This window comes from Telluria sp. RT2P19 (assembly GCF_059685725.1).
In genome coordinates, this window is the sequence record NZ_JCASIL010000001.1 from 286,120 (window position 1) to 397,926 (window position 111,807).

General features: G+C 65.5%; 104 protein-coding genes, 1 other RNA gene and 1 riboswitch (2 of these 106 cut by a window edge). Of the genes, 65 read left to right on the forward strand and 40 right to left on the reverse strand.

Going from position 1 to position 111,807, the window contains the following annotated elements:
- Together trpS and AC56KW_RS01180 are read left to right on the forward strand one after the other, a co-directional pair.
- Positions 1–746, forward strand: the 3' portion of a protein-coding gene (gene trpS / locus AC56KW_RS01175) for a tryptophan--tRNA ligase (protein WP_497168903.1). It extends 280 nt beyond the left edge of the window; the window shows 746 of its 1,026 coding nt (coding positions 281–1,026); its start codon lies beyond the left edge, outside the window; it ends in the stop codon at positions 744–746.
- A gap of 126 nt (positions 747–872) precedes the next feature.
- Positions 873–1,922, forward strand: coding sequence for a serine endopeptidase (locus tag AC56KW_RS01180; protein ID WP_497168904.1), 1,050 nt, complete (start codon positions 873–875; stop codon positions 1,920–1,922).
- A gap of 267 nt (positions 1,923–2,189) precedes the next feature.
- On the opposite strand, the gene AC56KW_RS01185 is transcribed toward AC56KW_RS01180, so the two are convergent.
- Positions 2,190–2,639 (reverse strand): DUF3597 domain-containing protein, encoded by a 450-nt coding sequence (locus tag AC56KW_RS01185; RefSeq protein WP_497169069.1) that lies wholly within the window; start codon positions 2,637–2,639, stop codon positions 2,190–2,192.
- A gap of 693 nt (positions 2,640–3,332) precedes the next feature.
- On the opposite strand from AC56KW_RS01185, the gene AC56KW_RS01190 reads away from it, so the two are divergent.
- The 4 genes from AC56KW_RS01190 (at position 3,333) to alaS (ending at position 7,492) form a co-directional block, all read left to right on the forward strand.
- Positions 3,333–3,677: a DUF1294 domain-containing protein gene (locus AC56KW_RS01190; RefSeq protein WP_497168905.1), complete on the forward strand. Its 345-nt coding sequence runs from the start codon at positions 3,333–3,335 to the stop codon at positions 3,675–3,677.
- Between the two features lie 20 nt (positions 3,678–3,697).
- Positions 3,698–4,444 (forward strand): glycerophosphodiester phosphodiesterase, encoded by a 747-nt coding sequence (gene ugpQ / locus AC56KW_RS01195; RefSeq protein ID WP_497168906.1) that lies wholly within the window; start codon positions 3,698–3,700, stop codon positions 4,442–4,444.
- A 97-nt stretch (positions 4,445–4,541) separates the two neighbouring features.
- Positions 4,542–4,769: a hypothetical protein gene (locus AC56KW_RS01200; RefSeq protein WP_497168907.1), complete on the forward strand. Its 228-nt coding sequence runs from the start codon at positions 4,542–4,544 to the stop codon at positions 4,767–4,769.
- 113 nt (positions 4,770–4,882) lie between these two features.
- Positions 4,883–7,492, forward strand: a complete 2,610-nt coding sequence (alaS, locus tag AC56KW_RS01205; protein WP_497168908.1) for an alanine--tRNA ligase — start codon at positions 4,883–4,885, stop codon at positions 7,490–7,492.
- 101 nt (positions 7,493–7,593) lie between these two features.
- On the opposite strand, the gene AC56KW_RS01210 is transcribed toward alaS, so the two are convergent.
- The gene (locus AC56KW_RS01210) at positions 7,594–8,571 is read right to left on the reverse strand and encodes an IS1595 family transposase (protein WP_497169070.1); all 978 of its coding nucleotides are present in this window, start codon (positions 8,569–8,571) and stop codon (positions 7,594–7,596) included.
- A gap of 486 nt (positions 8,572–9,057) precedes the next feature.
- Here AC56KW_RS01210 and AC56KW_RS01215 point away from each other — a divergent pair, with 486 nt between their 5' ends.
- From AC56KW_RS01215 to AC56KW_RS01230, 4 genes are all read left to right on the forward strand, one after another.
- On the forward strand, positions 9,058–9,285 hold the full coding sequence (locus AC56KW_RS01215; RefSeq protein ID WP_040777452.1) for a sulfurtransferase TusA family protein: 228 nt from the start codon (positions 9,058–9,060) through the stop codon (positions 9,283–9,285).
- 214 nt (positions 9,286–9,499) lie between these two features.
- Entirely contained in the window at positions 9,500–10,249 is a 750-nt protein-coding gene (locus AC56KW_RS01220) for an electron transfer flavoprotein subunit beta/FixA family protein (protein WP_497168909.1), read from the forward strand.
- Positions 10,250–10,283: 34 nt separating this feature from the next.
- Complete coding sequence (locus AC56KW_RS01225; protein WP_497168910.1) at positions 10,284–11,213, forward strand: electron transfer flavoprotein subunit alpha/FixB family protein; 930 nt, start codon at positions 10,284–10,286, stop codon at positions 11,211–11,213.
- A gap of 104 nt (positions 11,214–11,317) precedes the next feature.
- Entirely contained in the window at positions 11,318–13,108 is a 1,791-nt protein-coding gene (locus AC56KW_RS01230) for an acyl-CoA dehydrogenase (RefSeq protein WP_497168911.1), read from the forward strand.
- On the opposite strand, the gene AC56KW_RS01235 is transcribed toward AC56KW_RS01230, so the two are convergent.
- A complete protein-coding gene (locus AC56KW_RS01235; RefSeq protein WP_497168912.1) occupies positions 13,105–13,518 on the reverse strand; it encodes an NINE protein in 414 nt (137 codons plus the stop codon). The genes AC56KW_RS01230 and AC56KW_RS01235 overlap by 4 nt on opposite strands.
- Before the next feature lie 249 nt (positions 13,519–13,767).
- Between AC56KW_RS01235 and rpsP the strand changes: the two genes are divergently transcribed.
- The 10 genes from rpsP (at position 13,768) to AC56KW_RS01285 (ending at position 22,566) form a co-directional block, all read left to right on the forward strand.
- Entirely contained in the window at positions 13,768–14,016 is a 249-nt protein-coding gene (gene rpsP / locus AC56KW_RS01240; protein ID WP_123071958.1) for a 30S ribosomal protein S16, read from the forward strand.
- Positions 14,017–14,061: 45 nt separating this feature from the next.
- Entirely contained in the window at positions 14,062–14,589 is a 528-nt protein-coding gene (gene rimM / locus AC56KW_RS01245) for a ribosome maturation factor RimM (RefSeq protein WP_497169071.1), read from the forward strand.
- 39 nt (positions 14,590–14,628) lie between these two features.
- Positions 14,629–15,390, forward strand: a complete 762-nt coding sequence (gene trmD / locus AC56KW_RS01250; RefSeq protein ID WP_497168913.1) for a tRNA (guanosine(37)-N1)-methyltransferase TrmD — start codon at positions 14,629–14,631, stop codon at positions 15,388–15,390.
- Between the two features lie 112 nt (positions 15,391–15,502).
- Positions 15,503–15,889 carry a 50S ribosomal protein L19 gene (rplS, locus tag AC56KW_RS01255; protein ID WP_137175003.1) on the forward strand — a complete coding sequence of 129 codons (387 nt, stop codon included), beginning with the start codon at positions 15,503–15,505 and terminating at the stop codon, positions 15,887–15,889.
- A 75-nt stretch (positions 15,890–15,964) separates the two neighbouring features.
- Complete coding sequence (locus AC56KW_RS01260; protein ID WP_497168914.1) at positions 15,965–16,636, forward strand: CoA pyrophosphatase; 672 nt, start codon at positions 15,965–15,967, stop codon at positions 16,634–16,636.
- 91 nt (positions 16,637–16,727) lie between these two features.
- Entirely contained in the window at positions 16,728–17,687 is a 960-nt protein-coding gene (locus AC56KW_RS01265) for a CobD/CbiB family protein (protein ID WP_497168915.1), read from the forward strand.
- 140 nt (positions 17,688–17,827) lie between these two features.
- Positions 17,828–18,181, forward strand: a complete 354-nt coding sequence (locus AC56KW_RS01270; RefSeq protein ID WP_497168916.1) for a DUF3579 domain-containing protein — start codon at positions 17,828–17,830, stop codon at positions 18,179–18,181.
- A 102-nt stretch (positions 18,182–18,283) separates the two neighbouring features.
- Positions 18,284–18,733, forward strand: a complete 450-nt coding sequence (locus AC56KW_RS01275; RefSeq protein ID WP_497168917.1) for a CBS domain-containing protein — start codon at positions 18,284–18,286, stop codon at positions 18,731–18,733.
- A 132-nt stretch (positions 18,734–18,865) separates the two neighbouring features.
- On the forward strand, positions 18,866–21,673 hold the full coding sequence (locus AC56KW_RS01280) for a M16 family metallopeptidase (protein WP_497168918.1): 2,808 nt from the start codon (positions 18,866–18,868) through the stop codon (positions 21,671–21,673).
- 104 nt (positions 21,674–21,777) lie between these two features.
- Positions 21,778–22,566, forward strand: a complete 789-nt coding sequence (locus AC56KW_RS01285) for an SDR family oxidoreductase (protein ID WP_497168919.1) — start codon at positions 21,778–21,780, stop codon at positions 22,564–22,566.
- A 54-nt stretch (positions 22,567–22,620) separates the two neighbouring features.
- Here AC56KW_RS01285 and AC56KW_RS01290 read toward each other — a convergent pair whose 3' ends face one another.
- The 8 genes from AC56KW_RS01290 to AC56KW_RS01325 form a co-directional block, all read right to left on the reverse strand.
- Complete coding sequence (locus AC56KW_RS01290) at positions 22,621–23,229, reverse strand: PH domain-containing protein (RefSeq protein ID WP_497168920.1); 609 nt, start codon at positions 23,227–23,229, stop codon at positions 22,621–22,623.
- A gap of 57 nt (positions 23,230–23,286) precedes the next feature.
- A complete protein-coding gene (locus AC56KW_RS01295; RefSeq protein WP_497168921.1) occupies positions 23,287–24,045 on the reverse strand; it encodes a GntR family transcriptional regulator in 759 nt (252 codons plus the stop codon).
- 52 nt (positions 24,046–24,097) lie between these two features.
- On the reverse strand, positions 24,098–25,171 hold the full coding sequence (locus tag AC56KW_RS01300) for a flavodoxin family protein (RefSeq protein ID WP_497168922.1): 1,074 nt from the start codon (positions 25,169–25,171) through the stop codon (positions 24,098–24,100).
- A gap of 178 nt (positions 25,172–25,349) precedes the next feature.
- Positions 25,350–26,627 carry a tetratricopeptide repeat protein gene (locus AC56KW_RS01305; RefSeq protein WP_497168923.1) on the reverse strand — a complete coding sequence of 426 codons (1,278 nt, stop codon included), beginning with the start codon at positions 26,625–26,627 and terminating at the stop codon, positions 25,350–25,352.
- A gap of 157 nt (positions 26,628–26,784) precedes the next feature.
- Entirely contained in the window at positions 26,785–28,317 is a 1,533-nt protein-coding gene (gene nagZ, locus AC56KW_RS01310) for a beta-N-acetylhexosaminidase (protein ID WP_497168924.1), read from the reverse strand.
- 21 nt (positions 28,318–28,338) lie between these two features.
- A complete protein-coding gene (locus tag AC56KW_RS01315) occupies positions 28,339–29,349 on the reverse strand; it encodes an SIS domain-containing protein (protein WP_497169072.1) in 1,011 nt (336 codons plus the stop codon).
- A gap of 35 nt (positions 29,350–29,384) precedes the next feature.
- Entirely contained in the window at positions 29,385–30,482 is a 1,098-nt protein-coding gene (gene nagA / locus AC56KW_RS01320; RefSeq protein ID WP_497168925.1) for an N-acetylglucosamine-6-phosphate deacetylase, read from the reverse strand.
- Positions 30,479–31,357, reverse strand: a complete 879-nt coding sequence (locus AC56KW_RS01325) for a glucosamine kinase nucleotide-binding domain-containing protein (RefSeq protein WP_497168926.1) — start codon at positions 31,355–31,357, stop codon at positions 30,479–30,481. Before AC56KW_RS01325 ends, nagA begins: the two co-directional genes overlap by 4 nt.
- Positions 31,358–31,694: 337 nt before the next feature.
- Between AC56KW_RS01325 and AC56KW_RS01330 the strand changes: the two genes are divergently transcribed.
- From AC56KW_RS01330 to AC56KW_RS01355, 6 genes are all read left to right on the forward strand, one after another.
- Positions 31,695–34,259 (forward strand): hybrid sensor histidine kinase/response regulator, encoded by a 2,565-nt coding sequence (locus AC56KW_RS01330; RefSeq protein ID WP_497168927.1) that lies wholly within the window; start codon positions 31,695–31,697, stop codon positions 34,257–34,259.
- Positions 34,260–34,393: 134 nt separating this feature from the next.
- Positions 34,394–34,918: a hypothetical protein gene (locus tag AC56KW_RS01335; protein ID WP_497168928.1), complete on the forward strand. Its 525-nt coding sequence runs from the start codon at positions 34,394–34,396 to the stop codon at positions 34,916–34,918.
- An 18-nt stretch (positions 34,919–34,936) separates the two neighbouring features.
- On the forward strand, positions 34,937–36,589 hold the full coding sequence (locus tag AC56KW_RS01340) for an AAA family ATPase (protein WP_497168929.1): 1,653 nt from the start codon (positions 34,937–34,939) through the stop codon (positions 36,587–36,589).
- A 1-nt stretch (position 36,590) separates the two neighbouring features.
- A complete protein-coding gene (locus tag AC56KW_RS01345) occupies positions 36,591–37,412 on the forward strand; it encodes a general secretion pathway protein GspB (RefSeq protein WP_497168930.1) in 822 nt (273 codons plus the stop codon).
- The gene (gene mobB / locus AC56KW_RS01350) at positions 37,384–37,962 is read left to right on the forward strand and encodes a molybdopterin-guanine dinucleotide biosynthesis protein B (protein WP_497168931.1); all 579 of its coding nucleotides are present in this window, start codon (positions 37,384–37,386) and stop codon (positions 37,960–37,962) included. The genes AC56KW_RS01345 and mobB overlap by 29 nt, the downstream gene beginning before the upstream one ends.
- A 23-nt stretch (positions 37,963–37,985) precedes the next feature.
- Positions 37,986–38,177: a YjfB family protein gene (locus AC56KW_RS01355; protein WP_497168932.1), complete on the forward strand. Its 192-nt coding sequence runs from the start codon at positions 37,986–37,988 to the stop codon at positions 38,175–38,177.
- A 143-nt stretch (positions 38,178–38,320) separates the two neighbouring features.
- Here the strand turns inward: AC56KW_RS01355 and AC56KW_RS01360 are convergent, their stop codons facing one another.
- The 3 genes from AC56KW_RS01360 to fumC all read right to left on the reverse strand — a co-directional run bounded on the left by AC56KW_RS01360 (position 38,321) and on the right by fumC (position 40,523).
- A complete protein-coding gene (locus AC56KW_RS01360; RefSeq protein WP_497168933.1) occupies positions 38,321–38,605 on the reverse strand; it encodes a DUF883 family protein in 285 nt (94 codons plus the stop codon).
- A gap of 145 nt (positions 38,606–38,750) precedes the next feature.
- Complete coding sequence (locus AC56KW_RS01365) at positions 38,751–38,963, reverse strand: RNA-binding S4 domain-containing protein (protein WP_320473635.1); 213 nt, start codon at positions 38,961–38,963, stop codon at positions 38,751–38,753.
- A gap of 165 nt (positions 38,964–39,128) precedes the next feature.
- A complete protein-coding gene (fumC, locus tag AC56KW_RS01370) occupies positions 39,129–40,523 on the reverse strand; it encodes a class II fumarate hydratase (protein ID WP_497168934.1) in 1,395 nt (464 codons plus the stop codon).
- A gap of 88 nt (positions 40,524–40,611) precedes the next feature.
- Between fumC and AC56KW_RS01375 the strand changes: the two genes are divergently transcribed.
- A complete protein-coding gene (locus AC56KW_RS01375) occupies positions 40,612–41,775 on the forward strand; it encodes a type IV pilus assembly protein FimV (protein ID WP_497168935.1) in 1,164 nt (387 codons plus the stop codon).
- Between the two features lie 452 nt (positions 41,776–42,227).
- Here the strand turns inward: AC56KW_RS01375 and AC56KW_RS01380 are convergent, their stop codons facing one another.
- Positions 42,228–42,503 carry a flagellar protein FliT gene (locus tag AC56KW_RS01380; protein ID WP_497168936.1) on the reverse strand — a complete coding sequence of 92 codons (276 nt, stop codon included), beginning with the start codon at positions 42,501–42,503 and terminating at the stop codon, positions 42,228–42,230.
- A 246-nt stretch (positions 42,504–42,749) separates the two neighbouring features.
- Here AC56KW_RS01380 and AC56KW_RS01385 point away from each other — a divergent pair, with 246 nt between their 5' ends.
- Positions 42,750–43,391 (forward strand): class I SAM-dependent methyltransferase, encoded by a 642-nt coding sequence (locus AC56KW_RS01385; protein WP_497168937.1) that lies wholly within the window; start codon positions 42,750–42,752, stop codon positions 43,389–43,391.
- Between the two features lie 72 nt (positions 43,392–43,463).
- Complete coding sequence (locus tag AC56KW_RS01390) at positions 43,464–43,640, forward strand: CsbD family protein (protein ID WP_497168938.1); 177 nt, start codon at positions 43,464–43,466, stop codon at positions 43,638–43,640.
- Positions 43,641–43,771: 131 nt separating this feature from the next.
- Here the strand turns inward: AC56KW_RS01390 and AC56KW_RS01395 are convergent, their stop codons facing one another.
- On the reverse strand, positions 43,772–44,869 hold the full coding sequence (locus AC56KW_RS01395) for an AI-2E family transporter (RefSeq protein ID WP_497168939.1): 1,098 nt from the start codon (positions 44,867–44,869) through the stop codon (positions 43,772–43,774).
- Between the two features lie 182 nt (positions 44,870–45,051).
- Between AC56KW_RS01395 and AC56KW_RS01400 the strand changes: the two genes are divergently transcribed.
- Complete coding sequence (locus AC56KW_RS01400) at positions 45,052–45,258, forward strand: CsbD family protein (protein WP_497168940.1); 207 nt, start codon at positions 45,052–45,054, stop codon at positions 45,256–45,258.
- Between the two features lie 66 nt (positions 45,259–45,324).
- Here AC56KW_RS01400 and AC56KW_RS01405 read toward each other — a convergent pair whose 3' ends face one another.
- Positions 45,325–47,544, reverse strand: coding sequence for a S9 family peptidase (locus AC56KW_RS01405; RefSeq protein WP_497168941.1), 2,220 nt, complete (start codon positions 47,542–47,544; stop codon positions 45,325–45,327).
- 86 nt (positions 47,545–47,630) lie between these two features.
- On the reverse strand, positions 47,631–49,040 hold the full coding sequence (locus AC56KW_RS01410; RefSeq protein ID WP_497168942.1) for an MATE family efflux transporter: 1,410 nt from the start codon (positions 49,038–49,040) through the stop codon (positions 47,631–47,633).
- Between the two features lie 174 nt (positions 49,041–49,214).
- Between AC56KW_RS01410 and tssF the strand changes: the two genes are divergently transcribed.
- The 3 genes from tssF (at position 49,215) to AC56KW_RS01425 (ending at position 52,768) form a co-directional block, all read left to right on the forward strand.
- Positions 49,215–51,050, forward strand: coding sequence for a type VI secretion system baseplate subunit TssF (tssF, locus tag AC56KW_RS01415; protein ID WP_497168943.1), 1,836 nt, complete (start codon positions 49,215–49,217; stop codon positions 51,048–51,050).
- Positions 51,047–52,024 carry a type VI secretion system baseplate subunit TssG gene (gene tssG / locus AC56KW_RS01420; protein ID WP_497168944.1) on the forward strand — a complete coding sequence of 326 codons (978 nt, stop codon included), beginning with the start codon at positions 51,047–51,049 and terminating at the stop codon, positions 52,022–52,024. The genes tssF and tssG overlap by 4 nt, the downstream gene beginning before the upstream one ends.
- Positions 52,025–52,138: 114 nt before the next feature.
- Complete coding sequence (locus AC56KW_RS01425; RefSeq protein ID WP_497168945.1) at positions 52,139–52,768, forward strand: type 1 glutamine amidotransferase domain-containing protein; 630 nt, start codon at positions 52,139–52,141, stop codon at positions 52,766–52,768.
- 409 nt (positions 52,769–53,177) lie between these two features.
- Here AC56KW_RS01425 and AC56KW_RS01430 read toward each other — a convergent pair whose 3' ends face one another.
- From AC56KW_RS01430 to ompA, 10 genes are all read right to left on the reverse strand, one after another.
- Entirely contained in the window at positions 53,178–53,276 is a 99-nt protein-coding gene (locus AC56KW_RS01430; protein WP_497168946.1) for a hypothetical protein, read from the reverse strand.
- A gap of 130 nt (positions 53,277–53,406) precedes the next feature.
- Positions 53,407–54,042, reverse strand: coding sequence for an acetyltransferase (locus AC56KW_RS01435; protein WP_497168947.1), 636 nt, complete (start codon positions 54,040–54,042; stop codon positions 53,407–53,409).
- A 7-nt stretch (positions 54,043–54,049) separates the two neighbouring features.
- Entirely contained in the window at positions 54,050–55,834 is a 1,785-nt protein-coding gene (locus tag AC56KW_RS01440; protein WP_497168948.1) for a tetratricopeptide repeat protein, read from the reverse strand.
- On the reverse strand, positions 55,761–56,906 hold the full coding sequence (locus tag AC56KW_RS01445; protein WP_497168949.1) for a DegT/DnrJ/EryC1/StrS family aminotransferase: 1,146 nt from the start codon (positions 56,904–56,906) through the stop codon (positions 55,761–55,763). Before AC56KW_RS01445 ends, AC56KW_RS01440 begins: the two co-directional genes overlap by 74 nt.
- A gap of 155 nt (positions 56,907–57,061) precedes the next feature.
- Complete coding sequence (locus AC56KW_RS01450) at positions 57,062–57,838, reverse strand: PEP-CTERM sorting domain-containing protein (protein ID WP_497168950.1); 777 nt, start codon at positions 57,836–57,838, stop codon at positions 57,062–57,064.
- A 287-nt stretch (positions 57,839–58,125) separates the two neighbouring features.
- Positions 58,126–58,484: a transfer-messenger RNA gene (gene ssrA / locus AC56KW_RS01455) on the reverse strand.
- A 278-nt stretch (positions 58,485–58,762) separates the two neighbouring features.
- A complete protein-coding gene (locus tag AC56KW_RS01460) occupies positions 58,763–59,395 on the reverse strand; it encodes a glycine zipper 2TM domain-containing protein (protein WP_497168951.1) in 633 nt (210 codons plus the stop codon).
- A gap of 162 nt (positions 59,396–59,557) precedes the next feature.
- On the reverse strand, positions 59,558–60,265 hold the full coding sequence (locus tag AC56KW_RS01465) for an HAD family hydrolase (protein WP_497169073.1): 708 nt from the start codon (positions 60,263–60,265) through the stop codon (positions 59,558–59,560).
- 5 nt (positions 60,266–60,270) lie between these two features.
- Entirely contained in the window at positions 60,271–60,975 is a 705-nt protein-coding gene (ubiG, locus tag AC56KW_RS01470; protein ID WP_497168952.1) for a bifunctional 2-polyprenyl-6-hydroxyphenol methylase/3-demethylubiquinol 3-O-methyltransferase UbiG, read from the reverse strand.
- 229 nt (positions 60,976–61,204) lie between these two features.
- Entirely contained in the window at positions 61,205–61,912 is a 708-nt protein-coding gene (gene ompA, locus AC56KW_RS01475; RefSeq protein WP_497168953.1) for an outer membrane protein OmpA, read from the reverse strand.
- A 378-nt stretch (positions 61,913–62,290) separates the two neighbouring features.
- Here ompA and gyrA point away from each other — a divergent pair, with 378 nt between their 5' ends.
- The 16 genes from gyrA to cysM all read left to right on the forward strand — a co-directional run bounded on the left by gyrA (position 62,291) and on the right by cysM (position 80,089).
- Entirely contained in the window at positions 62,291–64,906 is a 2,616-nt protein-coding gene (gene gyrA / locus AC56KW_RS01480) for a DNA gyrase subunit A (protein ID WP_497168954.1), read from the forward strand.
- A 102-nt stretch (positions 64,907–65,008) separates the two neighbouring features.
- Positions 65,009–65,563: a DUF2059 domain-containing protein gene (locus AC56KW_RS01485; RefSeq protein ID WP_497168955.1), complete on the forward strand. Its 555-nt coding sequence runs from the start codon at positions 65,009–65,011 to the stop codon at positions 65,561–65,563.
- A gap of 18 nt (positions 65,564–65,581) precedes the next feature.
- On the forward strand, positions 65,582–66,667 hold the full coding sequence (gene serC / locus AC56KW_RS01490) for a 3-phosphoserine/phosphohydroxythreonine transaminase (RefSeq protein ID WP_497168956.1): 1,086 nt from the start codon (positions 65,582–65,584) through the stop codon (positions 66,665–66,667).
- Positions 66,668–66,872: 205 nt separating this feature from the next.
- Positions 66,873–67,943: a prephenate dehydratase gene (gene pheA / locus AC56KW_RS01495; RefSeq protein ID WP_497168957.1), complete on the forward strand. Its 1,071-nt coding sequence runs from the start codon at positions 66,873–66,875 to the stop codon at positions 67,941–67,943.
- 17 nt (positions 67,944–67,960) lie between these two features.
- On the forward strand, positions 67,961–69,079 hold the full coding sequence (gene hisC, locus AC56KW_RS01500) for a histidinol-phosphate transaminase (protein WP_497168958.1): 1,119 nt from the start codon (positions 67,961–67,963) through the stop codon (positions 69,077–69,079).
- A complete protein-coding gene (locus AC56KW_RS01505) occupies positions 69,080–69,988 on the forward strand; it encodes a prephenate dehydrogenase (RefSeq protein ID WP_497168959.1) in 909 nt (302 codons plus the stop codon).
- A complete protein-coding gene (gene aroA / locus AC56KW_RS01510) occupies positions 69,985–71,316 on the forward strand; it encodes a 3-phosphoshikimate 1-carboxyvinyltransferase (RefSeq protein WP_497168960.1) in 1,332 nt (443 codons plus the stop codon). Before AC56KW_RS01505 ends, aroA begins: the two co-directional genes overlap by 4 nt.
- 27 nt (positions 71,317–71,343) lie before the next feature.
- Positions 71,344–72,006 (forward strand): (d)CMP kinase, encoded by a 663-nt coding sequence (cmk, locus tag AC56KW_RS01515; RefSeq protein WP_497168961.1) that lies wholly within the window; start codon positions 71,344–71,346, stop codon positions 72,004–72,006.
- Between the two features lie 336 nt (positions 72,007–72,342).
- The gene (gene rpsA / locus AC56KW_RS01520) at positions 72,343–74,046 is read left to right on the forward strand and encodes a 30S ribosomal protein S1 (RefSeq protein WP_497168962.1); all 1,704 of its coding nucleotides are present in this window, start codon (positions 72,343–72,345) and stop codon (positions 74,044–74,046) included.
- A 33-nt stretch (positions 74,047–74,079) separates the two neighbouring features.
- Positions 74,080–74,385 carry an integration host factor subunit beta gene (locus AC56KW_RS01525; protein ID WP_005668997.1) on the forward strand — a complete coding sequence of 102 codons (306 nt, stop codon included), beginning with the start codon at positions 74,080–74,082 and terminating at the stop codon, positions 74,383–74,385.
- A gap of 153 nt (positions 74,386–74,538) precedes the next feature.
- Positions 74,539–74,859: a LapA family protein gene (locus tag AC56KW_RS01530; protein ID WP_497168963.1), complete on the forward strand. Its 321-nt coding sequence runs from the start codon at positions 74,539–74,541 to the stop codon at positions 74,857–74,859.
- 22 nt (positions 74,860–74,881) lie between these two features.
- Positions 74,882–76,057, forward strand: a complete 1,176-nt coding sequence (gene lapB, locus AC56KW_RS01535) for a lipopolysaccharide assembly protein LapB (protein WP_497168964.1) — start codon at positions 74,882–74,884, stop codon at positions 76,055–76,057.
- 17 nt (positions 76,058–76,074) lie between these two features.
- Positions 76,075–77,052 (forward strand): D-glycero-beta-D-manno-heptose-7-phosphate kinase, encoded by a 978-nt coding sequence (rfaE1, locus tag AC56KW_RS01540; protein WP_497168965.1) that lies wholly within the window; start codon positions 76,075–76,077, stop codon positions 77,050–77,052.
- 108 nt (positions 77,053–77,160) lie between these two features.
- The gene (locus AC56KW_RS01545; RefSeq protein ID WP_497168966.1) at positions 77,161–77,502 is read left to right on the forward strand and encodes a ComEA family DNA-binding protein; all 342 of its coding nucleotides are present in this window, start codon (positions 77,161–77,163) and stop codon (positions 77,500–77,502) included.
- A gap of 89 nt (positions 77,503–77,591) precedes the next feature.
- A complete protein-coding gene (locus tag AC56KW_RS01550; RefSeq protein WP_497168967.1) occupies positions 77,592–78,965 on the forward strand; it encodes a M28 family peptidase in 1,374 nt (457 codons plus the stop codon).
- A 221-nt stretch (positions 78,966–79,186) separates the two neighbouring features.
- Positions 79,187–80,089, forward strand: coding sequence for a cysteine synthase CysM (gene cysM / locus AC56KW_RS01555; RefSeq protein WP_497168968.1), 903 nt, complete (start codon positions 79,187–79,189; stop codon positions 80,087–80,089).
- A gap of 258 nt (positions 80,090–80,347) precedes the next feature.
- On the opposite strand, the gene AC56KW_RS01560 is transcribed toward cysM, so the two are convergent.
- From AC56KW_RS01560 to AC56KW_RS01580, 5 genes are all read right to left on the reverse strand, one after another.
- Positions 80,348–80,686 carry a hypothetical protein gene (locus AC56KW_RS01560; RefSeq protein ID WP_109344434.1) on the reverse strand — a complete coding sequence of 113 codons (339 nt, stop codon included), beginning with the start codon at positions 80,684–80,686 and terminating at the stop codon, positions 80,348–80,350.
- Positions 80,687–81,137: 451 nt separating this feature from the next.
- Positions 81,138–82,226: a lytic murein transglycosylase B gene (gene mltB, locus AC56KW_RS01565; RefSeq protein WP_497168969.1), complete on the reverse strand. Its 1,089-nt coding sequence runs from the start codon at positions 82,224–82,226 to the stop codon at positions 81,138–81,140.
- Complete coding sequence (locus AC56KW_RS01570; RefSeq protein ID WP_497168970.1) at positions 82,223–84,226, reverse strand: transglutaminase TgpA family protein; 2,004 nt, start codon at positions 84,224–84,226, stop codon at positions 82,223–82,225. The genes mltB and AC56KW_RS01570 overlap by 4 nt, the downstream gene beginning before the upstream one ends.
- Positions 84,223–85,233 (reverse strand): DUF58 domain-containing protein, encoded by a 1,011-nt coding sequence (locus AC56KW_RS01575; protein ID WP_497168971.1) that lies wholly within the window; start codon positions 85,231–85,233, stop codon positions 84,223–84,225. Before AC56KW_RS01575 ends, AC56KW_RS01570 begins: the two co-directional genes overlap by 4 nt.
- Positions 85,233–86,153 carry an AAA family ATPase gene (locus AC56KW_RS01580; RefSeq protein ID WP_497168972.1) on the reverse strand — a complete coding sequence of 307 codons (921 nt, stop codon included), beginning with the start codon at positions 86,151–86,153 and terminating at the stop codon, positions 85,233–85,235. The genes AC56KW_RS01575 and AC56KW_RS01580 overlap by 1 nt, the downstream gene beginning before the upstream one ends.
- A gap of 190 nt (positions 86,154–86,343) precedes the next feature.
- On the opposite strand from AC56KW_RS01580, the gene AC56KW_RS01585 reads away from it, so the two are divergent.
- The 4 genes from AC56KW_RS01585 to ylqF all read left to right on the forward strand — a co-directional run bounded on the left by AC56KW_RS01585 (position 86,344) and on the right by ylqF (position 90,810).
- Complete coding sequence (locus AC56KW_RS01585) at positions 86,344–87,276, forward strand: histone deacetylase family protein (protein WP_497168973.1); 933 nt, start codon at positions 86,344–86,346, stop codon at positions 87,274–87,276.
- A 201-nt stretch (positions 87,277–87,477) separates the two neighbouring features.
- Positions 87,478–88,362 (forward strand): hypothetical protein, encoded by an 885-nt coding sequence (locus tag AC56KW_RS01590; RefSeq protein WP_497168974.1) that lies wholly within the window; start codon positions 87,478–87,480, stop codon positions 88,360–88,362.
- A gap of 9 nt (positions 88,363–88,371) precedes the next feature.
- The gene (locus tag AC56KW_RS01595) at positions 88,372–89,577 is read left to right on the forward strand and encodes a hypothetical protein (protein WP_497168975.1); all 1,206 of its coding nucleotides are present in this window, start codon (positions 88,372–88,374) and stop codon (positions 89,575–89,577) included.
- Positions 89,578–89,862: 285 nt separating this feature from the next.
- Positions 89,863–90,810, forward strand: coding sequence for a ribosome biogenesis GTPase YlqF (gene ylqF / locus AC56KW_RS01600; protein ID WP_497168976.1), 948 nt, complete (start codon positions 89,863–89,865; stop codon positions 90,808–90,810).
- A gap of 149 nt (positions 90,811–90,959) precedes the next feature.
- Here the strand turns inward: ylqF and AC56KW_RS01605 are convergent, their stop codons facing one another.
- A complete protein-coding gene (locus tag AC56KW_RS01605; protein WP_497168977.1) occupies positions 90,960–91,775 on the reverse strand; it encodes a DODA-type extradiol aromatic ring-opening family dioxygenase in 816 nt (271 codons plus the stop codon).
- 86 nt (positions 91,776–91,861) lie between these two features.
- Positions 91,862–92,102: riboswitch (cobalamin riboswitch) on the forward strand.
- 72 nt (positions 92,103–92,174) lie between these two features.
- Here AC56KW_RS01605 and AC56KW_RS01610 point away from each other — a divergent pair.
- The 4 genes from AC56KW_RS01610 to AC56KW_RS01625 all read left to right on the forward strand — a co-directional run bounded on the left by AC56KW_RS01610 (position 92,175) and on the right by AC56KW_RS01625 (position 96,179).
- Positions 92,175–94,133, forward strand: coding sequence for a TonB-dependent receptor (locus AC56KW_RS01610; RefSeq protein WP_497168978.1), 1,959 nt, complete (start codon positions 92,175–92,177; stop codon positions 94,131–94,133).
- Between the two features lie 2 nt (positions 94,134–94,135).
- Positions 94,136–95,020: a cobalamin-binding protein gene (locus AC56KW_RS01615; RefSeq protein WP_497168979.1), complete on the forward strand. Its 885-nt coding sequence runs from the start codon at positions 94,136–94,138 to the stop codon at positions 95,018–95,020.
- A gap of 155 nt (positions 95,021–95,175) precedes the next feature.
- Positions 95,176–95,838, forward strand: a complete 663-nt coding sequence (locus AC56KW_RS01620) for a thiol:disulfide interchange protein DsbA/DsbL (protein WP_497168980.1) — start codon at positions 95,176–95,178, stop codon at positions 95,836–95,838.
- Positions 95,835–96,179, forward strand: coding sequence for a hypothetical protein (locus AC56KW_RS01625; RefSeq protein ID WP_497168981.1), 345 nt, complete (start codon positions 95,835–95,837; stop codon positions 96,177–96,179). The genes AC56KW_RS01620 and AC56KW_RS01625 overlap by 4 nt, the downstream gene beginning before the upstream one ends.
- A 63-nt stretch (positions 96,180–96,242) precedes the next feature.
- On the opposite strand, the gene AC56KW_RS01630 is transcribed toward AC56KW_RS01625, so the two are convergent.
- On the reverse strand, positions 96,243–97,454 hold the full coding sequence (locus tag AC56KW_RS01630) for an MFS transporter (RefSeq protein ID WP_497168982.1): 1,212 nt from the start codon (positions 97,452–97,454) through the stop codon (positions 96,243–96,245).
- Positions 97,451–98,752 (reverse strand): ATP-binding protein, encoded by a 1,302-nt coding sequence (locus AC56KW_RS01635; protein ID WP_497168983.1) that lies wholly within the window; start codon positions 98,750–98,752, stop codon positions 97,451–97,453. Before AC56KW_RS01635 ends, AC56KW_RS01630 begins: the two co-directional genes overlap by 4 nt.
- Before the next feature lie 536 nt (positions 98,753–99,288).
- Here AC56KW_RS01635 and AC56KW_RS01640 point away from each other — a divergent pair.
- Positions 99,289–100,125 carry a MipA/OmpV family protein gene (locus AC56KW_RS01640; protein ID WP_497168984.1) on the forward strand — a complete coding sequence of 279 codons (837 nt, stop codon included), beginning with the start codon at positions 99,289–99,291 and terminating at the stop codon, positions 100,123–100,125.
- Complete coding sequence (locus AC56KW_RS01645; RefSeq protein ID WP_497168985.1) at positions 100,125–100,823, forward strand: hypothetical protein; 699 nt, start codon at positions 100,125–100,127, stop codon at positions 100,821–100,823. The genes AC56KW_RS01640 and AC56KW_RS01645 overlap by 1 nt, the downstream gene beginning before the upstream one ends.
- A gap of 50 nt (positions 100,824–100,873) precedes the next feature.
- On the opposite strand, the gene AC56KW_RS01650 is transcribed toward AC56KW_RS01645, so the two are convergent.
- Positions 100,874–101,560 carry a response regulator gene (locus tag AC56KW_RS01650; protein WP_497168986.1) on the reverse strand — a complete coding sequence of 229 codons (687 nt, stop codon included), beginning with the start codon at positions 101,558–101,560 and terminating at the stop codon, positions 100,874–100,876.
- A gap of 685 nt (positions 101,561–102,245) precedes the next feature.
- Between AC56KW_RS01650 and oxlT the strand changes: the two genes are divergently transcribed.
- Both oxlT and frc read left to right on the forward strand, forming a co-directional pair.
- The gene (gene oxlT, locus AC56KW_RS01655; RefSeq protein ID WP_497168987.1) at positions 102,246–103,568 is read left to right on the forward strand and encodes an oxalate/formate MFS antiporter; all 1,323 of its coding nucleotides are present in this window, start codon (positions 102,246–102,248) and stop codon (positions 103,566–103,568) included.
- Positions 103,569–103,809: 241 nt separating this feature from the next.
- Positions 103,810–105,057 (forward strand): formyl-CoA transferase, encoded by a 1,248-nt coding sequence (gene frc, locus AC56KW_RS01660; RefSeq protein WP_497168988.1) that lies wholly within the window; start codon positions 103,810–103,812, stop codon positions 105,055–105,057.
- Position 105,058: 1 nt separating this feature from the next.
- On the opposite strand, the gene AC56KW_RS01665 is transcribed toward frc, so the two are convergent.
- A complete protein-coding gene (locus AC56KW_RS01665) occupies positions 105,059–105,976 on the reverse strand; it encodes a LysR family transcriptional regulator (protein ID WP_497168989.1) in 918 nt (305 codons plus the stop codon).
- Positions 105,977–106,103: 127 nt separating this feature from the next.
- On the opposite strand from AC56KW_RS01665, the gene gcl reads away from it, so the two are divergent.
- The 4 genes from gcl to AC56KW_RS01685 are packed head-to-tail and all read left to right on the forward strand — an operon-like array spanning position 106,104 to position 110,527.
- Positions 106,104–107,846, forward strand: a complete 1,743-nt coding sequence (gene gcl, locus AC56KW_RS01670; protein ID WP_497168990.1) for a glyoxylate carboligase — start codon at positions 106,104–106,106, stop codon at positions 107,844–107,846.
- A gap of 20 nt (positions 107,847–107,866) precedes the next feature.
- Positions 107,867–108,646, forward strand: coding sequence for a hydroxypyruvate isomerase (gene hyi, locus AC56KW_RS01675; protein WP_497168991.1), 780 nt, complete (start codon positions 107,867–107,869; stop codon positions 108,644–108,646).
- A 47-nt stretch (positions 108,647–108,693) separates the two neighbouring features.
- Positions 108,694–109,593, forward strand: coding sequence for a 2-hydroxy-3-oxopropionate reductase (locus AC56KW_RS01680; RefSeq protein WP_497169074.1), 900 nt, complete (start codon positions 108,694–108,696; stop codon positions 109,591–109,593).
- Entirely contained in the window at positions 109,574–110,527 is a 954-nt protein-coding gene (locus AC56KW_RS01685) for a histone deacetylase family protein (protein WP_497168992.1), read from the forward strand. The genes AC56KW_RS01680 and AC56KW_RS01685 overlap by 20 nt, the downstream gene beginning before the upstream one ends.
- Positions 110,528–110,633: 106 nt before the next feature.
- Here the strand turns inward: AC56KW_RS01685 and AC56KW_RS01690 are convergent, their stop codons facing one another.
- The gene (locus AC56KW_RS01690) at positions 110,634–110,789 is read right to left on the reverse strand and encodes a hypothetical protein (protein WP_497168993.1); all 156 of its coding nucleotides are present in this window, start codon (positions 110,787–110,789) and stop codon (positions 110,634–110,636) included.
- A 191-nt stretch (positions 110,790–110,980) separates the two neighbouring features.
- Positions 110,981–111,807 carry the 3' portion of a LysR family transcriptional regulator gene (locus AC56KW_RS01695; protein ID WP_497168994.1) on the reverse strand. It continues 106 nt past the right edge of the window, so 827 of the gene's 933 nt are visible here — the last part of the coding sequence; its start codon lies off the right edge, out of view; its stop codon occupies positions 110,981–110,983.

A 111,807-nucleotide genomic window follows, 5' to 3' on the forward strand; every position in this document is an offset into this window, starting at 1 on the left:
TTCCGGAATTGACCGAACTGACCTTCTATTACCTGAACCTGGTGACCGTCGCACGTCTCGAGCGCAATCCGACCGTGAAGGCCGAAATCGTCCTGCGCGGCTTCGAGCGCGACATCCCGGCCGGCTTCCTGACCTATCCGGCCAGCCAGGCCGCCGACATCACCGCCTTCAAGGCCGGCGTGGTGCCGGTGGGCGAGGACCAGATCCCGATGATCGAGCAGTGCAACGAGATCGTGCGCCGCTTCAACCGCATCGTCGGCCGCGACGTGCTGGTGGAGGCCAGGGCCTTCGTGCCGGAAGTGGGCCGCCTGCCGGGCATCGACGGCAAGGCCAAGATGAGCAAGTCGCTCGGCAATACCATCAACCTGGGCGCCAGCGCCGACGAGATCCGCGCCGCGGTCAGGAACGTCTACACCGACCCGCTGCACCTGAAGGTGTCGGATCCGGGCCATATCGAGGGCAACGTCGCGTTCACCTACCTCGACGCCTTCGATACCGACAAGGAAGGCCTGGCCGAAATGAAGGCGCACTACCAGCGCGGTGGCCTGGGCGACAGCATCGTGAAGAAGCGCCTGGAGGGCATCCTGCAAGAGCTGCTGGCGCCGATCCGCGCCCGCCGTGAAGAGTTCGCCAAGGACCCGGCCCAGGTCATGAAGATGCTGCAGGAAGGCACGCTGAAGGCGCGGGAAGTGGCGGCGGCGACGACCGATGAAGTCAAGAAGGCGCTGGGCCTGTCCTACTTCTGAGGGGACGGGGTACGGTATTGCTGCGCGATACTTGCAGTAGCGCAATCCGGGTCTCTGATAAAACCAGTAGCCGGGGGCTCCCGACGATGGCAAGCTGCGGGCTTGTCCATCGCCGAGGAGTGCCGCATGAACAAAGGCTTGCGCCTGACCGAACAGTGGATGCAGCGCGCGCTGTGGCTCGTCGCCCTGATCTTCGCCGGCTTCCTGATCGGACTCGGCGGCTTGATCGTGCAGAACCTGCGCAGCGTCGAAGAACCGCTGCCGGTCGAGCAGTTCATGAACCCGGCGCAGGTGGCCAAGCTGCGCACCGAGATGGCGGCGCAGCAAGCGCGCATCGACGCCGCGCGCGCGCGCCTGGACCAGGCCGGCCAGAAGCATACGGTGGCGCAGTCGAATACGCGCTCGGCGCGCTCGACCTTCGACGACTGGCTCGCGACGCGGCAAGCGACGGCGCGGCCCGAGCAAGACCCGGAATTGATCAAGCGTACCCAGGGCCTGGAGGCCCTGGAGCGCGCTGAACGTGCCGCCCTGGCGGCGGTGGAGGGCGAACAGCAGACGATGCTGGACGCGACCCAGGCCTTTGAACGCGCCAGCCTGCTGTGGCGCGCGCTGGAAGAGCCGGCCCAGCAGGCCTTCGCCGACGAGGCCGACGCGCGCGAGCTGCGCGTCTTTCTCTATCGCCTGGCGCTGACCCTGCCGCTGTTGCTGGGCGCCGCCTGGCTGTTCCGGCACAAGCGCAGGACCCCCGACTGGCCGTTCGCCTGGGGCTTCATCATCTTTGCCCTGTTCACTTTCTTCTTCGAGCTGGTCCCCTACCTGCCGAGCTATGGCGGCTATGTCAGGTATATCGTCGGCATCATCCTGACCGTCGTCGCGGGACGCCATGCCATCGTCTGGCTGCAGGGCTACCTGACGCGGCAGAAGCAGGCCGAGACGCTACCCGACGCCGAGCGGCGCCAGGGCATGCGCTACGACGTCGTCCAGGCCCGCCTGGCGAAGGGTGTGTGCCCGGGCTGCGAGCGCGCGATCGACCTCAAGGATGGCAAGAGCGATTTCTGTCCGCATTGCGGCATTGGCCTGTTCAAGCGCTGCGGCCAGTGCGCGACGCGCAAGAACGCGTTCGCGCGGTTCTGTTTTGCCTGCGGCACGCCGGCCAATACCACGCTCGAAGACTAGGCAGACTGTTTCATGGAGTGCTGGCATGCCGACGTGTCTGCGCACGCCCGCCAGCCGTCAGGCCCATGATCCCGGCACCCGGGTTCGTCGGCGCCACGCCGCCGTACACGGGCTGCGAGCAGCGTCTGCGGCAGACTCGCGGCAGGCATGAGCGGCTGCGCCGCCAGCGCCAAACCCACCGTCGATGCGGTGGGCAATGTGGAGTGGATGGTGCTGGCGCTGGTGCGGCAAGGCGCGCCGGGACAGGCCCGGCGCGTTCCGACGACCTCAGTCGCGCAGGTCGGCAGGCACCTTGCCGCCGTTCGCGGCCAGCTTGTTCATCACCTGGCGATGCAGCCAGATATTCATCTTGGCGGAGTCGCCCGTGTCGCCCGTGTAGTTCAGCTCGGCTGCCAGTTCCTTGCGCGACTGCAGGCTGCTGTCCAGGCCGAGCAGCTTGAGCAGGTCGACGATCGAGGTGCGCCAGTTGAGCTGCTGGCCCGACGACTTCTGCATCTCGTTCAAGACTTGCTCGACGTCGACTTGCTGCATGGGCGCGGCAGCCGGGGCGGCGGCAGCCGGTGCGGCAGGAGCGGCGGCCGGTGCCGCCGCCGGCGCGGCTTGCGGCTGGGCCGGCGCAGCGCCTGGCGCTGCCGGCGCCGCTGCCGTCGTCGCGGCTGGCGCCGCATCCTTCTTGCCTGGGAAAATTTTGTGGAAAATATTGCTCAGGATACCCACGGGACCCTCCTTTTCTGGTGATTGCTTACGGATATTGTTTGCCATATAGCCGAGTGCGACCGCCAGCGCGGCGCCGCCGGCCGCCTTGATCAGCGTCGGGTGTTCGGCATAGAAGTCGCCCATACGGTCGACGATGCCGGGATTCTGTTGCTGCGCTTTCTCAGCCAGTTCTTGCACTTGCTCAGGCGAGACTTGCGCCGCCTGTTCCGGCGTCACTGTCGCTGGCGCGTTGCCGCCGAAGATCTTGCCCAGCGCGCCGCCCGCGACCGACCCGAGCAGGCCGCCGCCGGCGCCGCCCAAGAGGCTGTTGAGCATGCCGGCGCGCTGGTCGGGATTTCCCTGGCCGAACAGCTGGCTGACCATCTGGGGGAAGGGCGGCGTCTGGTCCGAGCGCAAGGCGCTGGCGATGCCCTGGGCGATGCTGGCGCGGGGCGCGTTCTGCGCCACCTGGTCGAAGTCATCGGCCGCCTTGCCATTGTTGGCGCCCGAGCCCGCGCCGCCCAGGTATTGCTGTAATAAGTTTCCTAGATCAAAAGCCATATCATCTCCTGCGTGAGGCCGGTAAAAGACCAGCGTAGGCCGATGCGGTGCCGGGCTCTGTTCGGTGACGAACCGAAGGCTTAACTATCCGACAATCCGCATTGTTCGCTAGCCGTATGGACATTTGCGGTGCTGGAAAGTTAAGCTGTCACCATGCCCTACCTGCCGCTCGCCCTGTTTTCCATCGTCTACCTGTTCGCCAGCCTCGCGTGGGATTTGTCCCAGCTGGTCGGCGCCGCCTACCTGACGACGAGCCTGACCTGCTTCGTCGCCTACGCCATCGACAAGTCGGCCGCGCGCGCGAGCAGCTGGCGCACGCCCGAGTCGACCTTGCTCGTGCTGGGCCTGGTCGGCGGCTGGCCGGGGGCGCTGTTGGCGCAACAGTGGTTGCGCCACAAGACCAGCAAACAATCGTTCCAGCGCAAGTTCCAGCTGACGGTGGCGCTCAACCTGGGCGCCTTCGCCTGGCTGGCATGGCGCTTCGGCGTGCCGGCCTGAATCAACCCGAAAGGAAGCGCATGTGGCCTTACCCCCGTGTCCTCGCCCACCGCGGCGGCGGCACCCTGGCGCCCGAAAATACCTATGCCGGCCTGCGCCGCGGGATGCAGGCCGGCTTTCGCGCGGTCGAGTTCGACGTCATGCTGGCGCGTGACGGCGTGCCGGTGCTGATGCACGATCCCGGCCTGGGCCGCACCGTGAAGGGCAGCGGCAGCGTGTTCGAGCACGACGCGCAAGAGCTGGCGGCGATGGATGCCGGCGGCTGGTTCGGCCCGGCCTTCACCGGCGAGCCGGTGCCGCTGTTCCTGGAATATGCCCGCTTGTGCAAGGCGCACGGCGTCTGGATGAATATCGAGATCAAGCCTGCTCCGGGCTTCGAGCGCGACACCGGCACGGTCGTGGCGCGGCTCGCCGCCGACCTGTTTGCCGCCGAACTGGCCGCCGGCGAGCCGACGCCGCTGCTGTCGTCGTTCAGCGAGGCTGCGCTGGCGGGGGCGCGCCAGGCGGCCCCCGGCCTGGCGCGCGCCTGCCTGATGTCCAGCCTGGCGCATGACTGGGAGGCGCGGGCACGCGCGCTGGACGCGGTCGCCATCCACACCAATCACCGGCACCTGGGCCAGGAGGCCGCGCAGGCGGTCAAGGCGGCCGGCTTCGGCCTGTTCTGCTACACCGTCAACGATCCGGGCCGCGCGCGCACCTTGCTGGAGTGGGGCGTCGATGCTTTTTGCACCGACCGTATCGACTTGATCGGGCCGGATTTCGCCTGAGGGACTTTCGCCTCAGCAATATATTTTCCAGACGGGCTCAAGAACAGTGGGGAAGGGGACGTTAAGTATTCACGATCTCCTTGATGCGGCAGCAAGCATGGCACCCTCGACCACCATCATCCCGTTTTCCCGGCACGCCGAAGGCGCCCAGGCCGCCCTGCGTCACTGGCTGGGCCTCGTCGCGGGGCCATTGCAGGCCCGTTCGCATGCCCCTGGCGACGAGGCGAGCGGGCAACTGCGTGCGCGCATCCTGCGCCAGGCCGCGTCGACCATGCTGGCGCCGGTCGAGCCCGGGCCGCGGGCGGGGCTCGACCTGCTGCGCTGATCCACTGTTGCAGGCAAGGTTGTCAATATCAGCGGGACCGATATTGACGGCGGCGGCTAGGCTATAATCGATTCTTTATATGGCAAGCTGCCCCATTGCGCCCTCCAACAGACATGAAATCCTCAGACATTCGCGAAAAGTTCCTGAAGTTCTTTGAATCCAAAGGCCATTCCATCGTGCGTTCCAGCCCGCTGGTGCCGGGCAATGACCCGACCATGCTGTTGACGAATAGCGGGATGGTGCAGTTCAAGGATGTGTTCCTGGGCCTGGACAGCCGCCCGTATTCGCGCGCGACCTCGGTCCAGCGCTGCGTGCGTGCCGGCGGCAAGCATAACGACCTGGAGAACGTCGGCTATACCGCGCGCCACCACACCTTCTTTGAAATGCTGGGCAACTTCAGCTTCGGCGACTACTTCAAGCGCGACGCGATCCAGTACGCCTGGGAACTGCTCACGAAGGTCTACGGCCTGCCGGCCGACAAGCTGACCGTCACCGTCTATTTCGAGGACGACGAAGCCTACGATATCTGGGCCAACGAGATCGGCGTGCCGAAAGAGCGCATCATCCGCATCGGCGACAACAAGGGCGCGCGCTACGCCTCGGACAACTTCTGGCAGATGGCCGATACCGGGCCCTGCGGCCCGTGCACCGAGATCTTCTATGACCATGGCGCCGACATCTGGGGCGGTCCACCGGGATCGAGCGAAGAAGACGGCGACCGCTTCATCGAGATCTGGAACCTGGTGTTCATGCAGTTCAACCGCGACGAGTCGGGCAATATGACCCCGCTGCCGAAGCCGTCGATCGACACCGGCATGGGCATGGAGCGCCTGGCCGCCGTGCTGCAGCACGTGCACAGCAACTACGAGATCGACCTGTTCCAGAGTCTGATCCGCGCCGCCGCGCGCGAGACCGGCATCGACGACCTGGGCAACAACTCGCTCAAGGTCATCGCCGACCACATCCGCTCGGCCTCGTTCATGATCGTCGACGGCATCATCCCGAGCAGCGAAGGCCATGGCTACGTCCTGCGCCGCATCATCCGCCGCGCGCTGCGTCATGGCCACAAGCTGGGCCAGACCAAGCCGTTCTTCCACAAGCTGGTGGCCGACCTCGACCTCGAGATGGGCGAAGCCTATCCCGAACTGCGCAACGTGAAAGACCGCGTGGCGTCGGTGCTGAAGGCCGAAGAAGAACGTTTCGGCGAGACCCTTGAAAACGGCATGAAGATCCTGGAAGCCCAATTGGCCAAGGATCCCAGCAACCTGGATGGCGGCACCGCCTTCACCCTGTACGACACCTACGGCTTCCCGCTCGACCTGACCGCCGACATCTGCCGCGAGCGCAACGTGACGCTCGACGAGGCAGGCTTCGCCGCCGCCATGGAACAGCAGAAGAAGACCGCGCGCGCCGCCGGCAAGTTCAAGATGGCCGCCAACGTCGAGTATGCGGGCGAGAAGACCAAGTTCGTCGGCTACGACGCGCTGGCCCACAACACCCACGTGCTGGCGCTGTACGCCGACGGCGTGAAAGTCGAGGAACTCAAGGCCGGCCAGGCCGGCATCGTGGTGCTCGACACCACGCCGTTCTACGCCGAATCGGGCGGCCAGGTCGGCGACCAGGGCGTCATCGGCACTGCCGGCGTGCGGTTCGAGGTCGAAGACACGCTCAAGATCCAGGCCGACGTGTTCGGCCACCACGGCGTGCTGCGCGAAGGCAGCCTGAAGCTGGGCGACACCGTCGACGCGCAAGTCGATACCGTCAAGCGCGGCCGCACCATCCGTAACCACTCGGCCACCCACCTGATGCACAAGGCCTTGCGCGAAGTGCTGGGAAGCCACGTGCAACAAAAGGGCTCGCTGGTCGACCCGGACAAGACCCGTTTCGACTTCAGCCATCCGCAAGCGCTCACCGCTGACGAGATCGCGCAGGTCGAAGCCATCGTCAACCGCGAGATCCTCGAAAACCACCCGACCCAGTCGCACCACATGTCGTTCGACGACGCCGTCAAGCATGGCGCGATGGCGCTGTTCGGCGAAAAATATGGCGACACCGTGCGCGTGCTCGACATCGGCACCTCGAAAGAGCTGTGCGGCGGCGTCCACGTGACCCGTACCGGCGACATCGGCCTGTTCAAGATCGTGTCGGAAGGCGGCGTCGCCGCCGGCATCCGCCGCGTGGAAGCGGTGACGGGCGAGGGGGCGCTGACGCTGGTGCAGTCGATCAACCGCAAGCTGATCGAAGCGGCCGGCGCGCTCAAGACCAGCCCGGACGAGCTGACCACCCGCATCGCCCAGGTCCAGGATCAAGTGAAAGTGCTGGAGAAGGAAGTCGCCGCACTCAAGTCGAAGCTGGCCGCAGGGCAGGGTGACGAGCTGCTGAGCAAGGCGGTCGACGTCAACGGCATCAAGGTGCTGGCGGCGACGATGGAAGGCGCCGACGTCGCCACCCTGCGCGAAGCGATGGACAAGCTCAAGGACAAGCTGCAGACAGCCGCCATCGTGCTGGCCAGCGTGGCGGACGGCAAGGTCAGCCTGATCGCGGGCGTGACCAAGGATGCCACCGGCAAAGTCAAGGCCGGCGAGCTGGTGAATTTCGTCGCCCAGCAGGTGGGCGGCAAGGGCGGTGGCCGTCCGGACATGGCGCAAGCGGGCGGTACCGATCCGTCGGGCCTGCCGGCGGCGCTGGCAGGCGTGGCTGGCTGGGTCGGCGAGCGCGCCTGATCGAAGACGTGCGCCGGCAGCCGCGTAGCTGCCGGCGCTGACACAGAAGGGCGGCGTTCCGGTCGATCGGAATGCCGCCCTTTTTCATGGCGCTGTGCGCGTTAATTCGTTTCTTTCCGACGGCACGTTGCGCACTGGATGATTGCGACCAGCAATTGCGCTGGCGTACGCAAAGCGCCGTCATCCAGGAAGCGCTGCCAGCCTGAATAGTTCACCAGGTAGCGACTGGCGACGCCATTGAAACGCTTGATCCAGGTCTTGAAGCGGGCATGCCAGCCATTGACGTTATTGAGGTGGATCGCGCCGCGCGCCTTGATCCCGGCGCGCAGGTTGACCGCCTCGTGCGCGATACCGGCGTCGGCGGCAAAGACCCGGTAAGCGGCCGCCGAATCGCTGATCAACACTGCGCCCGGCGCCAGCACCGGCCGCAGGCAGGCGATGAGCTTCACGGCGCTGACCGGCCCGCGACCAGTATGAAAGTCCAGTGTCCGCCGGCCCCGGTCGCGTGCGACGAGCAGGCACTCGTGCTCGCGGCTGATGCCGCGCCGCGTCGCCACGCCGCCGCGCCGCCGCGCGGGACGCGTCAGGTGGCGCGAACCCTTCTGCGATTCGAGCATAAACGTTTCGTCCGCCTCGACCATGCCTTCAAGGCGGGCGGGACGCTTGCACGCGGCCCCCGGCACGAAACGGTGGCGCCAGCGGAAACTGGTGCTGCGGTGCACGCCGACGAGCTCGGCTGCTGCGCGGACCGTGCGCGAATCGAGCACGCATTGCAGGTACGGTAGCCAGGCGGCTTTCTTGCGCAGGCGCGCCAGCGGCGTGTTCGTCAGCGCGCTGAAGCTGCGCCGGCAAGCCAGGCAGCGCCAGCGCTGCAGGCCGCTGGCCGCACCGCAGCGATGGACACGCGGACATTGGCAATGCGGACAGCATGGGGTGGCCGCCGCCTGGGCGACGAAGTGCAGGCACGCGCCAGGGTGGACGATCGCCGCGATCCAGGCGCGCAACCTGGCCACCTCGTCGGTATGCAGGTGCAGCGAGGTCAGCGCGGCAAATACTTCTTCGAAGACCAAGCCTTGCATCATTGCCACCTGATGAGTTAACTCGACAGTGGCTGAGACCGGCGCGAATGGGAAAGGTTCGCATAACTAACGCGAACAGCGCCTTTTTCATGGCAGCGCCACGTCTGCGCGGCGTGTGCCGACCTCCAAAGTGAGTCCGCACTCTTCTCCCGGCGCGAGGGGCCGAGGCCTTGCCGCAAGCGTAGGCTGCCTGGGTAAGCGTGTGTGCAGATGGTCGTTTCGTCTATTGCGTGCGCCATTTCGGACCGCATCTTGCAGGGATGGCGCACCGCGATAGTGCCTTTTGATGAGTATCCAGACCACAATCGATATTGATCAGTCAAGCATTTCACACTGGGTTGCGGTCTTGCAACAATGTGTGACTATTTTGGTGCGGTGCGTCATACTGCGCAAATTGGAGTAGTATGAGATTCAGTTGGCCGACCTCAAGGCCAGTTTATTGAAGGCAGGCAAGCGATGAGCGACATCACCTTAGATATCGACACTATGGAATTCCAGAGAGACCTGGATGCGCGTGGACTGAATTGTCCGTTACCTATCCTCAAAGCCAAGAAGGCGCTCGCCGAGATGGAGACTGGCCAGGTGCTGCGCATCGTTGCCACCGACACCGGCTCGGTGCGCGACTTTCAGGCTTTTGCCAAGCAGACCGGCAACGCCCTCCTGGCCCATACCCACGAGAACGGCGAATTCACTTTCTTGATGCGCCGCAAATAATGCGATTGGCTGCAGCCGTTGTTGCAGCCGCGAGCGTCGTTCCGGACGGGGCGTCCAGTCCCGTCCGCTCCCCTTGAAACCACGGACCCTGCGCAGTTTAGGTGATTTCTTCTAGAAAAAATCGCACGATCGTGCTTTAATTTGGCCCGGAGCGCCGATTTCTCATATAATCTAGGCCACTTATTTCGATCCATCCCATTTTTAAAGGCACCCCATGAAAGTCCTGGTACCCGTCAAACGCGTGGTCGACTACAACGTCAAGGTTCGCGTCAAGTCCGACAACAGCGGCGTCGATGTCGCCAACGTCAAGATGTCGATGAACCCGTTCGACGAGATCGCGCTGGAAGAGGCGACCCGCCTGAAAGAAGGCGGCAAGGTCACCGAAGTGGTGGCAGTGTCGGTGGGCGTGGCCCAGTGCCAGGAAACCCTGCGTACCGGCATGGCGATCGGCGCCGACCGCGGCATCCTGGTGGAAACCGCCGGCGACACCGAGCCGCTGGCCGTGGCCAAGATCGTCAAGGCGCTGGCCGACAAGGAACAGCCGCAGCTGATCATCCTGGGCAAGCAGGCAATCGACGACGACTCGAACCAGACCGGCCAGATGCTGGCTGCACTGCTGGGCTGGCCACAAGCCACCTTCGCCTCGAAAGTCGTGCTGGAAGACGGCAAGGTGACCGTGACGCGCGAAGTCGACGGCGGCCTGGAAACGGTCGCTTTGACGCTTCCCGCCATCATCACCACCGACCTGCGCCTGAACGAACCACGCTACGTGACGCTGCCGAACATCATGAAGGCGAAGAAGAAGCCGCTCGAGACCGTCAAGCCCGAAGAGCTCGGCGTCGACGTCGCGCCGCGCCTGAAGACCCTGAAGGTCGTCGAGCCGGCCAAGCGCTCGGCCGGCGTCAAGGTGCCGGACGTGGCGACCCTGGTGCAGAAGCTGCGCACTGAAGCCAAAGTCATCTAAGCCGTCTGTCGTCACTTAATACATAGGAATCAATATGGTCGCATTAGTCATTGCTGAACACGACAACGGCTCCCTGAAGGGCGCTACCCACCACACCGTGACCGCAGCCGCGCAGTGTGGCGGCGACGTGCACATCCTGGTCGCGGGCTCGAACTGCGGCGCCGCCGCCGAAGCCGCCGCGCAGATCGCCGGCGTAGCCAAGGTGCTGGTCGCCGACGCGCCGCACTTCGCCGACGGCCTGGCCGAGAACGTGGCCGAGCAGATCCTGGCCATCGCCGGCGAGTACTCGCACATCCTGGCCCCGGCCACCGCCTACGGCAAGAACATCCTGCCGCGCGTGGCCGCCAAGCTGGACGTGGCGCAGATCTCCGAGATCACCAAGGTCGATTCGCCCGACACCTTCGAGCGTCCGATCTACGCCGGTAACGCGATCGCCACCGTGCAATCGAGCGACAAGGTGAAAGTCATCACCGTGCGCGGCACCGCCTTCGACTCGGCCGCCGGCGGCGGTTCGGCCGCCATCGAGAACGTCACCGCGGTGGCCGACTCGGGCACCTCGACCTTCGTGGGCCGCGAACTGGCCAAGTCGGACCGTCCGGAGCTGACCGCCGCCAAGGTGATCGTCTCGGGTGGCCGCGGCATCGGCTCGGCCGACAACTTCAAGATCCTGGAGCCGCTGGCCGACAAGCTGGGCGCCGCCATGGGCGCTTCGCGCGCCGCGGTCGACGCCGGCTTCGTGCCGAACGACTGGCAGGTCGGTCAGACCGGCAAGATCGTCGCCCCGACCCTGTATATCGCCGTGGGCATCTCGGGCGCGATCCAGCACTTGGCCGGCATGAAGGACTCGAAGACCATCGTCGCCATCAACAAGGATCCGGAAGCGCCGATCTTCTCGGTCGCCGACTACGGCCTGGTGGGAGACCTGTTCGAGGTCGTGCCGGAACTGGTCAAGGAACTGGGCTGATCGGGCGGCGCGCATCCCTGGATGACGCGCCGACGCAGCCGCACACGCCGTTCCCGCCTGCGCAGGAACGGCGTTTTTTTTGCATGAAAAAACAGGAGACACAGGTGAGCTATAACGCCCCGCTGAAAGACATGCAGTTCGTGCTCAACGAGCTGGCCAATCTGGCCGAGATCAATGCGCTGCCCGGTTGCGAAGACGCGACCCCGGATACCGTGGCCGCGGTGCTCGAAGAAAGCGCAAAATTCTGCGGCGAAGTCATCGCCCCGCTGAACCATGCCGGCGACAAGGAGCCCAGCTTCTGGAAAGACGGCGAAGTCACGACCACCAAAGGCTTCAAGGAAGCCTTCCGCGCCTACGCCGACGCCGGCTGGCAGGGCGTGCAGCACCCGCAAGACTTTGGCGGCCAGGGCTTGCCCAAGCTGGTGGCAACGCCGTGCATGGAAATGCTGCACGGGGCGAACCTGGCGTTCGCGCTGGTCGCGCTGCTGTCCGATGGCGCCATCGAGGCGCTGCTCACGGCAGGCTCTGACGAACAGAAGGCGCGCTTCCTCGAGCCGCTGGTCTCGGGCCAGTGGACCGGCACCATGAACCTGACCGAGCCGCAGGCCGGTTCCGACCTGGCCGCGGTGCGCACCCGCGCCGAGCCGCAGGGCGATGGTCGCTACAAGATCTTCGGCACCAAGATCTACATCACCTATGGTGAGCACGACATGGCCGAGAACATCGTCCATCTGGTGCTGGCGCGTACGCCTGATGCGCCGCCGGGCGTGAAAGGTATCTCGCTGTTCATCGTGCCCAAGTTCATGATCAACGACGACGGTTCGCTCGGCGCGCGCAACGACGTGCACTGCGTCTCGATCGAGCACAAGCTGGGCATCAAGGCCAGCCCGACCGCGGTGCTGCAGTTCGGCGACCACGGCGGCGCGATCGGCACCCTGGTGGGCGAAGAGAACCGCGGCCTGGAATACATGTTCATCATGATGAATGCGGCCCGCTTCGGCGTCGGCATGCAGGGCGTCGGCCTGGCCGAACATGCTTACCAGCAGGCCGTGGCGTTCGCCAGGGAGCGCGTGCAGTCGCGCGAAGTATCCGGTTCGCCGGGACCGGTGGCGATCATCAACCACCCGGATGTGCGCCGCATGCTGATGTCGATGCGCGCCCAGACCGAGGCGGCGCGCGCGCTGGCCTACGTGGGCGCGGGGATCTCGGACCTGGCCCATCACCATCCGGACGAGGCGACGCGCCAGGCCAACCTGGCCGTGTATGAATACCTGGTCCCGGTGATCAAGGGGTGGTCGACCGAGATGAGCGAAAACGTCGCCCGCGACGGCGTGCAGGTGCATGGCGGCATGGGTTTCATCGAGGAAACCGGCGCCGCCCAGCACTACCGCGACGCGAAGATCCTCACGATCTACGAAGGCACGACCGCGATCCAGGCGAACGACCTGGTCGGCCGCAAGACCGTGCGCGATGGCGGCGCGGTCGCCAAGGCGCTGATCGCGCAGGTGCGCGAGGCCGAGGCGCAGTTGGGCGAGATGCAGGGTGAAGACTTTGGCGCGATCGCGCGCCGCCTGCAAGAGGGTAGCGCAGCGCTGGAGCAGGTGGTCGACTACGTGGTGGCCAATGCCAGGTCGGACGTGCGCGCCGTGTTCGCCGGCAGCGTCACTTACCTGAAGCTGGCCGGCATCGTGCTGGGCGGCTGGCAAATGGCGCGCGCGGCCTTGGTCGCGCAGAAGAAGCTGGCGACGGGCGAGGGCGACGCCGCCTTCTATCGCGCCAAGATCGCTACTGCGCGTTTCTTCGCGGACCACATCCTGTCGCAGGCGCCGGGCCTGCGTACGGCCATCGTCGAAGGCGCCGCAGGCGTCCTGGCCCTGGACGTGGAGCAGTTCTAGCCGTAGGCGCCACCTGTAAACAACAGGTCGAACAGCCGCGCCATCGTTCCGATCAGGACGATGGCGCCGGTCAGCATCGTGATCACCAGCAGCACCGGCAAGATCCAGTTCGACTGCGATTGCCGGCCGCTGCCCTGATTGTATTTCTCATCCCATTTCTCATCCGGCGTGAGACCGATCACCAGTGCTTCGATGAAGCCGGCGATGAACGACACCAGGAGCGGCAACACCACATAGAAGGGGTGCGGCTTGACCGCGCCGTACAGGATGCCGGTGATGGGCAGCGCGCACAGGTGCAGCAGCCCGAGCCGGTCGGCGCCGCTCTTCACATAAAAGCGGTGTGCCCCGAGGCCGCCGAGCAGCAGCGCGAGCAGGGTGGCGACGGTCTTGTTCTTGTGCGGAGCGGCCATGGGTACTGTTCAAAGTTTAATGACAGCAAGTATCGTCCATATTTGCAGGAATGGCACGTGTTGGGCGACCGGCTGCCGAAATGGCGGAATGGCCGGTGGCGGTGTGGCGAAAAATCAGCGATAATGCTTGATTGTTCGGGGACTGCGCTGGGACTGCGCGCCCTGTTGTCATTAACGCTTGCTGCTGTTCGGTGTCGCGCGCTATAATCGTCGACTTTCTCCGTCCAGAACAACTTTTTCGGAAATATTATGGTCGTTATTCGTTTGGCTCGTGGTGGCGCTAAAAAGCGTCCGTTCTTCAATATCGTTGCAACCGATTCGCGCAACCGTCGCGATGGTCGTTTCATCGAGCGCATCGGTTTCTACAACCCGATGGCTTCGGGCGCCGAAGTCGGCCTGCGTATCGCTGCTGACCGTCTGGCTCACTGGCAAGGCGTTGGCGCACAACTGTCGCCAACCGTCGCTCGCCTGGTCGCCCAGCAAAAGCCGGCTGCTTAATCCAGGCAGCAAGCTGCAGTGAACGATTCAGCAGTAGCGGGCGGGGTGCAAGTCCCCGATGACCTGACTCCGGTCGGTTATATTTCCGGTGCATATGGCATTGTGGGCGGCATCCGTGTCTCCCCGCATTCGCCCGAGGCCGATGCGCTGCTGAGCGTGAAAACCTGGTGGCTCGACAAGCCGACCCTGCACGCCGTCACCGTACGGAGTGCAAAGCTGCACGGTGGCGATGTCGTCGCCACCCTGGTCGGCATGCGTGACCGCGATGCGGCCGAGGCGCTCAAGGGCGCAACGGTGCAGGTCGCGCGCAGCGAGTTTCCAGCGCTCGAAGAGGGCGAGTATTACTGGTCCGACCTGATCGGCCTGGATGTGGTCAACCTGCAGGGCGAAGCCCTGGGCAAGGTGACCGACATGATGCACAACGGCGCGCAATCCATTTTGCGCATCACGCCCGTCGCCGATACGGCGCTGGAAAAGGCGCCCGAGCGCCTCGTGCCGTTCGTGGACCAGTTCGTCAAGACCGTCAGCCTCGAGCAACAACTGATTACCCTGGATTGGGGCCTCGATTTTTGAGTCTCTCCAAGCCGGAGCGAACTGAAGGAGCACAGCGCGATGCAGTTTGACGTCGTGAGCTTGTTCCCTGAAATGTTCGCCGCATTGACGCAGTCGGGTGTTACCCGGCGCGCCTTCGAGCAGCAGCGCTGGGGCCTGACGATCTGGAATCCGCGTGATTTCACCCAGGACCGGCACCGCACCGTGGATGATCGGCCGTATGGCGGTGGTCCCGGGATGGTGATGCTGGCCAAGCCGCTCGAAGCGACGATCATTGCTGCGAAGCAAAGACAAATCGACCTCGGCCTGCCGAGCCCGCGTGTCGTGTTCATGTCGCCGCAAGGCAAGCCATTGAGCCACGAACGCGCGATGGCGCTGAAGGACGAACCCGGTCTCGTGATCCTGTGCGGCCGCTACGAAGCGGTGGACCAGCGCTTGCTGGACCGCTGTGTTGATGAGGAAATTTCTCTCGGCGACTTCGTGCTGTCGGGCGGTGAATTGCCGGCCATGGCCTTGATGGATGCGGTGGTGCGCCTGATTCCCGGCGTGCTCGGCGACGATGCCTCGGCGGTCGAAGACAGCTTTGTCAACGGCCTGCTCGATTCGCCGCATTACACGCGGCCCGAAGTGTATGAAGATGTCCCGGTGCCGCCGGTCCTGATGGGCGGCAACCATGCCGAGATCGTCAAGTGGCGCCGCCAGCGCATGCTGGAAGCGACCGCGACCAAACGGCCCGACCTGCTGGACAAGGCGCGCGCCGCCGGCCAGCTGAGCAAGAAGGACGAACAATTTTTGGCAGGTTTGGTCAAACCTGCCGAGTAGGAATATGCGCAGCAGGATCGCGCATGCAACCGCGGGCGCGTTGCCCGTGGTTCAACCCCATCCTCTACTGGGCGAAGGTAGTGCCAGCAAGATGGTTTTTGGAGTCATAAAAATGAATCTGATTCAACAACTCGAGCAAGAAGAAATCGCGCGCCTCGGCCGCGCGATCCCTGATTTCGCACCTGGCGACACCGTGGTCGTCAGCGTCAACGTCGTCGAAGGCAACCGCAAGCGCGCCCAGGCATACGAAGGCGTCGTGATTTCGCGTCGTAACCGTGGCCTGAACTCGAACTTCATCGTTCGCAAGATCTCGTCCGGCGAAGGCGTCGAGCGTACGTTCCAGCTGTACTCGCCGCTGATCGCTTCGATCGAGGTGAAGCGCCGTGGTGACGTCCGCCGTGCGAAGCTGTACTACCTGCGTGAGCGTTCGGGCAAATCGGCGCGTATCAAAGAAAAACTGCCACAGCGTCGCGTCAAGACCGTCGCTGCAGCCGAGTAATCGCACTCGTGCTCTGGAAAAGGCATCCGCAAGGATGCCTTTTTTAATTCCGGCGGCATTGTTTGCAAAGGATTCATGTTGGCCAAGCTCGTATTCGACCCCACCCAGTTGCCTGTCGCCAGCCTGGCGGGCGAAGCGCCGATCGCACCGGCGCGCCTCGTTCCCGCCGCGCTGCGCGCGCGCTTTGGACAGACGCTGCCATGGGAGGCCGAGGCATCGGATGAACGGCGGGGCCTGGCTGCAGCCGTGCTGCGCCGCGCCGCCGTGCTGGTGCCGCTGGTCGCCCGTCCCGAGGGCGTAACCGTGCTGCTGACCTTGCGCACCGACCATCTGTCCAGCCATGCCGGCCAGGTCAGTTTTCCGGGCGGCCGTACTGAGGAGCTCGACTCGTCGCCGATCGAGACCGCGCTGCGCGAGACCGAGGAAGAAATCGGCCTGCATCGCCGCCATGTCGAGATCATCGGCGTGCTGCCCGACTACGCCACCGTCAGCGATTACCGTGTAACCCCGGTCGTGGCCCTGGTGCAGCCGCCGTTCGAATTGACACCCGACCCGGGCGAGGTGGCCGAGGCCTTCGAGGTACCCCTGGCCTTCCTGATGGATGGCCTGAACCACCAGCGCCGCATCATCGACTTGCCACAGGGCGCAGGCAAGCGCGCCTTTTATACAATGCCTTACGAGCAATATTTCATCTGGGGCGCGACTGCCGCCATGCTGCGCAACCTCTTCCATTTCCTGCGTGCGTAATCCTTTATTACAGGTCTGGATTTGATTCTGGCAGGCTTCTCCGCTATCGTAGCGGGGCAGTCGTATTGCCAAAACAAAAAAGGGTTCCTGAATGACATTCTTTTCCATCCTGTGCGCGCTGCTCATCGAGCAGCTGAAGCCGCTGCGCGCCGATAACCAGGTCTATGGCGGCATCAAGTCGCTCGCCATCCGTATCGAGACCTGGTTCAATGCCGGCGAACAAAAGAATGGACGCATGGGCTGGATCCTGATGATGATTGCCCTGATGCTGCCGACCTGGCTCGTCTACTGGTTCTTCATGCGCTATAACCTCGTGTTCCTGGCCTTTGCCTGGAATGTCCTGATCGTCTACCTGACCCTGGGTTTTCGCCACTATAGCCACTATTTCACGTCGATCCAGCTTGCGCTCAACTCGGGCGACGAGGCGCGCGCGCGTACACTCCTGGCCGAATGGACGAGGCTGGATACGGTCGGCATGGATGGCGCCGAGATCACCCGCATCGCGGTCGAGAAAGCCTTGATCACGACCCATCGCAATGTATTCGGCGTATTCTTCTGGTTCCTGATGCCGCTCGGGCCGGCCGGCGCCGTGATGTACCGCGTTTCCGAATACCTGTCGCGCGCCTGGAACGAGCCCGACCACATGCGCAACGAAGCCTTCGGCCAGTTCGCCGCCAGGGCTTTCTACTGGATCGACTGGGTGCCGGTGCGCCTGACGGCCGTGGCCTTCGCCGTGGTCGGCAATTTCGAGGACGCGGTCTACGCCTGGCGCAACTTCGCCGACCGCTGGGCCGACGAGGCGCGCGGCATCATCCTGTCGGCCGGCGGCGGCGCGATGGGTGTGCGGCTCGGCACGCCGAACGAAAATGCGCCACAATTACTCCCGGCGGACGCTGCCACCGTGGACTTGAGCGACAGCGACGTGGATGTGATGCCGGGCGAAGAGCCGAATGTCCGTGCCTTGCAAAGCACGGTCGGACTGGTGTGGCGCGCCCTGATCTTGTGGATGATCCTGCTGTTGCTGACGTCGAGCGTGGCCTGGCTGCGCTAGGCGGCCGGCGGTGTGGCGCGCCGGGTCTCGTCCTCAAGTCTTCTATAAGATATAATACTGCCTGAACCGAGCAAAGCTGTATTGCACCGAGCTGACTTGCTCTTATCCACGCAGTATTTTCTGTCTGAGCGCGTAGGACTATGACCGACCAATTGCAAGCGAAGGATGAGGAACTCTCTGGCGAGTTTTTCATCCTGGGCCTCACGAACAAAGGCAAGCAGTTCCGCCCGAGCGACTGGGCCGAGCGGCTGTGTGGCGTCATGGCCTGCTATTGCCCCGGCTCCGGCGGTCCCAACGCCCATCTCAAGTTCTCTCCCTACGTCTACCCGACCGTGGTCAACGGCACCAAGGCCGTCGTGGTCAACCGCAGCCTGCAAAAGATCGAACCGCTGGCCTACCATTTCGTGGTCAGCTTCGCCAAGGACAACGACATGCAAGTGGTCGACGCCTGCTTCGTGCCCTTGCCGGGCGAGACGAAACCGGGCGCTGCCTGAACCGTATCGCCAACTTGACGCCACTGGCGCTTTGACTAAAATCAAAGCGCCAGTTTTGTTTTGGCTTAGCCTCCACGGATAACCGCGGGCGAGGGGACTACCATGCGCATCGGCGACATCTGCACCAACGACACCATTTGCTGCACCCGCGACGAGACCGTGCAGGGCGCCGCCATGCTGATGCGGCGCCACCATGTCGGCGACCTGGTCGTGGTCGACACCGATGGCGGCGCCAAGGTCCCGCTCGGCATCCTGACCGACCGTGACATCGTGCTGGCCGTCATCGCGCCCGGGCTCGATCCGGCCAGCCTGCTGGCCGGCGACATCATGAGCGACGACCTGCTCATCGCCAGTGAGTCGGACGATGTCTACGCAACCATCGAGCACATGCGCCTGCGCGGTCTTCGCCGGGTGCCGGTGGTGGATGCCAACGGCAACCTCTCCGGCATCGTCAGCGCCGACGACTTGCTCGAATTCCTGGCCGAGGAAATGAGCGAGCTGTCGCGCATCGGCTCCTGGCAGCAATCGCACGAGCGCCGCGTGCGTCAATGACGGCCTGGTATTGCAGGCCGCGACTCCGGCCTGTCAACTACGCATGCGAATAGGCAACAGGTAGCGTTCCCGTCTGCTAACATCGCAGGATCGGGCGGGACGGCTGGCGTCCCGCCTTTATGACGGGACACCATGAATTCGACATTTCAGCTGCGCGGGATCGCCGCGCATGTGACGGCGGGCTGCATTGCCCTGGTCTTGGCCACGTCGGCAGCCGCTGCCGCCGCACCGGCCAGGCAAGCCACCGACAAACCTGCCGCCGGCGCGACGCTGCCGAAGGGCGTGACCCTTGGCCCATCGGTCGAAGGGATCACCGAATACCGCCTGGCCAACGGCCTGAAAGTGCTGCTGTTCCCGGATGCCTCGCGTCCGACCGTCACCGTGAACATGACCTACCTGGTCGGCTCGCGCCACGAGAACTACGGCGAGACCGGCATGGCCCACCTGCTCGAGCACCTGCTGTTCAAGGGCGCCAGGAACAACCGCGACATCACCAAGCAGTTCTCCGAGCGCGGCATGCAGTTCAACGGCACCACCTCGCTCGACCGCACCAACTACTACGAGGTGTTCCAGGCGTCGAAGGAAAATCTCGATTGGGCGCTGCAGATGGAAGCCGACCGCATGGTCAACTCTTTCGTATCGGCCAAGGATCTCGCTTCGGAGATGACCGTGGTGCGCAACGAGTACGAAGCCGGCGAGAACGAGCCGGGCAACGTGCTGTTCAAGCGCATGCAAAGCGTCGCCTACGACTGGCACAGCTATGGCCGCTCGACCATCGGCAACCGCAGCGACATCGAGAACGTGCGTATCGAGAACCTGCAGAATTTCTACCGTACCTATTACCAGCCCGATAATGCGGTGCTGCTGGTGGCCGGCCAGTTCGATCCGCAAGCGACCCTGGCAAACATCGGTCGCCTGTTCGGCGCGATCCCGAAACCCAAGCGCACCCTGCCGGCCTTCTGGACGGTGGAGCCGACCCAGGACGGCGAACGCAGTTTCGCCGTGCGGCGCCAGGGCGATATGCAATTCGTCGCCGTCGGCTACAAGATCCCATCCGACCTGCACCCGGAAGCGGAAGCGCTCGGTTTCGCTTCCCAGATCCTGGGCGACGCGCCGAACGGCCGCCTGCACAAGCTGCTGGTCGAGAGCGGCAAGGCCGTCCAGGTGTTCAGCTTCGGCCAGACCGGCTACGCGCCCGGCCTGCAATTCTTCGGCGCCGTGGTCAAGCTGGGCGAGCCGATCGAACCGGTACGCGAGGCGCTGATCCAGGCGGTCGAGGAACTGGCCACCAAGCCGCCCACGAGCGAGGAGCTCGAACGCGTGCGCCGCTCGTGGCTGAACACGGTCGAGCGCAGCCTCAACAACCCGCAGGCGGTGGGCGTGGCCCTGTCCGAGCCGATCGCTCTCGGCGACTGGCGCATGTATTTCGTGGGCCGCGAACGCGTGCAAAAGGTGACGGCCGAGCAGGTCGCGGCCCAGGCCGGCCGCTATTACCTGCGCAGCAACCGCACCGTCGGCATCTTCATCCCCGAGGAAGCGTCGAAACGCGCCGAGCTGCCTGCCGCGCCAACGCTGGCCGAGGCCATGAAGGACTTCAAGCCGGCCGCCTCGAACCTGGTCTCGGAAAACTTCGACCCGAGCCAGGCCAACATCATGAAGCGCACCACCTTGACCACCGCCGGCGGCGTCAAGCTGGCGCTGCTGCCGAAGAAGAACCGGGGCGAAACCGTGACGGTCGACCTGCGCCAGCATTTCGGCGACGCGAAAAGCCTGTTCGGCAAGGGCACGACCCAGGCGCTGACGAACCTGATGCTGATGCGCGGCACCACCCGCTACACGCGCGCCGAACTGGCCGACGCCTTCGACAAGCTCAAGATCGCGGGCAGCCCGACCCATTTCCAGACTACCCGCGAACACTTGCCGGAAGCGCTCAAGCTGGTGGCCCATGTGCTCAAGGAGCCGGCCTTCCCGGAATCCGAATTCGAGCAGCTGCGCCAGCAACTGCTGGTCGGCATCGAAGCCGGCCGCAACGAGCCGCAGAGCGCCGCGGTGCGTGCGCTGGGCCAGCACTTCAACCGCTACCCGCGCGGCGACGTGCGTTACTCGCCGAGCCTGGACGAGCAGCTCGAGGAAGCGAAGGCGGCGCGCCTGGAGCAGGTGACATCCTTCCACCGCGACTTCTACGGCGCCAATCCGGCCGAGATGGCGATCGTGGGCGACTTCGACCCGCAGCAGGTCACGCCGCTGGTGAACCAGCTGTTTGGCGCTTGGCGCGCACCGCAGGCGCATGCGCCGGTGCTCGATACCTTTGCCGAGGTCGCGCCGGTGACGCGCACCCTCGACACACCGGACAAGGAAAACGGCTTCTATATCGCGCGCCTGAACCTGGACCTGAACGTCGACGACGACCAGTTCCCGGCGCTGGCGCTGGCCAACTACATCTTTGGCGACGGCGGCCTCAAGTCGCGCCTGATGGACCGTATCCGCCAGAAGGATGGCCTGTCGTACGGCGGCGGCTCGGACGTCTCGCCGGGCACGCTGGACCGCGCCGGCAGCTTCACCATCAATGCGATCGCGGCGCCGCAGAACCTGGCCAAGCTGGACGCGGCGGTACGCACCGAACTGGCGCGGGCGCTCAAGGAAGGCTTCACGGCCGAGGAGCTGGCCGGCGCCAAGTCGGGCCTGGCGCAACAGCGCCTGCAGACGCGTGCGAACGATGGCGCTCTGGCGTCGGGCTGGACCTCGTTCATCTACCGCGGCAAGACCTTCGAGGCCTCCGCCGAGTTCGAGCGCAAGATGAATGCAGTGACATTGCCTCAGCTAAATGCAGCATTTCGCAAGGCGATCGATCCGGCTAGACTGTCCGTATTCATGGCGGGAGACCAGGCCAAGGCCAAGTCGTCGGCAGGGGCTGAGCAACCAACGGTTACTATGCCTTAACAGCAACAGTTTCCTGAGAAAAACTCCCTGTATTGTGACAATGCACGAAGGCATGCGTTAAAATGTTTCTTTTCGGAAGCAAAAAGTTTCAGCCAGGGAGCAACATGAAGGCCATCAGCAAGCAGCCGGCAAGCGGTTTGTCGTTTACCGGCAAGGTCGTTCTCGTGACCGGCGCCGCTAGCGGAATCGGTCGCGCCATCGCCCTGGCGTTCGGCCGTGCCGGCGCCAGTGTCGTGGTGGCGGACGTCTCGATCGATGGTGGACACGCCACGGCGGCGATGATCGTCGAAAATGGCGGCAAGGCCTTGTTCGTACAGAGCAATGTCACCCGCGCGGCGGACGTCGAAGCCCTCGTCGACAAGACCATGAATTACTACGGCCGCCTCGACTTCGCGGTCAACAATGCCGCGGTCGAGGAAGAGCGCCAGCCGCTGGCCGACGCCGACGACGAACAGTTCGACCGCATCATGAACGTCAACGTCAAGGGAGTCTGGCTGTGCATGAAGTACCAGCTGCGCCAGATGCTCAAGCAGGGCCATGGCGCGATCGTCAACATGGCCGGTGTCTCCGGCCTGGTCGGCAGCCCGAACCGCGCGATCTATGGCGCCAGCAAGCATGCGGTGATCGGCCTGACCAAGAGCGCCGCCGCCGAGTACGCGCGCGAAGGCATTCGCGTCAACGCGCTGTGCCCGGCCGCGGTCAAGACACCGATGCTGGCGCGCGCGCTCGAGCGCGATCCGGCGAGCGAGAAGAAGCTCAAGGCGGCCCATCCGATGGGACGCTTCGCCGAGGCGGGCGAGGTGGCGCAGGCCGCGCTGTGGCTGTGCTCGGACATGGCCTCGTATGTCAACGGCCATGAGATGGTCGTCGACGGCGGATTTACCGCAGTCTGATACCGCCAGGCAGCCGGCGCCTGCCGGCTGCGGACGGCACATCGCGCAGGCGCTTCAGTTGTGGATGTACTTGGCGAACACGTCGCTGAAATCGCGCTTCGTGTGGGTGTCGAGCATGGCCGTGTTCAGCGCTTCCAGCAGTTCGCCGTACTGGCTGACCAGGGTTCCCGCGCCCGGCGCGATATTGAGCTTGTGCACCGACGCCGTGGCGTCCAGCGTACGCAGTGCATTCTCGCGGCACACGGCATCGCGCCGCTGCTGCTTGCCGATCGTGATCAAGGCCTTGTAGATGTCCTTCAGTTGTTCGATGAAGGATTTCTTGACGTCGATCGAGAACTTCGTGCCGTCCACGTTGAATTTCAGTTCGATGTCCATGTCCAGCGTGCCGGCGGTTTCGATGCTGACGTCGGAAAACAGGTTCGAGGCATACTCGTAGCGCTTGATCGAGCGCTTCGAGGACACCGCCGAGTCGCCGTCGACGTGGATCAGCGCGAGATTGGTGAAGCAGTACTCGTCCTTCTTGCTCTTGATCAGGAAGAAGATCTGCTCGCCGTCTTCGGTGAACAGGTAGTCGTCCGCATCGACCTTGCTGTAGTCGCCTGGCCCGACGATGACGCCGATATCGCTGATGCCCAGTGCTTCCGCCGCGAATTTCTTGAACATGATGGTCCTCGTCTGTAAAAACGACCAGATTACCACCAGTTCATCAGGCTGCCGGCATCAGGATGCGTTGAGTTCGGCAACGAAGTCATACGTATCGCCGCGAAAATACGAGCGGCAGAACTCCACCGCGCGCCCGTCGCGCAGGAAACCCAGCCGTTCCACGCACAGGCCGGCGTCGCCCTCGCGTGCATCGAGCAGGCGCGCCTGCTGGGCACCGAGGAGCAGGGCGGACAGGCGTTGCAGCGCGCGCACCGGGCGGTTGCCGGCCGCGCCGAGCGCCTCGTACATTGAGTCGCCCACGGCGTCGAGCGAAGGCAGGGCGAAGGCGGCGATGGTCGCGTATTCCAGGCACATCGGCGCATCGTCGGCATAGCGCAGGCGGTTGAAGCGGTACACCGGCGTGCCTGGCGACAGCCGCAGGCGCAATGCTTCCTCGGGCGTGACGAGGCCCTCGGAACGCTTGAGCCAGGCGCTTCGCGGGACCCGTCCGCGCGCCCGCATGTCTTCCGAGAACGAGGTCAGCTTGGCGAAGTTTTTCTCGATACGCGTGTTGAGGAAATTGCCGGAACCGGCGCGGCGCACCAGCAGGCCATCCTCGACCAGGCTGTCGATCGCCTTGCGCACCGTAATGCGCGAGATGCCCAGTTCCAGCGCCAGCTGGCGCTCGGCGGGCAGGGCGGCCGATGGTCCATAGGTGCCATTGTCGATTGCCTGGCGCAACGCGCGCTGCAGTTGCTGGTAGAGCGGCAGCTTGCCGGCGCCGGCGGCGAGGCTGGTCTTGGCGGCGTCGTGCATCAGTTGGACGAGGGGATTCATGCGAATGGCAACGATCATGGACCTGGAATGATACCGCAGGCGAGTAGGCCGGTCACTTCGGTCGCGGATCCTTCAAGGGCTGGCTGACCACGGCGACCCGTCCGGCGCGCACCTCGCGCACGGCGGTGGCCACGGCGCGCGCCACATTGCGCGTCTCTTCCTGCACCGCGGTGTCGCGGTCGAGCGTCTCGTGGCTGTCGGCATACGATTCGTAGTAGCCGATAAAGCGGTCGAGCTGGCCGAAGCTGCCCGAGTTGACGAGGCCCATCCATTCCAGCCAGTCGGACAGCGCGCGGCGCGTGCCCTCGATGCCGGCCACGTCGCCGTGCACCACCAGTCCGAAGGCGCGGCCGGCCAGGTGCTTCGGGTAATCCCAGCCGTCACGCTCGATCTGCTTGGCCTGTTCGGCGTCCTTGCCCTGGGTGGACGTCGGGTCGGGATTGCCGCCGTCGGCGCAGACCAGGCGGTCGATCATCAGCTTCAGCACGGCCGGGGTCTGGTACCAGTAGACCGGCGTGACGATGATGACGCCATGGGCCAGCACCCAGCGCTCGTAGATCTCGTTCATCCAGTCGTTGACCTGGCGCTCGGCGTGGTTCGGGTAGCAGCTGCATGGCCAGTGGCACAGCGGCATCGCGGTCGACACGCAGCCCTTGCAGGGGTGGATGTGGCGGTCGTAGTCGGAGTTGAGCAGGCTCAGGTCGAGCACGTCGGCTTCGAAACCTTCCGCCATCAGGACGTCCTTCGCCATCTGCGTCATGCGCCAGCTCTTCGAGATCTCGCTGGGACAGGTGCCGTCGTTGCGGGCCGAGGCGTTGATCAGCAGGACGCGATTGCGCGAATCGGGGTTTTTCTGGTGCTGCTCGGCGCCGAGCAGGCGGTCGCGCGCTTCTTTCCATTCCACCGACAGGTCGTAGCCAGGGTCGGCGAAGCCGGGGCCGGCCTTGACGGTGTGCGGGGCCTTGCGGCCTTCCTGGTACGCATCCCAGGCCACGTCTTCGATGGCGGCCAGTTCGCGGTCGAGCGCTTGGTAGCCGGGGTCCTGGAAGGCCTTGCGAAAACGCAGGTGGAATTCGTTGCGCCCCAGCTTGGCGGGCGCCTGGCCCTTGCGTACCGTCGTCGTCATGCAGCCTCCGATGCAAATAAGGCAATTATCAGGCGATCTGGAGGGGTGGTAATGTACGGGCGCGCACGTTCGGGAAGGGAAACCGGGTCACGTGGATGCCAGGTGAACCGTCACATGAGAAAAAGCGGGCCGGGCACGAAGCCCGGCCCGCTTCCACGGGTCCGTCGAAACGGAGGAATTACTTCTGATTCAGGTGGACGATCCAGTACTTGGCCAGGTCGCCGGCGCCGCCGCCGCCCTTGACGGTCTGGAAGGTCTGGATCGCTTCGGCCTTCTTGCCTGCGCGCGCCTGCGCCATGCCGAGGCGCAGCTTGGCTTCTTCAGGGTTCTTCAGGCCACCCTTGGCGATACCTTGCTGGATGAAGCCGACACCCTTGTCGCCCTGGCCCATGGTGGCGTACGCCCAGCCCAGGTTGACCAGGCCGGCGCCGGTCTTGGCCTTGGAGGCCGAGGCTTCGCCAGCGGCGATGTTCTTGGCATCGTCGGCCGCGCCCTTGTTCGCCTTGTCGCGCAGGGCGGCGTGGGACTTGGCGTTGGCGCCCTGGCCCAGCACGCCGGCGGCGTAACCCGCGTCCATGGTTTCCTTGGCTTCGGTCGGGAAACCGTCGCGCAGCGACAGTTCGGCCAGGTCCACGTATTCCTCAGCTGCCATTTTCTTGACGGTGGCCGCTTCCAGGCGGTACACGTTGATCATATTGGTCTGCGGATCGAAGCCGGACTTGCGCGCCACGCCGCGGTTCAGGACGTCGGTCCAGAAGTCGTCGCTCGGGTAGTGGGCAACCAGCTTCTCGAGCGCGGTCAGGTAGCCGGCGTCGTCCTTGACCTTGTTGGCCGACGAGGCCAGCAGGCGCAGGTCTTCCTCGCTCGGCTTCTGGCCGGCTTTCTCGGTCGCCTCGATGGCCGGCAGCAGGGCAGCCTTGGCGTTGGCGTAGTCGCCGCCCAGGTAGTAGGCGCGGGTAAGGGCCGGCGCGACTTTTTCAGGCGTCGTGCTTTCTTTCTGGTAGCGCTTGAACCACTCGATCGCCTTCGGATAGTCCTTGGCGTTGTAGTGCATGTTCGCCAGGGCCTGGATGAAGTCGGCCTGTTCAGCCGGCTGCAGGCGGCCGGAATTGATCACGGCTTCCAGTGCCGGCATGGCGATCGCATTGTTGCTGGTCGCCGAGCCCAGCGACAGCTTCATGCGGTTGACGACGTAGTCTTCGTATGGGGTGCGGTTCGGGAAGGCTTCGGCCTGCTGCACGCGCGACTGCACTTCGGCGTAATTCTTTGCATCCATCAGCGGCTTGATCGCGGCCGGGTCGAGCAGCTTGAACAGCTCTGGACGGACGGTGTCCGCAGGCGCAGCGGCGGCAGCGGCCGGCTTGTCCTGGGCGTGGACGGAAGAGATCAGGGCCGGGGTGCTCATGCCAACGGCGGCCAGCATCAGGCACAGGCGGGCAAGACGGAATTGGGACATTGGGTATCCTTCTATCTAGACAAAAAAATGACGAAATGCGCTTTCGCCAAATATAGCAAAAATGCCAATCTCGGACAAAGTTGTGCATTGTCCCATAAATCAGCCTTTTTCAGGCCCGCCAATTGTGCCGCAGAGCTGGCGCGCACGCCCAGCGTCGTTACATCGCGTTACCGACGCGGTCACCGCCGTTGAAGCCGGGTACCGGGCAGGTGCCCGGCGCCTCGATTTCTCCGGCCAGCCAGGCGACGGCGGCGTCGAGCGCCGGCGGTGCAAACCCGTAGCTCATCAGGGCCGGGGAGGGGAAGTCGAGCGCCTGGTAGGGATTCCAGAGGGCCAGGTGCAGGTCGGGACGCCAGCCTGCGCGCGCCTGCGGGCCATAGCGGCGGCGCGAGGTCGAGGCCAGGATCGTGAAGCGGCCGTCCTGCGGCAGCGCCGACCAGTCGAAGCTTTCGCTGTCGGCAAAGGTGACCAGCTCGACGTCATACAGCGCGCGCAGGGCCTCGGCAATGCGCCCGGCCGGCACGCCCGCTTCCGAGATGCCGTCGCTGACCACGTCGGCGCGCGCCACCAGGCGCACCCGGCTGCCTCTTGCGGGACGCTGCGGCTGGCCCAGTTCCGTCAGGCCGGCGCGCCAGGCGCGCGCCATCAGCGCGCGGTCCTCCTGTTCGTGGGGGTAGGCCATCTCGCCCGCGCGGTGGGGGCTGGCGGGATGTGCGTCGGCAAGCAGCGCCAGGCGCGCCAGCTTGGCCTCGACTTCCGGCAGCGGCAGCAGGCCGTCCTGGATCGCCTGCGCGATCGCCTGCACGGTCTCGACCTGGGTCGCGCGCGATCCGATCGCCATCACCATGTCGGCGCCGGCCGCCAGCGCGTTGACGGCCGCCTGGCCCGCGCTGTAGCGGTGGGCGATCGCATGCATGTCCATGCCGTCGGTGATGACCACGCCCTGGTAGCCGAATTCCTCGCGCAGCACGCCGGTGAGGATGGCGCGCGACATGGTGGCCGGATTGACCGGGTCCAGGGCCGGATAGACGATGTGGGCCGTCATCATCGCGGGGGCCGGGGTTGCCGCTCGCGCGGCCAGGCGGAACGGCGCGAACTCGAAGCGCTCGAGTTCGGCGCGCGGCTTGTCGACATGGGGCAGGTCGCGGTGCGAGTCGACGTGGGTGTCGCCGTGGCCGGGGAAATGCTTGACGCAGCAGGCGACGCCTTCGCTTTCGCTGCCGTCCATCCAGGCCAGCGCAATGCGGGTAGCCTGGTCGGGATCGGCGCCGAAGGAGCGCTCGGCGATCACCGGGTTGTGCGGATTGTTGTTCAGGTCCAGCACCGGGGCGAAGTTCCAGTTGAAGCCCAGCGCGCGCACCGCGCGCGCCACCGCGGCGCCGACTTCGCGCGCCAGTTGCGGATCGTTCGCCGCGCCCAGCGCCATCGCGCTCGGCGGCGCCGGCACCCAGGTCGAGCGCACCACGGCGCCGCCTTCCTGGTCGAGGGCGATCAGCGCTTGCGGGCCCATGGCGTGGGCCAGGGCGCGGGTGAAGCGCGTCAGCTGGCCGGCGTCGACCATGTTTTGGCGGAACAGGCACACGCCACGCACCTTGTGGGTGCGCAGGAAGGCGTCGGTATCGGCATCGAGGTCGGTGCCGAACAGGCGCACCATCATCAATTGGCCGGCGAGGTCGAGGTAGTCATTCATTGCGTGGTTCGCCCAGATTGCTCAGTTGGTCTTGGTGACCTTGCTCAGGTGGCGCGGCTGGTCCGGATTCATGCCGCGCGCGGCCGACAGCTTCGCGGCCATCGTATAGAAGGCCTGCACCGCCGCGATCGGGTCGAGGTCGGGAATGGCGGCCGTGGGCAAGGTCAGGTCGCGGCTCGCGATATCGCTCGGCGCGGCCAGCAGCACGCGCGCCCCGCGGCCGCGCATCTCGTCGGCCAGCGCGACCAGGCTGGCCTGGGTCGGGCCACGGGTCGCGTAGATCAGCAGCGGGTAGCCTTCCTCGATCAGGGCCATCGGGCCGTGCTTGATCTCGGCGCCCGAGAAAGCTTCTGCCTGCAGCGCCGAGGTTTCCTTGAACTTGAGCGAGGATTCGAGCGCCAGCGGGAAGCTGATGCCGCGGCCCACGACCATGATGTTGCGCGCCGGCGCCAGCACCTCGATCGCGGCCGACCAGTCGGCCTCGGTGGCGGCGCGCAGCGAATCGGGCAGGGCGGCGATCCCGTCCTTCAGTTCCTTATCGTCCTGCCAGTCGGCCACCAGGCGCGCGCCGGCCACCAGGCTGGCGATGAAGCTCTTGGTCGCGGCGACGCTTTTCTCGATACCGGCATGCAGGGGCATGGTCCACTCGGCCGCGTCGGCCAGCGGCGAAGCGGCATCGTTGACCAGGGCTACGGTGGTGGCGCCGCCGGCGCGGAAGTAGCTGATCGGCTCGACCACGTCCGGGCTCTGGCCCGATTGCGAGATCGCCACCGCCAGCGTGTCGCGCGCGATGATCGGCGACTTGTACAAGGTGATGAGCGACATCGGCAGCGAGGTCACCAGGCGGCCCATGCGCGCCATGATCAGGTAGGCCAGGTAGTTGGAGGCGTGGTCCGAGCTGCCGCGCGCCACCGTCACCGCGCTGTGCAGCTGGGTGGCGCGCAGCCTGGCGCCCAGCTCCGCGTAGCGCGCCACGTCCTGGGTCAGCTGGTGGGCGATGCAGTCGGCGGCGGACAGCGCCTCTTGCAGCATCAACGAGGTGGTGGCGGGCGCATTGCTCTCTTGGGTCACAGCACTTCTCCTTCGATATGGACGGCTTTGATATTCAGGTCGCGGTCGAGGACCACGAAGTCGGCATGGCAATCCGGCGCCAGGCGTCCGCGCAGGGTTTCGCCAAGGTAGTCGGCGGCATTGGTGGACACGCGGCGGCTCGCTTCGGCCAGCGGCAGGCCGATCTTGACGAGGTTGCGCAGCGCCTGGTCCATGGTGAGCGTACTGCCGGCCAGGGTGCCATCGGCCAGGCGCACGCCGCCCATGCATTTGTGGACCACTTGGCGGCCCAGCATGTATTCGCCGTCGGGCATGCCGGCGGCGGCGGTCGAATCGGTGACGCAGAACAGCTTGGGGATGCAGCGCAGCGCGGTCTTGATCGCGCCCGGATGCACGTGCAGCAGGTCGGGGATGATCTCGGCGTACTCGGCGTGCGCCAGCGCCGCGCCGACCATGCCGGGGTCGCGGTGGTGCAGGCCGGGCATGGCGTTGAACAGGTGGGTGAAGCCCGCCGCGCCGTGTTCGAGGGCGGCGACGCCGACCTCGTAGCTGCCGGTGGTGTGGCCGACCTGGACCCGGATGCCGGCGTCGGCCAACTGCCGCAGCAGTTCCATGTGGCCGTCGATCTCGGGCGCCACCGTGATCAGCTTCATCGGCGCCTGGGCCTGGAAGCGCTTCACTTCATCGAGGCTGGCTTCGCGCGCGAACGGCGGCTGGGCGCCCAGCTTGCCGGAGTTGATGTACGGGCCTTCCAGGTGCACGCCGAGGATGCGCGCTTCACCCTTGCCGCGCGCGGCGCAGGCGCGGCCGATGGCGGCCAGCGCCCGGTCGATGTCCTCGAGCGGCGCGGTCATGGTGGTGGCCAGCAGGCTGGTGGTGCCGTGCCTGGCGTGCAGGGCGGCGATCACGTGCGGGGCGTCGCCGCCTTCCATCATGTCGCGTCCGGCGCCGCCGTGCACGTGCACGTCGATGAAGCCGGGCAGGATGTAGTCGTCGCCGTTGGCGTTCGGGTCGGCCCGGCCGCCTTCGATGGCGTCGATGCGCGCGCCGTAGCGCAGCGTGCCGTGGACCCAGCCGTCGGGAGTCAGGATATTGCCTTGGATAGTAGCGCTCATGGCTGGGACTCTTTCAGGTGCAGTTCGATCATGCGCAGCGCGCCCAGGGCGGAGTCGCCATGGGGCGGGCTGCAGCGCGCCAGCGTCTCGGCCGGCAGGTACAGGCGCAGGGTTTCGCCGAGGCCGCCGCACAGGGAAAGCGGCAGGCTGCCGGTGGGGTCGAGCGCGCGCGCGATACTTGCCACGTCGCGGCCGGCCTGCTCGAGGATGTCCCGGGCGACGGGATCGGCGGCGCCATGCGTGACCACGAAGCGCGCCAGGCCGGCGTAGTCGGTCTGGGTGGCCTCGCCCAGCCAGACCTGGATCGCGTCGCGGTTGCCGCCGCAGGCGTCAATGACGTCGCGCGCCAGTTCGCCACCCTCGGCGCGGCCGTCGAGGACCTGCTCGACGTGGCCGATCGCGCGCAGGCCCATCCAGGCGCCGCTGGCCTCGTCGCCGGCCGGGAAACCCCAGCCGCCGACCTCGACCCGCGTGCCGTCCAGGCGCAGGGCTTCGCCCACGCTGCCGGTGCCGATCGCGACGATGGCGCCGGGCCGGCCGCCGTGGGCGCCCATCAGGGTCGAGAAGCCGTCGGTGTCGAGGCTGAGTGCGCCATAACCCGGATTGGCGGCGCGAAAGGCCGCCGCCCATTCCTTGTTGTGCACGCCGGCCAGGCCCAGGCCGATGGCGCAGGACGCCATGGGAATCGCGTCGACGCCGATCGCGGCGAAGGCCTTCGCGGTGGCGGCGTTGACCGCCTTCCAGGCATTGTCGATGCCGTGGCGCAGGCCCGACGGGCCGCTATTGCCGGTCGCCAGTTCGGCGCCGTCGCGGCTGGCGAGGCGCACGCGCGTATTGGTGCCGCCGCCGTCGACGCCGATGAGATAGTCGATCATGGTCACGATAATGAAAATAAATGGGCCGGGATGAGGTCAGGGCACTATAGGCAGGCCCTACTTCCATGTCAACAGGTATTTAACTGGTATGCATCAACGCAGGCCAAAAGGACGGGTGGTCTTTCCGGATATATCGATAGGCTGTTGTGCTGGTCGTTGCAATTGGTATTACAAATGGTATTGGTTGGTCGAGTGCCAGGCGTGGTGGTGGCGACCGGCGCGCTGGCTGTCCCGGCAGGCGCGGTCACGCTTGTCCCGATAATATCGGTGCTGCTCGAGGCCATGCGACTGGCAAAGTGTTATCGTCCCGGTCTTGTCCTTTGCGGCTCCCGACCCTATGCACGACGCTCCTTCCACACCGCCTCCGAACCACGACCTTGCCTTCGCCACCGGCGGCGGCGACATGGGGGCGCTGCTGCGTGCCTGCGACTGGTCGCTCAACCCCTTGGGACCGCTGGAAACCTGGCCGCAGTCGCTACGCACCGCGGTCGGCCTGATGCTGGGTACGCGCCAGCCCATGTACGTGGCCTGGGGTCCCGGACTGCAGTTGTTGTACAACGACGCCTACCGCGGCCTGCTCGGCGCGCGCGCCGACCATCCCGAACGCGTGCTGGGCCAGCGCTTCGACCAGGTCTGGGCCGACGTCTGGCATGAGGTCGGCCCGATGATGCAGGAGACACTGGGCGGGAATGCGGTGCACGCCGAGGACCACGAATTCACGCTGCACCGGAATGGCTATCCCGAGCGCATGTACGCCACCTTCTCGACCATCCCGCTGCGCGACGAGTCGGGCCGGGTTGCCGGCGTGTGCTGCGTGTGCTCGGAAACAACGTCCAAGGTCGTGTCGGAACGCAGGGCGCTGGCGGCCGCCGAGGCCAACGCCAAGTTCCGCACCTTCTTCGAGCAAGGCTCGCAGTTCTCGGCCCTGATGGCGCCGGACGGGACGCTGATCGAAGCCAACCATGTCGCCCTCGAGGGCGGCCGTTACCGGCGCGAGGACGTGGTCGGTCAGCCATTTTATGCCTGCGGCTGGTGGAGCCGCTCGCCGCAGGCGATGGCGACGGTGCGCGACGCCATCGCGCGCGCGGCGGGCGGCGACACCGTACGCTGCGAGCTGCCCTGGTTCCTCGCCGACGGCGAGCAGCGCTTCACCGACATGACCATGGCGCCGGTCACCGGCGACGACGGCGCGCCGCTGTTCATCGCCGCCACCGGCGGCGACATCACCGAGCGGCGCCAGGTCGAGGAGCGCCTGCGCCTGCTGGACGCGATCGGCGAGGCCACCCGGGTGGCGCGCGACCCCAAGACGATCATGAGCGAAGCCACGCGCCTGCTGGGCGAGCACATGGGCGTAACCCGGGTGGCCTATGCCGACCTCGAGCCGGACAACGACCGCTTCACGATCCGCCACGACTGGACCGCCGCAGGCGCGTTCAGCACCGTGGGCGTGTATTCGCTCGACCTGTTCGGTTCGCGCGCCCGCGCCGACATGCGCGAAGGCCGCACGCTGCGGATCCGCGACGTCGACGCCGAGCTTGCCGGCGACGACGGCGCCGGGATGTTCAACCAGATCGGCATCAAGGCCATCATCTGCTGCCCGCTGGTCAAGGACGGCCGGCTGGCGGCGATGATGGCGGTGCACCAGGAGCATCCGCGCGCCTGGAGCGCGGGCGAAGTCGCCCTGGTCGAGGCGGTGGTGGAACGCTGCTGGGCCCACATCGAACGGGTCCGCTCCACCGAAGCGCTGCGCGAGGCCGACCGGCGCAAGTCCGAGTTCCTGGCCACGCTGGCGCACGAGCTGCGCAATCCGCTGGCGCCGATCCGCAACGGCCTCGAGATCATGAAGATGAAGCGCAGCACGCCGGCCAGTCCGGCGTTGCTGGACAATGTGCGCGCCATGATGGAGCGCCAGGTCGGCCACATGGCCCACCTGATCAACGACCTGCTCGACATCGCACGCGTCTCGAGCGGCAAGCTGGTGCTGCAGGTCCGGCCGATCGACCTGCGCGAGGTGATCGCCACCGCCGTCGAGACCAGCAGGCCGCTGATCGACGCCGCCGGCCATGCTCTGGAGGTGCAGGATCCCGGCTTCCCGGTGCCGGTCGAGGTCGACCCGGTACGCATCAGCCAGGTGCTCAGCAACCTGCTGTCGAACGCGGCCAAGTACACGCCGCAGGGCGGGCGCATCGGGCTTGCGCTGCGTATCGAGGCAAACGAGGTGGTGGTGACGGTTGCCGACAACGGCATCGGCATCGCCGCCGATATGCTGGGCGCGGTGTTCGAGATGTTTACCCAGGCCACGCGCAGCATCGAGCGCTCGCACGGCGGGCTCGGGATCGGGTTGTCGCTGGTGCGGCGGCTGGTCGAGCTGCACGGCGGTTCGGTCAGCGCCAGCAGCGAGGGGGTGGGCCGGGGCAGCACGTTTGCCGTGCGCCTGCCGCTGGCGGATGCGCCGGCCGTCGACGCCACGGCGGCGCCATCCGCGACCGTGGCCGCGCCGGTGGCCGGGCAGGGCCGCGCGCTGCGCGTGCTGGTCGCGGATGACAATCTCGATGCCGCCGCCACGCTGTCCGCGCTGCTGCAACTCGATGGCCACCAGACCTGTGTCGTGCACGACGGCGCCGCCGCCGTCGATGCGGCCGCGACGTTCCAGCCCGAACTGGTGTTCCTGGATATCGGCATGCCGCGCATGGACGGCTACGAGGCGGCGCGGCGCCTGCGGCGGCTGCCGGCGCTGGATGGCATCCTGCTCGTGGCCCTGACCGGCTGGGGCACGGAGGAAGACCGGGCCCGCTCGCGCGCGGCCGGTTTCGACCGCCACCTGCTCAAGCCGGCCGTGCCGGACGAGGTGCAGGCGGTACTGGCCGAGGCCGTGCGCGCCGGCGCCTCATTCAGACGCTGATGCACGGGGGCGATATCGATGGTGACGGTCTGGCGCCTTGGCATGCGACAAACCTTATGTGCTTGCCACAATCCGCGGTCCAGGGCGCGGCGTGAAATGTCATAATGTCGAGATCGTCGAAGGAGAGCACCGCCGTGAAACGTCATCCAGGCCCGGGTCGACCGCGGGCCGCCAGGCCGTCGGCCGCCGCCCGGGCCATGCTGCGCGCCTTGTTGCTGGCGGGGCTGGCCGGTTTTGCCTGCGGCGCCATGGCGGCGCCGTCGACCTTCGGCCCCGTGATCGGCAGCGCGCTGCTGTGCCGCGGCCAGCTCGATAACGCCTATTTCCATGCTTATCTCACCCAGGCCTTCGGGCCGGCCTACAAGCACGAGGGCGGCGCCTGGTGGTTCCGCACCGAGGCCTCGCTGTGGGGCGCCGAGGTCAACGAGGTGATGGTCAGCGACGATACGAGCCACCTCGTATTCGTGGCCGCGGTCATCGACAGCACGCCCGAGGAGTTCGAAAAATCGGTGCGCACCGGGGCCGGCGTCGCCTTCAAGCCGCTCGACGCCTCGCGCTACCCTTTGCGCAAGTCCAATACGGGCAGCACCATCGCCTACGCCAACGACAAAAGCAAAATATACTGCGCGAAGTTCAAACCGCAGCCACCCGGCCGCTAGCCACGCGCGTACGACGCCATGTACAACCATTATTTCCAGCTGAAGCACGCCCCGTTCTCGATCGCGCCCGATCCGCGCTACCTGTTCATGAGCGAGCGGCACCGCGAGGCGCTCGCTCACCTGCTGTATGGGGTCGGCAGCGGTGGCGGCTTCGTCCTGCTCACCGGCGAGATCGGCGCCGGCAAGACCACCGTGTGCCGCTGCTTCATCGAGCAGGTGCCCGAGAACTGTCGCCTGGCGTATATCTTCAATCCGCGCCTGAGCGCCGAAGAGCTGCTGCAGACGATTTGCGACGAGCTGCATATCGCGCTGGCGCCTGGCGTGACGGGCGTCAAATCGTATGTCGACGCGATCAACCGCTACCTGCTCGAGTCGCACGCCCAGGGCCTGAACAATGTGCTGGTGATCGACGAGGCCCAGAACCTGTCGAGCGAGGTGCTCGAGCAGTTGCGGCTGTTGACCAATCTCGAGACCAGCGAGCGCAAGCTGCTGCAGATCATCCTGATCGGCCAGCCGGAGCTGCGCACGATGCTGGCGCGGCCGGAGCTCAAGCAGCTGGCCCAGCGCGTGATCGCGCGCTATCACCTGGGGCCGCTGTCCGAGAGCGAGACCGGCGCCTATATCGCGCACCGCCTCGCCGTGGCCGGGGCTGCCGGGATGCCGTTCCCGCCCAACCTCACGCCGCTGGTGCACCGCCTGGCGCACGGCGTGCCGCGACGGATCAACCTGCTGTGCGACCGCGCGCTGCTGGGCGCCTATGTCGAGAACAGTCCGCAAGTCACGCGCGCCATCCTGCTCAAGTCGGCCGCAGAAGTCTTCGCCGGCGAGCCGGCCGCGCGCAAGGCGCCGCGCTGGCCCTTGCTGGCCGGCGGTGTGCTGGCCGGCGTGGCGATCAGCGCGGCGGCGTGGCAGTTGCTGCCGCAGCATGACGCGCAAGCCGTCAAGGCGCAGGCGGCGCCGGCCACCCCGGCCACGATGAAGCAGGTGGCGGCCAAGCCGGCGCCGGCGCCTGTCAAGGAGGTGAGCGCCCCGGCCCCCACTGCCGGGACGGATTTCGCGAGCGGCAATAGCGAAAACGATGCGCTGCGCGCGCTGGCCGCCCTGTGGGGGCCGTCGTTCGCCGGCATCACCGGGACGGACCCGAAGGCGACCTGCGCGGCGGCGCAACGGGCCAACCTGCGTTGCCACCATGGGCGCGGCGGCCTGTACGAGTTGCGGCTGCTCGATCGTCCGGCGGTGGTCACCCTGCATGATGGCCCGCGCACCGGATATGCGGCGCTGGTCGGGATGGACGAGGGCAGCGTGCTGCTCGCCGTCGACGGACGCCGCGAACGGGTCGCCATTCCCGCATTCGTCGCGCGCTTCGGCGGCGAGTTCACGACGTTCTGGCGGATGCCGGGCGCGTTTCGCGACATGGTGGGGCAGGGCGATCGCGGTCCGGACGTCGACTGGATCGCCCAGCGCCTGGCCGGCCTGAACGAAACCACCGCCCCCGCGCTCGACCAGCCGCTGGACGCGAAAACAAAGGAGTGGCTGCGCGCCTTCCAGGCGGCCCAGGACCTGAAGGCGGACGGCGTCGCCGGGCCGCACACTTATATGCGTCTCAACCAGCTGTCCGGCGTGGTCGAGCCGCGCCTGCTGGCCGGCACCGCGACCGGGACGGGAAACTGATATGTCGTACATCCTCGAAGCACTCAAGAAGGCCCAGGCCGAACGCCAGCTCGGCAACGCCCCGACCATCCACGCGCCGCCGCCGATCTATGCGGCGCCGGATCGTGCACAGGGCGGCAACCGGCGTTATCTCATGATCGGACTCGGTGCGGGTGTGCTGGCGGCGACGGCGGCGCTGCTCTGGCTGCGCCAGGGTGGCGAGCCGCCGGCACGGCTAGCGGAGCAGGCGAGCGTGGTAGCGCCGGGAGCCGTGCCGGCGGCGGCACCTGCTGCGCCACCTTCCTCCGCGCCCGTTTCTGCGCGTGTTTCCGCGCCCGCTTCTGTGCCCGCTTCTGCGCCTGCTTCTGAATCCGCTTCTAGGCCCGTGGCGGTTGCCGCGCCGCCTGCAGCGCCGGCGCCTGCTCTGCGCGAAGCTGCGCCGGTGGCCGTGCGACCCGCTCCAGTCCCGAGCAGGCTACCGGAGCCGGCCGCGCCGCCGGTGCGCCGCGCCGAAGCCCCGCGTCCTGCGGCGCCGGCCGCGCCGCGCGCCGAGCCGTTAGCTGCAACGCCGCAACCGGTGCCGGTCGCCGCCGCGGCTCCGGCGGCGGCCGAGGAAAGCCTGCGCAGCTTGCAGCAACTGCCCGAGGCGGTGCGGCGCGAGATCCCGCAAGTGGCGATTGGCGGCTACATTTATTCGCCCACGCCGGGCGAGAGCCTGCTACTGGTCGACAAGATGCTGCGCCGCGAGGGCGAGGAAGTGGCGCCCGGACTGGTGCTGGAACGCCTGACGCCGAAGGCCGCCGTGATGAATTACCGTGGCACCCGCTACCGTGTCGCTTACTGACCGCGGCCCAGGCCCGGTGCTGGGCGTGGTGGGCTGGTCCGGCAGCGGCAAGACCACCCTGCTGGAACAGCTGGTTGCGCGCCTGGCCCAGGATGGCTTGCGGGTGAATATCGTCAAGCACAGCCACCACGATATCGAGCTCGAGCCGCCGCGCAAGGACAGCGCGCGCCTGCGCCTCGCGGGGGCGGCCGAGGTGATGATCGCCTCGCCTTACCGCTTCGCCGTCATGCGCGAGTTGCGCAGTGAGCCGGAGCCGGCGCTGGACGAATTGCTGGCGCGGCTGTCGCCGGCCGACCTGACCCTGGTCGAGGGCTATAAATGGGAAGCCTTGCCGAAGCTCGAGGTGCACCGCCCATCGCTGGGAAAGCCGGCGCTGTTCCGCGACGATGCGTCGATCGTGGCCGTGGTGTCGGACGTGGCGCGCCCCGGCGACGTACATGACGGTCTCGCCTGGCTGGACTTGAACGGCCTGGACCAGGTAGTGGACTGGCTATGCGCCTGGTTAAAAAATCGGCCTCAAGTTTTGGTCGGTGGGGTCGTTAAAGACTGACAAGTCTTTTTCTGGAGAGGTAAATGGACGTTACGAATATTGCCAAGCTCGCCACCAGCATGGCCGAGACCGGTGTCCGTCAAGAAGTAGGCGTAACGATGCTCAAGAAAGCCTTGGACATCCAGGCCAATTCGGCGGCCCAGCTGATCCAGTCGGTGCCACAACCGCAGAACCTGCCGCCACACTTGGGCAATACGATCAATACCAAGGCCTGAACGACGTCGACGATCTTCAGTTACAGGAGGCCGGCACGAACTTACGTTCGAAAGCCGGATCGAAGATCACGTGAGATTGCGTCTCGCCTTGGTCTCGCCTTGTTAACCCGGCCGCGAAGCCGGGTTTTTGCATTGGTCAGCGCTCAATGGAAGGCGCGCAGGATGCGTGCTTCGCCGGACATGTCCCGGTAGCGGTCATTGGCCGCGCGGGTGGCGGCCATCATGCGTTCGAGTTGGGCGTCCTCGAAGCGGGACAGTTCCTCGTTCGCCGCTTCCAGGGCGAGCGACAGCTTGGCGCGCGCGTTCTGGTACAGCGCACTGGAGTAGTGATCAGTGTTCTTGAGGAGCTCTTCCGCGTTTTCGATCACGAGGCGCAGGTCGCCGATCAATTGCTCCTGCGTTTGAGCACGGTGTTCCGGGGTTTCCATCGCCTTCACCTCTAAGCCGTATGTGTGACGTCTTAAAATATAAACAAGGAAGCCCCGCTCTGTTTGTTAGTGCGCAAACATAAGGCGCCGTTCCAGCGCCCGGTTTTTTCACACCAGAGCGCCCGAGTTCCGGGCGCCAGACAGCTTATTGCACGGTGATGCGCAGATCGCCGACCGAGACGGTCTGGCCGCTGCGGATCTTGGCCGTCTTGCGCAGCTCCTGTTTACCATCGACCGACACCGCGCCGCTGGCGACCATGTTCTTGCCCGCGCCGCCGCTGTCGACCAGGCCGACCAGCTTCAGCAACTGGTTGACCTCGACGAATTCTGATGTCAAATCGAAAACTATTTTTTGCATTCTATCCTCGGGATGGTAAAGGCGGTGTACGATTGATGAGGCCACTTAATATGGGCGCAGGATCGGCGGCAAGCCGCCAACCTGGCGGCTCTTCGTGCGAGTCACGGCGTCCCCGAGTCGATTCACACCGTTCCGACGTTCGACTTGCACCGTATCGGCATCCATTCACGCCGGATCTGGACGGGTCATGTCAATCGGCACGATCCACTGGTCGAACTGCTGTTCATCGACGAAGCCGCTTTGCAGGGCGGCCTGGCGCAGGGTCAGGCCGTCCGTGGATGCCTTCTTGGCGATCTGCGCGGCGCGATCATACCCGATGTGCGGCGCCAATGCAGTCACCAGCATCAGCGATTTTTCCATCAGCTCGCCGATGCGGGCGCGGTTCGGCTCGATGCCCTGGGCGCAATGCTCGTCGAAGGAGCGCATGCCGTCGGCCAGCAGGCGAGCACTTTGCAGGAAATTGTGCGCGATCATGGGCTTGAACACATTGAGCTCGAAATTGCCCTGCGAGCCGCCGACCGTGATGGCGACGTCGTTGCCGAACACCTGGCAGCACAGCATGGTCAGTGCCTCGCACTGGGTCGGATTGACCTTGCCCGGCATGATCGAGCTGCCCGGCTCGTTCTCGGGGATGGTGATTTCGCCCAGGCCGGAGCGCGGGCCGGACGCCATCCAGCGCACGTCGTTGGCGATCTTCATGAGCGCCGTGGCCAGCGTCTTGAAGGCGCCGTGGGCGGCGACCATGGCGTCGTGGCCGGCCAGGGCCATGAACTTGTTCGGCGCCGTCTTGAACGACAGGCCGGTGCGCGAGCCGAGCTCGGCCGCGATGCGCGGGGCGAATTCGGGGTGGGCGTTCAGGCCGGTGCCCACGGCGGTGCCGCCGGCGGCCAGCAGCAGCAGGCCGGGCAGGGCCGACTTGAGCTGCTGCTCGGAGTACTCGAGCTGGGCCACGTAGCCGGAGAACTCCTGGCCCAGGGTGAGTGGCGTCGCATCTTGCAAATGGGTGCGGCCGATCTTGACGATCGGTTCGAAGTCGCGCGACTTGCGCAGCAGGGTGCCGCGCAGCTGGGCCAGCGCCGGCAGGACTTCCTTGGCCAGCGCCCAGGCGGCGGCCACGTGCATGGCGGTCGGGAAGATGTCGTTCGACGACTGGCCCATATTGACATGGTCGTTCGGGTGCAGCATGCGGGCTTCGCCGCGTTCGCCGCCCAGCAGTTCGGAGCCGCGGTTGGCCAGCACTTCGTTCATGTTCATATTGCTCTGGGTGCCCGAGCCGGTCTGCCAGACGGCGAGCGGGAACTCGGCCGGGTGCTGGCCTTCGAGCACTTCGTCGGCAGCCCGGATGATGGCGTCGGCCTTGTCGCCGGGGAGCTTGCCGAGCGAGCGGTTGACCGCGGCAGCGGCGCGCTTGACCTGAGCCAGCGCCGCGACCAGCTCGGGCGCCATGCGCTCGCTCGAGATGTGGAAGTGGTGGAGCGAGCGCTGGGTCTGCGCACCCCATAGGCGATCGGCTGGCACCTCGATCGGGCCAAAGCTGTCCTTCTCAATCCTGTTTTCCATAGACATTCCTGTTATGCAAGGGGATGGGATTAAAGAGTTTATCGCAATGTCCGTTAATTACGCTTGGGCTCCACTCTTGTTATTCCTTATGGCTAGCCGCCTCCCCCTGATCATTACTTGTGCGCTGCTGTCCGGCACGGCCGGCGCAGCCGAACTGGGCGATTCGCAAGTCCGTTCGTATATCGGCCAGAAACTCGTGGCCGATATCGAATTGACCATGCTCGATGCGCCTTCGGTCCCGGTGCAGGCGCGGCTGGCGGACCCGAACGTCTACCGCGGCGCCAATATCGGCATGCCGCAGGTGCTGTCGACCCTGAACATGACTGTGACGCAGCGCGAAGGCCGCCAGTTCCTGCACGTGACGTCGCTCGCGCCGGTTGAATCAAGCCGGCTGCATTTGTACCTGGAACTGGCCGATGGCGGCCAGCGCAATGTCCGGCTGGTGACCTTGTCGATGTCGCCGAACCCGAATCCGCCGCCACCTGCACCGGTCAGGATTCCGGCGCCGGTGGTGGCGGAGGCGCCTGCACCTGCGCCTGCACCCGTCGCGCCGGTCGTGGCGAAACCGCCTCGGCCGCGCGCCGTGCCGCCACCCAGGCCGGCCGCCGCGAAGGTCGAGCCAGCGCCGAAGCCGGAACCGGCGGCAGCGCCGAAGCCGCCATCGAAACCGGAGCCGATGCCCGAGCCGAAGCGGGAAGCGCCGCCCGTACCGGTAGTAGCGCCGAAGCCGGCGCCCGCGGCGTCGCCGAAACCTGTGCCCGCGGAGTCGCCGCAGGCGGCCCCGGCGGCGGCCGCCTGCGCGCCGGCGATGAGCGTCGACCGCTCGACGGTATGCGCCGCGCTCGACTACAAGAATGCCCAGCTGCGCGAACAGATCGGCCAGCTGGAAGACAAGGTGAGGGTATTGCAGGTGGCGCTGGGCGCCAGTCCAGCCGCCGTCAGCAGGCCCAAGCCGGTCGATCCGGACAAGCCGCATCGGCCAGGGCGCCGTCCGGCGCCGGCGCCCGAGGCGTCCACGCCCTGGGGCTGGATCGCCGGCGGCCTTGGCGCCGTGCTGGTGCTGGCCGCTGGTGCGCTCGTGCTGCTGCGGCGCCGCAAGCGGGCAGGGCAGATCCAAGCGATGCCCGGCGTTCCCCTGATGGCCCGCCTGCGCCAGCGCCTCGCACGCAAGAAAGGCGGCATGAACGCGGCCCGGGGGGCGGTCGAGCCAAAGCTCGACGACACTGAGCAGCAAGTGTCTACGCAAGTTTGATTTTGCGTTATACTGGTCTTGTGATCGACGAGGTCACAGACGGCGCAGGGTCTGGCGCAGCCACCATCGATAGCGTGGCGCGGACAGCAGACTGACGTTGATGAAACGCCTGTGACTGGAAGCAGTCCATTTGCCTACAGCGGCAGTGGACGCCGGGAGCAACCGGCAAGAGGCGACGCCAGCAGATAGCTGGGGTTCGTCCTCCACCCAATTCGCGGCCCAGCCCATGGCTTGGCGGCAGCAAGAGCGCCCGATGGGCGCTTTTTCATTGGCGCTGTACTCGCTATCTGTGGATGAGCATTGACTGCTGAGGTGAGCCGATCGGCGATCCGGCTCCTGTCGTCTTCCCGTCGAGAAATTGCTGCCTAGCGCACTCGGAGTCATCAACAGCTAACGGGTACAGCGCCAACAAAAAAGGCACCCGCAGGTGCCTTCGTTCGATTCGCCGGGAATCAATGCGCGTGCAACGCGCGGTCCAGCTGGCAAGGTTCGGTCACGTCGCGGATCGCGCGGTCATTGGCCATCAGCTCCTTGAGCAGGTCGATCTTGCGCAGGCGCTGGGCGCCTTCCAGGGCCGGCACGCCGGCGGCGGCGCTGCGTGCTTCGACCTTGGCTTCCACGTTCAGGCTGGCGAACTCATTCCAGTCTCCCGCCCTGGCGGCATCCGACATCTGACGAGTCAGGCCGGCGAGGCTTTCGTACATCGCGAGGACTTCGTTTGCGTTCATATTGCCACCAAAACAAGGGAGCTCCGGCCGGATTACCGGTTGTCTGGTTCTTTTACGGCAGGAGTTTTGGGAACTTTAGGGCGTTTTCGAAAATTCTTTGAACTTTTTTACGGAACTGCCGAGCTTGCCCAAGGACCCGGGGCGGTGCACGCCGAACCAGAGACCTTGGACCGCCACATCGCCAGGCTTGGCCCGCCGGCCCCGTTTGCGGCAGCGCCGTCCGTCGCGGGCTGGCATACTGTCGCCATGAACCATGACGACCAACACGACGAAAAGCACGACGACATTGCGCGCCGCACGCTCGCGCACTACGAGCGCAATGCCGACTCCTTTTTCGCCGGCACGATCGACCACGACGTCAGCCAGAACGTCGCGGCCCTGCTGGAGGCGATCGAGGCGCCGAGCCCCTACACCATCCTCGACCTGGGCTGCGGCCCGGGGCGCGACCTGAACACCTTCAGTGCGCTCGGCCATCGCGCCATCGGCGTCGACGGCAGCGAACGTTTTGTCGCCATGGCGCGCGACTACAGCGGCTGCGAAGTCTGGCACCAGGATTTCCTGCACCTCGACTTGCCGCCGGCGATGTTCGATGGCATTTTTGCCAATGCGGTGCTGTTCCATGTGCCCAGCGCCGCCTTGCCGCAAGTGCTGGCGCAATTGTTTGCCGGGCTCAAGCCCGGTGGCGTGCTGTTCAGTTCCAACCCACGCGGCGACAACCAGGAGGGCTGGAACGGTCCGCGCTACGGCAGTTACTACGATTACACCACCTGGGAGCGTTACCTGCTCGCGGCTGGCTTCATCGCACTCCATCATTACTACCGTCCGCCGGGCCTGCCGCGCGACCAGCAGCCCTGGCTTGCCAGTGTCTGGCGCAAGCCTGTCTGTTAAGCGCCGAACAGAACCGCCAGGTAGTTACTCCTACTATCACGGCTCATCCACGTCAAAGGCAGGGAGATTGCAATGAACAAGGATCAAGTCAAAGGCAAGGCGAAGGAAGTCGGCGGCAAGGTGCAGCAGAAGGTCGGCGAAGCCGTCGGCAGCCGCCAGCAGCAGAGCGGAGGCCTGTCGAACCAGGCCGAAGGCAAGGTCCAGAAGAAGGTTGGCGATGTGAAAGAAATTGCCAAAGGCAACCGCTAATCTGCCTTGCATCCCAAAACAAAGCCGCGCAGTCGCGCGGCTTTGTTTTGGGCGCTGTTCGCGTTAGTTATGCGAACCTTTCTTTCGCGCCGCTCTCAGCCACTGTCGAGTTAACTCATCAGGTGTACCGCTCAGCTCGATTCCACGCCTTTCGCCGGTCTGTCCCCTAGTACGTCCTCGATGTAGAGCATCTTGACCAGCACCGACAGCACGGCGGCCAGCGGCGTCGCCAGCGCCACGCCGGCAAAGCCGAACAGCGTGCCGAAGATCAGCTGCATGACGATTACCAGCGCGGGCGGCAGCTCGATCGCCTTGGCCTCGATCATCGGCTGCAGCACATAACCTTCGAGCATATTGATCGCCCCGAACAGCAGCAGCGCATACAGCGCCATGTCCGGACTGATCGACAGCGCCAGCAGTACCGCCGGAATGCCGGCCATGATCGGGCCCAGATAAGGAATGAAGTCGAGCAGGCCCGCAATAATCCCCAGGATCAGCGCCAGCGGTACGCCGAGCAGGCTGAGCCCGATCGCCGTGGTGGTGCCGACAATCAGCATCGACAATGCCTTGCCGAGCAGCCAGCTCGACAGCGTGTCGCTCATCTCGTCGATCACCTCGCGCGCACGGCCGCGCCTGGACTGCGGGATCAGGCGGACGAAGCCGCCCGTGTACACGCCCGGGGTTGCGGCAAAGTAGATGCCGACAAAAATGATGATCACCACATTGCCGAGCGCGCCGAGCACGCCGCTGAAGAACAGGCCGGCGTTCGGTACCATCGAACTCATTTGCTTGGTCATTTCTTCAGTCGACGGCAAATCCGCCACCAGGCGCTTGATCAGGGGATGTTGTTCGACCTCGCCTTGCAAGCGTTCGACGGCAGCGGGGATTTCTTTCGCCAATTGGGTCGACTGCTCGGAAATCTGAGGCGCCATGGCCCAGCCGCCCAGGCCAATGATGGCAGTCAGCAGCAACACGACGATGCCGAGCGCCAGTTGGCGCTTGATCCCAAAGCGCCGATGCATGATCTCGCTCAATTTGTAGAGCAGGATCGCAAACAGGATGCAGGCGAATACGAGCAGCAGGGCATCGGCAGCCAGCACGACGGCGGCCAGGCCCAGCACGAACAGGACGGCGATGCCGTTGACGAGGGTGACGCGGCGCGCCAGGCGGCGCTGGGTTTGCGGCGCTTCGTGCGCCGCTTCGGGTGGGGGGATATTTTTGTTATGCATGGGGCTTTCTCTTCTCGAGCGGCAAGTCGCGTTGAAAAAAGATTAGCAGTTGATCCATCTAAATGTCGCGCGACTGTGCCGGAATGGCTGTGTGCGTGCGCGAACAGATGAGCAGCACCCGGGAGCGTATTCTGTACTCATCGCATGGCCATACCGGCATGTCTTACTCAAAGGAGAACACCATGAACAAGGACCAAGTCGAAGGCAAACTGAAAGACATCGGTGGCAAGATCCAGGAAGGCGCCGGCAAGGCGGTCGGCAGCACCGAGCAGCAGGCCAAGGGCCTGGCCAACCAGGCCGAAGGCAAGACCCAGGAAGCCTATGGCGACGCCAAGGAAATCGTCAAGGATGCGGTGGAAGACACCAACCGTCCGGCGCCACGTCCATAATCCGACGTGTGAATGAAAAACGGCCGCGTCGAATAGACGCGGCCGTTCTTGTTTGTGCGGCAGGTCTCAGTTTGGCTGCGTGCCGCCCAGCTGCTTCTTGAAGTAGGCCTCGATCAGCCCATACACGTGGCGCTGGTTGGTGCGGCCCGACATGCCGTGCTTGGCGCCCGGATAGGTCATCAGGTCGAACTGCACATTGCGTTTCACGAGGTCGTCGATCAACAGCGTGGTGTTCGAGAACAGCACATTGTCATCGGCCATGCCGTGGATCAAAAGCAGCTTCGACGTCATGCCGTCCAGGTGCGCGAACACGCCGCTGCGCTTGTACGCTTCCGGATCGCCGTTCGGCGTGCCGCCCACGTAACGCTCGGTGTAGTGGGTGTCGTACAGCGCCCAGTCGGTTACCGGCGCCACCGACACGCCCATCGCGATCTTGTCGGAGGCGGCGGACAGCAGGCGCAGGGTCATGAAGCCGCCATAGCTCCAGCCGAACACGCCGACGCGCTTCGGATCGACGAAGCTCTGCCTGGCCAGCCAGTCGATGCCGGCCACCTGGTCGTCGACTTCGTGCTTGCCCAGGTTGTTGTAGAGGACGTCGGTGAACTGGCGTTCGCGGCGGCCCGAGCCACGGTTATCGAGGCGGAACACCACGAAACCCTGCTGCGCCATGTATTGATCAAAATAATTGCCCCAGGCGCGGGTCACACGCTGCGAGTGCGGGCCGCCATAGGTGAACAGGAACACCGGATAGCGTTCGGCGGCATCGAAACTGGCCGGCTTGATGATCGAATAGTGCAGGGTCTGGCCATCGGCCGCCTTCAGGGTGCCATATTCGGTCGGCAGGTGCGCATCGAGGTGACGCGTGTACGGATGCTTGTCGTCGAGCGCGTTCTTTTCGATCCATTCGACCATGCTGCCGTCGGCGCGGCGGATCGATACCTGCGGCGGCGTGTTGGGGTTCGAGTAGGTGTCGACGAACAGCTTGCCGTTGCCGGCGAACGAGGCTTCGTGCCAGCCGTCGCCCTGGGTGATGCGGGCCGGCTTGTCGGCGTTGCGGCCGTCCAGCGACAGCGCGTAGGTCTGCTTGTCGATCACGGCGTCGCGGTTCGACGACACGTACACTTTGCCAGCGCCTTCGTCGACCGCCAGGATGCCGTCCACGCCCCACTCGCCGCGCGAGATCGGGTGCAGCAGCTTGCCGTTCAGGTCATACAGGTAGAGGTGCTTGTAGCCGCTGCGCTCGGACGCCCAGATGAAGGCCTGGCGGTTCCTGAGGAAGCGCAGGTCGTTGTGGACTTCGACCCAGGTCTTGGAGGTTTCGGAGAACAGCGGACGCTGGGCCAAGGTGGCGACGTCGACCGCCACCAGGTCGAGGCGTTTCTGGTCGCGCGTCTGGCGCTGGTAGACCAGGGTCTTGGCGTCGGCGCTGAAGTCGGCGCGCACCAGGTAGATGTCCTTGTCCTGGCCCAGGTCGACCTTGCGCTGCGCGCCGGTGGCCGGGTTGACGATCATCAGTTCGATCGCCACGTTCGGATCGCCCGCGGCCGGGTAGTGCTGGTCGATCACCTCGGTGCGGTCGGCGAAGATCTCGAAGCGGCGTACCACCGGCACCGGCGCGTCGTCATAGCGGCGGTAGGCGATGTGCGAATCGTCCGGCGCCCAGTAGTAACCGGTGTGCTGGTCCATTTCTTCCTGCGCGATGAACTCGGCTTCGCCGTTGTGCACGGTGCCCTGGCCGTCGGTCGTCAACTGGCGTTCGGCGCCGGTGGCCAGGTCGATCACCACGAGGTTCTGGTTGCGGACAAACGACACATAGCGGCCACGCGGCGAGATCTTTGGATCGATGACATTGCCCGATGCGACCTTGCGCGCCGCTTCCGGCTTGGCGGCATCGACGAGATAGAGGTCGCCGCCGATCGGCACCAGTAGCTGCTTGCCGTCGGGCGACCAGTAATAGTTCAGGATGCCCGACAGGCCGGCGGTACGCGCGCGTTCGCGGCGCGCTTTTTCTTCGAGCGACAATTCCTCGTTCGGCACCAGCTGCTTGGAGTCGACCAGGCGCTGGGTGGCCTTGCTCCTGGTGTTGTATTCCCACAGGTCGAGCCGGTACTGGTCGTCGGCGCGCGGGCGCAGGAAGGTCACGCGTTCGCCGTCGGGCGACACGCGCAGGCTGCGCACGCTGGCGCCGGCGAGCGAGGCTTCGCCGTAGATGCGGTCCAGTGTCAGGCGTTCGGCCATGGCGGGAGCGGCCGCGAGGGCGGCCAGGAGAAGGAGAAGAGGGCGCATTGATGTCTCTTGAGGATTATTAATTTACAGCAATCGCGAGACGATACCAGAGTCAGCGGCCCCGCGCTGTAATTACAGGCCTCAAATCAATGCACCGTGCCGCGCTGCGCGCCCTCGCGGATACGCTGGCGTGCGAGCTTGTCGAACTGCCAGGTCAGCAGCACCGCCGCCACCGTCAGCGCCACCACCAGGCCGATCCAGAAGCCGGTGGCCTCCATCGGCGCGTCCGGCGTCCATGGGAACCATTGCGGCGCCAGTCCGAGGATGCTGCCCAGCGGCAGCGACAGGCCCCAGAACGACAGCAGCTGGATCACCATCGGCGGACGCGTCACCTGGTAGCCGCGGATCGCCGAGGCGGTCGCGACCTGGGTGGAGTCCGACAACTGGAACAGGGCCGCAAACAGCAGCAGGTGGGCGGTCACCTGCTGCACCGCCGGATCGGACGTGTACAGGGCGGCGATCTCCCAGCGGAACAGGGCGATGCCGATCGCCGACAACACGCCGAAGGAGACCGACACCCCCACGCCCACCCAGCCGACGAAGCGCGCGCGCACCGGATCGCCTTCGCCCATGGCCTGGCCCACGCGGGTCAGCATGCCGATCGCAAAGCTGAGCGGGACCATGAATACGAGCGAGGAGAAGTTCAGCGCGATCTGGTGCGACGACACTTGCACCACGCCATACCGCGCTACGAGCAGGCTGATCAGGCCGAAGGCGCTGACCTCGGCAAAGTACGTGACGCCGATCGGCAGGCCCAGGCGCAGCTGGGCGCCGATGGAGTGCGCGTCCGGGCCTTCGTAGCGGTCGAAGGGATAGGTCAGGCGGTAGGCGGGCGAACGCCTGATCCACCACAGCATGGCGCCCAGCATCAGCCACATGGCGCTCGCCGTGGATATCGCGCAGCCGACCGCGCCCAGTTGCGGCAAGCCGAATTTGCCGTACACCAGCACCCAGGCGACAAGGGTATTGAAGACCAGGCCGGCGATGGCGATCCACATGATCGGCTTGGTCTGGTTGATGCTGGTCGTGTAGCCGTACAGCGCGCGGTAGACGCCGAAGGCCGGCATGCCGATGCTGATCACGTGCAGGAACAGCGAGGCGCGGTCGGCCACGTGGGCGGCCATGCCGATATGGTCGAACAGCAGCGTGCACAGGTTGGCGAACAGGCAGCCGACCAGGCCGACCAGCAAGCCCTTCCACATGGCCTGGCGCACCGAATGCGGCACCTGGTCGTGGCGCGCGGCGCCGATCTCGTGCGCGACCACGGTATTGATCGCCATCATGGTGCCCATCACCGTCACCAGCACGATCGACCATACGGCCGTGCCCAGCGACACCGCCGCCAGTTCGTCGGCGCTGACGTGGCCGGTGAGGGCGACATCGACCACGCCCATGCCGACCGTTGCCAGCTGGCCGACCAGCACCGGCCACGACAGGCGCCACAGGGTGGCGATTTCGGTGCGAACGGGCGTGGCGGAGGTGGTGGTGGCGGTCATGATGCGGCGATAGGTCGGTGGACCCGTGATTTTACTGACTTATTGGCAAGACTGGTATCGGCAGGCGCGATCTGCGTGATGCAGCAAGTGCTAACTCATCGATGATGTTGCGCCGTCACAAGACAACTGGCTGCGATCTGCACCACCGTAGAGTGACAGCCCGAGGAGGCCGCGATGGAAGAACTGTTGCCGTATTTCGAGCGCGAGCTGGTCTACCTGAACACGGTCGGCCGCGAGCTGGCGCACCAGTATCCGCGCCTGGCCGCCGAGCTGGGCCTGGGACCGGAAGGCAGCGAAGACCCGCATGTCCGGCGCCTGATCCAGGCCTGCGCGCTGCTCAACGCGCGCACCGCGAAAAAGCTCGACGACGACTACCCCGAACTGACCGAAGCGCTGCTGGGCAGCCTGTACCCGCACTTTCTGCAGGGCGTTCCGAGCTGTTCGATCGCGCAGGTCGATGGCGGCGATCCGCAGGCGCAGGCGGCCAGGACCGAGTACATGCAGGCGGTGCTGCGCGGCACCGAGATGAGCTCGCTGGCCGCACGCGGTGTGCCATGTGTTTTCCGCACCACCGCCTCCCTGGCGCTGGCGCCGGTCAAAGTGGCGCGCGCCTGGTTCGAGCCGGTGGCCCGCGTGCCACCGCGCATCCGCCTGCCGCCGCGCGCATCTGCCTGCATCGGCATCGCCCTCGACAGCGCCATACCGGCGCGCATGCTGTACGGCCGCGGCCTGGCGCGCCTGCGTCTGCACGTCGCCGGCGACGGCCTGCTGTCGGCGGCGCTGATCGACAGCCTGTGCATGAACGTGGCCGAGACCTGGATCGAAGCCGAAGGGATGGATTCCTGGCGCCGTCTCGATCCTCCGGTGCTGTGCATTGGCGGGCTGGAGCCGGATGAAGCGCTGGTGCCCGAACAACCGCATGCCCATCCCGCCTACCGGCTGCTGACCGAGTATTTCGCCTTTCCCGATAAATTCCATTTCCTCGACCTCGACCTCGGCCGGCTGGCGCCGCTGCTGCCGTCCGGCGCGCGCCGCTTCACCCTGCATTTCCTGCTCGCCGGCGTGCATGCCGAGTCAGGCGGCGCGCGCATCCTGCGTGCACTGTCCGCCGCCAACCTGCTCACCGGCTGCGTGCCTGTGGTGAACCTGTTCCACCAGGGGGCGGCGCCGGTGCGCATCACGCAGCGCGCGGCAATGTACGACGTCGCGCCGAGCCGGCATGAAGAGGGCGTCGAGGTCTATAGCATCGACGCGGTACACGTGCTCGAGACCCGCGACGGCAAGACGGCCAGCGTGGAGTACCGGCCCTATTACGGACTGCGCCATGGCGAAGCAGGGGCGCAAGGGCAGCGCTACTGGTTTGCGCGCCGCGACGACCGTGGCGACAGCCGGCACCGCATGAAGATCGCCTTCACCGACGACGATTATTCCGTGCTGGGCGAGGACGCCAGCGTGGCCTCGATCGACCTTACCTGCAGCAATGGCGTGGCGGCCTGCGGTGTCGCCACGGGCAGGCCGGGCGGCGACCTGGCCAGCGAGACCGCCACGTCCGGCCTGCCGATCCGCCTGCTGCGCAAGCCTTCCATGCCGCTGCGTTTCGGCAACCGCAACGGCACCCACTGGCGCCTGGTGACGCAACTGGCGCTGAACCACCGCTCGCTGGCCGACCTCGACGCCTTCCGCGAGACCCTGGCCCTGTACGACCTGCCGCGATCCGGCGCCTCGCAGCGCCAGATCGCCGGCGTCACGGCGATGGCGTCGGGTCCGGCCACCGCCTGGCTGCGCAACTGCCATGGCGCGACCCTGGTGCACGGCGTCGAGGTGCGCATGACGGTCGACGAAGATGCCTTCGCCGGCAGCAGCCTGGCCGTGTTCGCCCAGGTGGTGAGCCGCTTCCTGGGCCTTTATGTGCACCTGAACAGCTTTACCCGGCTGGTGCTGGTGTCGGGCCAGGGCGGGAAGGAGTTGCTGCGATGCGAGCCCCGCAACGGCAGCCTGGCGCTGGTGTGAGTACCGGGCCGATCGCCGACCTCCTGCGGCGTCCGGAGCGCTACGAATTCTTCCAGGCGGTGCGGCTGCTGGTGCGCTGGCTGGCGCGCCAGGGCGTCGCGCCCGAACAGGCGTTGAGTGGCCTGATCCGCTTTCGCAACAGCCTGGGCCTGGCCTTTCCCGCCAGCGAGATCGAAGCCATCGAGCCGAGCACCGAGGATATTCCGGCGGTGCGGATCACGCCCTCGTTGATGGGCTTGCTGGGCTTGATGGGAACCCTCCCGCTGCACTACACCGAACGCTTCGCGGCCTGGGAGCTCGCGGCCCGCGACGAGGGACCGCGCGCCTTCCTCGACCTCTTGTCCAGCCGCCAGGTGGCGCTGTTCTATCGCGCCTGGTGCAAGTACCGGGTGCGCCATCGCTCCGAGCCCGGCGTCGATCATTTCCTGCCGCTGTTGCTGGCGCTGGCCGGTGTGCCGCAGCGGGCAGGTGACGTGGCGGGCGCCGATGCGGCCAGCCTGGCGTGGTTTGCCGCGCCGCTGCGCAGCCGGGTGGTCAGCGCCGACCTGGTGGCGGGCGTGCTGGCGGCGTATTTTCGCGTCCCGGTGAAGGTCGAGCAGTTTACCGGACGCTGGGACATCCTCGATCCGGGACAGCGCACGCTTCTCGCGCGCGCCAATTGCGTGCTCGGCGCCGGCGCGACCGCCGGCGGGCGCCTGCTGCGGCCCGAGCTGGGCATCCGCATCCGGCTGGGGCCGGTGGATGCCGCCGCCTTCGAACGCTTCCTGCCGGGTGCGCCCGGCGCACTGGCGCTGGCGGGCTTGCTCGACCGTTTCGCGATCGACGTGCCCTACCGCGAACTGCAGGTGGTGCTGCGGCGCGAGGACGTCGCCGGCGTCCGTCTGGACGGTTCGGTGCGGCTGGGCCTGGACGGTTTCATGGGCGACGGGGCAGGCCGGCGCGACCGCGACGACGTGTGCTACCTGTTCGATTGAGCGCGCCTCTCCTGGCTGGCTGAGCAATTAGATGCCCGTGGGCACGCGCGCGCCGCAAGCGCGACGGCCGACCTACAATCGATGCGAATGATCCACATTGACCAAGGAGGCCATATGCAACAAGCGCAGAACATGCAGCCGGCGGACCACGTCGAGCCGGCCGCCACCCAATCCCTGCAGGGCAGGAGCGTTGCGGTCCTGATGACCGACGGCGTCGAGCAGGTCGAATATACCGAGCCGCGCCGCTTCCTCGAGGAGCAGGGCGTGAAGGTGGTCCTGATCTCGCCGAAGAAGGCGGGCGAGGAGATCCAGGGCTTCAATCACCTGACGCCGGACCAGAAATTCAAGGTCGAGCTGAGCGTGGACGATGCGAAGCCGGGCGACTACGATTTGCTGCTGCTGCCGGGCGGCGTCGCCAATCCCGACAATCTGCGCCTGAGCGAGGAAGCAATCGCCTTCATCAAGGCCTTCGGCGACGAAGACAAGCCGATCGCCGCGATCTGCCACGGTCCGTGGCCGCTGATCGAGGCCGGCGTGGCCGAATCGAAGCACCTGACCAGCTGGCCGAGCCTGCAGCACGACCTGCGCAACGCGGGCGCCGAATGGACCGATGAAGAAGTGGTCGTCGACGGCAAGCTGATCACCAGCCGCAAGCCGGACGATATTCCTGCCTTTAATGAAGCCATCATGAAGCAGTTGATGGTGTTGCAAGAGGCGGGCAGCGATCCGGGGCCGACGTCGTGATATCGCCGAATCGTGTTCGTCATCTTGTTCGTTAGCCCAGGCACGTCGTACCCGCGCAGGCGGGTACCCAGGTTCTTCTAGCCAAGTAGAACCGCCTGAAGTCCAGCGTCACTGCAAATGTTCCTACAGTGTGACGCTACCAGCGCAATCAACACCAGACCACTGCAGATCTCCGCGCGCTTGCCACCACGGCGCCGAAGCGGCGGCCGATCGACAATCCCAGCGTCACCATCGTCAGGGTCGCCATGCCGATCGCCAGCGCCGGTCACAGAATCGTCGAATCCGAAAACGCCGGGTTGACGCCCACCACCATCGCATCGATGCAGGTCGCGAAGCCGGTGTGGGCCAGGAGCCAGGACGGGCGGCGGGTGTCGCCGGTATCGTTATCCGGCTCGCCGCAGCCCGATGATCATGCGTATCCCGGGCCGCCGAGCAGGACGAAGGCGATCCAGTGGCCCAGTTTTTCAGATAGGAAGCTGCCCAGCGCCCAGCCGATCAGCGGCGTCACGCCTTCGATAATACCGAACAGCAGGCCGACCTTGAGCGCATCCTTGAGCCGCCGGGGCCTTCCTGTTCAGCGCGTGATGCACCCAAGAGACGTGTACGTGAAGTCCTTGTTCAACTTGGCGGCAAGCGCCTCAGCGGGCGCCGGCCTCGGCCAGCGACCGTTCGCGCGCCGGGTTGCCGATGACGAGCCGCTTCGCCGCGACGTCGCGAAACAGCGCCGCGCCAGCGGCGACATGGCAGCCCGCGCCGACCGCCACGTGCGGGCTGAGTACCGCGTTCGGCCCGAAGAACACGTCGGCGCCGACGCGGGTATAGCCGCCGATCCGGGTGCCGGGACACATCACTACGTTCCGCTCGAGTACGCTGTCGTGGCCGACCGTGCAGCCGTGCATGACGACGCAATCCTCGCCGATCGTCGCCGCTGGCCCCACCATCGAGAAATACCCGACCACGGTGCCGCGACCGATGCGGCAATCCGCTGCCAGGCGGGCATCGGGGCTGATCAGCGGGCTGGCGGGCTGCAGCCCGGCCGCGCGCGCCGCCGCCTGCATATGGTGGCGGCCGGCCATGTCGCCGATCGCCACGAAATAGTGGCTCGCGCGCGCGCGCGCGGCGGTCCAGTCGCTGAGCACGTCGAGGCCGGCGAGCGCCGCCGTGCCGGCGGCATGTTCGGGATCGACGAAGACGGCGACGAAGCGGTCGTGCCCGAAGTAATCGATGATGTCCCGGGCAAGGGCGCCAGCGCCGATAAGCAGGATACGTTCCATGGCGGCCTCAGTCGCGGTCAGCGAGCGCGCGCAGGCGGGCGGCAAAATCGGACGCAGCGGCGTCGGGGGCGGCCAGCGTGGCCGCCAGCGCGGCGGCGCAGCGCTCGCCCAGCGCGCCCCGGGCTGCATCGTCGTGCAGCAGGCGCACGGCCTTGTCCTGCCAGTCGGCGCGGTCGCACCCGAGCAGGGCGTCGGCCAGGCCGATGCGCTGCAGGATCATGCCATCCGTGCGGCCCTGGATTTCGGTCGATGCCAGGCACACCGTCGGAATGCCGAGTGCCAGCGCGTCGATCGTCGTGTTGGTGCCGCCAACGGGGAATGATTGCAGGATCAGGTCGCATTCCACCAGCGCTTCCATATAGGGCTTGAACGGGGTGCCCTGCAAGACCTCGGCGTCCGGGAAAAGCGCCAGCAGCTCCATGCGCGCGGTGACGTGCTGCAGGCCGCGCGTGTTAGGGAAGAAGCGCAGGCGCGTGCCTGCGGGCGCTGCCGCCAGCACGGCGCGGATCGCTTCCAGGAATTCGTGGTTCAGCTTCATGGCCGAGGCGTCGATGCCGATGCGCGGCGGGCCTGGTCGCGGCTGGCGACGCCGGGCTCGGATCGCCTCGAAGGCCTGGTTCTGGTACGGCGCGCCCGCGATCGGGTGCCCCGTATAAGTCAGGAGCGGCTCCGGCAGGTGTGCTTCCAAATGCGCGAGTTCTGCAGGCACGGCCAGGTAGTCGATGGCCGGCGTGCCGATGGGACCGGGATGGCCGATCGACGCCACCTGCAGCGGCGCCAGGCGACAGCAGGCGAGGAACAGGGTCCAGGGCGTCATGCCGACGCTTGGATAGAACACGACGTCCGGGCGTAGCGCCGCGATGCGCGTGGCCAGCGCAGGGAAACCTTCGGGCGCGATTTCGAAGAATTGCAGGTCGTCGGCCAGCCCTGATGGCGTGTTACCGCGCGTGCGCGCCTCGGCCAGCCACGTGACGTGGAAATGGTCGCGCAGGCCGGCCAGCACTGGGCTGTAGCAGCGGTCCATGACACCCATATTGGTAAAGTTCTCGCTGACCACGACCAGGTGCTTGCGCGCCCCGGCAGCCGGCGCCGCCCGTACCGCCACCAGTGGCGCCGGCCCCCACGAGGCCAAGAGCCGGTTGATGTTCGCGCGGGCGTCGTACTTGCGCGGATGCGTGGCGAACGTGATCCAGTAGCTGGCGTTGGTCACTTCGACCAGGAACTCATACGGGAGCACTGGCGGGGAGGCATCGGCCAGCATGGCTGCGATGGCGTTCATATTGGCGAGCGTGGCCGCGCCGATCGGCGGCTGCGTGAGCGCGGCCAGTCCGAACAGCCAGGCTTCGTCGGGCGCGCGCGCGCTCCATGCGCGCAGGTCGGGCAGCTTGCGCAGGCGCGTGCTGCCCAGTAGGGCGAACTTGCGTTGCTGCCATGGCTGCGCGGCGAGCACGTCGGCCGGCAAGTCCAGCGCGCCGGCAAGGAAGTCATCGAGCATGGTGTCGCTGGCCAGCACGAGGCCGTGCAGCGCATGGCGCGCCGTCATCAGGCGCAGCTGTTCGCGCGCGGTCGACAGCGGCGCCGCGCGCAGCCATTGCGCCAGCAGCGGCAGCAGTTCGCGCAGTGTGTCCTGGCTGATGTCGATGTCGGGCATGCGCTGCAGGTCGAGCAGCCAGCCGAACACGGTACGGTCGAACGCGTCCTTGCCGCCGCGCGCGGCCTTATGCAGCTGCTCGGGCCAGGCCTGGCTCGGCGATTGCGCCAACGGCGGCGGCGATGCGGGTGATATCTTCATGGTTCAAGCGGGAGTGGAAAGGAAGGCAGACGATACGCTCCGCCAGCGATGCGCTGGCAGGCGTGTGCGCGCCGGCATCCGCCTGCGCGAAAGCCGGGTGCGCGGGCAGCGCGGGATAGAACCAGCGCCGGCCGTCGATCCGGTCGCGCGCCAGGGCCGCCAGCAGCCGTTCGGCCTGGCCGGCATCGGCCAGCAGCACCGGGCAATAGGCGCTCACCGCCGCTGTCGACGTCGCCGGATGCAGGCGCGCGTGCGGCTGGCGCGCCAGCATCGGCAGCATCAGGTCGCGCGCACGGCGGCGCGCCGCGACGTTGTGGGGCCAGCGCGCCAGTTGCGCGAGGCCGACGGCGGCATGCCATTCGCTCAGTTTGGCGTTGGCGCCGATCTCGGCGGCAATACGCTGGTCGAAACCGAAGTTGGTTAGCTTGCGCAGGCGCTGCGCCGCGGCCGCGTCGCCGACGACGATCACGCCGCCTTCGCCGATGCCGAAGGGCTTGGTCGCATGCATGCTGAACACGGTCGGCACGGCAGGATGCAATACCTGATTGCCCAGGCTTGCGGCGGCATCCAGGATCACGGGGATACCGGTGTCACGCTGCCAGTCGGCCCACGCGGCGGCGTCGATCGGATAGCCGAACGGTGACACGACGATCAGCGCGCCTGCCCTGGGCGCCGTCTCGCGCGCCAGCGCGGCGCTTGCCAGCGCCGGCGTGGCAGTCCATTCGGCTGGATCGACGTCGATGAAACAGGGATGAAAGCCCAGCCGCGCCACCACCATCGGCGCCGCGGCGAAACCGAAGGCCGGCACGAGCACGGTGGCGCCAGGCGGCAGATCGAGCGACTGCAGCAGCAGCTCCAGGCCGGCCGTCGCCGACGCCACCGTGACCGCGTGCGCGCCCGCGCCGCTGCCGTTGGCCATCAGCGCCGGCAGCGCCGTTTCGAGTTCTCGCACCAGGGGACCATGGTTCGAATACACGCGCGCCTCGTCGATGCGCGCCAGGAAGGGCTGCAGCGCGGCGGCGGCCGGCAGGTCGGGTACGAGCAGGGGAATCGGGGAAGGATCGGAATGCATTGTCGTCCAGTGGCGCCATGAATTGGTAGCCGTCTGGCGCACCGGACGGGCAGCCGACTCATTCTAGCGTCGAAGCGTACTCGATGCTATTACTTAATGGAAATATCGACGAAACTGCGACACAGGCGCGGCCTGGGCGGCCGCGCCTGTGGGGCTTAGAACAGTTTGCGACGACGTGCAGCCAGCAGGCCGGTGAAGCCAAGGCCCAACAGCAGCAGGCTGCCTGGTTCCGGCACTGCTACGGTGTTCGCGGTCAGCGAGATGTTATTGATCTTGAAGCCATTTGTCAGCGCGCCGACCGTAAAGGCGAGCGAATTCGACGCGGTCAGTGCCGTGATATCTGCGGCGCTCAGTGCAAATGAGGTGGTGAAGTTGCCGCTGTAGCCAGTGGTACTATCGTAGGAATACACGGTGAGGAACTTCTTGAGGCCCAGGGTGTCAAAGATGTTCGTCGTGCTGCTCGTGTTAGTCAGGTCTAGGCTATCGTAGGCATTGGCCTGGCTGTTATTGGTGACGCTACGCGTAGCAGAGCCAACGCTCAGCGAAGCGGTTGCAGCTGCATCGTAGTAAGTGTCGATGTCATTACGCCCGTAGTATTCGTTGTAACCCGTTTTGCAGCCTAACAGGCCACAGCAATATTCGAACGGATCTTCCGATTCGTAGAAATTCGTCCCGGTACCTTCCGACAGCAATTGCGCGTTTTTGTCTTGTTGGAATGAGGCGGAGATCGTCAGCGAATTAACCTGTTGACCAATCAATTGCGTACCGAAATTGAACATGCCGTTGAGCGACTTGCCTGCATCGACAGTTTTCCCGTCCAGGTTGCTGTTGACAGAAATGACAGCGGCGTTGGCAACTGCTGGCACGGTGGCGAAGGCCGCGCAGACGATCAGTGCGAATTTGTTGAAGGCTTTGGACTTGAACGACATCATCAGAAACTCCCTATTGAAATGGTAGTAGCCTTATAGCAAGTAGCATGCCAGGAGAAAAATTCCTTTAAAATCAAAGCAATTTTTGATGCGAGTCAGAAAGGTGTAAAATTTCTCGACAGAAATTTGATTTCTTAGTGGTAATTATCCTGAGAAACTTGGTATAAATAGGAAGGTCCTTCGGGTTCAACAGCATTTTGTGTTTCCCCGCTGGCCGTATCTGAATCACCAAAGCAAAAAGCCCGCACGATGGCGGGCTTTTTGTTACAAGCAACTCCATGAAAATCGGTTGGTGGAGGCGGCGGGAATCGAACCCGCGTCCGCAAGCACTCTACAGACAGTTCTACATACTTAGCACTATCATTTGATTTGACCTGTACAACGGGGATGTGCACCCTTTGTACAAGCGAGTTACCTTAAATTTCGGAAGCAAGCAAGTAACCCGCTTGATTCCTAGCCCCTGTAAATGACTCTACCAGTCTTGCGACTCACCCCAGAGGCGAGGTGTTGTAGAGCTAGCAGCAATTAAGCCGCTTGTGCGTACGAGTTATCGTTTGCAGTTATTGATTTCTGGATGTATTTACGAGGTAACCAGTCCTCGGTATGCCCTGCGCTGCTTTGCAACCCACGTCGAAACCAGGTCGCCCCCAACGTCAAGAACCATCATTGTACTCCAAGCGGCGAGGATGTACAGGGGTGTTCATTAGCACAGGCTTAAAGTCGGTCGATCTGCACTGCCGACAATGGATTGCATAATTGCAATACGCTCATCGGGCTTGCCATGCCGGAGAGGTTCGATATGACGTGTATCGTTTGTGGCAACGCCCAGGTGGCCGGGCCTCGCCGGACAGCATCGGCGGCTTTCAAAAAAAAGGCCGCGGACTGAAGAGTGCGCGGCCAAGGGAGAAACAGTGGGTCAGCGCCTGCTTAACGGCCGTTGCGGTTGGCGATCTCGTTGCCGATGATGCCGCCGCCGATCACGCCGGCGACCGTCGCCAGCTTCTTGCCGTTGCCGCCGCCGATCTGGTTGCCGATCAGGCCGCCGATCACGGCGCCCGTGCCGATACCGACATAGTTCGGCTGCTGGGCCGGAGCAGGCTGCGAATAGCGTGGTTCTTCATAGCGTACCGGTTGTGGCTTGGCATGCACCACGCGGGTTTTTTCGACCACCTTCACGACCGGTTTTTCCTTGATGATCACGGTTGGCTGCGGCTGAGGCTGCGCCACAGGCTGGGCATAGGCGACCTGCTGGGCCGGGACCATCGCGGGCACCATGGCAGGCACCAGTTGCTGGCCATTGGCCGCTACCTGCGCCATCTGGCCAGGCTGGGCAATATAGCCATTCGGCTGGGCGACATAACCGTTGGGCTGGACCTGCATGCCGGCCTGCGGCATGGCATACGGCGAGGCGGCTGCCAGCGGCATGGCTGGTTCAGGGGCGCTGTTCGAGGTCGGCAGCAGACCGGTGATGGCGGCGGCGCCAGTCAGGCTAACAATGATGACTGATGCGGCGGCAGCGGCCATCAGCGGATGGATGCGGTTGGTGCTCGTGTTTTCCATGGTCTGCTCCGTAAGGTATGGCGTGTTCGTATGGGTCCAGATTACCGGCGAGCCGGACGGAGAGATAGACGTGCCCCTGTATCAATCGTAAAGAGATGTAAGCACAACACACAACAAAACGGCGCCCGAGGAAGGCGCCGTCCATGGAGACTACTGGCAGGATCAGGCTGCTTGCTCGGCCTGCCGTGCAGCTTCGGAGACCTGTCCCAGCAGTTCAAGCAGTTGCGCCGGGGTATCGAGCAGGTAATCCGCGCCCCACGTCGACGGTTCGATCGCGCCACAATAGCCCCAGGCGCACGCCACGGTGACCATGCCGGCCGCACGGCCAGCCTCGATGTCGCGCAGGTCGTCGCCCACGTACCAGCACTGTTCCGGTGCAATGCCGAGCCGGCGCGCGCCTTCCAGCAACGGGGCAGGGTGGGGTTTGGCGAAGCCAGTGGTGTCGCCCGAGACCACGCAACCGGCGTGCGCCAGCGCGATCTGCGGCACCAGCGGATCGGTGAAGCGGGCCGGTTTGTTGGTGACGATGCCCCAGGCCATGCCGGCATCGGAGATCCCCGCCAGTAGCTCGGCAATGCCGTCGAACAGTGTGGTATACGCCGACATCGCCGACTGGTAGCGGTCGAACCAGGCCAGGCGCAGTTCTTCATAGCCCTCGTCGCCCGGCGCCAGGCCGAAGGCGGCGCCGATCATGCCGCGTGCACCGTGTGATGCGGTCGGGCGCAGCACCTCGTAGGGCGTCGGATCGAGGCCGCGCTCGCTGCGCAGCCAGTTGACGGCCGCGGCGAGGTCGGGCGCGGTGTCGGCCAGGGTGCCGTCGAGGTCGAACAAAACGGCACGCGGTGCCGGCATCACGGTCGGGAAGGTCATGTCGATCAGAGCGGTTTGCTGCACGCCACCATATAGTTCACATCGGTGTCGTTGTTCAGCGAATAGATCTTGGTCAGCGGATTGTAGGTCAGGCCCTTCAGGCCGTCGACCTGCAGGCCGGCCTGGCGCACGAACTGCGCCAGTTCGGCCGGCGTGATGAACTTGCCATAGTCGTGGGTGCCGCGCGGCAGCATGCGCAGCACGTACTCGGCGCCGATCACGGCGAACAGGTAAGACTTGGGATTGCGGTTCAGGGTCGAGAAGAACACATGGCCGCCCGGTTTCACCAGCCTGGCGGCGGCGCGCACGATCGACGCCGGGTCGGGCACGTGCTCCAGCATTTCCATGCACGTGACCACGTCGAACTGGCCGGCTTCCTGCTCGGCCATCTCTTCGGCCGCGATATGCTTGTAGCGCACCTCCACGCCCGATTCCAGGCTGTGCAGGTCGGCGACCTTGAGCGCCTTCTTGGACAGGTCGATGCCGGTGACCTTGGCGCCCTTGCGCGCCATCGATTCGGACAGTACGCCGCCGCCGCAGCCGATGTCGATCACGTTCTTGCCGGCCAATGGCGCGCGCGCGTTGATCCACTCGAGGCGCAAGGGGTTGATTTCGTGCAGCGGACGGAACTCCGAGGTCGGATCCCACCAGCGGTGGGCCAGTTCGCTGAACTTCTGGATTTCTAATGGGTCTGCGTTTGTCGTCGTCATGGCTCGAATAATAGCGGAAATCGATCTTCGCCGGCAGGCGAAGGTCGTCGCCGCCCAGGCGGGGATCCAGGTGCATTCCCTGCAGCGGATCCAGTTCGAATTTTTTCCACCGGAAAAAGTCGTCCCCGCGAAGGAAGGGACCCAGGCGCCGCACGCGCTATCGAAACGCTTGCAAGCCGGGTCCCCGCCTGCGCGGGGACGAAGTGTTACCGAAGTGGTGTACGGCTGATTACTTGTTGACGGTACGGGTACCGACGACTTCGATTTCCACGCGACGGTTCTGTGCGCGGCCTTCGGCGCTCTTGTTGTCCGCTTTCGGCTGGCTTTCACCCTTGCCTTCGGTGTAGATGCGGGTCTCTTCGATGCCTTTGCCTTTCAGGTAGGCTTTAACGGCCTCAGCACGGCGGATCGACAGCTTCTGGTTATAGGCGTCGGTGCCGATCGAGTCGGTGTGGCCGACGGCGATGATGACTTCCAGGTTCATGTCGCCCAGCTTGGCGCTCAGCTCGTCCAGCGAGGCCTTGCCGGCTGGCTTCAGGATCGCCTTGTCGAAATCGAAGAAGGCGTCGGCAGAGTAGCTGACTTTTTCCGAGGTCGGCACTGGCGCGGCGACCACCGGGGCCGGGGTCGGCTCAGCGACCGGCGCTGGCGGTGGAGGTGGGGCAACGCACTTGCCGTTCTCGAGTTTTTCTGGCTCGACGCACAGCGGCGCGTCGCAACCTGGGACGGCGTCGGCCGGGGTCCAGTAGCCGGTGCGCCAGCACAGGCCGAAAGGATTGCGTGCGATCACGCCACGGGAGTCCTGCACGTAAGCGCTGTACGGAGTGCGTGCCTGGATGTCAGTGGTCAGCGGCGCGTAAGGTGGGGCGCTCTGGGCAGAGGCGACGCCCGCAATCGCGGCCGACGCTGCGAGCAGAGCGGTGATCAGGTTCTTCATATTCTTTTCCTTTCGGTTTTAAATCCGTAGCGATTCAAACGGGCTCCATGTGTGGTCATAAGATTAACACGGCGGCCTCACCGTCTGTTTCGTATTGTGAAACAAGCAATTGACTTCCTGTCCATTTTGCCACATGCACCAAAAACGCACGACTGCACCCAAATCAAACATCAAGCATTAATTGCTTGACGTTGTTTGTCCGCAACATTTTCACAAGCGTGCGCGGCCGGTGACGACAATGCTGGAAATTTGGCGTTTCCAGCAGAGAATTTGAGAGGGCGGAGGGCCCAGGTCGGAATTGAGCAACTGCTATCTGTCGCATGGTAGAATCATCCGTTGCAACTTATAACCATCGCCTGAAAGCAGTCGACCCGCCCAATGGATCAATTCGCAAAAGAAACAGTCCCGATTTCCCTCGAAGAAGAGATGCGCAAGAGCTACCTCGATTACGCCATGAGCGTGATCGTGGGTCGTGCGCTGCCGGACGTACGCGACGGCCTGAAGCCGGTGCACCGCCGTGTGCTGTACGCGATGCACGAGATGAACAACGTGTGGAACCGTCCCTACCTCAAGTGCGCGCGCGTCGTCGGCGACACGATGGGCAAGTTCCACCCGCACGGCGACTCGTCGATCTACGACACCCTGGTCCGCATGGCCCAGGATTTCTCGCTGCGCTATACCCTGGTCGACGGCCAGGGCAACTTCGGCTCGATCGATGGCGACAGCGCCGCGGCAATGCGGTATACCGAGTGCCGCCTGGACAAGATCGCCGGCGAGATCCTGGCCGACATCGACAAGGACACCGTCGACTTCCAGCCGAACTACGACGGCAAGGAAAAAGAGCCGACGGTCCTGCCGACCCGTATCCCGAATTTGCTGATCAACGGTTCGTCGGGCATCGCGGTCGGCATGGCGACCAATATCCCGCCGCACAACCTGTCCGAAGTGATCGCCGGCGCGATGCACGTGCTGCGCAACCCGGACTGCACCATCGACGAGCTGATCGAGCTGATCCCGGCGCCGGACTTCCCGACCGCCGGCATCATCTACGGCGTCTCGGGCGTGCGCGACGGTTACCGCACCGGCCGCGGCCGCGTGGTGATGCGCGCCAAGACCCACTTCGAGGAAGTGGGCCGCGACGGTGCGCGCACCGCGATCATCGTCGACGAGCTGCCGTACCAGGTCAATAAGAAATCGCTGCTCGAGCGCATCGCCGAGAATGTGCGCGACAAGAAGCTCGAAGGCATTTCCGACATCCGCGACGAGTCCGATAAATCGGGCATGCGCGTGGTGATCGAGCTGAAACGCGGCGAAGTGCCCGAGGTCGTGCTGAACAACCTGTACAAGCAGACCCAGCTGCAAGACACCTTCGGCATGAATATGGTGGCGCTGGTCAATGGCCAGCCGAAGCTGCTGAACCTCAAGCAGATGCTCGAGTGCTTCCTGTCGCACCGCCGCGAAGTGGTCACCCGCCGCACCGTGTTCGAGCTGCGCAAGGCGCGCGACCGCGGCCACATGCTGGAAGGACTGGCCGTCGCGCTGGCGAACATCGACGATTTCATCGCCATCATCAAGGCCGCGCCGACCCCGCCGCTGGCCAAGGTCGAGCTGATGCAGCGCGCCTGGGATTCGTCGCTGGTGCGCGAGATGCTGGGTCGCACCGAACTGGGCGCATCCGGCGGCATCGCCGCCTTCCGTCCCGAGCACCTGCCCAAGCACTACGGCATGCAGCAGGATGGCCTGTACAAGCTGTCGGACGAGCAGGCGCAAGAGATCCTGCAGATGCGCCTGCAGCGCCTGACCGGCCTCGAGCAGGACAAGATCGTCAACGAGTACAAGGAAGTGATGGCCCACATCGCCGACCTGCTCGACATCCTGTCCAAGCCCGAGCGCGTGACCACGATCATCGTCGACGAAATGACGGCCATCAAGGCAGAGTACGCCGACAATGGCAAGGACACCCGCCGTTCGAGCATCGAGCACAACGCCAGCGACCTCGAGACCGAAGACCTGATCACCCCGCAGGACATGGTGGTGACCCTGTCGCACTCGGGCTACATGAAGGCGCAGCCGATCTCCGAATACCGCGCCCAGAAGCGCGGCGGCCGCGGCAAGCAGGCGGCGGCGACGAAGGACGAAGACTGGATCGACCAGCTGTTCATCGCCAACACCCACGATTACATCCTGTGCTTCAGCAACCGAGGCCGCATGTACTGGCTCAAGGTGTGGGAAGTGCCGCAAGGTTCGCGCAACTCGCGCGGCAAGCCGATCGTCAATATGTTCCCGCTGCAGGATAACGAGAAGATCACCGTCATCCTGCCGCTGCAGGGCGAGAACCGCAGCTTCCCCGAAGACCACTACGTCTTCATGTCGACCTCGCTGGGCACCGTCAAGAAGACCCCGCTGAAGGACTTCAGCAACCCGCGCAAGGCCGGCATCATCGCGGTCGACCTGGACGAAGGCGACGTGCTGGTCGGCGCCGCGCTCACCGACGGCAAGCACGACGTGATGCTGTTCTCCGACGGCGGCAAGGCCGTGCGCTTCGACGAGAACGACGTGCGCCCGATGGGCCGCACCGCGCGCGGCGTGCGCGGCATGAACCTCGAGGAAGGCCAGCAAGTCATCGCGCTGCTGGTGGCCGAGAGCGAAGAGCAGACCGTCCTCACGGCCACCGAGAACGGCTTCGGCAAGCGTACCCCGATCACGGAGTACACGCGCCACGGCCGCGGCACCAAGGGCATGATCGCGATCCAGACCAGCGAGCGTAACGGCAAGGTGGTGGCGGCGACCCTGGTCGAGCCGAGCGACGAGATCATGCTGATCACGACCGGCGGCGTCTTGATCCGCACCCGCGTGTCCGAGATCCGCGAGATGGGCCGCGCGACCCAGGGCGTGACCCTGATCGCGGTCGAGGATGGTACCAAGCTGTCCGGCCTGCAGCGCATCGTCGAGACCGACCTCGAAGAAGTCGAGCTCGAACCGGCGCCCGAATAATGGCGCCAAGGCGCAAGCGCGTGTGTTGACCATGCACGCGCTTGCGCCCGTTGTCCACCTTGTCCGGATTGTCGATGGGCCCCGCGCCCGCATGGAAAACCAATGAAAAGAATCCTTCTCGCCGTGACCTGCGCCGCAGCCTTTGCCGGCGTCCCTTCGTTCGCGCTGGCGCAGGCGCCCGCGGCGCCCAGTGCGCAGGAAGCCGCCGCGATCAAGGAACTGCTGGCGGCGATGGACGTGCGCAAGATGATGCTGGCCTCGTTCACCGAGATGGAAAAGGCGCTGCCGCAGATGATGCGCTCGCAGATGACGGCCGTGATCAATGCCGATCCGACCGCCAGCGACGACAAGAAAAAGGCAGCCATGGCCAAGGTCGAGCAGGTGCTGCCGGGCGCCGCCGAAGCGATCAACCGCATGTTTCGCGATCCGGCCTTGATCGACGAGATGATGGCCGAGATCGGCCCACTGTATGCCCGCAACTATAACGTGGCCGAGCTGAAGGAGCTGGCTGCCTTCTACCGCACCCCGTTGGGCCAGAAGATGCTGGCGCTGTCCCCGCGCCTGGCCGCCGAAAGCATGGCGGCCGGCCAGAAAGTCGTCGCGCCGCGCCTCAATGGCCTAATGCTGGAAGTGATGCAGAACGCCCAGGCCAAATAACATCGTCGAAAGGACCGCATGACCCACGTCTTCAATTTCTCGGCCGGCCCCGCCGTCCTTCCGAAAGAAGTGCTGCTGCAGGCAGCGAGCGAGATGCTCGACTGGCACGGCAGCGGCATGTCGGTGATGGAGATGAGTCATCGCGGTCCGGAGTTTTCCAGCATCCACCGCCAGGCGCTGGACGACCTGCGCGAGCTGCTGGACGTGCCGGCCAACTATAAAATCCTGTTCCAGCAGGGCGGGGGGCTGGGCCAGAACGCCATCGTTCCGCTCAACCTGGCGGGGCGCCGCACCGACCCGGTGATCGACTTCGTGCATACCGGTTCGTGGTCGGGCAAGTCGATCAAGGAGGCGGCGCGCTATGCGCGCGTAAATGTCGCTGCATCGAGTGAAGCCGAGGGTTTCGCCCGCGTGCCGGCGCGCGATACATGGAAACTGTCCAGGGACGCGGCCTATCTGCACATCTGCACCAACGAGACCATCGACGGCGTCGAATACCCGGAAGCGCCCGAGATCGATCCTGATGTGCCGGTCGTGGCCGACATGTCTTCGCACATCCTGTCGCGGAGAATCGATATCTCCAAGTACGGCGTGATCTTCGCCGGCGCCCAGAAGAATATCGGCCCGGCCGGCCTGACCCTGGTGATCGTGCGCGAAGACCTGCTCGACTACGCGTCGCCGCAGTGCCCGTCGGCCTTCCACTGGAAGACCTGCGCCGAGCATGATTCGCTGTACAACACGCCGCCGACCTATTCGATCTATATCGCGGGGCTGGTGTTCGCCTGGCTCAAGGCCAATGGCGGCGTGGCGGCGATGGAGCAGCGTAATATCGAGAAGGCGCGCCTGCTGTACGAGGCGCTCGATCGCGACGATTTCTATGCAAATCGCGTGGCGCCCGAATGTCGTTCGCGCATGAACGTGCCGTTCTACCTGCGCGACGAATCGTTGAACCAGTTATTCCTGACCGGCGCACAAGCGCGCGGTCTGCTGCAACTGAAGGGCCACAAGTCCGTCGGCGGCATGCGGGCATCCATCTACAACGCGATGCCGATCGAGGGTGTACAGGCCCTCGTCGATTATTTGAACGAGTTTGCGGGAAGGTGACTCCGGCGTGATGCGCGACGGCGCATCGGTCGGTTGAACGCGTGGACAGCGTAGCCGTCCACCCCACGGAGATCAGATGTGGGGTGGACGGGTCTCCCATCCACGCCACGGAGATCAGATGTGGGGTGGACGGGTCTCCCGTCCACGCGTTCAACACACGGTTGATTCTCCCGACCGCAAACAAAATCGACCACGAAGCATAACGATGACAGACAAACTCACACCCCTGCGCGAACGCATCGATGCGATCGACGCGCAAATCCTCCAGCTCCTGAGCGAGCGTGGCAAGGTCGCGCAAGCGGTCGGCCACGTCAAGGCCGAGACCAACGCCCCGGTATTTCGCCCCGAGCGCGAAGCGCAGGTGCTGCGCGGCGTCGCCGAGCGCAATCCCGGCCCGCTCAAGGACAAGGACGTCCAGACCATCTTCCGCGAGATCATGTCGTCCTGCCGCGCGCTCGAGAAGCGCGTCACGGTCGCCTATCTCGGCCCGACCGGCACCTTCAGCGAGCAGGCCGTGTTCCAGCAGTTCGGCACGGCCATCGAGACGCTGCCGTGCGTATCGATCGACGAGGTATTTCGCGCCACCGAGGCCGGCACCGCCGACTTCGGCGTGGTCCCGGTCGAGAATTCGTCCGAAGGCGCAATCAACCGTTCGCTCGACCTGCTGCTGGCCACCACGACCATCATCAGCGGCGAGGTGTCGATCGCGGTCCACCACAGCCTGATGAGCAAGACCGGCTCGATGGATGGCGTCACCACGATCTGCGCGCATTCCCAGGCGCTGGCCCAGTGCCAGGTGTGGCTCAACCTGCACCACCCGCATATCGAGCGGCGCGCCGTGGCGTCGAACGCCGAGGCGGCCGTGCTGGCAAGCCAGGATCCGACGGTCGCCGCGATCGCGAGCGAGATGGCGGGCGAGCAGTATCAGCTGGGCGTGGTGCAGGCCCACATCCAGGACGACCCGCACAACCGTACCCGCTTCGTGGTGATCGGCCAGCTGCAGACCGGCCCGTCGGGCAGGGACCGCACCGGCATCGTGCTGGCCGTGCCGAACAAGGCCGGCGCCGTCTACAACCTGCTGGCGCCCCTTGAAAAGCACGGCGTGTCGATGACCCGCTTCGAATCGCGCCCGGCGCGCATCGGCACCTGGGAGTATTACTTCTACGTCGATATCGAGGGCCATGTGCATGACGCCGCGGTCGCGCGCGCGCTCGAGGAGCTCAAGGACAACGCCGCCTTCTTCAAGGTGCTCGGTTCCTACCCACAAAGCCTTTAACAGATAGAGAGAAACCCATGTCGAAATTTGGTCCTGCGCAGTTCGGTCCTGATTATGTCCGCGCCATCGCCCCCTACCAGGCGGGCAAACCCATCGCCGAAGTCGCCCGCGAGTTCGGCCTCGACGAAGCGACCATCGTCAAGCTGGCCTCGAATGAGAACCCGTTCGGCATGCCCGAATCGAGCCGCGCCGCGATGCTCGATGCCGCCGCCGACCTGGGGCGCTATCCGGACGCCAACGGCTTCGATCTGAAAACCGCGCTGTCGCAGCGCTACGACGTGCCACTCGAGTGGATCACCCTCGGCAACGGCAGCAACGACATCCTGGAGATCGCCGCCCATGCCTTCGTACAAAGAGGCGAGGCGGTCGTTTACTCCCAGTACTCGTTCGCAGTGTACGCGCTGGCCACGCAGGGCGTGGGTGGACGCGCCATTGTGGTTCCAAGCGTCAACTACGGCCACGACCTGGACGCGATGGCCGCCGCGATCGACGCGGACACGCGCCTGGTCTACGTCGCCAACCCGAACAACCCGACCGGCACCTTCATTCCGGCCGAGCAGGTCGAGGCCTTCCTGCAGAAGGTGCCGGCCGGCGTGGTCGTGGTGCTCGACGAAGCCTATAACGAATACCTGGCGCCGGAGCACCAGTTCGAGTCGAGCGCCTGGGTGCGCAAGTACCCGAACCTGATCGTCTCGCGCACCTTCTCCAAGGCCTACGGACTGGCCGGCCTGCGCGTGGGCTTCGCCATCGCCCAGCCTGACGTGACGGACCTGATGAACCGCATCCGCCAGCCGTTCAACGTCAACTCGCTGGCGCAGGCGGCCGCGATCGCCGCGCTGAACGACAAGCCGTTCCTGGAAAAGGGTGCGCGGAACAACGCCGAGGGCTACCGGCAGATGGTCGCGGCCTTCGAGGAGCTCAAGCTCGAGTACGTGCCGTCGTTCGGCAACTTCGTGCTGGTCAAGGTCGGCGACGACGACGGCGCCGGCGCGCGCGTGAACACGGCGCTGCTCAAGCAGGGCGTGATCGTGCGCCCGGTCGGCGCCTACGGCCTGCCCCAGTGGCTGCGCATCTCGATCGGCCTGCCACAAGAGAACGCGGCCTTCATCGAGGCGTTGAAAAAGGCATTGAGCTGAATGTTCGATAAGGTCGTCATCGTCGGCGTCGGCCTCATCGGCGGCTCGTTCGCCCTGGCGCTCAAGCGCGCTGGTCGCGTGAGGGAGGTGGTCGGCATCGGCCGCCACCCCGAGGCGCTGGCGCGTGCGTTGGAGCTGGGCATCGTCGACGCGATCGACCATTCGTACGAACAGGCGCTGCGCGGCGCCGACCTGGTGCTCTTGGCCGCGCCGGTGGCCCAGACCGGCGCGATCCTCGAGGCGCTGCTGCCCTATCTCGCGCCGCAGACGATCGTGACCGACGCCGGCAGCACCAAGTGCGACGTGGTTGCCGCCGCGCGCGCGGCGATGGGGGACCGCGTGAGCCAGTTCGTGCCCGGCCATCCGATTGCCGGCAGCGAATCGAACGGTCCGGATGCCGCGCTGGCCGGTCTCTATCAAGGCAAGAAGTGCGTGCTGACACCACTGCCCGAGAACGCCGGGCACGACGTCGAATGCATCGCCAGCGCCTGGCGCGCCTGCGGCGCCGTGATCCATACGCTCAGCCCGATCGAGCACGACCGCGTATTCGCCGCCGTCAGCCATCTGCCGCACCTGCTGGCCTATGCGCTGGTGGACGATATCGCCGCCAAGCCGCATGCGGACCTGCTGTTCCAGTACGCCGCCAGCGGCTTTCGCGACTTCACGCGCATCGCCGGTTCGTCGCCCGAGATGTGGCGCGACATCAGCCTGGCCAACCAGGCGGCATTGCTCACCGAGCTGGATGCATATCTGGCACAATTGACGTCGATGCGGGCCATGCTCGCGGCATCGGACGGCGTCGGCTTGCAAGGAATCTACGCGACCGCCCAGCGCGCCCGCCGCGAATGGCAAGAGGCCATCGAGGCAGGGTCGCCGGATCGGCGCGCGCCCAATCAGGAAAACACATGACGCAGCAAAAACACTACCCGCAGCATATCGACCTCGAACCCGTCCTGCATGCAGAGGGCTCGGTGCGGCTGCCGGGTTCCAAGAGCATCTCGAACCGCACGTTGCTGCTGGCGGCGCTGTCCGAGGGCGCGACCACGATCCACGACCTGCTCGCCTCGGACGACACCATGGTGATGCTGGGCGCGCTGCGCGCGCTGGGCATCCGGTGGGACGAAGTCGACGAGCGCACCGTGGTGGTGCACGGCAATGGCGGCGAACTGCCGAACCATGAAGCCGACCTGTTCATGGGCAATGCCGGCACCGCGATCCGTCCGCTGACGGCCGCCCTGGCCGTGATCGGCGGCGACTACACCTTGCACGGCGTCTCGCGCATGCACGAGCGCCCGATCGGCGACCTGGTCGACGCCCTGAACGAGGTCGGCGCCCGGATCGAATACACGGGCGAGCAGGGCTTCCCGCCGCTGCGCATCCGCCGCGGCCGCGTCAACCCGCAGCGCATCGCCGTGCGCGGCAATGTGTCGAGCCAGTTCCTGACCGCGCTCCTGATGTCGGCGCCGCTGATGGCCGTGACCCATGCCGTGTCGATCGACGTCGTCGGCGAGCTGATCTCGAAGCCGTATATCGAAATCACCCTGAACCTGATGCGCCGTTTCGGCGTCGAGGTCGAGCAGAATGGCTGGGCGTCGTTCACCGTGCATCCGGGCCAGCGCTACCAGAGCCCGGGCACGATCCATGTCGAGGGCGACGCTTCGTCGGCATCGTACTTCCTGGCGGCCGGCGCGATTGCCGGCGGTCCGGTGCGCGTGGAAGGGGTGGGCGAACATAGTATCCAGGGCGACGTGCGCTTCGCCGATGCGCTGGAACGCATGGGCGCCATCGTCACCCGTGGCGATAACTGGATCGAGGCGAGGTCGAATGGCGTGCTCAAGGCCATCGACGCCGATTTCAACCACATCCCGGATGCGGCGATGACGATCGCGGTGGCGGCGCTGTACGCCGACGGCCCGAGCACGCTGCGCAATATCGCCAGCTGGCGCGTGAAGGAAACCGATCGCCTGGCGGCCATGGCGACCGAATTGCGCAAGGTCGGCGCCGAGGTGGAGGAGGGGCCGGACTACATCCGCATCACCCCGCCCGAGGAACTCAAGCCGGCGACCATCGACACCTATGACGACCACCGGATGGCGATGTGCTTCTCGCTCGCCTCGCTGGACGGCAAGGCGCGGCGCGGGAACGCGATGCGCATCAACGATCCGAAGTGCGTCGCCAAGACCTTCCCCGATTATTTCGAAGCGTTCGCGGGGATCGCGCGCGACGAATTGTTTTAAACTAGTGCTCTCATTGTCAGGATCCGCATGCCGAATTCGAACGTACCAGTCATCACCATCGACGGCCCCACCGCATCCGGCAAGGGGACGGTCGCCAGCCGGGTCGCCGAGCAGCTCAGCTTCCACCTGCTCGACTCGGGCGCCCTGTACCGCCTGACGGCGCTGCAGGCGCTGCGCCACGAGGTCGAGCTGCGCGACGAGCACGCGATCGCCAAGCTGGCCGAACACCTGCCGGCGCGGTTCCAGGGCGAGCATATTTTCCTGGCAAGCGAGGATGTCACGCATGCGATCCGGGCCGAGGAAGTCGGCAATATGGCGTCGAAGATCGCGGCGCTGCCGACCGTGCGTACGGCGCTGTTCGGGCTGCAACTGGGCTTTCGCCAGACGCCGGGACTGGTGGCCGATGGACGCGATATGGGCACCGTGATCTTCCCGACCGCCAAGCTCAAGGTGTTCTTGACCGCAAGTGTTGAGGCGCGTGCGCAACGCCGGTATAAGCAATTGATTGACAAAGGGTTTTCTGCTAATATGAACGACCTCCTGGCAGATTTGCAGGCGAGGGACGAGCGCGACACCAACCGTGCGGTCGCTCCCCTGGCCCCGGCAAGCGATGCGCATCTGCTGGACACGTCCGAAATGGGCGTGGATCAGGCAGTGCACCAGGTCTTGGCCTGGTACGCGCAAAAGTAATCAAGAAGAGTTTTTAAAGACTTTGAATGACGTTTCGATGCGTTCGGCGTAAGCCGTTGGCGTCAAAACGTCATTCCCGCGCAGGCGGGAATCACAGTTCGATGCATACCGTTGGCTCGAGTCATCGCCGTGGTAGGCATATAACGTGGTTCCCGCCTCGCGCGGGGACGATGGTGCTGGGGCAAGTGGCTACGTGTTCATAACGTGGCGATCGATCCAGGCCGCCGTCCTTTGGTGCCCGTACAGGCTTTTATCGTACAGGCGTGTGTCAACCCTAACCCAGTTCAGTCCGCAATTTCGTCGGCCTGCTGGCTAACATGAAATATCACTCCTTTTATGTCTACTGCAACCCAAGATACCGGTATGGAAAGCTTCGCAGCCCTCTTCGAGGAATCGCTGTCGCGTCAAGACATGCGTTCGGGCGAAGTCATTTCGGCTGAAGTCGTGCGCCTGGATCACAACTTCGTGATCGTCAACGCCGGCCTGAAGTCGGAAGCGTTCATCCCGGTTGAAGAATTCAAGAACGACCAGGGCGAACTGGAAGTTCAAATCGGCGATTTCGTTTCCGTGGCTATCGAGTCGCTGGAAAACGGCTTCGGCGATACCATCCTGTCGCGCGACAAGGCCAAGCGCCTGGCGTCGTGGCTGGCACTGGAAAAAGCGATGGAATCGGGCGAAATCGTCACCGGTACCGTCAACGGTAAAGTCAAGGGCGGCCTGACCGTCCTGACCAACGGCATCCGCGCTTTCCTGCCGGGTTCGCTGGTTGACACCCGTCCAGTCAAGGACACGACCCCATTCGAAGGCAAGACCCTCGAATTCAAGGTCATCAAGCTGGACCGCAAGCGTAACAACGTCGTGCTGTCGCGCCGTGCCGTCATCGAAGCATCGATGGGCGAAGAGCGCGCGAAGCTGATGGAAACCCTGAAAGAAGGCACCGTGGTCACCGGCGTCGTCAAGAACATCACCGACTACGGTGCGTTCGTCGACCTGGGCGGCATCGACGGCCTGCTGCACATCACCGACCTGGCATGGCGTCGTGTGCGTCACCCATCCGAAGTGCTGTCGGTTGGCCAAGAGATCACCGCCAAGGTCCTCAAGTACGATCAAGAGAAGAACCGTGTTTCGCTGGGCGTCAAGCAACTGGGCGACGATCCATGGACCGGTCTGTCGCGTCGTTACCCACAAGGCACCCGCCTGTTCGGTAAAGTCACCAACCTCACCGACTACGGCGCGTTCGTCGAAGTCGAGCAGGGCATCGAAGGCCTGGTCCACGTGTCGGAAATGGACTGGACCAACAAGAACGTGGCGCCAAACAAGGTTGTCCAACTGGGCGACGAAGTGGAAGTCATGGTTCTGGAGATCGACGAAGAGCGTCGCCGTATCTCGCTGGGCATGAAGCAGTGCAAGGCGAACCCATGGGACGACTTCGGCATGACCCACAAGAAGGGCGACAAGGTCAAGGGTTCGATCAAGTCGATCACCGACTTCGGCGTCTTCATCGGCCTGCCAGGCAATATCGATGGCCTGGTCCACCTGTCGGACCTGTCGTGGACCGAAGCCGGCGAAGAAGCCGTGCGTCGCTTCAAGAAGGGCGACGAGCTGGAAGCCGTCGTTCTGGCAATCGATGTCGAGCGCGAGCGTGTTTCGCTGGGCGTGAAGCAACTCGAAGGCGACCCGTTCAACACCTACTCGTCGCTGAACGACAAGGGTTCGCTGGTCACCGGCACCGTGAAATCGGTTGAGCCAAAAGGCGCCGTGATCTCGCTGTCCGAAGAAGTCGAAGGCTACCTGCGCGCGTCGGAAATCTCGCGTGACCGCGTGGAAGACGCCGGCACCCACCTGAAAGTGGGCGACAAGGTCGAAGCCCTGGTCATCAACATCGATCGCAAGGCTCGCAGCATCCAGCTGTCGATCAAGGCGAAAGACAATGTCGATACCCAGGAAGCGATGAGCAAACTGGCGAACGACAACAGCGCAGCTTCGGGCACCACCAGCCTGGGCGCACTGCTGAAGGCCAAGTTCGATAACAAGAACTAAGCAAGAACTAAACAGTTTTTGAGTGGAGCCGCGATGACCAAATCCGAGCTGATCAACCGTCTGGCTGAGCGTTATTCCCAGCTGGTGGCAAAGGATGCGGAGTTCGCTGTCAAGACCATCCTCGATGCGATGACCAACGCCCTGGCGACCGGGCAGCGCATCGAGATCCGTGGTTTCGGCAGCTTCTCGCTGAACAGCCGTCCCCCGCGCATCGGACGCAATCCGAAGTCCGGCGACAAGGTGATGGTGCCCGAAAAACGGGTGCCTCACTTCAAGCCGGGCAAGCAGTTGCGCGAGCGGGTGGATGCGATGGTCGGGCAACCGATCATCAACGATTGATTCGTCTCACGCTCCACAAGAACGGCATCCGCAAGGGTGCCGTTTTTTTATCTCCGGCGGTCGGCCATCGGTTCCACGCCACATGTCATTTTGAAATATCATGGCGAATATGCGACACTTCGCCCTCACACCATTCTCCAGCGGAACCTGCTGATGAAATTCGTCTCGACCATCGTCGGAATCGTCCTGTTCATCCTCTTCTTCGGCTTCGCCCTGAAGAACACCCAGGAAGTCGACCTGCACTTCTTCCTGCAATATGAATTGCGCGGCCCGCTGGTGCTGATGCTGCTGGCCTTCTTCGTGGCCGGCGCCGCCTTCGGCATCCTGGCGCTGGCCCCGACCGTGTTCCGCCAGCGCCGCGAGAAGTGGCTCAACAAGATCACCATCCAGTCCCTGCAAAGCGCCGCCGGCACCTCCACGCCGGTCGTGCCGCCGGCGCCGGACGGCGTGCCGCCGGCCCCGCCACGGCACTGAACAATAAGAAAACAAGAACTCCATGGAATTCGAACTCTGGATGCTGCTTGGCATCCCCTTCTTTTTCGGCCTCGGCTGGCTCGCGGCCCGGGTCGACATCAATGAACTGGTCTCCGAGTCGCGCACCTTGCCGCGCGGTTACTTCAAGGGCCTGAACCACCTGCTCAACGACCAGCCCGACAAGGCCATCGATTCCTTCATCGAGATCGTCAAGCTCGACCCCGAATCGGCCGATATGCACTTCGCCCTGGGCAATCTGTTCCGCCGCCGCGGCGAGACCGAGCGCGCCATCCGCGTGCACCAGAACCTGCTGTCGCGGCCCGACCTGCCGGTCGAGGACAAGGCGCATGCACAATATGAGCTCGGCATCGACTACCTGAAGGCCGGCCTGCTGGACCGCGCCGAAGAAACCTTCAACCAGCTGGTGGACACCTCGTATGCGGTGAAGGCGCGCCGTTCGCTGCTCGAGATCTACCAGCGCGAGAAGGAGTGGAAGCGCGCCATCGCGGCCGCCGAGGGCCTGCAGGAGTCGGGGGCCGGCTCCCGTCAAAAAGAGATTGCCCAGTTCTATTGCGAACTGGCCCAGGATGCGCTGGTGCACATGGCCCCGAGCGACGCCATGCTGCTGCTCGAAAAGGCCCTGGACGCCGACCGCAACAGCGTGCGCGCCACCATCCTGCGCGGCGACGCACTCTTGGCCCAGGGCGACGTCGAAGAGGCATTGAAGACCTGGCGCCGCGTCGAGCAGCAGAGCGTGCCGCACGTGGCCCTGGTCGCCACGCGCCTGATGGATGGCTACCGCAAGGCCGGACGCCCGCAGGAGGGCGTCAACCTGCTCAAGTCCTACCTGGCCGAGGCTTCGTCGATCGACCTGATCGAAGTGGTGTTCAAGGCCGTCATCGAGCTCGACGGCGTGCAGGCGGCCAAGGAGCTGGTGGTCGAGGAGCTGCGCCGCAATCCAACCCTGCTGGGCCTTGATAAACTGCTGGAAGCGCGGCTGATGGATGCGCCGGCGAATGTCTGGGAAGAGCTGTCGATGGTCAAGAACCTGGTGCAGCGCTACACCCAGAAGCTGGCGCGCTACCAGTGCAGCCACTGCGGCTTCAAGGCACGCCAGTTCTACTGGCAATGCCCGGGGTGCAATCGTTGGGATTCCTACCCGCCGCGCCGCACCGAAGAACTGAACGTGATGAACTGAGCCCGAGTACCAGCGCCATGCATACCCCGACCCCGAGCCGCCTGCTGGCGGCCGACGACTTCCGCCAGCAGGCGGCCCCGCAACTGTCCGCCGTGCGCCTGCTGGTCGTGGGCGACGTGATGCTCGACCGCTACTGGTTCGGCGACGTGTCGCGCATCTCGCCCGAGGCGCCGGTGCCGGTGGTGCGGATCCAGAAACGCGAAGAACGCCTGGGCGGCGCCGCCAACGTGGCGCGCAATGCCGCCGCCCTCGGCGCGCATACCGGTCTCCTGGGCGTGGCCGGCGCCGACGAGGCCGGAGACCAGATGGAGCAATTGCTGCAGGACGGCGGCATCCACAGTTATCTGAAGCGCGACGAGGCGATCTCGACCATCATCAAGCTGCGCGTGATCGGCCGCCAGCAGCAGATGGTGCGCATTGATTTCGAGGATGCGCCGACCGAGGACGTCCTGCGCGACAAGCTGACCCAGTTCAAGGCGCTGCTGCCGGACTACGACGTCGTCATCCTGTCCGATTACAACAAGGGTTCGCTGGTCAATGTGGCCGAGATGATTGCCCTGGCGCGCGCCGCGGGCAAGATCGTGCTGGTCGATCCGAAGGGCGACGATTTCACGCCGTATCGCGGTGCGAGCATCCTGACCCCGAACCGCGCCGAGCTGCAGCGCGTCGTCGGCGCCTGGAAGACCGAAGAGCAGTTGCTCGAGAAGGCCCAGAAGCTGCGCGAGGAACTGGGCCTGGACGCGTTGCTGCTGACCCGTTCCGAAGAGGGCATGAGCCTGTTCGCGAAGGACGAGGTGCTGCACGTGCATGCCGATGCGCGCGAGGTGTTCGACGTCTCGGGCGCGGGCGATACCGTGATCGCGACGCTGGCCACCATGCTCGGGACCGGCGCGCCGCTGGCCGAGGCGCTGGTCACGGCCAACCGGGCCGGCGGCATCGTGGTCGGCAAGCTGGGTACGGCCACCGTGACCCGCGAGGAGTTATTCCCCGCCTGACGTTTGATCGCGCTCAATCCCCGAGCCTCAACAATAGCCGGGGTCATCCGTCTAAGTGAACACCGGCGGCGCCGCCGTCGGGCGTATTCATCTTACGGAGAACATTCAATGATCAAGAAACTGATGCTGGCGGTCGCCGCGCTGGCCACCTCGGCCGGCTTCGCCTTCGCCCAAGTAGATGTCAACAAGGCCGACGCCGCCGCGCTCGACGGCGTGAAGGGGGTGGGGCCGAGCATGTCCAAGACCATCCTGGACGAACGCGCCAAGGGCGAGTTCAAGGATTGGGCCGACCTGCAGGGACGCATCAAGGGGCTGGGCGACAAGAAGGCGGGCAAGCTGTCCGCGGCGGGCCTGGTGGTCAACGGCAAGGGCAAGGCAGGCGCCGCGCCCAAGCCGGCCGCGAAGGAGGCCAAGCCGAGCCAGAGCGCCGACGCGAAGGCGGCAATGTGATATGTATTGACTGACAGCCGCACGGGCGCGTGGCAAGATATGGAAGCTCATCTGTACATAGAGCGTATACCACTATCAGAGAGATAACCATGCCTCACGCCCGTGTTTCAAGCGCTTTGCTGGCGGCCTTGCTGGCCGCATCCGCAAGCGCTCCAGCCGCAACGCCGGCCCAGCCCAACATCACCGCCCAGCAAGCCCAGATCAACAAGATCCTCGGCGAAATTTCGCAGAAGCGTATCGAAGGCCATATCCGCAAGCTGGTCAGTTTCGGCACCCGTCACACGATGTCGGAAACCGAGTCCGAGACGCGCGGCATCGGCGCCGCCCGCCGCTGGATCAAGGCCGAACTGGAGCGCTGCGGCGCCGGCACGCCGCTGCAGGTCGCCTTCGACAGCCACGTCGCACCTGTGTCGGCCCGCATTTCGAAACCGACCGAGATCGTCAACGTGGTCGCGACCCTGCCGGGCACGCAGGCCGCCTCCAAGGACCGCATGTACGTGGTCAGCGGCCACTACGATTCGCGCGCGTCGGACGTAATGGACTTCACGTCCGACGCGCCGGGCGCCAACGACGACGCCTCGGGCACCGCCGCCATCATGGAGCTGGCGTGCGTGATGGCCAAGTACAAGTTCGACGCGACGCTCGTGTTCATGGCCGTCGCGGCCGAAGAGCAGGGCCTGATCGGCGCGCGCCACTGGGCGACCCAGGCCCGCGACAAGGGCTGGAACGTGGCGGGCATGTTCACCAACGACATCATCGGCAGCTCGCGCGGCGACGACGGCAAGGTCGACGATAAATCGGTGCGCCTGTTCGCCCAGAGCATCCCGGCGACCAAGGAAATGAGCGAGGCGGTGCGCCAGCTGGTGGCCACCGGCGGCGAAAACGACTCGCTCTCGCGCCAGCTCGCGCGCCACACCAAGGAGCAGGGCGAGCGCTACGTCAAGGGCTTCAAGGTGTCGGTGATCCAGCGTCACGACCGCTACCTGCGCGGCGGCGACCACATGCCGTTCCTGGAGCAGGGCTACGCCGCGCTGCGCTTCACCGAGCCGGCCGAGAACTTCGACCACCAGCACCAGGACCTGCGTACCGAGAACGGCAAGGTCTATGGCGACACGATCGACCACGTCGACTTCCGCTACATTGCCAATGTCACCAAGGTGAATGGCGCCGCCATGGCCAGCCTGGCGCTGGCCCCTGGCGCACCGCAAGAGGTCAAGCTGCGCACCGCGGGTCTGACCAACGATTCGACCCTGGTGTGGAAGGCCAATGCCGAGCCCGATCTCGCCGGCTACCGTCTCGTGTGGCGCGACACCACCAGCGCCAGCTGGGAAGGTTCAAAGTGGGTCGGCAACGTCACGGAAGCAAGCGTCGACCTGTCGAAGGACAATGTGTTCTTCGGCGTGCAGGCCGTCGACAAGGACGGCAACGTCAGCCCGGCGACCTATCCGTTGCCGCTGCGGTAGGGTGCACCGGGGGGGGCGCAGCCGGCTCTGCGCCGTCCACGTGGTGATGGTGACCGGCTCCGCTCGCGGGCCGGATGACCTCGCTGCCAACCGTCACCGCGTGGACGGGGAACCCGTCCCACCCTACAGCATCACATCGGTCAGGGAGTGGTGCACTCCCGACGCCGACTTGCTTCTCGGATTAAAATGGCGCTTTGGTTTCGCAAGGAATAGAGAAAGCAATGGCTTACAAGACCATCGAAGCCACGATCGGCAACACGCCGCTCGTGCAGCTGCAGCGCCTGCCCGGCGCCGACATCGCGGCCCGCAACAACATCATCCTGGGCAAGCTGGAAGGCAATAACCCGGCTGGCTCGGTGAAGGACCGCGCCGCCATGTCGATGCTGCGCGGCGCCGAGCTGCGCGGCCGGATCAAGCCGGGCGACACCCTGATCGAAGCGACCAGCGGCAATACCGGTATCGCGCTGGCGATGGCGGCCGCGATCCTCGGCTACAAGATGATCCTCCTGATGCCCGACAACCTGTCGGTCGAGCGTCGCCAGAGCATGGCCGCCTACGGTGCGCAAATCATCCTGACCCCGAAGTCGGGCGGCATGGAATACGCGCGCGACATGGCCGAGCAGATGCAAAAAGACGGCCAGGGCATCATCCTCGACCAGTTCGCCAACTTCGACAATCCGCGCGCGCATTACGAGACCACCGGTCCCGAGATCTGGCGGGATACGGAAGGCCGCATCACGCATTTCGTCAGCGCCATGGGCACCACCGGCACCATCATGGGCGTGTCGCGCTACCTGAAGGAACAGAACGAGGCCATCCGCATCATCGGCGCCCAGCCCGAAGAAGGATCGTCGATCCCGGGCATCCGCAAGTGGCCCGAAGCCTACATGCCCAGGATCTACGAGGCGGCGCGCGTCGACCAGGTCGAAAGCGTGAGCCAGGCCAGTGCCGAACAGATGGCGCGCCGGATGGCGGCCGAGGAAGGCATCTTCTGCGGCATCTCGGCCGCCGGCGCCTGCGAAGTGGCGCTGCGCATCGCCCAGACGGTCGAGAACGCGACCATCGTGTTCGTGGTGTGCGACCGCGGCGACCGCTACCTGTCGACCGGCGTGTTCCCTGCCTGAGTTTCTGTCCAGGTTCCTGCGCCTGATTCGTGTTGCCAAAGAAAAGGCCGCCTGGGTGACAGGCGGCCTCGTGGCATCAGTCGCTGAGACTGCATAGACCGTTCAGCCGGCTTGTCGCCAACCCCGATCGGTCGTCCGCCAATGCGGCGGCTCGTACACCCGCGCGGGCATACGCACTACTGATCCGGCGGCGCGCAAGGCGCCGCCCATTCCGTCACGAAGCGAGGAGTCCGGGCGCCGGGGGCGCCCCGCGGCTTCTCAGTCCTTCGATGCAGGAACCGCGCCTTCCTTTGGCTTGAACTGCTTGTCGCTGATGCGGAACTTCGCACGGCGATCGCCCATCAGGTAGCGCAGGTCACGGATCGACAGGTCGCTGACTTCGTGCATGCGGATCAGCAGCGAAGCACCGACCGGCAGGCGGTGGTGACGGATCTTCGAGATCACCGGCGGCGCGACTTCGAGTGCGCGCGACAGCGCTGCGTCGTTTTTCAGGCGCAGGTTCTCGATCAGGGTATCCAGCAGGCGGTTGGGGTTGTACTGAAGCAGCTCGTCGCCTTCCGAATCGCTGTTCATATCAATGCCGACTTGGTTAGTCATGATTCAAATTCCTATCTGGGGTTGGAGCGGAGTCGCTGGCGGCGTTCGATTCCGGAAGTTTAATTTCGTAATTTTCTATTCAATTGTACAACTATTTTTATTCCGATACTCATGAGCAAGTCGGAATCATTTCTCTCACCTCGGGTTTGTTGTCTGTATGCAACAATAGCCGCAATGCAATTCTCTCACATACTCACCCAAGAAATATATTGTTTTTTATTTAAGCAACAGTGTACGGGCATCCAGCAGTTAATGCCGCACGGTACGAAATTCGCTGATGAAATGGAAAGAAAATGGGGAGTATGTTGCCAGCGATGCTAGTTTTGCCACTAACACAACGACGGTGTCTCAAGATACCCCTGGGGGTATGTAGGAGTATGCCTACGAATAACAGACTAGCAAAAAGGGAAACCTGTTACAAAGGATTACAAAGTTTCCCATCCAGAAATTGTCAGTCTGGACGTGCAGCACGCACCGCCCGTCCCAGATCGACTACTGACATGGCATAAAAATAACTGCGATTGTATTTTGTGATGGCATAGAAGTTATCGTTAGCCACCCAGTATTCTGTTGCGTCCGCGCCATTTTGTAGGTCGATCAGGCCATACAGGCGGTCGCCCGGCAAGGGCGTCCCCGTAGTCACACCGGCTTCACGTAATTCTTCCGGGCGCACTGTCGCTTCCAGACCACGTCCGAGCAAGCCCTCCCAGGCGCGTGCCGGCGAGACGCTGGCCGCGAATACGGTCGGACCGCGGTGCTCGGCATTCCAGCCATGCTGGACCAGGAAATTCGCCACGCTGCCGATCGCATCGGTCGCCGAGCCGCGCAGGTCCACCCGGCCGTCGCTGTCGAAATCCACCCCATATTTGAGGATATTACTCGGCATGAACTGTGGCATCCCGACCGCGCCGGCGAAGGATCCCAGCAGCGAGAACGGGTCGTAGCCGCGCTCGCGCGCCAGCACCAGCGTATTGGCCAGCTCGTCGCGGAAGAAGGCCTTGCGCGCCGCCTGGTTCGGCGCCTCGGGGTAGGCGAAGGCGAGGGTGGTCAGGCTGTCGAGCACGCGGAATTTGCCGGTATCGCGGCCATAGATGGTCTCGATGCCGATGATGCCGACGATGATCTCGGCCGGCACGCCATAGGCGGCCTCGGCGCGCGCCAGCGCCTCGGCATGCTCGTTCCAGAAGCGCACGCCGGCGCGGATGCGGATCGGCTCGATGAAACGCGCACTGTAGGCTTGCCAGTTCTTCGGCTTGCCGGGCGGCGCCGGCTTGACCAGCTGCACGGCGCGGTCGATGTAGCGGACGTCCTTGAACAGCGCCTGCAGCGCCTCGCGCTCGAAGCCGTGGGCAGCGACCATTTCTTCGATGAACTCGCGCACCGGCAGCCATTCAAGGAAGTTGACGTGTTCGGGGTCCTGTTCGGCGGCCCCCGCCTGCGATTGCGCCTGGAGGCTCTGGCCGGCGGCGAAGGCGTCGCCATGCGTGCCGGCGAAGAGGAAAAATGCGAGTGAGGAAAGCGCGGAAACGATTGATTTCATCTGACTTGCGACAATAGGCTTTTCAAGGTGGTGGTCAGCCGGGGATCGGCCGTCGGGGGCGCGTAGCGCCAGGCGCTGTAGCGATGCAGGAATTCCTGCGCCGCCGCGCGTGATGGGGGCGCCAGTTCGGCGGCGCCGGCGACCCGCGCCGCGTAGGCGCTCGGTCCTTCATCCTGCGCACGCGCCAGGCCCAGCTGGCCGAGACGCTTGCACAGGGTCGAGTATAGAGCATCGACCGGATGGATTTCCCTGCGGCGACGCAGGTATCGTAGCAAGAGCAGGGCGAACGCAGCGCCCGTTAGCAGGGCGACGAAGGGCCAGCCGAACAGCTTGCGCTGCAGGTCGCGCACGACATTGCGCTGGCGCTCGGGCGTATAGTTGAGCACCCACTGGTTCCAGCCATTGTTGACGGCGTTGACGGCACCGCGCAACTGGACCAGCCAGGCGTTGCCCTGGCCCTGGAATGGATTCATGCCGCGCAGCGCCTCGATGCCGAACGGCGCCGGGCGCGGCACCGAGGCGTCCAGGCCGCGCCGCACGCGCTCGGGCGCCACCGCGGCGGTCGGGTCGATCCGCTGCCAGCCGATCCCCGCGATCCAGACTTCGGCCCAGGCATGGGCGTCGGACTGGCGCACGGTCATGAAGCCGTCGAACGGATTGACCTCGCCGCCCTGGTAGCCGGTCACCACCCGCGCCGGCACGCCGGCGGCGCGCATCAGGAACACGAAGGCGCCCGAATAGTGTTCGCAAAAGCCGGAGCGGGTACCGTACAGGAATTCGTCGACCGTATGGCGGCCCAGCAGGGGCGGGGCGAGCGTGTATTCGAAGGCCTGGGTGCGGAACTGCTCGAGTACCGCCTCCACCTTGGCGCGGGTGCCTTCGATCTTGCCCAGTGCGCGGCCCGCCGCCAGCGCGCGCGGGTTGAACCCGTAGGGTAGCAGTAGCCAGCGGCCGGCATCCATCAGTGTCGGGCCGCCCTGCAGCGCGAAATCGAGGTGCGAGCTGGCGCGATAGCGCACCCGGCCGCCCAGCGCAGTGTTCGCCATCAGTTCGAACTGCGGCGACAGGTGCAGCTCGTGGCCCGGGACCTGCGGCAGCTCGCCCGGCATCTCGAGCGCGAACACCCAGCGCGACTGCGACGGTTCCAGCGTGACCTCGTACTCGAGGGCATCGCCGCCGACCGCCAGGTGCAGGTCGCGTCCCGCGGCCTGGCCGGCGCCGCGCGACCAGGTCAGGCCGTCGAAGAAGTCGAGCACCGGACCGCGCCAATAGAGCTGCGATTGCAGCGGCGACGGGCCGAAGAAGCGGACCCGGAACGCCGGCTCCTCGGACAGCGCCAGGTTCGACATCTGGCCCGGCGCCATCGTGTCCGACAGGCCCGAGCGCGCGCCGCCCGAGTCGCCCGGCATGGTCCACAGCGGACCGTGGATGCGCGGGAAGACCACGAACAGCAGGATCGCGATCGGCGCGGCGAAGGCCAGCACGCGGCCCGCCATCGCCAGGCGGGCGCGCAGCGGCGGCACGGCGCCGGTAAACTGGAACGACAGTTGGGTTGCAAGCAATAGCAGCACCGAGGCCATGGTCAGCAGGGCGGTACCGATGCCCTGGGCATAGAAGAAATTGGTCAGCACCAGGAAGAAGCACAGGAAGACCACCACGAACAGGTCGCGTCGCGCATGCATCTCGAGCATCTTGAAAGCCACCAGCAGGACCAGCATCGCGACGCCGGCATCCTTGCCGAGCAGGGTGTCATAGCTGAACTGCACACCGGCCATGGAAGCCAGCGCCACCGGCAGCAACACCAGCGCCGGCGGCATCTGCTTGCCGCGCAGGGTGATGAGGGCGCGCCAGGCCAGGGTGGCGCCGCACAGCAGCGAAATCCACAGCGGCAGGTGGAGGGCATGCGGCGCCAGCACCAGCACCGCGCTGGCCAGCAGCAGCAGCGTATCGGCCTTGTCGCGCGTGAGCGCCGTTCCCAGTGAACCGGTCGTCAGCTTCATGCCGTGTCCTCGATCCCATGCAGCGCCAGCGCGCGCAGGCAGGCGGCCTGGTGGGCCGCACCGAGGGCGGCGTCGAGGCGAAGTGCGCCCAGGCGCAAGGCGTAGGGCAGGGCGCGCCCCTCGGCTTCCAGCACCCAGCGCGTCAGGCGCGACAGGCGCAGCTCGAGGTCGAGCGCGCCTGGCATGGCGTCGAAGTCGAGCACCAGCTCGTCGCCGCCGCCGCCCTCGAAATGCTTGGACACCAGCGCGCCGCCGATGTCGGGATCGAGCCGGGCGATCTGGCGCCAGGCCAGCTGGCGCGGCGAGTCGCCGGCCTGGTAGTTGCGCACGCCGGCGAAGTCGTCATGGCCGGCCGTGCGCAGGCTGTTGCCGCTGCCGCCGCCCAGCGGCAACGGCGGCGCACCGTCCTCGGGCCGCGGATAGACCAGGGCGCGCGTGGCCGGGCGCCAGTAGCTCCAGGCATTGAACAGGCCGAGGGGGAAGCGCGTGGACAGCTTGACCCGGGCCGGCGCCAGCCAGCCGCGCTTCAGGGTCGGCACCGACAGCGTCAATACTGCATGGGCGCCGGGCACGATGTCGGCCACGTGACGCGGTTCGGCGACGTCGGCGAAGTCGGCCCGGATGGCGTAGCGCGCCAGGCGCGTGCGGTTGAAGACCTGCAGCTCGAACTGGGCTTCCTGGCCGGCGAACACGGGCGCCGCCCGGCCTTGCTGCAGGGCCAGGTGCGCCAGGTTGCGGTAGGTGGCGACCATGTCGACCAGCGCGCACGACAGGGCCAGAAACGTCAGGCCAAAGCCCAGGCCCAGGGCATAGTTGATGGAGCCGATCAGCAGCACCGCCAGCAGCAGGGCGAAACCCAGGCCGGCCCTGGTCGGCAGGATGAACACGCGGCGCTGCCCGAGCACCACTTCGCCGGCGCCCGGCTTGCCGGCGCGCGGCAGCCAGGCACCGGTCGCGCGGCGCAGCCGACCCCGCAAGCCCTGCACGCGCGGTGCCTGCCGGGCCATCAGACCGGCACCGCCTTCTGCAATTGCAGCACCAGGTCGCGGCTGGCCAGGGCCGTGCCGTGGGCCGCGCGCAATGGCCGCAGGCGGTGCGCGCAGACCGGCACCAGCACGGCCTGGATGTCCTCCGGGATCACGTGGTCGCGGCCTTCGAGCGCGGCCCAGGCGCGCCCGGCCTGCAGCAGGGCGATCGCGGCGCGCGGCGACAGGCCTTCGGCAAACAGGCCGTTCTGGCGCGACGCCTGCGCCAGCGCCTGCACATAGGTCACCAGCTTGCTCGACGCGTGAATCCCGCGCAGCTGGCGCTGGGCAGTGGCCAGTTCCTCCGGCTGCATGGCCGGCGCAAGTGTCTTCAACATGCTCCGGCGGTCTTCGCCCATCAAGAGCGCGCGTTCGGCGGCGGCGTCCGGATAGCCCAGGCTCAGGCACATCAGGAAGCGGTCGAGCTGTGATTCGGGCAGCGGGAACACGCCGACCTGGTTGGCCGGGTTCTGGGTCGCGATCACGAAGAAGGGCTCGGGCAGGGGACGGGTGACGCCGTCGGCCGAGACCTGGCGTTCTTCCATCGCCTCCAGCAGGCCCGACTGGGTCTTGGGCGTGGCGCGGTTGATCTCGTCGGCCAGCAGCACCTGCGTGAAAATGGGGCCGGGGTGGAATACGAACTCGTTCTTCTCGCGCTCGTAGACCGAGATGCCGGCCACGTCGGCCGGCAGCAGGTCGCTGGTGAACTGGACCCGGTTGAAGCGCAGGCCGAGCGAGATCGCCAGCGCATGCGCCAGGGTGGTCTTGCCGACGCCGGGCAGGTCGTCCAGCAGCAGGTGCCCGCCGGCCAGCAGGCAGGTCAGGGCCAGGCGCACCTGCTGGTCCTTGCCGACCACGACCTCGTTGACCTGGCGTGCGACGGCGTGCAGTTTGTTGAACATGGATGTCCCGTGGGTTGGTCGATGCGTCTTTCGTTTCGGCGGCGGCCGAGCGGGGCGGGCCCCCGGCGTGGTAGATTAGCGCCATTGGCAAGCTTCATGCTCCGGTCAGGCCGAGCCGTCCCAGGGGATTCTATGCGAGAACGGCGGCGCGGGGTGTGAATGGATGAGCATAGGCGGAGACAAGAGCACCATGAGTACAGCGATTTACAGCCACCCCGACTGCCTGCGGCACGAGATGGGCAGCTGGCACCCCGAGTCCCCGGCGCGCCTGCAGGCCATCGACGACCAGCTGATCCTGGCCCGCCTGGACGGGCTGATCGAGCAGCGCAGCGCGCCGCTGGCCGAACTCGACCAGGTCTTGCGCAACCATACGCAGGGAGCGCTGGCGCTGGTGCGCGACCACGTGCCGGCCACGCCGGGCGACTACTACCCGCTCGACGGCGACACCTCGCTTTGCCACTACAGCTACCAGGCGGCGCTGCGCGCGGCCGGCGCGGCGGTGGCCGCCACCGACGACGTCATCAAGGGCAGCATCTCGAACGCCTTCTGCTCGGTGCGTCCGCCCGGCCACCACGCCACCCCGACCACGCCGATGGGGTTCTGCTTCTTCAACAACGTCGCGATCGCGGCGCGCCACGCGCTCGAGGTCCACGGCCTGGAGCGGGTGGCCATCGTCGACTTCGACGTCCACCACGGCAACGGCACCGCCGACGCCTTCCGCGACGAGCCGCGCGTGCTGATGGCCAGCTTCTTCCAGCATCCCTTCTATCCGTACAGCGAGGTCGAGCCGGTCACGGCCAACCGCGTCAACCTGCCGGTGCCGGCGCGCTGCGCCGGCGACGCGGTGCGCGCGCTGGTACAGGAGCACTGGCTGCCGGCGCTGCACGCCTTCAAGCCGCAGATGATCTTCATTTCGGCCGGCTTCGACGGCCACCGCGACGACGATATGGGCGGCATGGGCCTGGTGGAGGCCGACTATGCGTGGATCACGCGCCAGGTCATGGCGGTGGCCAGGGAGCATGCCGGCGGGCGCGTCGTGAGCTGCCTCGAAGGCGGCTACGACCTGTCGGCGCTGGGGCGCAGCGTGGTGGCGCACCTGAAGGTGATGGCCGACCTGGAGTAGGGGGCGCTGCGCCGGTGCGCGTGCCGACCGAGGTCCCGGCTGCGCGGGGACGGCGTGCTCAAGCGGGCCGCAGGAAGCGCCGGTCGCATCCGGACGCACATCACGCCTCTCGTTCCCCCGAAGTCGGGAACCGAAGCGCCTCTCCCCACCACTAACGCATACCGGCAGCCATCCGGCCGGCTTCGCGTGGAGGAGACAAGCATGGAAAAGAAACGCATCCTGTGTGCGTTGTGCCTGCTGTCGGCTGCAGGATTGGCCGAAGCCGCCAATTACACCCTCTGGCTCAATGGCCGCAACCCCGACCGCACGGGTGGCGGCACGCCCGGCAACTATGCCGACTTCCGCTACTGGGGGCCCGCTTCGACGCCGGCCGGCATCAACAAGAAGGCCGTCAACTGGGACGGCTCCAGCAGCGTCGCGTCGCAGAGCGGGCGCGTGCGCGATGCGCTCGACTGCTTCTGCACCGGCCAGAACTGGTGCTATATCGCGGCCTACAGCGCAGGCGAGCTGCTGCTCGGGTACACGCTCGCCAACTTCGGCGGCACCACGCGCGCGCTCAAGAACGCCAGCCCCGACGCGGCCGGCGTGTGCGGCGACACGGGCGGCGTGCAGGGCGGCTGGAACATCAAGTGGGTGCGGGTGGCTTCCGGCGCCGCGGGCGGCTCGGAACTGGCCGACGCCGGCGCCTGGGCCACCTCCGAACCGCTGGTGCAAGACCTGCGCACCAGCACGGCGCGTGCCATGTACAACCACAACGACACCCGCAATATCTGGTTCTACCGCTATGCCGGGGCACGCGGCACGCTGTATTCCTTCCTGCTGCCGGGCCAGGACGACGAGGTCGTCTCCTACCACAGCAGCGGCGGCGCGGCCGGCAACGCGGGCCGGTCGCTGTGCAATCCGGGCGACTGGCTCTGCAACGACCTGCGCTACGGGACCGAGCCGAACCAGGGCGGCGGCGCCAAGTGGAGCTGGCACTCGGTCGCCTTTCGCGACGATGGCGAAGACTACGGCCACTATGGCGACGGCAACTGGCAAGGGATCATCGGGGTCGTGCGCCAGGCGATGGTCGGCAGCGCGAACTAGGAGGCCAGGATGGGCTGGTACCGGCGGCGCTGGCCAACCGCGCTGGGCGTGGCGGCGTGCCTCGGGCTGGGAGCCTTGTTCCTGGTGCGCGAGGGCGACGCGGTCCCCGAGGTGGCGCGGGCGGCGCCGTCTTCCGGCGGCGCGCCGGCCATCGCGCGGGCGCGGCCAGGCGGCGCGGCGCCGGAAGACCGCGCCGCGCGCCGGCGCCAGCTGGTCGAACAGGTCCGACTCACCGACCACACCTATTGCAGCTACCTGGCGCATTCGCGCTATCCACATGACTCGCGTCCCGCCGCCCACCATCCCGACCAGCTGTACCCGAACCGGGCGGTGCTGGAGTCGAACCCGATGCGGGTGGAGGGGGGCGACAGCGAACCGGGCATCCAGCTGCAGACCTCGCAATCGCGGGTGTACCTGGCGGCGGGCGAAACGGTGCGCTTTTCGCTGCGCGCCGTCGACGCGGGCGGCCAGCCGCTGCCGCTGGTGGTCAAGCGCGCGCTGGCCCAGGGCGTGACGTATGGGGCCAGCCGTGCGGCGCCGCGCGTCACGCTCGACTTCAGCGGCGACGCCAGCGGCGCCTGGAGCGCGCAACTGGCGCCGGCGCAGACGGCGCTGGCGCAATTTCACGGCACCATCCGGCTCGAGGTGCGCTACCAGGCCGGCGGCCGCGCAGGCTTCGCGCTGTTCGACGTGGTGCACTCGCCGCAATCGCCCGCGACATGGCTCGGACCGCCGACCGAGCGTATCGGCGACAGCGCGCTGCAGTTCTCGCTGGCGCTCGACGTGCGCCTGCCCGGCCGCTACGTGGTCACGGGCCGCATCGACGACGCGGCCGGCCATCCGTTCGCGCTGGCGACGTTCAATGATGTACTGGGGCAGGGGACGCGGCAGGTGCTGCTCAATGTGCATGGCAAGCTGCTGCACGACGGCGCACCGCGACTGCCGCTGACGCTGCGCGACGTCGAAGGCTATCTGCTGCGTGAAAACGCCGACCCCGACCGCCTGTTGCTGCCGCGCCTGGAAGGAAAAGTATTGGCGAGCGCTACCCGCGCGCTGGAGGGCGTGCCGGATGCCGAGTGGCAGGGCGAGGAACGCAGCCGCTACCTGGCCGAGTATGCACGAGACCGCAATGCGGCCCGGGCACGGCTGTCGCGCTTCGATCCGGCAGCGTCATTGCCGCCGGCCGGCTGCATGGACGGCAAGACGGCTCAGTAGGGCAGCAGCGGCAACTGTTCGACCAGCGCCGACGCCGCGATGGCGCAGCACAGCATCAGCACGCCATACCAGCGCACCAGCGACCGTTTCAGTTTTTCCCGTACGCGCATTTGCGTCTCCGTCTTGTGCAGGCAAGAGGGCAGTGTGCGCCGCGAATATGTCATCGGTGTTGCAATAGCTCAACTGCGCACGAGATAGAAAGAGTAACTGTGGCCGCGCCGCTACGTTTGTCGTGCCGCTCAGCGTAAAATAGCGCCTTGGACGAAAGATTAAGAGAGCAATAGCATGTCGATACAATGGTTCCCGGGCCACATGAACGCGGCCAAGAAGGAAGCCGCCGAACAGATGGAGAACATCGATCTGGTGATCGAGGTTCTCGACGCCCGCCTGCCCGAGGCGAGCTGCAACCCGCTGGTGGACCAGCTGCGCAAGTTCCGCCAGCGCCCCTGCCTGAAGGTCCTGAACAAGACCGACCTGGCCGACCCCAACGCGACCGCCGCCTGGAAAGCCTATTACGATGCCCAGGATGGCGTGACCGCCTATCCGATGACCACCAAGAAGCCGGCCGACGTCGCCCGCATCCCGGAGCTGGCGCTGTCGCTGGCGCCGCACCGCGGCGTGCCGACCAAGCCGCTGCGCATCATGATCATGGGTATCCCGAACGTGGGCAAGTCGACGCTGATGAACGCGCTGCTCAAGAAACGCGTGGCCAAGGTGGGCGACGAGCCGGCCGTGACCAAGACCCAGCAGCGCCTGTACCTGAACAAGAACGTGGTGCTGGTCGATACGCCCGGCATGCTGTGGCCGAAGATCGCCATGGCCAGCGACGGCCTGATGCTGGCCGCCAGCCACGCGATCGGCACCAATGCGCTGGTCGAGGAAGAAGTGGCCGAATACCTGGGCGAGCTGCTGCTGCAGCGCTATCCGCAGTTGCTCACCGCGCGCTATGGCTTCAAGACCGACGGCATGGACGGCGTGGCGGTGGTCGAGGGCGTGGCGCAGCGTCGCGGTTTCCGCGTGCGCGGCGGCGATTTCGATTACGAGAAGGCGGCGCACACGCTGCTGCAGGACTACCGCCAGGGCGCGCTGGGCCGTATCAGCCTGGAGACGCCCGAATCGCGTGCGGCCAGCCTGGCGCAGCATGAGGCCGAGATGGCCGAGAAGGCCCGGATCGCGGCCGAGAAAGCGGCCGCCAAGGCCGAGGAAGCGGCGCGGGGCAAGCGCGGGACCTGACCTTGTCCATGAGCCTGGACCGTCGTGGCCGCCCCTGCAGCGCCATATCCGTGAAGTCGGGTGCCTGGGTCTGTGTGCATTTCGCCAACGATGGCGGTACTTGGGTACCCGCCTGCGCGGGTACGACGGCGCAAGCTGCCCTGACCGGTCTACGCGCGTGGCGCCGCCCCGAACCGGAAACTCGACACCGCCAGATGCCCCATGAAAGCGTCTTCATGATAGACGCAGGCGGCCGCCTCCTGCGCGGCCGCCCCCAACGCCACCATCAGCGGAATCAGGTGTTCTTCACGCGGATGCGCCGCCCGCGCCTGCGGCGCCTCGTCCCAGCGCAATAAGGCCTGCGCGCGCTCCCCGGGTTCGCGCTCGAGCAGCGTGCGCTGCAACCACCCATCGAAGCCCCGCGACGCTTCCCGCCCGTTCGGGCCGAACTGGCGCAGATTGTGATACGACAGCCCGCTGCCGATGATCAACACGCCTTCGTCGCGCAGCGGCGCCAGCGCGCGGCCGGCCGCCAGGTGCGTGCCCGGATCCAGGTCGCGCCGGATCGACAGCTGCACCACCGGCATGCGCGCCTCCGGATAGACCGGATACAGCATCGAGAACGTCCCATGGTCGAATCCACGCCCGGCATCCAGCCCGGCCGGATGGCCGGCCGCGCCCAGCAGGTCGGCCACGCGCCGCGCCAGCGCCGGTTCGCCCGGGGCCGGGTAGGTGACCTGGTAGGTATGCGGAGGGAAGCCGCCATAGTCGTAGATCATGCCTGGGGCCGCGCCGGACGACACCATGAACTGCGGCGTCTCCCAGTGCGCCGTCACGACCAGCACCGCGCGCACCGCGTCGCCGGTCTCGGCGCGCAGCGCGGCGAGCGAATCGGCCAGCTGGTCGTAGGCGGTGCCGTACTGCTCGCGCATCCACGGCCAGGGGCCGCCGCCGTGCGAGACGAAATAAGTGGGTAGACGCGCCATGGCTGCTCCTGCGATGCGATAAAACAACCATGGTAGCCCAGGCGGCAGCGGCTTGCCGGCGGCCGGGCGGTTCTGACCTTGTCAAGGTATAATCGCCCCGTTTTGGTGCTCTCGTGCGCGTCCAGGTGCGCGAAGTTAAACGGGAAACACGACATGGCCGCGCCACGCGCCGCCATGGAGGTGTGCTGCCCCCGCAACGGTCAACAAGCGCCGCGCCTGCATCTGCAGCGCGGCAGGCGGTCTCGATCAACCACTGTGCATGACGCGCAGGAAGGTGAGGCCGTCATGCTTGCCAGCCCGGATACCGGCCAGGACAGGTGGAAGCGCGTCGAACGTGCTTCCGTTGACTCCGGGCTGCGGGGACGCAGGCCGGTGCCTTTTACCGAGACCACTTTCATCATGATTTTTGCTGCCGCCCCGCGCCGCGCGCCACGCGCATTGGCTTGCGCCTTCGCCTTGTGCGCCATTACTCCCCACGTCGCCGCCCAGGGAACCGTCCCGTCGATCGTCATCACCGGCCCGCGCTTCCCGGCCCAGGCCACCCCGATCGGCGCCACCGTCATTACCGCCGAGCAGATCCGCAGCGCCGGCGCCACCGACGTCAACGTGGCGATCCGCAAGATCGGCGGCGTGTTCGGCCGCCAGAGCCTGGACGGCTCGCCCGACTTCGGCCTCGACCTGCGCGGCTTCGGCACCAACAGCGCCCAGAACACGGTGGTGCTGGTCGACGGCGTGCGCCTGAACGAGAACGAGCTGGCCCATACCGTGCTGTCGAGCATCCCGGTCGACACCGTCGAGCGCATCGAGATCACCCGGGGCGGCAGCAGCGTGCTGTATGGCGACGGCGCGACCGGCGGCGTGGTCAATATCGTGACCCGCCGCGGTGCGGGCGCAGGGACGCACGGGTCCCTGTTCGTCGAAGGCGGCCAATTCGACCATCTCGACCTGCGCGCTTCGATCAGCCACGGCGCCGGCCCATGGTCGTTCGACGCCGCCGTCGCCGACCGCCGTACCGACAACTACCGCGACAACAACAGGTACGAGCAGACCAGCTTCAGCGGCGGCCTGCAGTATGCCTACGCGCCGAACGGCCGCGCCGGCCTGCGTGTCGAGAGCTCGCGCGCGGACTCGCGCCTGCCGGGCTCGCTGACCGAAGCACAGTTCCTGAGCGTGCCGACCGCCAGCGCTACGCCGGAAGACTTCGGCTCGCTCGACACCGACCGGGTGACCGCCTTCGTCGAGCACCGCGTCGGCGCGCTCGAGCTGGCGGCCGAACTGTCGCACCGCGAGCGCGATGTCGCCTCGACCTATGTGTCCGACTGGGGCACGACCGCATCAAGGTATGAGGCCGGGCAGACCCAGTTCTCGCCGCGCCTGCGCCACACCCATGACTTCGGCGACCAGCGCAACGAATTCGTGGCCGGCATCGACCTGATGCGCTGGGAGCGCGACGTCACCTCGAGCTTCTCGGCCGGCGACGCGCGCCAGGACTCGAAAGCCTTCTACCTGCGCGATGAACTGCGCTGGAGTGCGCCGCACAATGCCCGCCTGGCGCTCGGCGGCCGTCACGAGCGTTTCGAGAAGGACTACAGCGACCCGCTGGCTTTCCCGGCAGTGATCGGTGAGCACAGCAAGCAGTCGCTCAACGCCTGGACCGTCGAAGGCAGCATCGATGTGCTGCCGCTGGTGACCGTGTTCGCCAAGGCCGGCCGCAGCTACCGCATCGCCAACATCGACGAAAACAGCTACCGCTCGACGCTGGATGTGCTGGAGCCGCAGACCTCGCGCGACCTGGAGCTGGGCGTGGAGGCCGGCACGCAAGCACGCAAGGCAACGGCGCGCCTGTTCCGCCACCGCCTGAGCAATGAGATCTTCTACGACCCGACCATCGGCTTCGGCGCCAATACGAACCTCGATCCGACCCGCCGCCGGGGCGTGGAACTGGAAGGACAGGCAGTCTTCGCCGACGCCTGGCGCCTGAGCGGTTCGTGGCAATACGTGCAGGCCGAGTTCCGCGACGGCGCCAACGCCGGCCGCGAGATGGTGCTGGTGCCCAAGCACGTCGTCACGGCGCGCCTGGCCTGGGCCCCGGGCGATGGCCAGAGCGCCGACATCGGCGCCCAATGGGTCGACAGCCAGCGCTATGGCGACGACTTCGCCAATGGCTGCAGCAGCCGGATTCCATCGTTCACCACGGTCGACGCCCGCTACGCGCGCCGCTTCGGCCCGTGGGAAGTGGCGGTGTCGGGCCTGAACCTGGCGGACCGCCAGTACTACAGCCAGGCCTTCGGCTGCCGCGCCGGCATCTATCCGAGCGACGGCCGCCAGCTCAAGATGTCGTTGCGCTACGACTTCTGACCATGAAGCGCCTGCTCGCCCTGGTCCTGGCCGTGCTGCCGGCGTTCGTCGGCGCCGCCGTCACGGTGGTCGACGACGTCGGCCGCACGGTGTCGCTGGCGCAGCCGGCGCGGCGCGTGGTGGCGCTGGCGCCGCACGTCACCGAACTGCTGTTCGCGGCTGGTGGCGGCGCGCGCGTGGTCGGCGCCGTCGACTATAGCGACTATCCCGAGGCTGCGAAGAAGCTGCCCCAGGTGGGCAGCTACAACAAGCTCGACTTCGAGCGCGTGCTGGCGCTCAAGCCCGACCTGCTGGTGGTCTGGCACAGCGGCAATCCGACGCGCCAGGTCGAGCAGCTGGAGCGGCTCGGCATTCCCGTCTTCCACAGCGAGCCCGCACGCCTGGACGGGATCGGCGACAGCCTGCTGCGCCTGGGCCGGCTGCTCGGCACCGAGCGGGCCGCGCAGGCGGCGGCGCAGGATTACCACGCGCGCATCGCGGCGCTCAAGGCGCGCTACGCGGGGCGACCGCCCGTGACCGTGTTCTACCAGGTCTGGCCGAAGCCGCTCTATACGCTCAACGACGACCATATCGCCGGCGACATGCTGCGCCTGTGTGGCGGACGCAACCTCTTCGGTTCCCTGAAGACGATCGCACCCGTGGTCGGCGTCGAGGCGGTGGTCGAAGCCGACCCCGAAGTCATCCTGGTCGGCGCACGCGCCAATCCGGCCGATGCGGGCGGGAAGATATGGCAATCGTTCAAGGGGATGACCGCCGTAAGGCGCGGCAATATCTTCACGATCGATGGCGACTTGATCAGCCGGGCGGGGCCGCGTACGGCCGACGGCGCGATGCAGTTGTGCACGATGCTGGAAGAGGCGCGCGGGCGACGTTCCTTGCTACCATGATTACGGCTTGACCATATTGGCCGCCGACATATATTGAAAGTCACCACGCCATTGTTTCAGCCGTAAGCAAATGCAAAAAAACGCGCTCCCGGGACAGGGCAAAGGCAAAAAGTGGTAATCTCGCGGTCGTTCGTTCATTCTTTTGGAAGGATTTTATGCGCACCCTGCGTTTCGCCCTCGTTGCCGCTGCCCTGGTCGCCGGTTTCGCCAATGCCTCGCCAACCAGTCCCCAGGTTGGCGCCGAGTACACCGTGCTGGCTTCGCCACAGCCGACCCAGACGGTGGGCAAGAAGGTTGAAGTGGTCGAGTTCTTTGCTTACCACTGCGGCGCGTGCAACGCGTTCGAACCAAGCCTGGTGAACTGGGTCAAGAAGCAGGGCGACAACATCGTGATGCGCCGCATCCCGCTGCCGTTCCAGGGCGCCAGCGACCCGGAAGCACGCCTGTTCCTGACGCTCGACGCCATGGGCAAGCTCGAGGAGTACCACCACCGCGTGTTCCGCGCCGTGCACGTCGAGCGCAAGCGCCTGATGAAGGATGACGACATCATCGCGTGGGCCACCTCGAACGGCCTCGACAAGGCCAAGTTCACCGAGGCGTGGAACTCGTTCGGCGTGCAGACCAAGCTCAAGCGCCTGCCGCAGATCGCCGAAGCCTACAAGGTCAGCAGCACCCCGACCGTCATCGTCGACGGCAAATACGTCGTGTCGCCGGCAACGGTGGCGCAGTCCAACAAGATTCAGGACATGGGCCAGCTGATGACGGCTACCGGCCAGGTCCTCGACGCACTGGTGGCGAAGGCAGCCAAGGAAAAATGAGCGACAAAGTCGAAGGCGAGATCCTCAAGATCTACGAAGGGTCACGACCCAAAGAGGAAACCTTGTTCGAGACCAGTAACGTGAATCACATCGCGTGGTCGCTCGCGCTGATCTTCACCCTGACGACTCTCTGGCTCGGCATTGCCCTCGTCCATGCCGAGAACCAGCGCCACGCGATGGTGTCGAACCTCTGTCCTGACCAGGTGTTCAAGGAAGGATTCGACAAGAAGTGCCTGGCGACCGTGCGTTCGCGCGATCACTGGTGGGAGCATCTCTGGTACGGTGTGACCCATGTGCGCTCCCATCCCGACCACGACGGCCGGATCGATACCCGGAAGTAAAATAAAAAATCAAGAAAACGGCGTCCCTTGCGGACGCCGTTTTCTTGTCCGCGTGCCTGCGCGTCACACACTTTCCAGATGGGGGTGGGGGCTGCGCGCGCTCCAGCGCCGCAGTGCCACCGAGGCCCAGGCCGCCAGCAGGCCGCCGACCACCAGCACCAGGCGGGTGTCGACCAGGGTCAGCACGGCGCCGGCCAGCGCCATCAGGATATTGGCCAGGCAAAAGATCGTCGACAGCAGGGCCATGACCGACCCCTGGCCGTGCTGCGCGAACTCGTCCGCCGACCAGGTTTGCAGCGCAGTGTTGTAGAACGCATGCGGCGCGCCGAACAGGACGATGCCGGCGATGCCGACCCACAGGTTGCCGAAGCCCACGCTCAGCACCGCAACGGCTGCCACGGCCGCATACCAGCCGGCGCGCAGGCGGCCCTCGACCCGGCTGGCATGGCCGGCGAACAGGGCGGCGGCGGTCATCAGCGCGCACATGCCCATGTTCACGATGGCGATCTGGCGCGCATCGTAGCCGCCCACGTCCACCAGCCACAGCGGGAAGAACTCGTACAGCGCCGCGACGCCGCAGCAATAGCCCAAGTGGACGATGAACAGGGTGCGCAGCGGCGCATGGCGCAGCAGGGTGAGGGCGTGACGGTCGCGCGCCACGGTCCACCAGCGGTGCGGATGGGGCGCTACCGGCGTGGGCGGGATCGACAGCAAAACGCCCACCGTGCCCAGCAACAGGGCACCGGCGGCGATATAGAACGGCAAGGCCGGCCCGAACGCCATGGTGAAGCCGGCCAGCAGCGGTCCGACCAGCCAGCCCAGGTTGAACGACCCATTGAGCCACGACAGGGCGTGGTTGCGCAGCGGTCCCTTGATGCGCTCGATGACCAGCGCCCGCATCACCGCGCCATTGCCCTCCAGCAGGCCGGTAAAGAAACGCGCCGCCAGGAACAGCGGATACGATTCCATGACCATCGCGACCGCCGTGAGCAGGTGGCCCACGGCGGCCCCGACGGTGGTCAGGAGCAGGGCGCGGCGCCGGCCGAAACCGTCCGACAGCGGCCCCAGCACGGCGCTGCCGATCAGCAGGCCGACCGGGTTGATCATCAGGGCGATGCCGAGCAGTAGCTTGGGCGGCAGGCCGAGAAAACTGTTCAAGCCATTGACGCCGCCATCGGCGAACAGCGGCGCCAGCATCGGATAGGGTAACGACGCCCCGACGGTGGACAACAGGCCCAGGCCGCACAGGGTCGCGATCAGCAGGCGTTCGTTCATGTCGGCAGCGTGATGACGAAGCGCGCCCCACCCAGCGCCGAGGTGTCCACCCGCAACGCGCCGCCATGCAGCAGCACCGCCTTTTGCGCGATCGACAAGCCGAGTCCGAAACCGCCGGTGGCGCGGTCGCGGCTGCGGTCGAGCCGGTAGAACGGGTCGAAGATCCTGTCGCGTTCGCCCTCGGGAACGCCGGGGCCGTTGTCGTCGACGGCGATCTCGACGCCGTCCGGCGTGCGGCGGGCCGACAGCACGATCCGCCCTTGCGCATACTTCTGGGCATTGCGCAGCAGGTTGCCGACCGCGCGCGCCAGCAGGCGGGCGTCGACCTCGACCGTGCCCAGTGCCGGCGCCACCTCGCAGGACACTTGCTGCTGCGAGGGCGGCAGGGTGGCGCAGCAGTCGTGCAGCAGGGCGTCGAGGTCGACCGTGGCGCCCTGCAGGCTGCGCGCACTGTCGAGCTTACTCATATCGAGCAATTCCTTGACCAGGTTGTTGAGCTCGGACAAATCGCCTTCCATTGCCGCGATGCGCTTGCTTAACTCCGGATCCCGGGCCTTCGCATCGAGCAGCTCGAGCGCGAATTCCAGGCGCGCGATCGGCGTGCGCAACTCGTGCGACACCGAGTGCAGCAGGCTGCGTTGTGATTCCATCAATTCCTCGATGCGGCCGGCCATGTGGTTGATGCGCTCGCCCAGCGGATAGACGGCGTCGGACGGCTTCAGTCGGGCGCGTACCGACAGCTTGCCGGCGCCGAACTCGTCGGCCATGCGCGACAGCGATTGCAGGCCTTGCCAGTGCGAGCGCGACCACAGTGCGATCGGCACCAGCAGCGCGATGGCGACGATCACGTAGCGCAGCACCTCCATCTTGAGCGCCTGCCCGATATCGACCGGCAAGCCTTGGGCGTGCAAGACCTCGTCCTGGCTGCCGATATAGCGTTCGCCGTCCAGGTCGACACGGCGGTACAGGGATTTGCCGGCCACGTCGATCACGATCGCGCCCCGCTCGAGGTCGGCGCGCTGGCCGGCGCCGAGGGCGTCGCGTGCTTGTGCCAGCGGCATCAAGTCGTAGCGCACGTCGGACACTTCGCGCACATTGTTCAGGCGGGTCAGCCATTCGTCGCGCGGCGCCTGGTCGACATATTGTTCGAGCAGGAAGATCTGGGCCGCCGCCTGGCGCCGCGCGATGTCGTCCAGCGGGTCGCCGAACAGGCGTGCAAAGGCAAAATAAATGACGAAGGTGGCGGCCGTGATCGACAGCATGACGAGCACGAAGAAACGGAAGAATATCCGGTTCACGGTGGCGTCCTGCTTGGCTGTCGGTGTGGCGCTGCTGCCGGCTTCATGGTATCTCCTCGGCCCGAATTGTACAGGCGCAACGCCCAGCCTGGTGAGTGGCGGGAGGGAGGGCGGCGCACCTTACAAATTGACGACAATTGGCCGACATATGGAGGGTGAATGACAGGAGGCCGAGCCATTACCATTACGCTCATCATCAGGTTTTCCGTTTGCCCACCTGGTACGCAAGTGTCGGTGGGTTTTTTTATTCAAGTAGGAAGCGACCCGGAGCGGGCCGCGCCTCGACCATGAGGAAGTGCTTATGAGCATGGTGCGCGCGAGCAACACCGTCAATCAGCGATCCGGCCCCGCGCCGGTCGATTCCGAAGCGCCGCCGCGATCAGCGCGGTGCATGGCATGGCCCCGGGATGTGACGGCGGGTACGGATCCGGCCGGAGTCCGGCGCTGGTCGCCGATCGAATAGTGATGCGGGGATGGGAGAGCTGACCTTGCTCGACGTAAAATATCGACAAACGAACTCTCCGAGCACTTTCACGATGAAACCATTTTTCGCCCTGGCCCTCGCGACTGCAAGCACGGCAGCAAGTGCGCAGACGCCGGCCACCAACCCGATGCCTGACGGCAGCCGCGACATGTACGCAGGGCTGGGCGTCGTCTCGCGTCCGCGTTACGAGGGGGCGGATAACAACAAGGTTTCAGCCTTGCCGGTGCTCCAGGTCCAATGGAGCAACGGAGTTTTTATTTCCGGCCTGAGCGCAGGGATGCATCTATCCAACCGTCCGACGGTCGAATACGGCCCGCTGCTGACGGTCCACCCCAACCGTGACGAATCCGGGTCCGGCAGGATCGTCGGCGGTGTCGAGGTGTCGACCGCGCCGCTGGCGGAGTTCATGCGCCGCGGGAACCGCCTGGCCGGCATGCAAGACGTTAGTACCCGGCTCGAAGGTGGTTTCTTCTTCAACCATTACCTGGCGCCGGAATGGCGGCTGACCAGCAGCGTGCTGTTCGGTTCGGGCAACGACCGCGACGGCGCGCGCATGGAACTGGGCGTGCAGCGCCTGGCCGTGCAACTGGCGCCGCAACACACGCTCTCGTTCAGTGCCGGCGCCACCATTGTCAACGCCGACTACAACCGCGCCTATTTCGGCGTGACCGGGGACGAAGCCTGGCTCAGCGGCAACCCCGTCTACCGCCCGGGCGGCGGCATCAAGGACGTGCGCGTCGGCGCGCGCTGGAACTGGGCCCTCAGTCCGTCCTGGATGCTGGTCACCAACGTGCAGGCCACGCGCCTGGTCGGCAGCACCCGCTATAGCCCGCTCGTCGAGCGGTCCACCAACGTGTCGGTTTCGGCCGCCTTCGCCTACCGGTTCTGATGATGCGACGCGCACACCTCACCGCCTGCGTGACCCTGCTGCTGACGGCCGGGATGGCCGTGGCGCAGCGACACGCCGGGGAATGGGTGAACTATCGCGACGCCTACCGCGCGATGGTGCTATTCGATAAATATGGTGGCCCCAAGAACCTGTTGCTGCACCACCTGCAGGTGCTGCCGCGCGACAAGGGCGTGCTGGGGCAGGGCGTGCAGCTGCTCATGAAGGGCAAGACCGTCCAGGCCGGCCTGGCGCTCGATGCATTGGGACGCACCGCGCTGCCGCTGCTCAAGGCGGCGTACGACGAAAACGCCGTGCTGTCGCCGAACCGTCCGCTCGGTGGCTTCACGGTCAGGCCGCGCGTGTCGCTGGCGCTGCGCGCCGACGGCGCCTATGAGGTGGCCGACCTGCGCGCCGCCTGCGAGCAGGCGCTCGGCTATGCCCGTTATGCCGACAGCTCGGCGCACGGCCGCCAGTGCGTCGGCGTGCGCCTGGTCTTTTCCAGTGACGACGAGGCAGTCGGCGGCGTGCGCGTGCGAACGGCCGGCGCCGAGCAGGCCTTGCCGATGGCGCGCGGCGCAGCCTTCGCGGGCGACGTCGACGCCGACTACCCGGTCGCGACCTACCGCTTCGGTGCGCAGGCGGCGGGCCAGGTCGTCACCTACAACGCCCCGCTGGCGATCGTGCCGCTGTTCGAATAAGGCAGCGGCGCAAAAAAAAACCTGCACTCAGCAGGTTTCATGGCAGTTCTTCAATTCCAGGCCGAGGGCGAGAACAGGTAGCCTTCGCCCCACACCGTCTTGATTTTTTCCGACTCGGCATCGTCGAACTTGCGGCGCAGCTTGGAGATGCAGTTGTCGATGCTGCGGTCAAGCCCGTCGAACTCGATGCCGCGCATCTTCTTGAGCAGGGCGTCGCGCGACAGCACGCGCCCGGCCGCCTCGGCCAGCACCAGCAGCAGCTTGTACTCGGTATTCGACAACACGCAGGGCTGGCCGCGCCAGACCACGCTGCGGTCGGAGGTAACGATGCGCAGGGCGCCGAACTGCAGCACGCGCGAATCGACACCCGACCTGGCCTGGGTGCGGCGCATCAGCGCGCGCAGGCGCGCCAGCAAGACCCGCGGCTGGACCGGCTTGTTGACGAAATCGTCGGCGCCTTGCTCGAGTCCCGATACTTCGTCGTAGGAATCTTCGCGCGCGGTGAGAATGAGGATGGGCACGTCGGACCGGTCCCGGATCTGGCGGCACACGACCATGCCGTCCAGGCCCGGCAGCATCAGGTCGAGGATCACGACGTCGGGCGCCAGCTCCTTGAAGCGGTCGAGCGCGGCGTCGCCGCGCGTGACCAGTTCGACCGCGAATTCGTAGCCGGACAGGTATTCAGTGACGAGCTCGGCCAGGCGTGCATCGTCTTCCACCAACATCACTCGGTACATACATTTTCTCCTTGGTCTGCCATTGTATAAGACCAAATGTGCAATTAACACATCCTCTGGATATAGAAGACAGTTAATTACAGATTGACGACAATTAGCCGGGCTTGCAGCTTGTCGGGAAGATCATGAGTGTGGCAAGTGTCATAACGTCGATCGCGTAAGTCACATTGTGTTTGAGGCCGTCGGGCGTCGTGTTCAAAAAAAAATCAAAACATAACCGCGGTCAATGATTCTGAAAATCGCCTCCAGCAACATCATCCCACTTTCACCGTTTTCCTGACCACGCTGCACTGCTGCCTGTCAGGGGGCGATGATGAAAGCAGTGAACGCGATGCCAGTTGCGATCGTCGGGTATCCAATCTTGCGATATGAGGAGAGCGGCAATAACGGACATTCAAATCCGAAGAGCACTGTGTCAAGCGGCTGTCTCGCCTGGTGGGCAGTTCGGCCGCCAGGAGCATGCCGACGTCTTTTTTAATGACAGAGCGTCGTAAATATATTTCAATTAAAAAAGCCGTAGGGGTTGGCGCGCGGGTCCAGTACTCGACGTGAAGCATGCACATCACACCATAAAAAATGGAGACATGAAAATGCTGGAAACCTTAACCAGGCAGGTGCCCCGGGCGCCCGCATATCCGACTACACGTCTGGAAGTACAACACTGCATCAATCAAGGAGCGCCAAAATGAATAATTCATCGGCAGCAGCGCTTCGCCCCGGTCAACCCGTCTCCGACTCGACGCGCTGGTTCCAGCTTGCCGTCGGCGTCGTCTGCATGATTGCCACCGCGAATATTCAGTATGCATGGACCCTGTTCGTCCCCGAGATCAAGGAAACCTATGGCTGGTCGCGGGCGAGCATCCAGGTCGCGTTCACGCTGTTCGTCATCGTCCAGACCTGGCTCGCGCCGCTCGAGGGCTACTTCATCGACAAGTTCGGTCCGCGCCTGATGGTCGCCTTCGGCGCCATCTTCATCGGCCTGGCCTGGGTCATCAATTCGCAAGCGACCACCCTGGCGGGCTTCTATGTCGGTGCGGCGGTCGGCGGTATCGGCGTCGGCTCGATCTATGCGACCTGCATCAACAATGCGATCAAGTGGTTCCCGGATCGCCGCGGCCTCGCCGTCGGCCTGACGGCGGGTGGCTACGGCGCCGGTTCGGCCGCCACGATCCTGCCGATCGCGGCCATGATCGAGTCGGCTGGCTTCCAGCAGACCTTCCTGTTCTTCGGCATCCTGCAGGGGTCGCTGGCCTTCATCGCGGCCTGGTTCCTGCGCTCGCCGAGGCCGGCCGAGGTCGCGAAGTCGAGCAAGCTGGCGCAATCGACGCACGACTACACGCTCAAGGAGGCGCTCAACACCAAACTGTTCTGGCTGATGCTGGTCATGTTCGTCCTGGTGGTTACCGGCGGCATGATGGCGGTCGCCCAGCTCGGCGTGATCGCACAAGATCTGGGCGTGAAGGAATTCCAGGTCGACCTGCACTTCTTCGTGATGGCAGCCCTGCCACTGGCCCTGATGCTCGACCGCATCATGAACGGCATCTCGCGGCCCTTGTTCGGCTGGATCTCGGACCATATCGGCCGCGAGAAGACCATGGTCATCGCGTTCACGCTCGAAGGCTGCGGCATCATCGCACTCGGCTACTTCGGCAGCAATCCCTATGCCTTCCTGATCCTCTCGGGCATCGTGTTCCTGGCATGGGGCGAGGTGTACTCGCTGTTCTCGGCCCTGGCCGGCGACGCTTTCGGTACCAAGCACATCGGCAAGATCTATGGGGTGCTGTACACCGCGAAGGGCATCGGCGCGCTGTTCGTCCCGGTCGGCAACCTGATGATGGAGGCGACCGGTACCTGGTCGACCGTCCTGTACACCGTGGCCATCATGGACCTGACGGCGGCGCTGCTGGCGATCACGGTACTGCGACCGGTGCTGCGCAATCACGTCACGTACTCCCGTAACCGCTACGCGGAAGAAAACGCGTTGGGCAAAGGGCCGTTGCCGGCCTAGCAGCTCCGAGGCGGGCATGCGACACCACGACGGGCTTCTGCGGAAGCCCGTTTTCTTGTCCGACAAGCATTCGTCGATGTCAAAGTGTCATTTCATGATTCTTGACTATGGTCATTGAGCGCGCAGGCCAGGCCTCGCTAAGATGTGTCGACACAGCTGTTATCACACCGGTAATGCTTGCACTCGCGCATTGCTGAGCGCAAAATCAATTAACTAAGTGAAATCTTCGGAGGAAACTGGCATGGGCAAGGCACTGGAAGGCGTTCGCATCCTCGATTTCACCCATGTCCAGTCCGGACCGACCTGCACCCAGCTGCTGGCGTGGTTCGGCGCCGATGTCATCAAGGTCGAGCGTTCCGGCGAGGGCGATGCGACCCGCGGCCAGTTGCGCGACATCGCGGGCGTGGACAGCCTGTACTTCACCATGCTCAACCATAACAAGCGTTCCATGACGCTCGATACCAAGCGGCCTGCCGGCAAGAAGGTCCTGGAAACGCTGATCAAGGACTGCGATGTGCTGGTCGAGAATTTCGCGCCGGGCGCGCTCGATCGGATGGGCTTCAGCTGGGAGCGCATCCAGGAGCTCAATCCGCGCATGATCGTCGCGTCGGTCAAGGGGTTCGGCCCCGGGCCCTACGAGCACTGCAAGGTATATGAAAACGTGGCCCAGTGCACCGGCGGCGCGGCAGGCACCACGGGCTTCGACGATGGTCCGCCGATGGTCAGCGGCGCCCAGATCGGCGACAGCGGCAGCGGCCTGCACCTGGCGCTGGGCATCGTCACCGCGCTATACCAGCGCAACACCACGGGGCGCGGCCAGAAAGTGCTCACCTCGATGCAGGACGCGGTGCTGAACCTGTGCCGGGTCAAGCTGCGCGACCAGCAGCGCCTCGAGCGCACTGGCGTCATGGAAGAGTATCCGCAGTTCGCGGACGGCCGCTTCGGCGCTTCCGTCCCGCGCGCGGGCAATGCTTCCGGCGGCGGCCAACCGGGCTGGATCCTCAAGTGCAAGGGCTGGGAAAGCGATCCGAACGCGTATATCTACTTCATTGCGCAGGCCCAGGTCTGGGCCTCGGTGTGCAAGCTGATCGGACGCGAGGAGTGGATCACCGACCCCGATTATGCAACGCCGAAGGCGCGCCTGCCGCGCCTGATGGCGATCTTCGCCGCCGTCGAGGAGTGGAGCACGACGCTCACCAAGTTCGAGGCGATGGATATCCTGAACAAGTACGAGATCCCGTGCGGACCGATCCTGTCGATGAAGGAAATCGCCGAGGATCCTTCGCTGCGCGCCACCGGCACCATCGTCGAGGTCGACCATCCCGAGCGCGGGCCCTACCTCACCGTGGGCAACCCGATCAAGCTCTCGGACAGTCCGACCGAAGTGCGCCGTTCGCCCCTGCTGGGCGAACACACCGACGAATTGCTGTCCGAGCTGGGTTACTCGCCCGAGCAGATCACGCTGCTGCGCGAGGAGCGGGTCATCTGAACTAGCGCGACGCCGGCCGCGTCCAGTATCCCGGCGCGGCGTACACCGCCTTCAGGGCGTCGATGAAGGCGCGCACCCTAGCCGGCAGGTGGCGCTGCTGCATGTACACGGCCATGATGTCGTAGTCCGGCAGCGCATACTCGTCGAGCACCGTCATCAGTTCACCGGCGGCCAGCTGCGCCTGGATCTCCCAGGTCGAACGCCAGGCCAGCCCGAGTCCTTCGCCCGCCCAGCGGTGCAGCAATTCCCCGTCATTGCAATCGAGGTTGCCGTTCACCTTGATGGTCACCGGCTTGCCGTCCTTCTGGAAGTACCAGCCGCGCTGCTGGCCGCCCTGCAGGTTGAAGGCCAGGCAGTTGTGCTGCGCCAGTTCTTCGAGCGTGCGCGGGATGCCGCAGCGCGCGAAGTAGGCCGGGGTGCCGCACACCACGCGCCGGTTGGTCGCCAGCCGCACGGCGACGAAGTTCGGGTCGAGCGCGCCACCGATCCTGATCCCCAGTTCATAGCCTTCCCGGACCAGGTCGACCACATGGTCGGTGAGATTGAACGAGATCTGCACGTTGGGATTGGCGGCGAGGAAGGCCGGTGCGTGCGGCGCCACGTGCAGCCGTCCAAAGGCCGCCGGCGCCGACACGATCAGGTGTCCGCTGGCCTGGTGCCGAACGTCGGACACGATGGTTTCGGCGATTTCGATATCGGCCAGCAGCTTGCGGCAGTGCTCGAGAAACAGCGATCCCGATTCGGTCAGCGTCAGGTGGCGGGTCGTGCGGTGCAACAGCTTGACGCCCAGGCGCCGCTCGAGTGCATCGATGCGCCGTCCCAGCATCACCGGCGTGATGCTTTGCCCCAGCGCGGCGCGCGCGAGGCTGCCCTTGTCGACGGCGTCGACGAAGGCCCACATCTGTTTGACCTTGTCCATGCCTGCAGTATTCCATACTCCAGAGATCGAATAAACCTACTTTTTGTGTTCTTATCAACCGCCGTCCGAAGCTCTAGCATTGGTCCATCGCAATCGTGCGTTTTCTTTATGAGCCTGGAGGTAAGCAATGGCAAGGATGACCGCAGCAGAGGCAGCAGTGCTGGTGATGGAGAAGGAAGGAATCAGCGTCGCCTTCGGCGTGCCTGGCGCCGCGATCAATCCCTTCTACGCCGCGCTGCGCAAGCGTGACAGCATCCGCCACTACCTGGCGCGCCACGTCGAAGGCGCTTCGCACATGGCCGAGGGCTATACCCGCGCCAGGGCCGGCAATCTGGGCGTGTGCATCGGCACCTCCGGTCCGGCGGGCACCGACATGATCACCGGCCTGTACGCGGCGCAAGCCGATTCGATACCGATCCTTTGCATTACGGGCCAGGCGCCGCGCGCGCGCCTGTACAAAGAGGATTTCCAGGCGGTCGACATCGAATCGATCGCCAAGCCGGTCACCAAATGGGCGGTCACCGTGCGCGAGCCGGCCCTGGTGCCGCGCGTGTTCCAGCAGGCCTTTCATGTGATGCGCTCCGGGCGCCCCGGTCCGGTGTTGATCGACCTGCCGATCGACGTCCAGATGGCGCAGATCGAGTTCGACGGCGATACCTATGCGCCGCTGGCGCCGTACAAGCCGCGGGCGACGCGGGCCCAGGTCGAGAAAGCGCTCGACATGCTCAACCGTGCCGAGCGCCCCCTGATCACCGCCGGCGGCGGCATCATCAATGCCGACGCGTCCGCGCTGCTGGTCGAATTCGCGGAGATCACCGGCGTGCCCGTGATTCCGACCCTGATGGGGTGGGGCGCCATCCCCGACGACCATCCCCAGATGGCCGGCATGGCCGGCCTGCAGACCAGCCACCGCTACGGCAATGCGACCATGCTGGCCTCCGATTTCGTCATGGGCATCGGCAACCGCTGGGCCAACCGGCATACGGGCGGCATCGAGGTGTTCACCAAGGATCGCACCTTCGTTCATATCGATATCGAGGCGACCCAGATCGGACGGGTGTTCGGTCCCGATTTCGGCATCGTGTCCGATGCCGGGGCCGCGCTCGAACTGTTGGTGGACGTGGCCCGCGAGTGGCGCGCCAGCGGCCGGCTGCGCGACCGATCGACGTGGCTGGGCGAGTGCCAGGAGCGCAAGCGCACCATGCTGCGCAAGAGCGATTTCGACGACGTGCCGGTCAAGCCCTTGCGCGTCTACCACGAGATGAACGAATTCTTTGGGCGCGATGTGCGCTATGTCGCCAGCATCGGCCTGTCGCAGATCGCCGCCGCCCAGTTCCTGCACGTGCATCACCCGCGCCACTGGATCAACTGCGGCCAGGCCGGCCCGCTGGGCTGGACCATTCCGGCGGCGCTGGGGGTGCGCGTGGCCGAGCCGGACGCCGACATCGTCGCCATCTCGGGCGACTACGATTTCCAGTTCCTGATCGAGGAGCTGGCAGTGGCGGCCCAGTTCAAGCTGCCGTATATCCACGTGCTGGTGAATAACGCCTACCTCGGCCTGATCCGCCAGGCGCAGCGCGGCTTCGAGATGGACTACTGCGTCCAGCTGGCCTTCGAGAACGTCAATGCGCCCGAGCTGGAAGGCTACGGCGTCGATCACGTGGCCGTGGTCGAGGGCCTGGGCTGCAAGGCGCTCCGGGTATTCCGGCCCGATGACATCATCCCGGCCTTCGAGCGCGCACGGGCGCTGATGGCGCAGTACAGCGTGCCGGTGGTCGTCGAGATCATCCTCGAGCGCGTCACCAATATCGCGATGGGCACCGAGATCGACGCGCTCAACGAGTTCAACGAAGTGCTGGACGTGAAGTAAGGCCACCACAGGGAACCGCCATGACCAAGCTTGCCGCCAACCTGACCATGCTGTTCAACGAAGTCGATTTCCTCGACCGCTTCGGGCACGCCGCCCGCGCCGGCTTTCGGGGCGTCGAGTTCCTGTTTCCGTACGCTTACCGCGCCGAAGACATCGCCGACCGGCTGGACTCCTGGCGTCTCAGGCTGGTCCTGCATAACCTGCCGGCCGGGGATTGGGCCGCGGGCGAACGCGGCATCGCCTGCCATCCGGGGCGCGAAGGCGAATTCCAGGACGGCGTGGGCAAGGCGATCGATTACGCCAGGGCGCTCGGCGTCAAGCAGCTCAACTGCCTGGCCGGCATCGTGCCGCCCGGGGTCGCGCTCGATGCGGCGCAGGCCACGCTGGTGGCCAACCTCGGCTTCGCCGCCGGCGCCTTGCGGCGCGAGGGAATCGACCTGCTGATCGAGCCGATCAACACCTTCGATATCCCGGGATTTTTCTTGCACGGCACGCGCCAGGCGCTGGACATCATCGCCGCGACCGGCGCGGACAACCTGTTCCTGCAGTACGACATCTACCACATGCAGCGCATGGAAGGCGAACTGGCGGCGACGATCAAGGCCAACCTCGGGCTGATTCGCCACATCCAGCTGGCCGACAACCCGGGCCGCTTCGAACCCGGCACGGGTGAGATCAACTACCGCTACCTGCTCGGCATGCTCGACGACATCGGCTATGCCGGGTGGATCGGTTGCGAGTACAAACCGCAGGCCGGCACCGCGCAGGGCCTGGGCTGGATGGCCGAACACGGCTTGTAGGCGCGCCGGCTGCAGGCGCGTTCACGCGCGTCGACCACTCATCACACCTGGAGACCATCATGACGAAAGTAGGATTCATCGGCCTTGGCATCATGGGCGGCCCCATGGCCGCCAAACTGCAGGAGGGCGGCTGCAAGCTGTACCTGCACGACCTGAAAAATCCGCCGCTGGCGCTGATCGAGGGCGGCGCCACCGTCTGCACCAGCGCCACCGAGGTGGCCAAGCGCGCCGACATCATCATCGTGATGGTGCCCGACACCCCGCACGTGGAAGAGGTGCTGTTCGGCGCCGACGGCGTGGCCGCCGGCCTCACCCCGGGCAAGATCGTGATCGACATGAGCTCGATCTCGCCGATGGCCACCAAGGAATTCGCGAAGAAGATCAACAAGCGCCAGTGCGACTACCTCGACGCGCCGGTATCGGGCGGCGAGGTGGGCGCGCGCGCGGCCACGCTGACCATCATGGTGGGCGGCGCGCAGGAGGCGTTCGACCGCGCCCGGCCGCTGTTCGAGCTGATGGGGAAAAACATCACGCTGGTGGGCGGCAACGGCGACGGCCAGACCACCAAGGTGGCCAACCAGATCATCGTTGCGCTGAACATCCAGGCCGTGGCCGAGGCGCTGCTGTTCGCCTCGAAGGCGGGCGCCGATCCGGCCAGGGTGAGGCAGGCGCTGATGGGTGGTTTCGCCGCCTCGCGCATCCTCGAAGTGCACGGCGAGCGCATGGTCAAGCGCACCTTCGCACCGGGCTTTCGCATCGAGCTGCACCAGAAGGACCTGAACCTGGCGCTGCAGGGCGCGAAAAGCCTCGGGATCTCGCTGCCGAGCACCGCCACCGCGCAGGAGCTGATGAACTCGTGCGCCGCGCACGGCATGGCGCAGCTCGATCATTCGGCGCTGTGCCAGGCCATCGAAAGGATGTCGAACCATGCCATCGCCGCCGACTGAGCTGCCGACCCTCGTGTTTCATCACCAGGCCTGCTTCGGGCACGAACCCGGGCCCGGCCATCCGGAGTCGCCGTGGCGCCTGCATGCGGTCATGGCGGCATTGCGCCAGCCCGAATTCGCCCAACTGGTGTGGCGCGAGGCGCCGTCCGGCACGCGCGAACAGCTGTTGCTGGTACACGACGCCGAGTATGTCGATGCGATCGCTGCCGCGGCGCCGCTGGGCGGCCTGGTGGCGCTCGACGGCGGCGACACCCTGATGTCGCCCGGCTCGTGGGACGCGGTGATGCGTTGCGTCGGCGCCGCCTGCGCCGGCGTGGATGCCGTGATGGCGGGCGAGGCCGCCAACGTGTTCTGCGCGACCCGGCCTTGCGGACACCATGCCGAGCCTGGCCGGGCGATGGGTTTTTGCCTGTTCAACCAGGCCGCCATCGCCGCCGTCCACGCCCTCGAGACGCATGGCCTGCAGCGGGTCGCCGTGATCGACTTCGACGTGCATCATGGCAACGGCACGCAGGCCGCGTTCTTCGACCGGCGCGAGCTGTTCTACGGATCGAGCCACCAGTGGCCGCTGTATCCGGGCACCGGCGCGGCCAGCGAATCGGGAGTGAACGGCAATATCGTCAATGTGCCGTTGCCGCCGGGCTGCAGTCCGGATCTGTTCTGCGCCCGCTCGGCAAGCGTGCTGCTGCCGGCATTGCGCGCCTTCGCGCCGCAACTGATCGTCGTGTCGGCCGGCTTCGACGCACACCGGCTCGACCCGCTGGCCAGCATGAACCTGGAAGACGAGGATTTCGCGTGGATCACGCGCGAAGTGATGGCGATTGCCGGGGATGTGTGCCAGGGCCGGATCGTGTCGATCCTCGAAGGGGGCTACAGCGCCGCGGGACTGGCCGGCGGCTGCGCGGCGCATGTGCGCGCGCTGATGCAGGGGTAGGGGATGTCAGGTGGGGCGTGTTGTGCCGCGCACTGGATGTCCTATCCGGTGCGCAGCGCCTCGGACGACGTCATACGTTGTTGTCGGACGACAACAAGACCGCGAATTACAGGCCGCAGCCGTAGTAGGCCGCATCGGAATCCTGGCCGGTATAGCCTGGCTCGAGCTTCTCGCGCAGGCTGAGCGTGAAGAAGGCGACGATGAGCGACAGCAGCGAGTGCGACGGGGCGGCGAAATTGGTATGGGCTGGTGCGTTGATCATGATGAGCTCCTGAAAGTTGGTATGTTCGATGCGGTAAATATAGGGCTTACTTCCCGGGGCTTCCAATTTCGAGTTCTGATACCAGTTATTCACAGAGTGAATGTTGTCGGCATTGAACTATGATTGTTGAGCATGCTGCAGCGCCGCAGCCGGAGCCGCTTCGCCAGGGAAGAGCGGTTGGCTCCGAGGCCTCAGATACCTGCCTGCGGCGTCGGTATGAGCTGGGCTATTCTCTGCGCGCCTTCGCTCAGCAGGAACTGGCGAAACGCCCGTGCCACCGGTGGCAGCCGCTTTTCGCGGCGGTGCACCACGTACCAGTTTAGCATCAGCGGAAAACCCGCGACGTCCAGTACCACCAGGCTGCGCGCGGCCAGCTCATGGCCGACCGTGTGGGCCGACAGGAAGCCCAGTCCGATGCCGGCGATGACCGCCTGCTTGATTGTCTCGGTGCTCTTGATTTCCATCGCGACGTTCAAGCCGGCCAGGTGGGGGCCGAAGGCATCCTGCATCGAGAACCAGGTGTCGGACCCGGGTTCGCGCACCACGAACGGCTGGCGGATGACTTCCTTCATCGTGACGGGCCCGCGTCCGGCCAGCCGATGGCCTGGTGCGCCCACGATCACGTAGGGATGGGGGGCGAAGGCATCGTTCTGCGTGTCCAGCCCTTCGGGTGGGCGCACCATCACGGCCAGGTCGGTGCGGTTGGCGGCCAGCTCGGCCAGCAGTTCTTCGCGGTTGTGCACCGTCAGGTTCAGCTGCACGCCCGGATGCTGGCGCGCGAACGCGACCATTAGCTGGGGGAAGAAATAGTCGCCGGCGCTGATCACCGCGACGTTCAGTTTGCCCCCAGCAATTCCCTTGAGCTGCGCCATGGCGTCTTCGGCTTCGTCGAACTGCTGGATGATGGCGCGACTGAAGTGCAGCAGCTCGTCGCCCGCCTGGGTCAGGTAGACCTTCTTTCCCAGTTGTTCGAACAGGGGCATCCCGACGTGGCCCTCGAGGGTGCGGATCTGGGTCG

Bases quoted from the DNA above. Each gene is read 5' to 3' on its own strand.
- alaS (WP_497168908.1), top strand. From the start codon at position 4,883: ATGAAATCCTCAGACATTCGCGAAAAGTTCCTGAAGTTCTTTGAATCC.
- AC56KW_RS01450 (WP_497168950.1), bottom strand. From the start codon at position 57,838: ATGATGTCGTTCAAGTCCAAAGCCTTCAACAAATTCGCACTGATCGTC.
- AC56KW_RS01280 (WP_497168918.1), top strand. From the start codon at position 18,866: ATGAATTCGACATTTCAGCTGCGCGGGATCGCCGCGCATGTGACGGCG.
- fumC (WP_497168934.1), bottom strand. From the start codon at position 40,523: ATGGAAAACAGGATTGAGAAGGACAGCTTTGGCCCGATCGAGGTGCCA.
- AC56KW_RS01615 (WP_497168979.1), top strand. From the start codon at position 94,136: ATGAAGCGCCTGCTCGCCCTGGTCCTGGCCGTGCTGCCGGCGTTCGTC.
- AC56KW_RS01425 (WP_497168945.1), top strand. From the start codon at position 52,139: ATGCAACAAGCGCAGAACATGCAGCCGGCGGACCACGTCGAGCCGGCC.
- ompA (WP_497168953.1), bottom strand. From the start codon at position 61,912: ATGAAGAACCTGATCACCGCTCTGCTCGCAGCGTCGGCCGCGATTGCG.
- AC56KW_RS01525 (WP_005668997.1), top strand. From the start codon at position 74,080: ATGACCAAATCCGAGCTGATCAACCGTCTGGCTGAGCGTTATTCCCAG.
- AC56KW_RS01665 (WP_497168989.1), bottom strand. From the start codon at position 105,976: ATGGACAAGGTCAAACAGATGTGGGCCTTCGTCGACGCCGTCGACAAG.
- AC56KW_RS01530 (WP_497168963.1), top strand. From the start codon at position 74,539: ATGAAATTCGTCTCGACCATCGTCGGAATCGTCCTGTTCATCCTCTTC.
- AC56KW_RS01685 (WP_497168992.1), top strand. From the start codon at position 109,574: ATGCCATCGCCGCCGACTGAGCTGCCGACCCTCGTGTTTCATCACCAG.
- AC56KW_RS01190 (WP_497168905.1), top strand. From the start codon at position 3,333: ATGCCCTACCTGCCGCTCGCCCTGTTTTCCATCGTCTACCTGTTCGCC.
- AC56KW_RS01380 (WP_497168936.1), bottom strand. From the start codon at position 42,503: ATGAACGCAAACGAAGTCCTCGCGATGTACGAAAGCCTCGCCGGCCTG.
- hisC (WP_497168958.1), top strand. From the start codon at position 67,961: ATGTCGAAATTTGGTCCTGCGCAGTTCGGTCCTGATTATGTCCGCGCC.
- AC56KW_RS01580 (WP_497168972.1), bottom strand. From the start codon at position 86,153: ATGTTCAACAAACTGCACGCCGTCGCACGCCAGGTCAACGAGGTCGTG.
- AC56KW_RS01610 (WP_497168978.1), top strand. From the start codon at position 92,175: ATGATTTTTGCTGCCGCCCCGCGCCGCGCGCCACGCGCATTGGCTTGC.
- rplS (WP_137175003.1), top strand. From the start codon at position 15,503: ATGAATCTGATTCAACAACTCGAGCAAGAAGAAATCGCGCGCCTCGGC.
- AC56KW_RS01275 (WP_497168917.1), top strand. From the start codon at position 18,284: ATGCGCATCGGCGACATCTGCACCAACGACACCATTTGCTGCACCCGC.
- AC56KW_RS01360 (WP_497168933.1), bottom strand. From the start codon at position 38,605: ATGGAAACCCCGGAACACCGTGCTCAAACGCAGGAGCAATTGATCGGC.
- AC56KW_RS01235 (WP_497168912.1), bottom strand. From the start codon at position 13,518: ATGGCCGCTCCGCACAAGAACAAGACCGTCGCCACCCTGCTCGCGCTG.
- rpsP (WP_123071958.1), top strand. From the start codon at position 13,768: ATGGTCGTTATTCGTTTGGCTCGTGGTGGCGCTAAAAAGCGTCCGTTC.
- AC56KW_RS01620 (WP_497168980.1), top strand. From the start codon at position 95,176: ATGCGCACCCTGCGTTTCGCCCTCGTTGCCGCTGCCCTGGTCGCCGGT.
- AC56KW_RS01180 (WP_497168904.1), top strand. From the start codon at position 873: ATGAACAAAGGCTTGCGCCTGACCGAACAGTGGATGCAGCGCGCGCTG.
- AC56KW_RS01285 (WP_497168919.1), top strand. From the start codon at position 21,778: ATGAAGGCCATCAGCAAGCAGCCGGCAAGCGGTTTGTCGTTTACCGGC.
- AC56KW_RS01445 (WP_497168949.1), bottom strand. From the start codon at position 56,906: ATGCATTCCGATCCTTCCCCGATTCCCCTGCTCGTACCCGACCTGCCG.
- AC56KW_RS01325 (WP_497168926.1), bottom strand. From the start codon at position 31,357: ATGATCGACTATCTCATCGGCGTCGACGGCGGCGGCACCAATACGCGC.
- AC56KW_RS01650 (WP_497168986.1), bottom strand. From the start codon at position 101,560: ATGTACCGAGTGATGTTGGTGGAAGACGATGCACGCCTGGCCGAGCTC.
- AC56KW_RS01385 (WP_497168937.1), top strand. From the start codon at position 42,750: ATGAACCATGACGACCAACACGACGAAAAGCACGACGACATTGCGCGC.
- AC56KW_RS01315 (WP_497169072.1), bottom strand. From the start codon at position 29,349: ATGCTGCAAGAGGCGCTGTCCGCCGCCGACTGCATCGCCCACCAGCTG.
- tssF (WP_497168943.1), top strand. From the start codon at position 49,215: ATGGAAGAACTGTTGCCGTATTTCGAGCGCGAGCTGGTCTACCTGAAC.
- ubiG (WP_497168952.1), bottom strand. From the start codon at position 60,975: ATGACGACGACAAACGCAGACCCATTAGAAATCCAGAAGTTCAGCGAA.
- trmD (WP_497168913.1), top strand. From the start codon at position 14,629: ATGCAGTTTGACGTCGTGAGCTTGTTCCCTGAAATGTTCGCCGCATTG.
- AC56KW_RS01645 (WP_497168985.1), top strand. From the start codon at position 100,125: ATGATGCGACGCGCACACCTCACCGCCTGCGTGACCCTGCTGCTGACG.
- AC56KW_RS01225 (WP_497168910.1), top strand. From the start codon at position 10,284: ATGGTCGCATTAGTCATTGCTGAACACGACAACGGCTCCCTGAAGGGC.
- AC56KW_RS01365 (WP_320473635.1), bottom strand. From the start codon at position 38,963: ATGCAAAAAATAGTTTTCGATTTGACATCAGAATTCGTCGAGGTCAAC.
- lapB (WP_497168964.1), top strand. From the start codon at position 74,882: ATGGAATTCGAACTCTGGATGCTGCTTGGCATCCCCTTCTTTTTCGGC.
- AC56KW_RS01575 (WP_497168971.1), bottom strand. From the start codon at position 85,233: ATGGCCCGGCAGGCACCGCGCGTGCAGGGCTTGCGGGGTCGGCTGCGC.
- AC56KW_RS01465 (WP_497169073.1), bottom strand. From the start codon at position 60,265: ATGACCTTCCCGACCGTGATGCCGGCACCGCGTGCCGTTTTGTTCGAC.
- AC56KW_RS01345 (WP_497168930.1), top strand. From the start codon at position 36,591: ATGTCGTACATCCTCGAAGCACTCAAGAAGGCCCAGGCCGAACGCCAG.
- AC56KW_RS01330 (WP_497168927.1), top strand. From the start codon at position 31,695: ATGCACGACGCTCCTTCCACACCGCCTCCGAACCACGACCTTGCCTTC.
- aroA (WP_497168960.1), top strand. From the start codon at position 69,985: ATGACGCAGCAAAAACACTACCCGCAGCATATCGACCTCGAACCCGTC.
- nagZ (WP_497168924.1), bottom strand. From the start codon at position 28,317: ATGAATGACTACCTCGACCTCGCCGGCCAATTGATGATGGTGCGCCTG.
- AC56KW_RS01305 (WP_497168923.1), bottom strand. From the start codon at position 26,627: ATGTCCCAATTCCGTCTTGCCCGCCTGTGCCTGATGCTGGCCGCCGTT.
- AC56KW_RS01435 (WP_497168947.1), bottom strand. From the start codon at position 54,042: ATGGAACGTATCCTGCTTATCGGCGCTGGCGCCCTTGCCCGGGACATC.
- AC56KW_RS01630 (WP_497168982.1), bottom strand. From the start codon at position 97,454: ATGAACGAACGCCTGCTGATCGCGACCCTGTGCGGCCTGGGCCTGTTG.
- gyrA (WP_497168954.1), top strand. From the start codon at position 62,291: ATGGATCAATTCGCAAAAGAAACAGTCCCGATTTCCCTCGAAGAAGAG.
- AC56KW_RS01595 (WP_497168975.1), top strand. From the start codon at position 88,372: ATGGGCTGGTACCGGCGGCGCTGGCCAACCGCGCTGGGCGTGGCGGCG.
- AC56KW_RS01605 (WP_497168977.1), bottom strand. From the start codon at position 91,775: ATGGCGCGTCTACCCACTTATTTCGTCTCGCACGGCGGCGGCCCCTGG.
- AC56KW_RS01690 (WP_497168993.1), bottom strand. From the start codon at position 110,789: ATGATCAACGCACCAGCCCATACCAATTTCGCCGCCCCGTCGCACTCG.
- AC56KW_RS01405 (WP_497168941.1), bottom strand. From the start codon at position 47,544: ATGCGCCCTCTTCTCCTTCTCCTGGCCGCCCTCGCGGCCGCTCCCGCC.
- mltB (WP_497168969.1), bottom strand. From the start codon at position 82,226: ATGAAATCAATCGTTTCCGCGCTTTCCTCACTCGCATTTTTCCTCTTC.
- serC (WP_497168956.1), top strand. From the start codon at position 65,582: ATGACCCACGTCTTCAATTTCTCGGCCGGCCCCGCCGTCCTTCCGAAA.
- gcl (WP_497168990.1), top strand. From the start codon at position 106,104: ATGGCAAGGATGACCGCAGCAGAGGCAGCAGTGCTGGTGATGGAGAAG.
- AC56KW_RS01640 (WP_497168984.1), top strand. From the start codon at position 99,289: ATGAAACCATTTTTCGCCCTGGCCCTCGCGACTGCAAGCACGGCAGCA.
- AC56KW_RS01215 (WP_040777452.1), top strand. From the start codon at position 9,058: ATGGAATTCCAGAGAGACCTGGATGCGCGTGGACTGAATTGTCCGTTA.
- AC56KW_RS01570 (WP_497168970.1), bottom strand. From the start codon at position 84,226: ATGAAGCTGACGACCGGTTCACTGGGAACGGCGCTCACGCGCGACAAG.
- AC56KW_RS01460 (WP_497168951.1), bottom strand. From the start codon at position 59,395: ATGGAAAACACGAGCACCAACCGCATCCATCCGCTGATGGCCGCTGCC.
- AC56KW_RS01395 (WP_497168939.1), bottom strand. From the start codon at position 44,869: ATGCATAACAAAAATATCCCCCCACCCGAAGCGGCGCACGAAGCGCCG.
- AC56KW_RS01590 (WP_497168974.1), top strand. From the start codon at position 87,478: ATGGAAAAGAAACGCATCCTGTGTGCGTTGTGCCTGCTGTCGGCTGCA.
- oxlT (WP_497168987.1), top strand. From the start codon at position 102,246: ATGAATAATTCATCGGCAGCAGCGCTTCGCCCCGGTCAACCCGTCTCC.
- AC56KW_RS01300 (WP_497168922.1), bottom strand. From the start codon at position 25,171: ATGACGACGACGGTACGCAAGGGCCAGGCGCCCGCCAAGCTGGGGCGC.
- AC56KW_RS01270 (WP_497168916.1), top strand. From the start codon at position 17,828: ATGACCGACCAATTGCAAGCGAAGGATGAGGAACTCTCTGGCGAGTTT.
- AC56KW_RS01210 (WP_497169070.1), bottom strand. From the start codon at position 8,571: ATGCAAGGCTTGGTCTTCGAAGAAGTATTTGCCGCGCTGACCTCGCTG.
- AC56KW_RS01625 (WP_497168981.1), top strand. From the start codon at position 95,835: ATGAGCGACAAAGTCGAAGGCGAGATCCTCAAGATCTACGAAGGGTCA.
- AC56KW_RS01290 (WP_497168920.1), bottom strand. From the start codon at position 23,229: ATGTTCAAGAAATTCGCGGCGGAAGCACTGGGCATCAGCGATATCGGC.
- AC56KW_RS01505 (WP_497168959.1), top strand. From the start codon at position 69,080: ATGTTCGATAAGGTCGTCATCGTCGGCGTCGGCCTCATCGGCGGCTCG.
- AC56KW_RS01410 (WP_497168942.1), bottom strand. From the start codon at position 49,040: ATGACCGCCACCACCACCTCCGCCACGCCCGTTCGCACCGAAATCGCC.
- cmk (WP_497168961.1), top strand. From the start codon at position 71,344: ATGCCGAATTCGAACGTACCAGTCATCACCATCGACGGCCCCACCGCA.
- AC56KW_RS01485 (WP_497168955.1), top strand. From the start codon at position 65,009: ATGAAAAGAATCCTTCTCGCCGTGACCTGCGCCGCAGCCTTTGCCGGC.
- ugpQ (WP_497168906.1), top strand. From the start codon at position 3,698: ATGTGGCCTTACCCCCGTGTCCTCGCCCACCGCGGCGGCGGCACCCTG.
- frc (WP_497168988.1), top strand. From the start codon at position 103,810: ATGGGCAAGGCACTGGAAGGCGTTCGCATCCTCGATTTCACCCATGTC.
- AC56KW_RS01265 (WP_497168915.1), top strand. From the start codon at position 16,728: ATGACATTCTTTTCCATCCTGTGCGCGCTGCTCATCGAGCAGCTGAAG.
- AC56KW_RS01375 (WP_497168935.1), top strand. From the start codon at position 40,612: ATGGCTAGCCGCCTCCCCCTGATCATTACTTGTGCGCTGCTGTCCGGC.
- AC56KW_RS01545 (WP_497168966.1), top strand. From the start codon at position 77,161: ATGATCAAGAAACTGATGCTGGCGGTCGCCGCGCTGGCCACCTCGGCC.
- AC56KW_RS01295 (WP_497168921.1), bottom strand. From the start codon at position 24,045: ATGAATCCCCTCGTCCAACTGATGCACGACGCCGCCAAGACCAGCCTC.
- rfaE1 (WP_497168965.1), top strand. From the start codon at position 76,075: ATGCATACCCCGACCCCGAGCCGCCTGCTGGCGGCCGACGACTTCCGC.
- cysM (WP_497168968.1), top strand. From the start codon at position 79,187: ATGGCTTACAAGACCATCGAAGCCACGATCGGCAACACGCCGCTCGTG.
- AC56KW_RS01340 (WP_497168929.1), top strand. From the start codon at position 34,937: ATGTACAACCATTATTTCCAGCTGAAGCACGCCCCGTTCTCGATCGCG.
- AC56KW_RS01200 (WP_497168907.1), top strand. From the start codon at position 4,542: ATGGCACCCTCGACCACCATCATCCCGTTTTCCCGGCACGCCGAAGGC.
- AC56KW_RS01400 (WP_497168940.1), top strand. From the start codon at position 45,052: ATGAACAAGGACCAAGTCGAAGGCAAACTGAAAGACATCGGTGGCAAG.
- AC56KW_RS01260 (WP_497168914.1), top strand. From the start codon at position 15,965: ATGTTGGCCAAGCTCGTATTCGACCCCACCCAGTTGCCTGTCGCCAGC.
- hyi (WP_497168991.1), top strand. From the start codon at position 107,867: ATGACCAAGCTTGCCGCCAACCTGACCATGCTGTTCAACGAAGTCGAT.
- ylqF (WP_497168976.1), top strand. From the start codon at position 89,863: ATGTCGATACAATGGTTCCCGGGCCACATGAACGCGGCCAAGAAGGAA.
- AC56KW_RS01550 (WP_497168967.1), top strand. From the start codon at position 77,592: ATGCCTCACGCCCGTGTTTCAAGCGCTTTGCTGGCGGCCTTGCTGGCC.
- nagA (WP_497168925.1), bottom strand. From the start codon at position 30,482: ATGAGCGCTACTATCCAAGGCAATATCCTGACTCCCGACGGCTGGGTC.
- AC56KW_RS01440 (WP_497168948.1), bottom strand. From the start codon at position 55,834: ATGAAGATATCACCCGCATCGCCGCCGCCGTTGGCGCAATCGCCGAGC.
- AC56KW_RS01585 (WP_497168973.1), top strand. From the start codon at position 86,344: ATGAGTACAGCGATTTACAGCCACCCCGACTGCCTGCGGCACGAGATG.
- rpsA (WP_497168962.1), top strand. From the start codon at position 72,343: ATGTCTACTGCAACCCAAGATACCGGTATGGAAAGCTTCGCAGCCCTC.
- AC56KW_RS01390 (WP_497168938.1), top strand. From the start codon at position 43,464: ATGAACAAGGATCAAGTCAAAGGCAAGGCGAAGGAAGTCGGCGGCAAG.
- AC56KW_RS01220 (WP_497168909.1), top strand. From the start codon at position 9,500: ATGAAAGTCCTGGTACCCGTCAAACGCGTGGTCGACTACAACGTCAAG.
- AC56KW_RS01560 (WP_109344434.1), bottom strand. From the start codon at position 80,686: ATGACTAACCAAGTCGGCATTGATATGAACAGCGATTCGGAAGGCGAC.
- AC56KW_RS01355 (WP_497168932.1), top strand. From the start codon at position 37,986: ATGGACGTTACGAATATTGCCAAGCTCGCCACCAGCATGGCCGAGACC.
- pheA (WP_497168957.1), top strand. From the start codon at position 66,873: ATGACAGACAAACTCACACCCCTGCGCGAACGCATCGATGCGATCGAC.